Consider the following 97,187-nt stretch of genomic DNA (forward strand, 5'->3'; position numbering starts at 1 on the left):
CCAAAGAAGCGCCAGACAGCAGCCAGCACTCCTGAAACCGGGTGCAGCAACAGATTCTTCCATACCAGCGCACTTACCGTGGGCATGATAAAGAAGGGCGAGATCAGCATCACACGCACGATGCCGCGACCGAAAAACGGTGTATCGACCAGCACCGCGATCAACACACCGGCGACGACACTTATCGCCAATACCGACAGCACCAGCCAGAGGGTATTGAATGCACCGGCGACGAAGCCCTCATCGGTCAGGAAGTAATAAAAGTTCTCCAGGCCGACAAACTCGTTATCTCCCGGGTAGAGCAGGTTGTATCGGATCAGAGAGAAGTAGATGGTCATGGCCAGAGGAACGGCCATCCAAACCAGCAGTGCCAGCACCGAAGGTGACACCATCGCCAGTCCGACACGGCTCCTGCGGCGCTTCTGCAACTTGGGACCAGCGCTCCCGGTCGCCATGTCGCTCGCAGTATTCACCCCTGCCTGCAGACTTGTGATACTCATGGATTTTCTCTTTCTTATGATTATTGGAGAAGCGGCCGGCGCCAAGCGCCGGCCGTTAACGCATTACTTGATATAGTGCGCGCGCTTCATCTCCCGCTCGGACACCGACTGAGCACTCTTCAGCGCTTGCGCCACCGGCATGTTGCCGGACAGCGCACCGGAGATCAGCTTGCCCACCTGGGTTGCAATGGACTGGAACTCCGGAATCGACACCAACTGAATTCCGCTGTAAGGCACGGGCTTCAGGGTCGGGTCGTTCGGATTGGCACGCTTGAGGGACTCCAGTGTGGTCTTGGCGAAAGCCGCTGCATTCATGTACGCATCATTGCGATAGGTAGAGAGACGGGTACCCGGCGGAATCGCCGTAATGCCGAACTTCTGCTCAACCAGTCCCGCGTACTCCTTCGACGTAGCCCAGGTCACGAACTCCCTGGCGGCATCCTTGGAATCGGAGGTTGCCGGGATCGCCAGGGCCCAGGACCAAAGCCAACCCGCCCCTTTCTCGGTCACCTCTTTCGGTGCCAGAGCAAAGCCGACATCATTGGACACCTTGCTCTGACTCTCATCGGTGACGAAGGATCCGGCGACGGTAGCATCTACCCACATGGCGCACTTACCAGAGTTGAACAGTGCCAGGTTTTCATTGAAGCCGTTGGATGAAGCCCCCGGCGGCCCATAATTCCCCAGCAGATCGGTATAAAACTCAACCGCCTTGGTCCACTCGGGACCTGTGAACTCCGGATGCCAGCTCTCATCGAACCAGCGCGCACCGAAAGCGTTGGCCAAGGTCGTAACCAGCGCCATGTTTTCACCCCAGCCGGCCTTGCCGCGCAGGCAAATTCCGTACTGCTCCTGGTCTGGCTTGTGCAGCGTTTTGGCAAACTCACGCATCTGCTCCCAGGTCGGCTGTTCAGGCATGCTCAGGCCCGCCTTTTCGAACAGATCTTTGCGGTAATAGGTCATGGAGCTTTCGCCATAAAACGGCAGCGCATAAAGCTTGCCGTGCACCGAAAGACCGTCACGTACCGACGGAAAGATATCGTCGACATCGTAGCTGGCAGGCAGGTTATCCAGCTCAGTCAGCCAGCCGCGCTCGCCCCAGAGCCCGGTTTCGTACAACCCGATGGTCATCACGTCAAACTGGCCGCCGTTGGTGGCGATATCGGTTGTCAGGCGCTGACGAAGTACGTTCTCCTCCAACACGACCCAATCCAGCTTGATATCCGGATGCGATTGTTCGAACTCATTTGAGAGCTCCTGCATGCGGATCATGTCGCCGTTATTGACTGTGCCGATGGTAACGGTAGTTGCAGCAGTGGCTGCCGTTGAGAGAGCGATGGCGGATGCCATCAGCGCGGGAGTAAAGCAAGTTTTCATTAGAGTACACTCCTTTGCCGAGCGAGTGGCCGGCTTATTGTTATCTTTTTTGTTACCCTTCCGCCGTCCGAAATCGGATCGCGCGGGGAGCGAGGGTGGGTTAATTACACTGCAGGCCCGGCATGCGAACAAATCCATATTCAACAAATTCCCTATACTTTTTTGCACATTAGCTAGCGACAAGCAAACTGCTAAATTTATTTAAGATATATTTAGTCTATTAATTTCATAATGTTATCTATATATGCATGATTTACCGGTGCAAAAAAGTGTACATGCCACGTACGATTTCCTATCATTGAAACAGTCTAGTAAAAATAATAACCGTTCACATTTAGGCCATGACTAACCGCCCTACTCGCCAATCCGATCCCTCCTATGAGCTGATCAACCACCGGACGAACGGCTCGATTCTGTATCGCCAGCACGGGTTCCCCGATGAGCTGGTTCGCTGGCACTATCACAAGGAGTACGAACTCCATCTGATCACCCACAGCACGGGCAAAGTGTTTGTCGGCGACTACATCGGCAACTTCTATCCCGGTAACCTGATCCTGACCGGCCCCAACCTGCCCCATAACTGGATCAGCCACACCGATGAACAGGAGGTCTACCCGGAACGGGACAAGGTGGTGGTCTTTACCGACGAGACGATCCAGCACGCACGCCAGGTTATGCCCGAATTCAGTGAGCTGGATGAGTTGCTGAACCGGTCCCGATTCGGCATCGAGTTTCTGGGCAGTGACACCATCCGCGAAGCCTATCGACTGATGCAGTCGATCTCGACTTCCGAGGGGCTTAAAAGCCTGGCCCACTTCCTTGAGTTCATGGATCTGCTGGCGAAAACTGGCGACTATCGCTTGCTGTCGAGCGAAAACTACTTTTCAGCAGCGGGGGAAAAGAACCAGCATCGTGTCAATCAGGCGGTGAACTACATCTTCGAGCACTTTCAAGAAGAGTTGAGTCTCGAGGAGGTCGCGGAAGAGCTGGGGATGCAACCCACCTATTTCTCACGTTTTTTCCGTCAGGCTACAGGCCGCCGCTTCGTCGAGTTCGTTAACAGCCTGAGAATCAACCGTGCCTGCGATCGACTGGCGCACACCGATATACCGATCACGGATATCTGCTTCGAAGTGGGTTTTACCAATATCTCCAACTTCAATCGACGCTTCATGGCACTGAAGCAGATGACCCCCTCCGAATACCGGAGACTGTCGCCGGTCGCCTGCCAGTTCGAACCGAGCGCTCGATTGGTCTGAATCCGACGCAATAGCAGAGCCAGAGCCCTACCCGCTATCGCCCTTCAACTGGAGATAAGCATGAAAAAGCCGCGCCCGAAGGCACGGCTTTTGTTTCAATGACAGAGCGACGGGCTCTTAACGCAGCACCAGGTAAAACACTCCGTTACCCCGCCTGACCTGGAGCAGAAGTTTATCGTCGACACGTGCCAGCACCTTGTTGAGGTCATCCATACCGTCCACCCTCTGCCGATTGACGCTGAGGATCACGTCATTCGATCTCAGCCCGGCGGCCGCTGCGCTTGACTGCGGATCCAGCTCGGCGATAACGACGCCACGACCATCCGGCGAGTTGGCGAAGGTCACGCCATCCAGCAGCTTGTGCAGCCGGACATCGGAGGTCAGGGTTGCGGACTTGCCGACCTTCACGTCCACGTCCATTTTCTTGCTCTCTCTGATCAGAGTGAGCCTGACGGTCTCACCGACGCCGGTAAACGCAATGCGATGCCGGAGCTGACCGCTGTTGGGCGTCGGCTTACCGTCAACTTCGAGGATCAGGTCGCCCGCTTTAAGACCCGCTTTCTCGGCCTCCGAGTCCTTGATCACATCGGTCACCAGCACGCCCTGTTGACCGTTGGCGATATCGAACGCCTGCTGCAGCTCAGGCGTCAGATCCTGAATCGCGACACCGATCTGCCCGCGGGTCACCTCCCCCACATCCAGAATCTGATCTGCAACATTGCGCATCATATTGACCGGAATCGCAAAACCGATACCGACGTTGCCACCACCCGGGGCGATTATGGCGGTATTGATACCGACCAACTCTCCGTTCAGGTTAACGAGGGCACCGCCCGAGTTGCCCGGGTTGATCGACGCGTCGGTTTGGATGAAGTTTTCAAACCCTTCAATTCCCAACCCGGTACGTCCCAACGCACTGACGACCCCGGTGGTAATGGTCTGGCCGAGCCCGAAGGGGTTACCTATGGCAACCACGAAATCGCCCACTTTCAGGCTATCGGAATCAGCCAGGGGCAGCGCGCTTAATCTATCGGCCTTGATATTGAGCACGGCGATATCGACCTCGGGGTCAGCACCGATCAGCTCTGCCTCAAAGGTACGCCCATCCAGCAGTTGCACCTGAATCTCATCCGCGCCCTTGATAACGTGATAGTTGGTGATGATAGTGCCTTGGTTCTGATCGACGATAACGCCGGACCCCGCACTGGCCTGGCGACGCTGATGCCGGGGCTGTGCCTGCCCCTCAGGAATGTTGAAAAAGCGACGGAAGAAGGGGTCGCTCAACAGGGGGTTATAAACCTGCTGGGTGGAGAAGGTAGCGATATTGACTACCGCTGCATTGACCTTTTCCAACATCGGCGCCAATGAGGGCAACTGCTTGCCCTGAGAGTCGCTGACTGGCAGCGCGGCCGAGGCATTCAGGGCCGCTACAGCCAGCAGCGCGGCCGCACCAAGTTTTAAAGCTCTTTTCATAATAAGCTCCTGAATAATTCAATGTATATCAGTTGTATGGGCATTAAATCGCTATTCAAGTCATTTGCGTCTGCGCAAACGTCGCACCAGTCCGGACCTCAACACTAAATGAAGCCGATCGAACGCATCGTCGATCGCCATCTCGGCCAGCCGTTTATCGGCATAGATATCCAGATCGCGCTTTTCGGTGCCACGGAACGAGATATGGCACTGGTAATTACACGCCGGGGCACCGCCGTGCGATATTCTGTCCAACACCACCTCGACGCGCCGAATACGGTCCGACTTCGACTCAAGTCGCTCGAGGCGCGAGCGGATACGCCGCATCGCTTCCGGGTTTTCGATTCCATGGCGGAACATGACTGCGGTGATCATCTGACCTCCTCAGGCACCGATAACCGGCTCAGGCCGATTATCGGCAAAAGCTGTGGTTTAACTGGAAAAGCTGGATTCAGACGACTGAGAGAGGAGGCGCACGGATCGAATAGTTCGACACCTCCGCCGAAGCGTGCGGATCGGTTTCGAAGGCCCCGGTGAGGGAGGCATGGCGGGGTAATGTAAAAACCTTTTCGGCGGCGACGAGACGGGGATCGGTGTCACTGGGTAAAGGCGGAAAATCGGGCAGCAGACCGAGGTGATCATTCAAGCAACGATCGTCGCCGTGCAGCTGATCCAGTACCTCTTCTGCAAGACGCACTTCGCCGGCCAGCACCTGTGCGGTGCCGCCCAACAAAGAGCCCAGCATCAGAAACAGATATAGCAGCACTCTCACGGCGACAGATCTCCCCTCACGCCGACCACGGTCATCGAAATCGATAATGGCTATAGAGTTACATAACAGCGCCAAGTTCAGTGAACCAGTCGATCCACCCTAGGCCTGGAACAGCGACAGCAGGCCCAATAGTACAAACAGGCCACAGGCGGTACGGCGAATCCAGTCCAGCGGCACCTTGCGCATCAATGCGCCGCCGAAGTAAGCCACCGGCACATTGGCCAACAACATACCCAGGGTAGTGCCGGTAACCACCGCCAACAGCATCTCTTCATAACGAGCTGCCAGGATCACCGTCGCTATCTGAGTCTTATCGCCAATCTCGGCGATGAAGAACAGAACACATGTGGCGGCTAAGGCGCCATATTTCAAGCTCTCACTCTCCTCGTCATCTTCCTTATCGGGAATCAGCACCCAGAGACCTACAGCGATGAAACTGAGACCGACGATCCAGACTATCCAGTTTTCCGGGATCAGATCAGCCAACCAGCCACCGAGCCAGGCTGAAACACCGTGGTTAACCAAGGTTGCCAGCAGAATGCCGAACACGATTGCACCACGCTGTTGCGCAAAGCGTGCGACCAGGAACAGGGTAAGCAGCTGGGTTTTATCGCCGATCTCGGCAATGGCGACGGCAAGCGTCGAGGAGAGGAAAGCATCCATCGAAAACAGAATCCTGGCGGGCATTGACCATAAGACACAACACGCCGGCCCGCCATGAGCAGCATGCAGTGTCTCAGGTCTCGTCAATCCACGATCAGGATCGTGGACGTGGCTGCCATGAGCATTGAGGCTCAATTATGTTGACAGCGACTCCGACTCGACAGGTATCGAGCGCGGAAGACTACTCCCCCAAGAGCGGGGTGGATCTTAACAACCTGCCCGCTGCGACACAAGTCACAACGGACAGATCAGGGGCACTCAGAGCTGTTCCAGTGCCCAGTCGAAAGCGATTTTGTCCTCCGCATCAACCAGCTCGCGCAGGGACTTCAGACTTTCCTTGAGCTGCTCGACAGTGGGACGATTGATATTGACGTGGCCCACCTTGCGCCCCGGACGCAGCGACTTGCCATACCAATGCACATGCACGCCGTCCACTCCTAGCCATTCCGGCTTCCAGCTGCGTCCGAGCAGGTTGTACATTACCGATACGCCCTTAATTTCCGGGGTAATCAGCGGCAACTCGGCCAAGGCACGCAGGTGCAGCTCGAACTGACTGATCGTCGCACCCTCCTGGGTCCAGTGGCCGCTGTTATGGACACGCGGCGCCAGCTCGTTAACCAGCAGATCGCCATCGACGACGAAGCACTCCATCGCCATGACACCGATATACCCCTGGTCGTCCATGATCCGGCTGAGCCACTCTTCCGCGTGCTGCTGCTGAGTCGCCGGCACCGGCAAATTGGCAACGCTGGTACGCAGAATACCGTTCTCGTGCCAGTTCCGGGTCAGCGGGTAGAACACCTTTTCGCCCTTGGCGTTACGCGCACCAACCAGCGACACCTCGTGACTGAACGGGATCATTGCCTCGGCGATGCAGCTGCCGGCCCACTCGGCGTCAACCTCAGCGCCACGCTGCCAGCGCCACTGGCCACGGCCGTCGTAACCACCGCGACGACGCTTGACCACGGCGCGCTCACCCAGGCTTTCCAGCTTTTCAGCCAACTCGGCTTCGTTTTCCAGAACGACCCAGGGTGCGGTCGGCACCTGCAGACGGTCAAGCAGGCTCTTCTGGCGCTGACGGTCGATCACCGCATGCAGCGCCGAAGCGTTGCGGAAATTGGGATGTTTCTTCAACTGCAGACCGGTGACCGTATCGGGCCAGTGCTCGATCTCGACGGTGATGACATCATCATCGTGTAGCGCGATCTCGATATCCTGATTGGGCTCTACCGGCATCACCTGCAACTGCATCGGTGCACCGGCCTGCTGCAACATCTGGCCCAACTGGCCGTTACCGGCCACGACGATTCTTGGCAACATCATTCAACCTGTCTTCTGTTAATCGCGGAGGTGTTAACCACGTGGATCGGGATTATCCAGCACGGACTGGGTCTGCTCGGCACGCCAGTTGGCGATGCGGACCGCCAGCTCCGAGTCCTCGACCGCCAGCATCTGTGCCGCCAGCAGCCCGGCATTGAAGGCACCGGCACCGCCGATTGCCAACGTGCCGACCGGTATACCTCGCGGCATCTGTACGATGGACAGCAAACTGTCCTTACCGCTAAGCGCCTTGCTCTGCACCGGCACGCCCAGTACCGGCACCAGCGTTTTGGCCGCGATCATGCCCGGCAGATGCGCGGCGCCACCGGCGCCGGCGATGATCACCTTGAAGCCGTTCTCAGCGGCCTGCTCGGCAAAGCGGAACATTTTGTCCGGTGTACGGTGAGCCGAGACAACCTCGGTGAAATACTCAACGCCCAGTGTATCCAGGATCCCGGCGGCCTCTTCCATGGTCGGCCAATCGGAGCGCGACCCCATCACGATAGCGACTTTTGCACCCATGTCTGTCTCCTGTTACTCCAGCTTCGGTAGCCCCGGGCAGACACGCGGCACTACGCAATATTCGATAGAGAAGCGATCGTTCGAAATTAGAGGCGGGCGATTATACCAATCTGTGACAGAAAGTGGACCTTACAACGACACTCTCGATCATCAGCAACGGCCATCAATTGCCGCAATACGGCATTTACCGGCCCACCGGCCTGTCGAAGTGACGACAGACTGATCAAAAACGGTAGAATGCAACCCTGGCTCAAGAATAACAGGGATCCTTCTCATATGACTTTCAGGCTCTTCGCCCGCGCCACTAGCCTCGTTCTGGCGACGGCACTGATCAGCGGATGTGACACGCTACCCTCCATCCCCTACATCAACCAAAAACCTGCACAGGAATCGTCGGCACAAACCGCACCGGCTCCAGCCAAAGCCAAGCCACTGAGCCGCAGTGAGAAGATCGCCAAGGGTTTGAGTGAAGAGCTGGACTGGTTTCCGAACCTTGACCAGCCGCTGGAGCAGCTTCGAGAAAGCTATGCAAACGACCCATCCCCCGCCAAGCGAAGCCAGACGCTATCCAGCATAACCTACCTTTACGATGCGCAACTGTTCCTGCTGTTTCAGGATATGCTCGACTTCCTGCCCAAAGACGCAAGGGTTCAGGAGCTGAAGGAGCAAAACGCCTGGTTGGACAAACGCCAGCAGTTGCTCACTCAGGCGTTTCTGCGCGAACAGGACAAGACCGCTGCCCGCGATGCCGCCAGTCAGGCCTTCATCAAAGCGACTCGTGCACGGATCGATGAGATAAAAGCCAAGCGTAAACTGATCGTTCTGCAATAAAGTTGAAACTTTTTGCCGAATGGCGGGACAAATGCGCTCTTAGGGTGTTACCGGCATGTTCGCCTGACCGCCAACGGGTTAGGGCGAATGCCGGTGCAGTAAACAGACTTACAAAATCGTTACCACTTTTAGTGGCGGATATCTATTGCACTGCAGAAATCGGCGTATAATAGGGCTGCCTGTTGGGTCTGCCCCCCAGATCCGCTCCTCCCACGTGTCAAATCACGTCGGGCAGGGACAGGCACAATAATTACTTAGCCTTGGCCTTAAAAACTGTTCGTCGCAAGTATGCATATCCTTGGCGCGCTCCCTGCTGGTGTCTGCACCACCGTCGAGATCGCCAGACAACGAGATTGTGATCCCGAGACGCGAACTACGCATGACTTCCAATTACAGAGCTTTACCGCTTGTTGCGAGCGGTCGCATTAGAATGTACCGAACCCTTCTGGCCAGTTTGCTGATCTTTTCAGTAACACTGTTACAGCAGGCCGCTGCTGCCGTGCAGTTTGCCAAAACCGGCGAGTTTTCCCGTGATACGGTGCAAAATATCGCCCGAGAGCTGGCAAAGCGCCCATTTAAAACCGTACCGACTCCGGTACCGGAATCCATTAAAAATCTGACCTACGACCAATATCGCGCTATCCGATACCGACCGGAAAAAGCGATCTGGGCCGAGGATGCCGTGCCCTATCGGATGCAGATGTTCCATCGAGGCTTCTATTACAGTGAGCCGGTGGAGATCGCATTGGTAGAGGGTGACCAAGCCACCCATCTGGCCTATGACCCGGAGCAGTTCACGCTCGACAACCGCTTCGAGTTTAATCTGCCGCTGGAAGATATCGGCTATGCAGGCCTGCGCCTGCACACGCCGCTGAACAAACCCAGTGTCTGGGACGAACTGGTCGTATTTCAGGGCGCGAGCTACTTCCGCTCATTGGGGCGGGATCAGGTCTATGGACTATCCGCGCGTGGCCTGGCACTTAAAACCGGCGCAGCTGAGGGTGAAGAGTTTCCGGTATTCAAAGCCTTTTGGGTGGAGAAACCGAGCAATCTGGCCAACTCCGTCGTTGTCCACGCCCTGCTCGACAGCAAGAGCGTGACCGGTGCCTACCGCTTTACCATCCGGCCGGGCGTCAACACCGTCATGGATGTGCAGGCTACCCTGTTTCCCCGCGTCAACCTGACCAAAGTGGGCCTGGCACCGGGCACCAGCATGTACTACTTCTCGCTCAATGGTCGCGAACAGATCGACGACTTCCGCCCCGAGGTGCACGATTCCGACGGTCTGCTGATGGTCAATGGCCGTGGTGAACGGCTGTGGCGACCGCTGGCCAATCCGGCCTCACTGCAGATCAGCGCATTTCTCGACACCTCGCCGATCGGCTTCGGTCTGATCCAACGCAACCGCAACTATGCTCAGTATCAGGATCTGGAAGCGCACTACGAGAAGCGCCCCACCCTGTGGGTAGAACCGTTGGGCGATTGGGGCCGCGGCGCCGTGGTACTGACCGAGATCCCGACCAACGCCGAGATCCATGACAATATCGTCGCCTTCTGGCAGCCGGCGGAACCGATTGCTGCTGGCAGCCAGTATAGCTACTCCTATCGCCTGACCTGGGGCGTTGAGCCGCGGCTGCAGCCGGGCGAGGTGCGCGTACAGGCCACTCGTAGCGGCCGCGCCGACGTGGCCAGTGCCACCCCGCGCCGTCTATTCGTGGTCGATTACAACATACCGGTGCCCAGCGACGATAAACCTTCGATGCTGCCAACGGCCCGGCTGTTCAGCTCGGCCGGTACGACGCGCAATCTGGTGGTAAGGGAGAATCCGGTCAACAATGGGTACCGCGTCAGCTTCGAGTTCGATCCACAGGAGGAGACCCTCTCTGAACTGCGGCTGGAGCTGCACTTTGACGATCAGCGCCCAGCGGAGACCTGGCTGTATCGCTGGACCGCGCGATGACCACTAGGCATGAACCGGGCATGCCGATGCTGCGCCCGGCATCGATGCCCGCGCAGAACCTGCGGCAACGTCCGGACGCGCAGGCGATCGTCACGCCACGCACGTCAAAGCAGCATCTGCGGCGCTGGACCCTGCTCGGTGCCGCTGCCGCGCTGCTCGGGCTCGGCAGTTACGAGATGTACTCGGTACTGGCACTCGGCGGCACCACCCCGCTGGAATACGCCATGCTGGGCCTGTTCATCTCCACCTTTGGCTGGATCGCGTTGGCCGCGGTCAGCGCTCTGTTCGGCTTTGTGCGGCAGTGCCGCCAGCTGCGTAATCCGCTACGCCATGAACTGTTCCGCCCCCGTGGCCGCACCGCGGTACTGCTGCCCTGCTATAACGAAGACCCCGCCCATCTGGCTGCGGCTGTCGAAGCGATGGTGCAGGAGCTGGTCAACTGTGGTGCAGCAGACTGGTTTGACTGGGTACTATTGAGTGATACCCGCGATCCTCGACGGGCCCTGGAGGAGGAGCAGGCGGTCACACTGCTGCGCCAGCGCCTGGGTCAGAAAACCCGTATCTACTACCGCAGACGTCGCTACAACATCGACCGCAAGGCGGGCAACGTAGCCGAGTTCTGTCGCCACTGGGGATCGCACTACGACTACCTGGTTGTCCTCGATGCCGATAGCCTGATGTCCGCCTTTACACTGACCGAGCTGGTCTACCGCATGGAACAGGATCCGGGAGCGGGTTTGATCCAGACCATTCCGCGCCTGATCAACGGCACCAGCCTGATCGCCCGACTGCAGCAGTTCGCCAACAGAGTATACGGACCTATCGTCGGCAGCGGCCTCGCCTGCTGGACCAACCCCGAGGGTAACTTCTGGGGCCACAATGCGATAATCCGCCGAGCGGCGTTCATGAACGCCGCCGGACTGCCTCGCCTCAAAGGCAAAGCGCCCTTCGGCGGCACCATCATGAGTCACGACTTCGTCGAAGCCGCGCTGCTGCGCCGGGCCGGCTGGAAGGTGGTGATCGCCGACGACCTGCCCGGGTCCTACGAGGAGTGTCCACCCTCCATTCTCGATCTGGCGATACGCGACCGCCGCTGGTGCCAGGGCAACCTGCAGCACATCAAAGTGATCGGCAGCCGCGGACTGCACTGGATCAGTCGCATGCACCTGCTGACCGGCATCATGTCCTACCTCTCCTCGCCCTTGTGGCTGGCGTTGATCCTGGTCGGTATTACCCTGGCCCTGCAGGCACAGTACATCCGCCCGGAATACTTTGGGGTCGACTTTTCTCTGTTTCCAACCTGGCCGAGACAGGACGCACCCCGAGCCGTGCGCCTGTTCATCCTGACCATGTTGATACTGTTTGTACCGAAGATTTTGGGCAGCCTGTTGTTCCTGTTGTCGAACCGGCTGCGCCGATCCGCCGGCGGACTGTTTCGCTTGAGCGGCAGCATAGTCACCGAAGTACTGGTATCCGCGGCCATTGCGCCAATCATGATGTGTATCCACTGCGGTGCCGTGGCCTCCATCCTGCTCGGTCGTGACAGCGGCTGGAACCCGCAACGGCGCCAGGATGGCAGCCTGCCCTGGCTGCAGCTGATCTACCGCCACCGCTGGCACACCCTGGCCGGCATCCTGCTGGCGCTGATCGCCTGGTCCAACTCCCTGGCATTGTTGGCCTGGCTATCCCCGGCCATATTCGGCCTTGTACTGGCGGTACCGCTCTCGGCGTTGACCGGATCGTTGGGCATTGGGGCCTGGTTCAAGCGCGTGGGGATTCTTCGCACCCCTGAAGAGACCCAGGCGCCCAGCGTCGTTGCGCTCAAGGATGATCTGCTGCCCTGGTACGAAGAACAGATTGCCGTAACACCAACTGTAGAGCAGTTACTCGATTCGCCGGAACTGGTGGCCCGTCACCTGGCGCTGACGCCAGACCCGGCACTGGAGGAGGACAGCGAACGATTCCAGGCCAATGCAGCACTGGCCCGGGTCAAGCTGCTCGATGCCGGGAGCCGCCAGCAGGCACTGGTATGGCTCAGCAGCACCGAGCTATCCCTGGTGCTGGCGACCCCCTTCCTGTTTCAGCAGTTGGTGGCGCTGCCCTGCCGCAAACTAAGCGCTGCCTGAGGTCTATTTCAATCAACTAGCCTAACCGGCCCGTGAGCAGATGCCGGTTAGGTTGGCAATGCAAACGCCGGGTCACAATCACCGGAATCAACAGGCAGAACACCAGCGCCAGAGTGTAAAGGCTAAACCATCCGCCCCCCTGAGCACGCACGGATCCCGTCGTGTATTGCATTGTGTAGAGCAGCACCGCGTGGAAGCTGAACACCTGAATTGAGTACCGGCCCAGCAGTTCAAAGAACGGTAGATACTGGTCAAGCCGGAACCGGTTCATCAGCCGCCAGCCGATCAGCACCAACAGCATGCAGTTGAACAGCCGTAGTGGGCCGAGGTTCGGTTTATCCAACAGCGCCGTGATAAATGGACCCGGCTGAACGTACTCCCGCCGCCATACCCAGAGCACCAAGGCACAGGCCAGGGCAAGCCAGAGCAGGCCGCGCTCGCGCACGAAGCCCGCGCTCACGCCGGTCAGGCGTGCATAGCCCAGCGTCAGCCCCGCCAGCCACAGCACCTGCCAGCTGAACAGGTTGAAATACCCGGGGTGAAGCTGAATCCCACGGGTTTGGTACAGGTCGCGTAGCGGATCGACCCACTGCCCGGCGCACCAGAGCATGACGCTTCCCCCCACCACCAGCAGAGCGCGGCCTTGATGCAGTGCCCGCAGTATGCTGGGAGAGATCATCACGAACAGCACATACATCGGCAGGATATCCAGGTAGCCTGGCTGGTGAACCAGCGCCAGCATCGCCAGCAGGGTGGTCAGCGGCTCCTCCCGGTAGGGCCGCAATGCCCAGTACCAGAGCGAATCGAAGAACGGCAGCAGCGCCAGTGCCGCGAGCAACAGCACCATCGTGGCGTGGTAACGGTAGATCAGCCAGGCGCGGGCCAGACTGCGACGAACCAGCTTCGACGGCTCATCCACATAGCGGGCGTAGATCTGCCCGAACATCAACCCGGACAGAAAGATGAAGCCCTCCGCCGCCGACATGAAGCCAAATGGCTGGTAGGTATAACTGGCGATAATTCCGCCAAGATGATCGATCAGCATAATCACCAGAAACACCCCACGCAGGGTGTCCAGGCGGCGATCACGCACGAGTGCAGGGGCCGACATGTTGGGCGCTTCTAATTAAGGTATCAAACAGGAGAAAACAGGATGTTCAACAGGGCAACCGTGGCTAACGAAAAAGGCAGAGACAGTATGATCAGTGCCGCGATATCGTCGACCGGCCCCTGGTATCGGGTAGCCAGTATATAGCTGATTACCGCCGTTGGCATCGCACATTGAATCATTAGCGTCAAACTTTCCAGCGGCGCCATGCCAAACAGGCGTGTAACCAAAAACGCCACCAACGCCCCGACAACCGGTCGGTACAGCGCCATCGCCAGTAACCGTCCCCAGCGCGTCGAGTGCCCGAGGCGCAGATTGCCGAGCGAGCGCCCCAGCAGTAACAGCATTACCGGCAGGGTAAAGCCCCCGAGCAGGTCAAGCGTGCGCATCGCAAACGCCGGCAGTTCGATCTGAAAGCCGATCAGCAGTGCGCTGACCAGTAACGCGATCGCCGGCATGTTTCTAAGCATTTCTCGCGGCTTGAAGCGACCGGACATCACCGACACCCCGAGGGTGAAGTGACTGACCGTCACCACCGACGAGATCACCACCGCCGGCGCCAGAGCCTGTTCGCCGAGCAGCGCATAAACCACCGGAATTCCCAGGTTGCCGGTATTCGGATTGGTCAGTACCGACAGATAGTCACGCACAGGAAGGTGTGTCAGCCACAACAGCAGCCAGGTTACCAGCGCGATAAGGGTCAGCGCCGACGCCATGGCCGCCAACAACTGCCCCATGCCGCCCAGGTCGATCTGCATCTTCAGCAGCGAATGGATCAACAGCGCCGGCAGGCCGATATTGGTGACCAATGTGCCTAAAGCGGGGTTGTTCAGCCAGTCGGTTTGTCGACTCAGAATCGCCCCCAATGCCGCAATCAGGATGACCGGCAGCATCGGGAGCAGGAAGGCCTGGAGCAAGATCAGTTGGCCTTTTTCAAGTACTGGGTCAACAGCACGATACGGACACCGTTGACTCGACCTTCGATCTGCTCAGGATTATTGGTCAGGGAGATGTTGCGCACAGCCGTACCGCGCTTGGCGGTGAAACCGGCACCCTTGACCGGTAGGTCCTTGATCAGGGTAACCGTGTCACCATTTTCCAGCGGTGTGCCATTGCTATCCAGCGTCGCTGCGCTACTTTCACCATCACTACCCGCTTGCCCCGCTTCCGCCCAGCTTTGCAGCTCAGGGTCCATATAGAGCAGGTCACGCTGATCACTGGCCCAGATTTCGGCCTGGCCGATCAAGCGGGTCAGCAGACGCCAGGCCATCACCTGAACCGCTGGCACCTGACTCCACATACTGTCATTCAGGCAGCGCCAGTGGTTAACATCCAGCGCCTCGCCGGATTCTACCTCACCCAGGCATTTGCCACACAGCAACAGCGCGCGGTCTTCGCTCTCTTCGGTCACCGGCGGTACCTGATACACCGAGAGATTTGCTTCGGAGCTACACAGTTCACAACGGTTGCCGCTACGTTCGATCAACGCCTGTTCAATACTCATATCGATATGCCTTACTGTCGGGAAACCGGGCACGGGAAGCACCCACGGAAAGCGCGCCATTATGCCCTAAATGAGGTTAAGTTTCAGCGGCTAACCGTTGCTCGGGATCTGCAGCAGGCAGGCTACTCGTCCCAGCCCTCACCCTCCATGTCGTCGAAACGGCTCTCTCCACCACTGCGCTTGCGCTTGATGATATTGGCCAACCAGAATTCGGGTTCCTCACTGTTAAGCTGAAGCTGCAGATCCTCAAGCAGCTCCTCCACGTCGGGACCGCCCTTGACCTGGATCGGGTTGATGCCCAAAGTGACTAACTGTCGGGTAGCGGAGCCGCCGATGGAACCGCAATACACTACATCGGCGCCCACCAAAAACCTCATCTTGGGTTTGAGCTTGTCCTCGTTACCATCCTTTTTCTCGTAGCCGAAATCCTGACTGGCAATAAGCTCGGCGCTGTCGGCCGTTACCGCCCAAACATAAAACGCCTGCGCTGATCCAAAGTGCTGGTCGACCATATCCCCCTCCTGGGAGGCAAAGGCGACGATCAGCGCCTGGTCGTTGGTAATGGCATCAGCGACACACTCAAAAGCGACCTCTGCTTTCATACTCTAACTCCTGACGGCGACTCTGGCCGATAACGGCGGGCTTGGGTGTATAGACCAATACTGCAAAGGCTGCACCAGAGAGATGCAAGCGATAGACAGGCAAATAACTATTGAATTTCAGATAGATGGGCTCAGCCAGATAAACGCGTCGAGCCAGGAGGAGGGCCATGGACGGGTAAATTGTCGTAAACCCGACAGCCCCACGGGGTCAGTTCAGGCGCTCGAACAGGGTAGCGACCCCCTGCCCCATTCCGGCACTGACCAGTGCCAGGCCCAGCCCCGCATCCCGCCGCTGCATCTGGTGCAACAGCGTGGTACAGATTCGGGCCCCCGAGCAGCCGGGAGGATCACCCAGCGCGATGGCACCGCCACAAAGGTTGACCCGGTCATCGAGCTTATTCAGCAGCTCCAGCTCCTTGAGCACCGCCAGCACCTGCGCCGCGCTCTCCTCATGCAGCTCAATCAGATCGATATCGGCAAGCGCCAGGCCGCTCTGATCGAGCAGTTTCTCTACCGCCGTGATTACACCCAGTCCGCCCACAGCGGGATCGCAGGCGGTAACCGCCATTGCCAGCACCCGGGCTCTCGGCTTCAACGATAACAGCCGCGCTTTCTCCGCCGACATCAACAGCAATGCAGATGCACCATCGGCCGGCGGGGCCATATTGCCACGCGTTACACTGCCGCCATCCCTGTTGGTCAGCACGGGCTTGCACGCTTCCAGCTGCTCCCGACCTATCCCATGATGCAGCCACTCGTCGTGCCGAATCTGGCGCAGATATCCATGCTCATCGACCCCCTCAACTGAAACCAGCTCCGCTTCCCAGTCGCCATCCCGCTGCATGCGACGAGCGCGCTCGTGGGAGCGTAGCGCATAGCTGTCCTGTAACTGCCTGTCGATGGCATGGGTGTGGGCAAGAAGTTCAGCCACCGCCGCCGGACGAGCTGCTGCCCGCGCCGTTACCCGTCCCAAGATCGGGTCAAGTTCGTGGTTAAGCGTTGCCCCCCCTTTACACTCGACGCCACCAACGATGTAGCAGTCTCCGGCACCGCTACGTATCCCTTGAGTACCGATGTGTAATGCGGTCATAGATGACGCCGCCAGGCGATTCACCGTTTGCGCCGGAACGGTTTGCGGCAACCCGGAGAGCAGCAGGGCAATTCGCGCCAAATTGCCGCCCTGCTCCGCAGCTTGATTGGTACAACCCCAGATCAGATCCTCTACCGCGTCGGGATCCAGCGCTGGATTCCGCAAGAGCAGCGCATCAACCACCGACGCGCTGAGCCGCGCGGCGCTTAACTCGCGGAAACAGCCATCGCCCCGGCGCCCCAAGGGCGAGCGCACCGCATCAATTACCACAACATCGGTCGGTTTAAGCCTCATGGCGCTGCCCCCACTCCCGATAACTGCGGCCACCGCTCGCCATCTCCCTTAGCTGCAGCCCTGGCAGGTAGATAGGCCCCAGGTCCTTGTACTTTTGGCATCTCGCCACAAATCGCCCCAGCCCCTCTCGATCCAGAGCGAAAAAGGCACCTCCGCGAAACGCCGGATACCCTATCCCCAACACCAACGCCACGTCCGCTTCGGCCGGCGAACCTATATTGCCCTCTTCGAGCACCCTGGCCGCTTCAATCTTCAGCGGAATCATCATCCGCTCGATAATCTCCCGATCGCTCACCTCCTGATGTCTCACCACCAGATCTTCGAGCTCTGCTGTAAAATTCAGATCGGGCAGGCCCTTATACTTGGCCCCGTGAACATAGCGATAGAAACCCAATCCACTTTTTCGTCCCAGCCGTCTCAGCACGCGCAGGCGATCAAGCGCGCTCTCTCCCGGAAAAGAGAGGCGCTCGGGATAGGCAGCGGCAAGCATTCGGCTGGCGTTGAGCGACGTATCGATGCCCAGTTTATCCAACGTACGCGCCGGACCAAGGCTCCAGCCATACTCCTCCATCAGCCTATCGACTCGGTAAGGATCCACACCATCGCGAAGCAGAAACAGAAACCCCTGCAGATAGCTGTGCAACACCCGGTTGACGAAAAAACCCGGGCAGTCACGCACAACCACCGGTGTCTTGCCCATCGCTTTGGCGAAGCCGAGTGCTCGCCTGACAGTCTCATCCGAGGTTTTCGCGGCACGGACCACCTCAACCAGAGGCTTGGTGGAGACAGGATTGAAAAAATGGATACCGCAGAACTGCTCAGGTCTTTTTAGCCCCCTTGCCAGCCCACCAACCGGGATTGCCGACGTATTGGTCGCCAGGATCGCATGCTCGGGCAGATACTTTTCGACAGCCAACAGTGCGGCGGACTTAACCCCCGGGTCCTCGATCACTGCCTCTATCGCCAGATCCACATCGACAAACTCCTCTCGACTGAGTGCTGGGCGGATACGGGTCAAGATCCTGACCCGCTCTTCAGCATCGAGCTTTTTCCGTTCGACCAAACGAGACAGCTTGCTGGATATCTCCTCCATGGCATCAACTAACTGCTGATCTTTGGCATCCAACATCACGACACGCATCTGACTCAGAGCGGCTTGCGCCGCGATTGCCCGACCCATAACCCCGGCGCCAAGCACGCCCACCCGTTTGAAATCCGATCGTTTCAGTTCAGCCCGTGCTCGCTGTTTGGTTTGCAACTCACTGCGAAAGAGGCTTGTCAGTGCGGGCGTGATCTCACTCCCCGCCAGCTCGGCATAGTGCTGGGCTTCGACCTCCATCGCCTGTTCCACAGACAATGGCGCCTGCAGCAGCAGGGTATCCAATGCCCTAATTGCCGCCGGATTGTGCTTGCCGGCGATACGGGCAATCCGACCACGTGCCGATTCAACCGCCAGCGTCAGCGCCAGCTTACTCAGAGGCAGCGCCTGCTGCTTGCTCTGGCGCCGGGCCTGAAAATCAAATTCGCCGTCAGCACAACGCCTTAGCAGGTCGAGGGCCGCCTCACGCAAGTGGCTGGGGGATACAACGACGTTCGCCAGCCCCGTTTGCAGCGCCTCCCTGGCATCGACATACCGACCCGTGCAGATCCAGTCGATGGCACTATCCAGACCGACTACACGAGGCAACCGAACCGTACCGCCCCATCCCGGTATCAATCCACGTCGTACGTGGGGCAAGCGCACGCGCGCATCGCTGCTCATGACGCGGTAATCGCAGGCCAGGGTCAATTCGAATCCCCCCCCCGACGCGTCACCACCGCATGCCGCAACGGTGGGGACCGGCAACTGTTCAAGACGTGTCAGCCAGTTTTTCATCTCCTCGAGCAGAGCAATCAACTCGTGATTGGGCATTCGAGCGTGCTGGTCAAACTCACTGGCATCACCGCCTAGAATAAAATCCTCATGATCACTGCTGATCACGACACCGCGCAAACCCTCAGCATCACGCAGCAACATGACGGCGTCGCCGAACTCGTTGATACAGGCCTGACTCAGCGTATTGACGTCATCCAGTCGATTGTCGAACACCAGCTCGTAGAGGCCGTCGCCCACTGACACAACGCGTACGTATTGCCCCTGCATCAACATCTCGGTTACCTCTTTGCAGCTCCCGCCTCGATACTGTCCTCTACCGAATTATCGCTTTCCCGCAAGTGGCGGCGGATCACCTTGCCCACAGGCGACTTGGGCAACTCATCGACGAACTCCACTTCACGTGGCACCTTGTAGGCGGTCAGATGTTCTCGGCACCACTCCCGTACCGCCGCTCGATCCAACGTCGCCGATTTACTGACGATGAACAGTTTTACCCGCTCGCCGCTATCCTCATCTGGTACGCCGATAGCAGCGCACTCCATCACCTCCGGATGGGAGGTCACCACGTCCTCCACCTCATTTGGATAGACGTTGAAGCCGGACACGATGATCACATCCTTGGCACGATCGATGATGCGCAGGTAGCCATCGCTCTGCCGTGTGGCGATATCGCCGGTTTTCAGGAAGCCATCGCTGGTCATCACATGCGCCGTATCCTCTGGGCGCTGCCAGTATCCTGCCATCACCTGCGGGCCACGCACACAGAGCACACCGTTGTCACCGTCGGCCACCTCACGCTCCTGTTCATCGATCACCTTCACCTCGGTAAAGGGCAGGGGAATGCCGATGGTGCCGGACTGAATCGCATTACGCGGATTGATCGAAACGGCCGGTGAGGTCTCGGTCAGGCCGTAAGCTTCGACCACAGGACAGCCGGTTACTTTCTGCCACAGTTCCCCTGCCTCGTGGGTCAGCGCCATGCCTCCGGAAAGGGTCAGTTCCAGCTCCGAAAAATCGAGTTCACGGAAGGATTCACGGTTACACAGAGCATTGAACAGTGTGTTCAGACCGATAAAAGCGCTCATGTTGCAATGCTTGATCTCGCGCACCAAAGCATCGATATCGCGCGGGTTGGCGATCAGCACCACATGCCCGCCCGAGGCCATGACGATCTGAGCCACAGTGAAGGCATAGATGTGATAGAGCGGCAATGGCAACACCACGGTACGGGCCCAGCCTGTTCCCCCGGCGTTGATGAACTCACTGCCCTGCATCAGATTGGCCAGCAGGTTGTTGTGGGTCAGCATCGCCCCCTTGGCAACCCCGGTGGTACCACCGGTGTACTGCAACACCGCAAGGTCGGTACCGCAACTGCCGACCGGGCTGGGCCGTTCTCCGATATGTTTCAACAGCACCTCCCTGAGCCCAAGCGCGCCTGGCAGATAGTAGTCCGGTTCCATGTGGCGGATATATTTGATCGTGGCATTGATCAGCGTGCGCTTGACGAAGCCGTGCAGATCCCCCACCTGGGTCACGAAAACATGCTGGATGCCGGTTTTATCCAGAATCCCCTGCGCCTTGTGCGCCATGCTTTTGTGGATCACAAGAGCCTTGGCGCCCGAATCGATGAACTGGTACTCCATCTCCCGCGAGGTATACAGCGGGTTGGTATTGACCACCACCAAACCGGCCCGCAAGGCACCGAAAAGCACCACCGGATACTGGATCAGGTTGGGCAGCTGTATGGCGATACGGTCGCCGGGCTGCAGATCGGTATGCTGCTGCAGGTATACGGCAAAGGATGCCGACAGCCGATCGAGTTCAGCGAAATCGAGCGTACGGCCAAAACTGGTAAACGCGGGTTGCGCGGCGTACTTGCTGCATACCTCATCGATGAAGTCGAGCAGACTGGAATAATCGGGCCGATTGAGTTCTTTGGGTAGGGCTGATTCGGGTCGATACCTGACGTTCATGGCTGAATCTCTATAGTTGTATTGATTCAGGAGACAGTGGGCATCACGAAAGCCCCTCCCGCCTTAACTACAGCTTAGCCCCATCTACTGCCCTGTCACGCTTTAGTGACACCGATGTTGTGTCCTGCGAATCGGGCAATGGTGGCCCGTAAGGATGGGCATGACGATAGCTGGGAAATCGGGACAAGGGTTAAAACGGATGATTATGAATATCGACAGCAAGGAATGAGAAAGGGCCGCATTCGCGGCCCTTATACTATGTTCAACAGACAGTATCGAGCGATGACGCCGGATTGATCAACGGCACTTGGGTCCGTTACCCTTACAGGTTCCCGTAGAGCCGCCATCGCTGCCGGAGCCGCTGGAAACTTTCACCTCTGCGATATTCGACGCTGCGGAGCTGCCGACATCATTCCACGCTCTCACCTGATACCGATAAGTGCCATCAGCGGGGGCATCGGCAAACCAGGTATCGCTACCGGTTGTCTGTGCAATTACCGTATAGCCGGACCAACTATTGCCCTTGTTTTTCTTGCTGCGCTCGACAATAAAACCGCTCTCGTTCGAGCTCTGATAACTCCAGGACAAACTGACGCTGCCATCCGCCAAAAGCATAGCAGTGAGCAGGTCAGGGGCGGCCGGAAGGATCGGCTCCGGTGTAATCGCACTTCCATCGGCATTGCGCAACGCCTCACCTGCGGTAAGGATTCCACTGCCGCATTGAGCACAGGCCCCCTCGGCGAAATCACGGGCAGTCCCTTTCAGTACCCCTTCCACTTCAGCCGGTGTAATACCCTCATTGGCAATGTAGAGCAGCGCCGATACCGCCGCCGTATGCGGCGTAGCCATACTGGTGCCTTGGTAATATGCGTAGATCGGCTCTCCCGGCACGGTTGTACCATCATTAAGGGTCGAGAGCACACCATCGCTGCCAGCGCTGCTCATATCTCCGCCCGGTGCCGCGAGGTCCACCACGTCGCCGTAGTTCGAGTAGTACGCTCTGGCGCCGGTTCGGCCGGTCGCCGCCACGCTAATCACGTTCGCGCAGCTGGCGGGCGAGTAATTCTTGGCATCCGCATTGGAGTTGCCTGCAGCGACCACCACGGTGGTACCGGCTTCAACTGCATCATTGATGGCAAGCTGGAACTCGGAGTCAGGCGCGCAGGCGCCACTGCCACCCAAGCTCATATTGATAACCTGTGCCGGCGTGCCGATCTCGAGCGTACCGACCGGCAGACCGGCCGCATAGCGGATGCCATCGGCGATATCAGAGGTATAACCACCGCATTTACCCAGTACACGCACGGGTACGACCTTGATCAGGTTGTAACCGATGCCGGCCACGCCGACGCCGTTATCGGTCATAGCGGCGATGGTGCCTGCTACGTGGGTGCCGTGCCAGCTGCTGTATGACGAGTAGGGGCCGCCACATTCACCAACAAATACCCAGTCGCCCGGATCCCGCGCATCGGCATCTCGACCATCGCCATCGTTGCCAACGAAAGCACTGGAGATCATGTCATAGCCGTTGGCCACATCGATATTACCGCCGTTTTGGCCCTCGCCGACCAGATCGGGGTGTTCGGTATACCCTGTATCCAGCACCGCTACGCGAACAGTCGCAGGCGCCGAAATAGCGCCGAGCTCTTGCCAGGCAGCGGGGGCATCCATCCCGCCTGTTGCCTCCTGGTAGTGCCATTGCAGACTGTAGATGTCGGTGCCGCTGCTGGTGACCCCCTCAACAGGATCATCGGGGAGCGCCACGCCAAACATCATCTGATCGGCTTCGGCAAACTTAATCCCCGAGGTCGCCATCAGCGCCTGGGCATAGCCTCTCACCTGCGGCAGGGACTCCTTGCCTGGAAGCCTGTAGACGTATGATCCCGAAGCCGTCTCGCGTACAAACTCCAGATGCTTACCGATCTGTTGGGACAAGCCGTTGGCCTTCAACTCGCCGTCGGTATAGGGATCGGAAAAACGAACAATCACCTGGTCGGTTAGCGTTGGGGGGGTATTGGCGGCCATTGCCATGCTGGAGAACGCAAGAGGTACACAAAGAGCTTGCACCAGCGGGTAACGATACTTCATGGCTTACTTCCCAATTCAGTTATGAGACGGTTCGTGCTTCGGTATTTAGAATTTTAGAGCAAAATCGCAGCACGCCTGTACCGAATATTCGGCCATGTTCCTCATTTATTAACCAACTAGAGACTTTTTCATCTTAAATGCTCTCAAGTTGTAAACCTTATGATACAGACCGTTCAAAACTGCTCTTCACCAATCGCCATTAAAGCTGACGCATTCGTCAAGATTGCATATTTCAGCGATTCACTGCGCGGCAGCAGCAAGTCGGCGTACAGTTCGGCACTGAGCTGCCGAGCCATGAGAAACGGCTCGTCCCCCTCCCCTTGCAGTAAAAGCTCACCGGCACACTGAGAGGCACGTAACTGCATCCAGCCGCCGCACAAGTAGCCGAGCTGCATCATCAGTCCAACGCAGCCGGCCCGAGCGCTCAGAGGATCGTTCTCACCTCCCTCCATGAGCAGCGCAATTGTCTCCCTCACCGTGGATAGCGCCTGAGCCATCCGCTGCTTCACGCGCTCACCTGCCCGGTCAGCTGCGGCCAGGCTGGCATCTATATCTGCAAGCAAAGCCTCCAGTGCCCGCCCCTGGTCGGCCAATATTTTGCGCCCCACCAGGTCCAGCGCCTGGATACCGGTGGTGCCCTCGTAGATCGGTAAGATACGCGCGTCGCGTACGTATTGAGCAACACCGGTTTCCTCGATGTAGCCCATGCCGCCATGAGTCTGCATGGCCAGACTGACCACCTCCTGCGCCAGTTCGGTAAGCCAGCCCTTGACGATGGGTGTATACAGTGCAACACGGGCCTCATGAGCGGCGCGAGATTGTTCATCTCCGGCCAGCCGCGCACGGTCTACCTCGGCGGCCGCTTCATAGGCCAACGCCCGCATCGCTTCGTTTGCCGCTTTCATCTGTGCCAGCATCCGGCGCACATCCGGGTGGTGGATGATGGTGACGCGCTGGCCGTCGATCTCCCCCTGTACCCGCTCGCGGGCGTATTGACGTGCCGCCTGATAGGCACGCTCCGCCACTGCCAGCCCCTGTAACCCAACCGCCTGCCGGGCAGAATTCATCATTGTGAACATACAGGCCAGCCCCTGGTGTTCCTCACCCACCAGGTAACCGATGGCGCCCTGAGTCTCGCCGTAACTCATGACGCAGGTGGGACTGCCATGAATGCCCATCTTATGCTCGAGCGAGACCGCACGCAGATCGTTTTTCTCGCCCGGCTCACCATTCTCATCGAGCAGATACTTGGGCACCAGAAACATGGAGATCCCTTTCACCCCTGGCGGCGCATCCGGGAGCCGGGCCAACACCAGATGCACGATATTGCTTGCCATCTTGTGGTCGCCCCAGGTGATGAAGATTTTCTGCCCCTTGATCCGGTAGTGGTCACCCTCAGGTTCGGCGCGGGTACGCAAGGCTGCCAGGTCGCTGCCCGCATCCGGTTCGGTCAGGTTCATGGTGCCAGTCCACTCCCCGCTGACCAACTTTGCCAGCCAGCGTGATTTCAGCTGGTCACTGCCGTGAGCCACCAGTGCCTCCATCGCGCCCTGGGTCAATAGCGGCGCCAATGCCCAGGACAGATTCGCCGAGTTCCAGATTTCATGTACCGCAACCGACAGGACGTTGGGTAACCCCTGACCACCAAACTCGGTCGGTGCAATCAGCGCGGGCCAGCCCGCGTCACAGAACTCCCGGTAGAGTTCGGCAAAACCCGACGGCTCCTGCACACCATCATCGGTCATGTAAGCCGGGTTAAGATCACCGTCGCGATTGCTCGGGGCCAGGCGTTCGCTGCCAAAGCGCGCGGCTTCACCGAGTACCGCTGAAATCAGCTCGTCGTTGAGCTCATCCAGGCCCGCCTGTTGGCATAGCTCGGGAATCCGCAGTACCCGATTGAACAGAAACAGCGCTTCGTTGTGCGGATAGGTGTACTCGCTCATGGCGATCGCTCCTCGGCAACCCGATTGCCTTTCAGGATAGACCGCTGTCCATACCCCGCAATGGGTAGACGCGTTTATACTTAAACAACTCGCTGCTACACTACAGCCTGTTTTCGACCGGGTTTCGACTGGTAAAACTCAATTCATAATCAAACAGGCAGAGTGGATGAAATTTCGTTTCCCCGTCATCATCATCGATGAAGACTTTCGCTCAGAAAACATCTCTGGCTCCGGCATTCGCGACCTTGCCGAAGCGATCGATAGGGAGGGGATGGAGGTTGTTGGCTTTACCAGTTACGGTGATCTGACCTCCTTTGCTCAGCAGGCCAGCCGCGCGTCATGTTTCATCCTCTCCATAGACGACGAGGAGTTCGGCACCGGAAGCGACGAGGATGTAAACCTGGCGCTGAAGGCGATCCGTGACTTCATCGCCGAAGTGCGCAAACGCAACAACGATATCCCGATCTTCCTCTACGGCGAAACCCGTACCTCGCGCCATATCTCCAACGATATCCTGCGCGAGCTGCACGGTTTCATCCATATGTTCGAGGACACGCCGGAGTTCGTCGCCCGCCATATTATCCGCGAGGCGCGTAAGTATCTGGATTGTCTGGCGCCGCCTTTCTTCCGCGCGCTGATGGATTATGCCAGTGATTCATCCTACTCCTGGCACTGCCCCGGCCATTCCGGCGGCGTCGCATTCCTGAAGAGCCCGGTGGGCCAGATGTTCCACCAGTTCTTCGGCGAGAATATGCTGCGCGCGGACGTCTGTAATGCGGTCGATGAGTTGGGCCAGCTGCTCGATCACACCGGTCCGGTATCGGACAGCGAAGCCAACGCGGCGCGCATCTTCAACGCCGACCACCTGTTCTTCGTCACCAACGGCACCTCCACCTCGAACAAGGTGGTCTGGCACTCCACCGTAGCGCCGGGCGATATCGTCGTCGTCGACCGTAACTGCCACAAGTCGATCCTGCATTCGATCATCATGACCGGTGCGATACCGGTGTTCCTGATGCCGACCCGCAACCACTACGGCATCATCGGTCCGATTCCGAAGAGCGAGTTCGACCCGGAGACGATCCGCAAGAAGATCGAGGCAAACCCGTTCGCACGCAAGGCGAAGAACAAGAAGCCGCGTATCCTGACCATTACGCAGAGCACCTACGACGGTATCCTGTACAACGTGGAAACCATCAAGGGCATGCTCGGCAATACCATCGACACCCTGCACTTCGATGAGGCCTGGCTGCCGCACGCCGCTTTCCACGAGTTCTACCACAATATGCACGCGATCGGCCCAGGCCGTCCGCGGTCGGACGAAACTCTGGTGTTCGCCACCCAGTCCACCCACAAGCTGCTGGCCGGCCTGTCACAGGCGTCGCAGATTCTGGTGCAGGACGGTACCAAGCGTAAGCTGGATACGCACAGATTCAATGAATCCTACCTGATGCACTCCTCGACCAGCCCGCAGTACTCCATCATAGCCTCCTGCGATGTGGCAGCGGCGATGATGGAACCGCCCGGCGGCAAGGCACTGGTCGAAGAGTCGCTGCACGAGGCACTGGACTTCCGTCGCGCCATGCACAAGGCCGATGAGGAGTTCGGTAAGGATGACTGGTGGTTCAAGGTCTGGGGACCGTTGCCGAAGTCCGAAGAGGGCGTCGGCGATCGCGACGACTGGGTAATCCATGAAGATGACACCTGGCACGGCTTCGGTCGCATCGAATCCGGATTCAATATGCTCGACCCGATCAAGTCGACCATCATCACCCCGGGGCTCAACCTGAACGGCGAATTCGACGACGACGGCATCCCCGCCGCCATCGTCAGCAAGTATCTGGCCGAGCATGGCATCATCATCGAGAAGACCGGGCTTTACTCCTTCTTCATCATGTTCACCATCGGCATCACCAAGGGCCGCTGGAACTCGATGGTAACCGAGCTGCAGCAGTTCAAGGACGATTACGACCACAACCTGCCGATGTGGCGCGTGATGCCGGAGTTCGCCTCCAAATACCCGCAGTACGAGCGTATCGGTCTACGCGACCTGTGCAGTGCGATCCACAGCGTGTACAAAGAGTACAACGTCGCCCGCATCACCACCGACATGTACCTATCCAACATTGAGCCGGCCATGACGCCGGCGGATGCCTGGGCCAAGATGGCGCACCGTGACGTGGAGAGGGTATCGATCGATGAACTCGAAGGCCGGGTCACGGCGATGCTGGTCACCCCCTACCCGCCGGGAATCCCGCTGCTGGTGCCGGGCGAGCGCTTCAACTCGACCATCATCAGTTACCTGAAGTTCGCACGCGACTTCAACTCGCGCTTCCCCGGATTCGAAACCGATGTGCACGGTCTGGTGCGTGAAGCCATCGACGGACAGGATCACTATTTCGTCGACGTGGTCAAAGCCTGACCCAGGCTCTTTCCGACTGCCGTAAACCCAGCCAAAGAGCGCCATCCGGCGCTCTTTCTCCATCTGCTATCCCCATTGTCAGATTCCGCACATTTTTTTGCTTGCATCCCTAAAAATTTAACCTACTTTTAATGTGTATTTATTAGCATTCACTTATGGCATTCCCGTATGCAAATCAAACGGGTAAGCGTCATAAGTGGGCTCTACCAGCTCGTAAACAACAAAAAAAAGGGAGCATCATGAAGGTAAACCTACCGGTAACTGACAAGGAGGTCCGGCTTCCGGACAACATCAACATCCTGTCCACCACCGATCTCAAAGGGCAAGTCACATACGTCAACAACGCCTTTATCGATATCAGCGGATTCAACAAAGAGGAACTTATCGGCAGCAGCCATAACATCGTGCGTCATCCCGATATGCCGCCGGCTGCATTCGGCCAGCTATGGGAGCGGATAAAGTCAGGCGGGTCCTGGATGGGCATCGTCAAGAACCGCTGCAAGAACGGCGACTACTACTGGGTCAACGCTTATGTCACTCCGGTGATGGAGGAGGGCCAGATCGTCGAGTATCAATCGGTCAGGACCACGCCCGAACCGGAACAGGTCAAGCGTGCCGAAGAGATCTACCGGCACATCAACGCCAACAAGCCCCTGCGCAGATCACTTCCCGGGTCGATCAGCCTTATCGAGCGCCAGTTGCTCAATGCCGGATTCTGCTCCTTTGCGATCATGTTGTTACTCGGTCTACTGACCGATCTGGCACCGGAAATGATCGCCCTTGTCTGTGCGACGATCGCGCTGTTCAGCGCTGGTGGCGGCGTGTTGAGTGTACGCCGGGTAGCCCGGCTGATCGGCTGGAGCCGCCAGATACTGGAGGACCCTATCGCCACTCGAGTATATACCGGCCGTGATGACGAAGCCGCTCATCTGCAGTTCGTTATCACCAGCCTGCAAACCGAAGCTCGAGCTATCGCAGGTCGACTTTTCGACTCATCGGAGCAGCTTAAAGCCAACGCCGACCGCGTTGCCGAAGCGGTGAAGCGAAGCGCGCTCAGCCTGCAACAGCAGCAAAGTGAAACCGACCAGGTCGCCACCGCCATGACCGAGATGTGCGCCTGCATTCAGGAGGTGGCAGAGCATGCCCAGATGAGCGCGGAAAGCTCGCAGCGCTCGAACCTTCTGGCCCGAAACGGCCATACCCGCGTGCACAAAGCCCAACAGAGCACGGAACGTTTGGCTCAGGAGATATCGACTGCCGCGACCATCCTCAATGAGCTGGAAAGCAGCACCGATAAAATCAACAACGTAATGGATTCGGTGAATACCATCGCCGAGCAGACCAATCTACTGGCGCTGAATGCGGCGATCGAGGCGGCGCGGGCAGGCGACCTGGGACGAGGATTCGCGGTCGTTGCCGATGAGGTTAGAACCCTTGCGATGAAAGCCCAGCACTCAACGGAAGAGGTTCAACACACGCTGACTCAACTGCGAGACCAGTCATTGGCTGCCGTATCGGCGATACGCGAGAGTAAGGAGTTGGCCGACTTGGCGGTAATCGAGGCACAGGAGGCGGCACAAGCACTGCTGGAGATCAGTGGTAGCGTGGACGGCATCAGCGATCGCAACACCCAGATCGCATCTGCGGTAGAACAGCAGAGCGCCGCCAGCGAAGAGATCAGCCGTAACGTGACCGCCATTCGGGACAGCTCAGATCTATTCCAGCAAGAGAGTTTAAGTACCGAATCCTCTGCCCTGGCTCTGGCTCTGCTGTCCACGGAGCTGCGAAAACTATCGGTCAACTTTTGGCAGCGAAAGCTCATTTAGCCCTCCTCTGCAATAGCACATTGACCTGCCGGGGCTGAGTTCGGACGCGTCTCACGCCCTCAGGGGACCGGGGCATTAAATCAGCGGAACAGGTGGGAAGATTGGGGTATGTCGCCTTTGTTGTGATTATTCTGTGCGACCGGACCAGCTGTCTTATTCACCCACAGTGGAGTGGGTGTCGGGCTCTGCCGTAATGTCCACGGACTCGGGTTTCAAACGATAGGCCTCAAGCGCCTCTTTCAGCGCTTTGCGATCCTCTTTATTAAGCCACTCGTCGATCCAATCCTGAATCTGAGAACGCTTGGGTGCGGTTTTACACCAGCCCTTGTATGCCTTCACATGGCCCTTGCTGACGCTCGGCTTACCCTCTTTGTTGTCGACCGCGCATTTCGACGGGAACAGCGGATTGTTCGCAAACTGGCGATCGATCCACCACATGACGAATGCTTTCTCTTCCTTGCTGAACTTCATGGGAAATCCTCAGCTCAATGTGATTTTGCGGAGGCCATTCTACCCTGAGCACCGGCCACCAATATTACATTTTTGTTAAATACGACCAATTAACTGTCTCGCTGTAAAAAGCGTGGTTTCTGGACGAAATGCGACTCAGGTTCATACTCAAACACATATGAACCTAATTATGAGGTGCGTCATGAATGAGGCGGAGGTAACCCGAGCCACCTTCGATCAGGTTATGGTGCCCTGCTACATGCCGCCGGATGTCATACCGGTTCGTGGCGAGGGGTCAAGACTCTGGGATCAGGATGATCGCGAGTATATCGACCTGGCCGGCGGCATCGCCGTCAATGCGTTGGGACACCGCCACCCGGCGCTGATGCAGGCGCTTCAGGAGCAGGCCGATAAACTCTGGCACCTGAGCAACGTGTTCACCAACGAGCCCGCGCTTAAGCTCGCCAAACGCCTGACCGAGTTGACATTCGCAGAGCAGGTTTTCTTCTGTAACTCGGGTGCCGAGGCCAACGAGGCCGCATTCAAGCTGGCCAGAAAATACGCCTGGGACCACCAGGGAGCCAACTCCGACAAGCATGAGATCATCTCGTTCAAGGGCAGTTTTCACGGCCGCACCCTGTTCACCGTCAGTGTCGGCGGACAGATGAAATACCGCGCGGGATTCGAGCCGGTACCGGCCGGTATCACCCACCTGCCCTATAACGATATTGCATCGCTGGAATCGGCCATGTCGGAGCGCACCTGCGCGGTGGTCATGGAACCCATCCTCGGTGAAGGTGGCATCATCCCCGCCGATCCAGCCTTTATGAATGCAGCACGCGCACTTTGCAACCAGCATCAGGCGTTGTTGATATTCGACGAGGTTCAAACCGGCGCCGGGCGCACCGGCGCTCTTTATGCCTATATGGAAACCGGCGTCACACCCGACATCCTGACCTCTGCCAAGGGATTGGGCGGTGGCTTTCCGATCGGTGCGATGCTCACCACCCGCCGCATCGCCTCGAGTTTCGGCTTCGGCAGTCACGGTACCACCTACGGGGGCAACTTGCTTGCCTGCGCTGTAGCCCTTGCCCTGATTGATACGCTGGATAATCCGGAGCTGATGGCGGAGGTGAAACGGAAATCGGACCTTTTCCTGCAGGAGCTCCATGCGCTGAACCAACGTCATGCGCTGTTTAGCGATATCCGCGGCAGAGGCCTGCTGATCGGCGCGCAGTTGGCGCACCATTGGCAAGGCCAGGCTCGGCGACTGCTGGACGCAGCACGCGATCAGGGCCTGATGCTGCTGATGGCAGGCCCCGACGTGATGCGACTTACCCCCTCGCTGATCATCCCCGACGATGACATCCATGAGGCGATGACACGGCTCGATCGCGCCATGAATCAGCTCATCAGCGAAGGTCCTGAGAGCTGACGGAGAAGCCCATGTCCGGACACCTGCTAATCAACAACCACTGGTTGCCAGGCAGAAACGACCCGTTTGAATCCCGGGACCCCGGCCGTGACCGCGTGCTGTGGAGCGGCCGTGCCGCCAGCGCCGACCAGATCGACGACGCCATCGCCAGTGCACGGCATGCCTTCGCGCACTGGACGAGAAGCAGCACGGATGGGCGCATGGCACTGTGCCGGCGCTTCGCCACACTGCTTGAGGAGCAGAAGGAGGATCTGGCTGCGGCATTGGGCGAAGAGACCGGCAAGCCGCTCTGGGAATCGCGTACCGAAATCGCCGCCATGATCGCCAAGGTAGAGATATCGATACGATCGCAGGAGGCGCGCACCGGCGACTCCGAACAGCCCTTGGCCGATGCACGGTCGGTTATTCGCCACCGGGCACATGGCGTCCTGGCCGTGTTCGGTCCATACAATTTTCCCGGACACCTGCCCAACGGCCATATCGTGCCGGCGCTGCTCGCCGGTAATACAGTAGTGTTCAAACCCAGCGAACTCACCCCCAGGTTTGCCGAAAAGACGATCAAGATATGGCTTGCTGCAGGCCTGCCCGCCGGCGTGATCAACCTGCTGCAGGGGGGCGCCGATACCGGACAGGCACTCGCCTCCCACCCGGGTATCGATGGCCTGCTGTTCACCGGTTCCTGTCGAGCGGGCCACCTGCTGCACCAGCAGTTCGCCGGCCAGCCGGAGAAGATCCTGGCCCTGGAGATGGGCGGAAACAATCCGCTGATCCTGGGCAGGATAAGCGACCAACCCGCGGCCCTCTATGAAACCATTCAATCCGCTTACTTAAGCGCGGGTCAGCGCTGCACCTGTGCGCGACGGTTGATTGTTCCCAACACCTCAGACGGCGATAGCTTCATCCACAGGCTGAGCGATGCACTTACCAACATAAGCGTCGGCTTCTACGACGACGACCCTCAACCCTATATGGGCTGTCTGATCTCATCAAACGCCGCGGGTCAAATGCTGGACGCACAACTGGCGCTGGAAACAAAGGGCGGCAAGGTGCTGAACCGGATGGATAGGATCAAGGGCTGCGGTGCAATGCTAAGCCCCGGACTGATCGATGTCTCCAGTATCGACATCCTGCCGGATGACGAGTACTTCGGACCGCTGCTGCAGATCCAGCGCTATGACAGCTTCGATCAGGCACTGACACTGGCTAATGCCACCCGTTTCGGCCTGGCCGCCGGCCTGTTCAGCGACGACCCGGAAGAGTATGACAGCTTCTGGCACGGTATCCGCGCTGGCATCGTCAACTGGAATCGCCAACTGACCGGCGCCAGCAGCAGTGCCCCCTTCGGCGGCGTGAAATCCAGCGGCAACCACCGCCCCAGCGCCTGGTATGCCGCCGATTACTGCGCCTACCCGGTATCCAGTCTTGAGCGCGACAGTCTGAGGCGCCCGGAGACATTAGCACCCGGAATTGATCTGCAGTTTGATTGAAAGCGTGTGGCCAAGCCTCGGCAGGATCACCCCTGAACCGCGCGCCCTCGATAGATACGTGCAGGCTTAACCAATTCGTCACCGGATCTAACCGACTGGTTATCGACTACAGGCTCCTCTATCGCCCGGCCACGGTAGACCCGCACCACCTGCTTCGACACGTCGCCCTCGCGGTGTATCAAACGCCCACTCTCGGCCCCATCCCTTACCAGATAGTCCGCGTATCCCAGGCCACGTAACAGGGCTGCGGCCTGCTCTGGCAGCAGTGTCTCAGCAACAGGAAAGATAAGGTCGGCCGTGAAGGAGAAGCGCAACTGTTGTGTAACGGTCAGGCGATCAATTGCCCGCTCACCATACTCGCCGGCATAACAGATACCGATCAAATGACCATTGTGCAGTACAACCTGGCCCGATTTGTTATCGGCACAGGCGAGGAAGAAGGTTCCGCTGCGCTCCTGGTGGCAGGTTTCAAACAGGGCATTCCATAGCGCCAGAACGTCGGTCGGGGTGCTCATAGGTTCATCCTTTCTGCCAGAACTCCGCCTGGCGCCGCAAACACGGTCCAGGCCATTTAAGCTCCAGCAAAAAGCGCACCAGTCGAAACACTTAGCCAGAATATGACGGAAAAGCGGTAATACCGGCGATTGGGGGGCCGTTTGAGCGATCGGCCTTTTACCAGGCCCTCCCCTCACGCACCATAAACAAACCTGAACGGAGCACGCGAACCAACTTGCAGCACCGGAAAACCCTATAAAAAACCAGTGTTTCCCGGCACTTACGCCTGTACTACGCCCGACTTTTACTCGCTTCCGGCAAGGTGACGTTCAGCTCCAGAATCGAGCAGTTCTCATCCAGATTAACCTGCACGTCATCCACCGACACGTCGACATACTTGGCGATCACCGCCAGGATCTCCTGCTGCATCTGCGGCAGATAGTCCGGCTGGTTGCGCTGATTACGCTCGTAGGCGACTAGCACCTGCAGACGCTCCTTGGCAACGCTGGCCGAGCTCTGCTTCTTGGCGCGGAAATAACTGAGTATACTCATTAGCCCTTCCGTCCGAATACGCGGCTGAGCAGCCCTTTGCGCTGCACTTCAAGAAAACGGTGCTCGCGCTCTTCACCCAGGAAGCGCGCAATTGCATCCAGATAGGCCTGCCCGGCATCGCTCTGCTGATCCAGCACCACCGGTTGCCCCTGGTTGGAGGCTTTGAGTACCGCTTCGGATTCCGGTATCACGCCCAACAGCGGGATGGCCAGAATATCCTGCACATCTTCGACACTGAGCATCTCGCCGGCCTGAACGCGGGCCGGGTTGTAGCGGGTCAGCAGCAGGTGTTCACGGATCGACCCGCCCTGCTCCGCCTTGCGCGACTTGCTCTGCAACACGCCGAGGATTCGGTCGGAATCGCGCACGGAGCTGACTTCAGGGTTAGTCACAACGATCGCCGTATCGGCGAAGTAGAGCGCCAGCTGGGCCCCCTTCTCGATACCGGCCGGAGAATCGCAGACGATGTAATCGAACATCTCGGAGAGTTCGTTCAGTACGCGCTCGACCCCTTCTACGGTCAGCGCATCCTTGTCCCGGGTCTGCGACGCCGGCAGGATGAACAGCCCTTCTGTCCGCTTATCCTTGATCAGTGCCTGATTCAGCGTCGCTTCCTGGTTGATCACATTGACCAGATCAAACACCACGCGACGCTCACAGCCCATGATCAGATCAAGGTTACGCAGGCCCACATCGAAATCGACCAGTACGGTCTTGTGACCGCGCAGTGCAAGACCAGTACCGATTGCCGCGCTGCTGGTCGTCTTGCCGACCCCGCCCTTACCAGACGTAACAACAATAATTTCAGCCATTTACACAGTTTCCATCAGTATGGATTAACAGAATTCTCATTCAGCCCCGACACTACAGCGCAGCCGTATCCAGGCGCGTTCCCGACAGCCAGGCCTGGGCCGGCTTCTGCCAGTGATCGCTGCGCAGATCTTCGCTCGCCTTAAAGTAACCTGCAATGGAGATCAATTCAGCTTCCAGGCTTTGACAAAATATCCGTGCCTCGGTATTACCGTTGACACCCGCCATGGCCCGGCCGCGCAACGGGCCGTAGATATGAATATTGCCATCGGCCATCACCTCTGCGCCGGCTCCCACCGACGAGAGCACGATCAGGTCGCCGCCCTGCACATACACCTGCTGGCCGGACCGCACCGGAGTGGTCAGTATCCGGGTACGACTTTCAGCCTTAAGCGTCGCGTCAGGCGCTTTTTCGGCTACCGCTGCAACCGGTTCAGCGGCCACCACCTCTTCTGACTCAGTCGGCGTTGTGCGTGACGGGTCGCCTCGCCCGCCCTGACCGAAGTCGGCCAGCCCCAGGCTCCTGCACAACTCTGCGTCATACCGGTTACTGCCTCGCAATCCCACCGGGTGCAGCTCACTCTCGCGGCAGATCGCCAACAGATCCTGCAGCGGCGGAAGCGGCCTATCGGCAGGCACCTGTTCCAGATTGAGCAGCACAGGCATCTGCTGAAACAGAGAGGGTAAACGAGCGGCATGTTGTGCCAGCTCCGTACGCAAGCGTTCAGCATCAAAATCGAGCAGTATCAGCTCGTTGAGTGAAACTCGGGAGTTCTTGAATCTGAACTGGGGGGAGTCGGTGAAGCGATTCTCTGAGGTCATACACCTGCTGTCCGGGCAGAGCCAATGCAAAGGTTAAAAGCGCGCTAAGAGTACCACGCGCGCTTGGGTGTCACTACAGCCATGACTCATTGGGACTCGATATAGACCGAAAGGTTCTCTCCTCCGTGCGCCAGGATTTCCGCTGAGCGCTATTGAACAACCAGCCTCCTGCTCCGACGCCACTTCGCACTGTGAACTGTCCGCTGTGGCGGTACGTTATCGGTTGCGCCTGGGCTTTTTCGGCTCTCCTGCAATTTTATTATTCACCAACCATTAAACCAATATGCAGTTATTTTCTCCGCGATCTTATCTATATTCAGAGAAATCCACCACACAAAGGAAACAACACTTGCCGCATAACGTTTTCTTATTGAAATCCTATACTAATAATAATTATCCGGGTATCGGTGTGTGTATTAGGGTTAATGCAAATGACATCGGTTGTCGACCTTTCCGGCGGAGTGAAAGAAGTTGAACTGGATAACGGATTAATACCAAAGACTCAACGGTTTATAGATATTTTGCCTCCCTGTGAGGCTCAGTTTAAATCTGGGTATCTGAATATAGATCCGGGGTTAGACGTCATGAACTTCAAACAGCTCGAAACTTTTGTTTGGGTCGCAACGCTTGGCAGTTTCAGAAAGGCCGCCGAGCGCTTGTTTACCACACAACCCGGAGTGTCGACCCGAATTGCCGGCCTTGAAGATGAACTCGGTGTAAAACTGTTTGAACGCGAGGGCGGACCGGGTCCAATTACCCTGACAGCCAAGGGCAAAGAGCTTCTCCCCTACGCCGAGAAGATCATCTTCATGTCCGAGCAGCTGCGTAAACATGCGGATAAAGGCGCTCTGTTATCCGGCACCCTTAGGCTGGGCGTATCGGAAACCGTGGTACATACCTGGTTGCCCGATTTTCTACGATGCCTGCACAAAGAGATGCCCAATCTCGACGTGGAGATGACGGTCGATGTGACAGGGAATCTACGCAACGGCCTGCTGGATCGTTCGCTCGACCTGGCCTTCCTGATGGGGCCGATTTCCGAGCCGACAATAGCGGACCTGGACCTCTGCAGGTTTCCACTGGTCTGGGTTGCAAGTCCAGAGCTCAAACTACCGGAACGGATGCTGTATCTGGAGGAGATGAGTGAATGGCCGATCATCACCTATGCGCGCAACACCCGCCCATTCGCGGAGATCAGTCAGCGATTTAAAGAGCTGGACAGCCTACCGCCAAGATTTTTTACCTCCAGTTCGTTGGCCGCCTGTCGAAGATTAGCCTTGGACGGCATCGGTATCTCAACCCTGCCCTACGAAATGATCGCACCGGCGTTGGAAGCGGGTGAACTGATAAGAGTTAGAGCCATCTGGACACCGTCGGAGCTGGCTTTTACCGCCTCATATCCGGTGACGCCTTTTAATCCGTTAGCGGAAATAGCGGCAAAACTGGCGGTGAACACCGCCCAAGAACACAAAAACAGATGACATAACTATTTTTTATTTAAATGCTGAACTAACGATAGAAAACCTAACAGATTAAAAATCACTGGTCCGCGTACCCTCAACGTGTTGAGCACCAAAAACCCAAGATGGCTATTCTAAAAATAGCCTTTCAAAACAAAAAGAAAGATGAACACAACACCACACAACAGCGGGAGAACATCATGACTTCGAAAAAGCTGCTCGCAGCCGCACTTCTCATTGGCGGTATAGCTGCCTCAACTGCCCAAGCTGAAAAATGGCACATGCCGACGCCTTACGGTGATGCCAACCTACCGACCCAGATCGCCTATGAATTCGCCGAAGAGGTCAAAGCCAAGACGGACGGAGCTATGGACATAACCGTGCACTCCGGCGCCTCGCTGGTCGAGCACCCGGAGATTCCGCGCGCGGTGAAGACCGGTCAGGTACAGCTCGGGGAGGTGTTCATCGGCATCATGGGCAATACTCACCCGGTGTTTAAACACGACAACATCCCCTTCCTGGCGACCACCTATGAGCAAGCCGAAACGCTGTGGCAGGCCGCCAAGCCCGAGGTCGAAAAGCAGTTGGCCAAAGAGGGTATGATGCTGCTCTACTCAGTTCCCTGGCCCGCCCAGAGCCTCTACACAAAGATTCCGGTAACCAGCCTGGCCGATCTCAAAGGGCTGAAAATGCGCGCCTACAGCCCTTCCACCTCACGTTTGGCAGACCTGATGGGCACCACCCCCACCACTATCCAGGTACCTGAGATTCCGCAGGCATTCAGCACCGGCATTATCGATGCGATGATCACCTCGCCCTCTACCGGCGCCAATGGCCAGGCCTGGGATTATCTGAACCACTACACCTCGATTAACGCCTGGATTCCGAAAAACATGGTGGTCGTCAACACCCGTGCGTTCAAACGCCTGGACAAGGGCATACAGGATGCGCTGCAGGAAGCAGCCGCCAACGCGGAGAGCAAAGGTTGGAATGGCGTCCGTGTGAAAGCGACCGAGGACACCCAGATCCTCGCCGATCACGGTATTAGCGTCTCTGAGCCCTCCGAGCAGCTGGTTAACGAGCTGAAACAGATCGGTGACGTGATGATCGGCGAGTGGAAGGAAGAAGCGCCTGAGGAAGTATCCGCTATATTGAGCAAGTACAACCAGTAATACGTACCATGCAACCCCGGCATTACGCCGGGGTCTCGCGAGCGAGGCTCCCACATGAAGTCGCTTCGAAACAGATTCTACCTCGCATCAGGATATCTGTCCGGATTGTGCATTATCCTGATCATGCTGATTATCCTGGCCCAGATTGTCGGTCGATATTTTGGCTTTATCGTACCGTCGGCCGAAGATTTTTCCGGATATGCATTGGCTGCCGCCACCTTTTTCGGGCTTGCCTATACCTTCCGCGAAGGTGGTCACATCCGTGTCATCCTGGTGATCCAACGTTGGCCCTTACGCCTGCGTTATTACCAGGAGCTGACGGTACTCTGCCTTGCCCTGGGCCTGGTCAGTTTCATGACCTTTTATTGCGGCCATATGGTCTGGGAATCCTACATCTTCGAAGAGGTCTCGTACGGTTACGTGCCTGTCCCGTTGTGGATTCCACAGGTGCCCGTCGCCCTCGGCATGCTCGCACTCAACCTGGCGGTACTCGATGACCTGATCAGCATGTTGCGCGGCCACGCCCCCTCTTACCGTGCTCACGAAGACGAGCTCAATCTGGAGGAGGTGTAATGGATACTTTACTGCTTTCGTTCGTCCTGGCATTCGCGCTGATCCTGATGCTCGCCGCCGGCGTCTGGGTGGCATTGGCACTGGTTGGTGTCGGTGTGCTCGGGCTCTACCTGTCGGGCAACGAACAGATCGGACTCCTGTTCGCCACCTCAAGCTGGGGGGCAAGCACTGGCTGGTCGCTCACCGCGCTACCAATGTTCATCTGGATGGGAGAGGTGCTGTTCCGCACACGCCTGTCGGAAGACCTGTTCAAGGGGCTGGCCCCCTGGCTGGGCGGTCTGCCCGGCAAACTTCTCCACGTCAACGTCTTGAGTTGCGGTATATTCGCCGCAGTCTCCGGCTCATCGGCGGCCACCGCTGCGACCATCGGGCGCATGACCCTGCCTGAACTCAAGGCACAGGGCTACAGCGACCGTATGGCCATCGGTACCCTGGCGGGCTCCGGTACCCTCGGCCTGTTGATTCCGCCATCTATCATTCTGATCGTCTACGGGGTGGCGGCTGAAGTTTCCATCGGGCGCCTGTTTATCGCCGGCGCGCTGCCGGGACTGCTGCTGGTTGTGCTGTTCATGGGCTACACCATGGTCTGGGCACTGTTCAATAGCGATGAGCTGCCGCACCACGACAAGCAACATATCTCCCTGTCCGCCAAGATCGTCGCCCTGCGCAAACTGCTGCCCATCGTCGGACTGATCGTCTTCGTACTCGGGTCCATCTATGGCGGCTTCACCACGCCGACCGAAGCTGCGGCACTGGGCGTGTTTGGCGCCCTGATTCTGGCGAAGGTGACCGGCAGTCTGAACAGACAGAGCTTTACCGAAAGCCTGCTCGGGGCGGTGAAAAGCTCCTGCATGATCGGTCTGATTCTGATCGGCGCCCATTTCCTGACCCTGGCCATGGGGTTTCTGGGCATTCCCAAGGCTCTGGCCAGCTGGATCGGCACCATGAGTCTTTCCCCCTACGAACTGCTGCTGGCGCTGACCGTGCTATTTGTGGCGTTGGGCTGCTTTCTGGATGGTATCTCGGTGGTAGTGTTGACCGTCGCCGTCGTACTGCCCATGGTACAGCAGGCCAATATCGATCTGCTCTGGTTCGGTATCTATATCGTGCTGGTGGTCGAGATGTCGCAGATCACCCCACCCGTCGGGTTCAACCTCTTCGTGATTCAGGCGTTGACCGGTAAGGACATTCTGTACGTGGCGCGCGCGGCACTGCCCTTCTTCCTGATGATCCTGACCGCCATTGTGCTGATCACCTGGTTCCCGGAGATCGCCACCTACTTACCCACTACCATGACCCAAAGGTAACCGGATGATGCATCCGTCATTCTGATCCGGTTTACGTCCTACTAAACGAACCGCCTCCTCAACGCTCGACTTATGCCCCCTAACACGGGGGCCTGGGAGGCTTTTGCCTGACGCAGGCGGCGGTATGGATTTCACATTCTGATCGGGGCCCGGCCCCACTCGAGGTTAGACAGCGGCTATGACTACACAGGTTCGTGCAGACGACGCAATAGCGGGCCATACGCTCATCCATCGCGGACAGTTCAGCGCGCCCGATGCCGATACACATAGAATCGATCTCTGGGTGGAAGGGAGCGGAGAGTTAATAGCGCTCTCATCTCTTTTGCCGATGATCGAAAATCTTGGTGTGGAGGTATTCACCTCCAGCAGCAAAAAGGAGGCTGGCTGGCGTGTCGACCTGCGAGTACGCCCCCTGTCATCCGCGCTACTCATTTCGGAAGAGATGCGTGCACGCTTTATCGACACCCTGTTGGCGGTCAGCCATGGATATGTGGACAACGACGGCTTCAACCGCCTGGTTACTCTGGGTGATTTCGATCTGCGTGGATGTGTGCTGCTGCGCGCCTTGGCACACTATCTAACCCAGATAAACCTGCCGTTCAGCAAGAGTTACATGGAAACGACGCTCTGTCGGCATCCGATGATCGCCCAAGCAATCGTGAATCTGTTCCATGTCAAATTTGACCCTGACCGAGAACGGGATAGTGAGCAGTTAAAGGCGGCCCGTACCGCAGTACTGCTACTGATCGACGATGTCGCCTCGCTGGATGAAGACCGTATCCTGCGCGCCTATATCGAGGTGATCGAGGCCATGGTGCGCACCAACTTTTTCCTCGATCAAATCTGGACCGAAGCCGACCACTGCCTGGCATTCAAACTTCTGCCCGGCCACATCTCCGCCATGCCCAAACCGGTGCCGACGTTTGAGATCTTCGTTTTCAGCACGCTGCTGGAGGGGGTGCACCTGCGTGGCGGCAAGGTTGCCCGCGGCGGTCTACGATGGTCCGAGCGGATGGAGGACTACCGCACCGAGATACTTGGTCTGGTGAAGGCGCAGATGGTCAAGAATGCCGTTATCGTCCCAACCGGCGCCAAGGGCGGCTTCGTGGTCAGGCGGCTGAGTCCCGAGGCCGGGCCGGAGCTGCGCATCGAGCAGGTACGTCGCGCCTACTCCAGCTATATTCGGGCCCTGTTGGACCTGACCGATAACCGCGACGAAACCGGTGTGCTGCCGCCACCGCGCGTGGTACGCCACGACGAAGACGATGCATATCTGGTCGTTGCCGCCGACAAGGGTACCGCGACCTTCTCCGATACCGCCAACGCCATCGCCAGGGAACGCGACTTTTGGCTCGGCGACGCCTTTGCTTCGGGGGGATCCCAGGGCTATGACCACAAGAGGATGGGGATTACTGCCCGCGGTGCATGGGAGTCCACCAAGCGCCTCTTCAAGGAGCTTGGTCAGGATACCCAGTGCACCCCGTTCCGTGTAGTCGGCATCGGCGATATGTCCGGCGACGTATTCGGCAATGGCATGTTGCTGTCCAGGCATATTCGTCTGGTTGCGGCGTTTAACCACCAGCACATATTTCTCGACCCGAACCCGGATCCCGTGGCCTCCTGCCAGGAGCGCCAACGCCTGTTCCGCCTACCCCGCTCCAGCTGGCTGGATTACTGCCCGTCCGCAATCTCCGAAGGCGGCGGCGTATTCTCACGCAACGCCAAACGCATCCCGTTGTCGCCACAGGTACGCCAGGCACTGGGTATTGAAGGTCTGCCCGATAGTCTCGACCCCAACAGCCTGATCCGGGCGATCCTGTGTGCCGAAGTGGATCTGCTCTGGAACGGCGGCATCGGTACCTATGTGCGCGCCAGCCACGAACGCGACAGCGAGGTTGGCGACCGCACCAACGACCCTCTGCGTGTGACCGCAGCAGAGCTGCGCACCAAAGCGGTGGTCGAGGGTGGCAACCTGGGACTGACCCAGGCCGCCCGAGTGGAGTTTGCACGCCGTGGCGGCCTGATCAGCACCGATGCGGTCGATAACTCGGCAGGCGTCGACTGCTCAGACCACGAGGTCAATATCAAGATCCTGCTCGACCAACTGGTACGCGAGGGTCGTATTGACCCCGAGCAGAGAGATCGGCTACTCAATGAGATGACCGACGAGGTTGCCGAGCTGGTTCTGCGCAATAACTACCAGCAGAGCAAAATGTTGAGCCAGTCGAACCGAACCGCACCGGAATTCATCACCCAGCATGCCCAACTGATCCAATTGCTGGAGCGAGAGGGTCGACTGGACCGCCAGTTGGAGCAGCTACCGGATGACGCCGAGATCGAGAGCCGGATCGCCAACCGGCAAGGACTGACTCGACCGGAGATCGCTGTGCTCCTGGCCTATACCAAAAGTCTGGTATTCGAGAAGCTGGTTGAAACCGACATCATTGATGACCCCCATATCGCCAGCGAACTGTACAACTACTTCCCTTCGCGCCTGCGACAGGAGTACGCGGACGCTATCGCCGAGCATCCTTTGCGACGGGAGATTCTCGCTGCCCAGCTCACCAATCAGGTGATGAACCGCATGGGCGCCACCTTCAGTCTCCGTCTGCTGGAGGAGTCAGGCGTCAACTGCGCCCGCTGGATACGATCCTATACGGTTGCCCGTGAAGCACTGGGCATTCCCGCCCTGATCAAGTCCATTGAATCCCTTGGGCTCAGCGTCAGCAACGATGTCCAGATGGATCTTCACCTGCGTATCCACCACCCTCTGCTGCGGGCGACACACTGGGTGCTGGAAAACGCTGATTGGAACCAGAGCACCCAATCGCTGATCGCCCTGTACAGCGACGCCGCGGCCCACACCCGAATAGAGTTGGCCCGGTTTCAGTTGCTGACCAGTCAGGATTCCACTCCTCTCGAAGCCGAGATCGATGCGCTTGAGTACCTTTACTACGCTTTCGATATCGCCGAATTGGCGCAGAAAACCTGGTTAAGCCAGTGTTTCATCGCTGCCGAATACCTCTCGCTCAACCTGCGCCTGGAGCTGTTCTGGCTGAGACGGGAGATTGAACAGCTACCTGCCTACGACCGGTGGCACCGCAAAGCCAAGCAGGCCGTTGTCGATCTGATCGATCGCAGCATCAAGCACCATCTTTATGGCTTGATCTGTTCGGCTCATCCAAACGCCGTGGATGAAAGTGACGGTCCGGTTGCCAGAGCGATCAGCCTGTTCCAGGAACAGATCGCCGATATCCGCTCTCAACCGAGCCGCCATCTGACGATGCTGGTGTATCTGGCCCAGCGCCTGAACACCCTGAGCCTCTCCGACTGTGGTGCCAAAGCCTCATGAAAACCAAATCGCCACCCGGCCACCCTACGCCGACCGCGCCTCACGCATCCACAAGACGAGTGATCGGCAACGCTGAACGCAAACCTCCCTCCCCGAATGGCCGGACCACTCGCAAGTCTCTCTTCCTGGGCGACCAGGAACTCAGGGAAGAGCTCTGTTTTATCCGCTCCTCAAACTGAAGCGGATAGGACCGACTGCACCCCCATGAGTCGCGTCCCTTGGACCGACAGCTTGCACCAGCTGCCGGTCCATTTTTATATTCCCTAAAGGCTCCTCCCTGCGACACTAGGCCGGCCGCTGAAACCCTTTCCGTGCCTGGGCCACCTGTTCACGTGTCACGCAGCCTTCGACATGGTCGTTGACCAATCCCATCGCCTGCATAAAGGCAAACACGGTTGTAGGACCGACGAATTTCCAGCCGCGCTTTTTCAACTCCTTCGACATCGCCACCGACTCGGGTGAGGTGGACACCGACTGCGGTGCACCGAGCTGCGCAGGATCCGGTTCATAACGCCAGACAAAAGCGGCTATCGACCCCTCACGCTCGACCAGTTCGATCGCACGCTTGGCATTGTTGATCACCGCCTCGATCTTGCCGCGATGGCGCACTATCCCCTCATCCTGCAACAGACGCTGCACATCCTGCTCGTCGAAGCATGCAACCTTGTGAAAATCGAATTGGTGGAAGGCGTTGCGGAAATTCTCCCGTTTGGCCAGGATCGTGCGCCAGCTCAGTCCCGACTGGAAACTTTCCAGGCAGAGCTTTTCAAATAGCCGCCGGTCATCGGTCACCGGAAAGCCCCATTCGTTGTCGTGATAGGGGAAAAACTCGTCCACTTCGCCGCACCAGCGGCAACGGGGCGCACCGTCGGGCCCATTCACGGTTCTGCTCATGCGTTGTCTCCCTAACTCGTCGGTTGATGTCAGTCTGAGGTATCGAGAAAGTGCAGGCGCTCGTCGAGTCGGGCCGGCTCGATCTCGATGATTTCGGCACTGACGACATTTTCCGCGACGAAAGGGTCATCGTTCACGCGCTGTGCCAGCTCGGCATGCGAGAGGTTGTGAGCGACAACGGCACCGCCCTGATTGGGTTTCAAGCTGCCGACGAGCAGAAATACACCATCGGCGAAGCCCTGCGCTATCCAAGCCTTGTGCCCCTCCATAAACTCACCCGCTTTCGCCATATGTTCGGTAAATCTGAGCATCACGATAAACATCTATCACCCTCCTCTTTTCGAGTTTCACTCTGCATGGCCAAGCGCTCAGCGTTAGCGTCCAACCAGGCGAACATCTGCCCGACCTCCTGCTCGATAAAACGCGTGTCATTGAACGCGTTGGCCAGCGTCGCCACTCCCTGACTGCGAGCCAGCAGATGCATCGCCAATTCGTCGGCATCCTCGCCACCACCCAACAGCCTGAACTGCTCGACCAACCAGTCTCGGAACAGGGTGAACAAGCCATTGGCATCGCTCTGCGCGACATGACCAAGCTTCGCCAATTCGCTGGTCAGCGTTCCCACGGGACAACCGTATCTGAGAATCTTGCTCTGGTTCATGATCAGGATGCGGATAAAACAGCGGATACGTTCCACCGGGCTCTGCCCTTCTGCCTCCCACTGCGCCAGCATCTGCCGGGTGTTTACCAAGCGCCGCTCGATCACCGCCTGCAGAATCTCATCCTTGGTCTTGAAGTGGTAATAGAAGTTTCCGCGCGATATCTGCACCGCCTCAGCGATGTGCTTAAACGAGGTGTGTTCATACCCATGCTCGTAAAATAGCTGATCAGCTGCGTCGATAATCTGGTCGCGGGTTGAATTGTTACTCATTGCACCTTGCTCACTCCACCTAGGACAGTCGCCCTACAAACGACACTTTAGGACATATGTCCTAAGCTGTCAAAAGCAGCGCCGCGCTCCGGTGGAGTCCGCATGCTTGTATCGGGATCTGTCCTGAAGGAGAACCGGCTGCCAATACCCGGCAACGGCGGTTTTTTGCCGCCGGTTCTATACTTTTTATGTGAGAGATAAGTATTACCACAGTCGGTATGTTTCTTTCGAATTACGGTCCCAATGCACGTTGTCTCCGATCCTGAGACATACCAACTGAAGGGAGCGAGCGATGAAAAAAGTGAGCCGCTACCAAGCCTATCAACCGGATGCTTCAGGCTATATTCCTTACAGCCGCGAGGACGACAGCATCTGGCACGATCTGATCGTACCCCAGAGGAAAAAGGCAGAACGTTACTGCAGCCAGGTTTTCCTCAAGGGGCTGGCGAAACTTGATCTGGACAATGATCGGATACCCCAGTGCCTCGCTTTGTCGGAACAGCTGCAAAAGGTCACCGGATGGAGCGTAACGCCGGTTCCGGCCTTGATCAGCTTTGATCGCTTTTACTCCCTGCTCGCGGAGCGACGTTTCCCGGCGGCGTCCTTTATCCGCTCCCGGGAGGAGATGGAATATCTGCAAGAACCGGATATTTTTCATGAGATCTTTGGCCATACACCGTTACTGGCCACACCCGACCTGGCGGAGTTTTCCCATCGAATTGGCCTGATCGGTTCTCGTGCCCGTTCCGAAGATCATGTCTGGCTGGCCCGACTCTATTGGTTCACCGTCGAATTCGGGTTGATCCGAGAGCACGGACAGATACGCTCCCTGGGTGCAGGGCTGGCCTCGTCCTCCAGCGAGCTGCCCTATGCCGTCGAAAGCGATATCCCGCTGCGCCAACCGTTCGACCTGCTTGAACTGCTGCGTACCCCCTACCGTATCGACATCCATCAGCCGACCTATTTCGTGCTCGACGGTGTTGATCAGTTACTCGGATTGAGCGAAAAAGAGATACTGTCCGCGATCAAGCAGGCACGGGCGAAGGGGCTGCATGCACCGCTCTATGCCCCTAAAGCGAGTTAAAGACGGCGGACCAGTGCGCCCCAACGGCAGTGCCTATCTCGTAACAGGCCGTTACTGGCTTGCCCCTTAAGATCGATACTATTGGTGAGCGAATCGATCTCTCTGCAGCGGCTCTTGTTCGTAACTGAAGATCTCGGCAGAATTAACCATCGGTCTGAATAGCTTGGCGATATACCGCTACAGTCGCACAACAGATCACCAGCCGTCCCGTTAAGACAAGGAGTCCAGATGTCCATCCCCCAAAAGCTCGGAACTGTACTGCTCGCGACGCTCATAGCCAGCCCAACATTTGCAGAGGACAGTTTTAACAGCCATGTCCACGGCAATGCGGCTCTACAATTGGCATTCAGGAACCAGGAGCTGGTTATCTATCTGCGCGGCGCCGCCGTCGATCTGCTGGGCTCCGAGCATCAACCCTTCAGTGCCGAAGCTAGCTCTCGAGACCAGGCACTGGAGCGCGCCATGCGCAGCCCGGCCTACTGGATCGAGCTACCGGCCGCTGCCGACTGCACCCTGAGTCAGGTCCATTTGGGCAAACATCATGTGATATCCGGACGCGGCGTCGCACCGGAGGTGATGGACAGCACTGCTGACTCGGTCGTCGCCGAGCATCTGGACCTCAACTTCACCTACAGCTTCCTTTGCGCGAATCCACAACGCTTCGATAGCGCGAAGATCAAGCTGTTCGAACACTTCCCCACTCTGGAGACGGTTCAGGTAAAGATCGCCGGTGAGAAGCAGACCCGCCAACAATTGACACCTGCCGACACCGTATTGCGGATGCCCTGAAGCATTGATCGAAGTAGCGGCCGGTGGTGAGTCACCGGCCACGAAATCAACGTATCGTTAATCAGGCCCCGTCCTCGCCCCCCTTTATTGGGGTTTGATATTTTGATTCTCACAGAAAAAGTTATCGGGGTCGTACTTAGCCTTCACCTGAGCCAGCCGCTCGAAGTTAGCACCATAAGCCCCCTCGATTCGCTCTTCGCCTTCACTGATGAAGTTAACGTATACCCCGCCGGTCGCCATTGGCCTCGTCGCCTCGTAGAAGTCACGGGCCCAATCGATACAGGTCTGGTCCTGTCTTGGATCGTCCCAACGGGTATGGACGTTCATGATGAACTCGGCATCCCGGTGCGGGTAGGCGGTGGCTGTCGAATCGACCCGGTTGGTTGCGCCCCCCATCTGGGCGACGAAGATCTCCGACTGTGGGCTCGGCAGGCGACCACCGTAGTCGACCAGCTTATCGATCAGCTCGTCGGTCAGAGCGGTAAAGTTGTGCGACTTCCAGTAGTTACGCGATCCCGGTGTCAATAGGGGATCGAACGCCTGCTGAAATCCGACAAAGGGATGCGGGGCAAAGCCATCGGCAATCAGCTCCCCCAAGCCCCTTAACGGCGCCAAGGCCTTCTCGCCCTCGGCGATGTCGCCGTTATAGAGCGCAACAATTATCAGCACACGTGACCCATGCACCTCTGGCGGCAGAAACGGCAAGGGTGGCGCATCACGAATCACTGCCCAAACAGTCAATTCGTCAGCACAAGTGGCGCAGAACTCCCGATACGCCCTAAGTATCTCGCCCGCCTGGGCGAAGGGGAATACCGCTGGCCCGCACATCACCTGGGGACCCACGGGATGCAGGCGGAATTCGAAGGAGGTCACGATGCCGAAGTTACCGCCACCGCCCCGTATCGCCCAGAACAGGTCCGGGTTCAGGTCGCTACTACAGCGCAACCGTTCGCCATCGGCCGTCACAACCTCCGCGGCGATCAGGTTGTCCACCGTCATACCATATTTTCGACTCAGCCAGCCGAAACCACCGCCCAACGTCAGTCCAGCAATTCCCGTCGTCGAATTGATGCCAACTGGGCAAGCCAGACCAAAAGCCTGGGACTCGTGATCGAGATCGCCCAGGGTAGCGCCGGGGCCGGCGATCGCAACCTTCGCCTCCGGATCGACCCGCACCAGCTTCATCGGGCTGAGGTCGATCAGCATGGCCTCGTCGGCAAGAGATTTACCGGCGATGTTGTGGCCGGCACCGCGTACCGACACCAGCAGGTTGTGCTGGCGGGCGAACTTCACCGCCTGTATAACATCTGCCGTCCCGCTGCATCTGACAATCAACCCCGGATTGCGGTCGATCATCGCATTCCAGATCTGGCGCGCGTCGTTGTACTCTGCATCGTTGGGGCTTATCACCTGTCCCCTGACACCGAGCTGAGCCAACTGTTCATCACTGAGACTGATTGAATCGCCGCTTAAAGAGCGGACCTGAAGTTCAGCCATAACACCATCCTCCGCGTTTGTTATTTTTGTTCGAGGATAAACCTCAACCCTACCCGGATAGATCAGTAAGCAGGGACGTGTGGGCTGATTGGTTTGGCAGGCTGAGGTAGCAACTCAGGGCAAGAACCAAACGTCCTGTAAATGCATATCCCGGGACGGGGCAACAGCACAGATGACAGGCGTAAACGACTCACACTTATTTTATTTGCAACAGCATTCGATACTGTTACGAAAAAGTGTAGCTAGCGGTGCCAGTATTGGGTGATGAACACCTTTACAAATATTCATTGCCAACAGTGATTTACAGAAAAATGATCATGCAGTGCCTGCCGAGCTGTGTTCTGCTTCGTTTGGCTTACTCGGCGAATGGTTAGAGAGCAACAGATCTTCGGTGGCCGCAGGGCACTGGGGCTACATCCCATCGCCTGAACGCAAAACGGAGGCCCGAAGCCTCCGTTTTTCTACCCGCCCGGGATCAGGCGTAGACCGGCGCAAAGGCCTCGCCCGGGTTTTCCACCGGACCGTTCTCGCCCCAGTAGGGCGACAGCTTGCGCAACTTGGCGACGATCGATGGCACCTCCTCGATCACCCGTTCCACCTCATCCATGGTGTTGTAGCGGGAGAAGGAGAAACGCACGGTACCGTGAGCGGCGGTGTAGGGGATGCCCATGGCGCGCATCACATGGGAGGGCTCCAGCGAGCCGGAGGTGCAGGCGGAACCGGACGATGCGGCAATACCCGCCTTGTTTAGCAACAGCAGGATCGCTTCACCCTCGATGTACTCGAATGCGATGCTGGCGGTATTCGGCAGACGGTTGTCCGGATCGCCGGTGACGAAACAGTGCGGCACGGCAGCGAGAATCCCCTGCTCCAGGCGATCACGCATCGCCTTGACCTGGGTGTTTTCGAACGCCATGTGCTCGGCCGCCATTTCACAGGCCTTGCCCAGGCCAACAATGGCCGGCGCGTTCTCGGTGCCGGCACGACGCCCGCGCTCCTGATGGCCGCCACGCAGCAGCGGACGGTAGCGAACGCCACGACGCAGGTAGAGCACGCCGATCCCCTTAGGCGCATGCAGTTTGTGCCCGGACAGGGAGAGCATGCTGATCGCGCTCTCTTTCAGATTGATGGGAATCTTGCCCACGGCCTGAACGGCGTCGGTGTGGAACATGATGCCCTTCTCGGCTGCCATCTGCGCCATCTCCTCGATCGGGAAGATGGTGCCGCTTTCGTTGTTGGCCCACATGACACTGACCACGGCGACCTTGTCGCTGAGCAGTGACTTGTACTTGTCCAGGTCCAGGCGTCCCTTGGAATCTACCTCCAGCTTGTGCACGGTGTAGCCTTCGGTTTCCAGATATTCGCACAGGGTCAGCACCGCGGGATGCTCGACCACGGTGGTGATGATCTCCTTGCGATCCGGCTGCGCCTTGAGTGCGGAGAGAATTGCTGTGGAGTCGGACTCGGTACCGCAGGAGGTGAAGATGATCTCGGAATCATGCTCGGCACCGAGCAGATCCTGGATCTGTTTGCGCGCCTTCTTCAATGCAAAACCGACCTTGTTACCAAAGCTGTGCAATGAGGAGGGGTTGCCGAACTGCTCGCAGAAGTACGGCTTCATCTCTTCGAAGACTGCCGGGTCCACCATGGTGGTGGCGTTGTTGTCGAGATAGATATCGCTCATGATCAGCCCTCCATGCTAACGAGTGCTTCTTTGGACGCCGGAATCACTTTGACGAATTCGCCCAGCTCTTCGATCATACGCTGCTGGATACCGCCCAGAGTCATTGCCGCCATCTGGCACCCGGTGCAGGCGCCGGTGAGGTGAACATAGATATTCTTGCCATCCACATCGACCAACTCGACGTCACCGTTATCGGCCTGCAGCGCGGGGCGGATAGAGTCGAGTACCGCCTCGATCTTGCGGATACGGGCCAGGGTGCCCATTTTCGGCGCTTCAGGCGCCTTGGCAGCTGCTGGTTTGGCAACAGCCGCACCACCTGCTACGAAGGTCTCCCCCTTCTCGGCCAGCACGCGGGTCAGGATATTCTCGATCCCTTCATGGCAGGATGAGCAACCGCCACCGGCCTTGGTGTAGTTGGTCACCTCTTCCACCGTGTGCAGGTTGTTGGCACGAATAGTGTCTTCGATCATCACTTCGTCAACCGCGAAGCACTTGCACACCAGCGCACCCTCTTCGTGATCATCTTCCCAGACTTCGCCACGGTAGTTGGCAACCGCCGCCTGCAGCGCTTCGCGCCCCATGACCGAACAGTGCATCTTCTCCGGCGGCAGGCCATCCAGATAGTCGGCGATATCCTGGTTGCTGATCTTCAGCGCCTCGTCCAGGGTCAGCCCCTTGATCATCTCGGTCAGTGCGGAGGAGGACGCGATAGCGGAGCCGCAACCGAAGGTTTGAAAACCGGCGTCCAAAATCACTTCGGTCTCAGGCTCTACCTTCAGTGTCAGCCGCAGCGCATCACCGCAGCTGATTGACCCTACGTCGCCTACCCCGTTGGCCCCTTCGACTGCGCCGGCATTTTTCGGGTTGTAGAAATGCTCTTGTACCTTTTCAGAATAATCCCACATCGCTTGAACTCCTGAGTCGATTTATGCCGGTTAGGCCATTAACACGCGAACGATTTGCCGCAACCGCAGCTCTGGGTGGCGTTCGGGTTTTCAAATTTGAAGCCGCTGCCTTCGAGGCCATCGAGGAAATCGACGGTCACGTTGTCGAGTAACGGCTGGCTGGCGGGATCGACCAGAATCTTGAGACCGCCGATCTCAACGACCTGATCATCTTCGGCGGCGCTCTCCTCCAGCTTCATACCGTACTGGAAGCCGGAACAGCCACCTCCATCTACACGAATCCGCAGCCCGACTACGGGCTTGCTGGCATTCTCAATGAAACGGGCTACTGCACCGATTGCGTTTTCTGTGAGCTGTATCATTGCTTTCTCCTCGCCGGATCGCGTTGCTTGATAAGACCGGTGCAATCGGGATGCCAGTGAAGAATCAACAAAATTAACCTTCTATTTCAGCATGATACAAATTCACATACATAATAAATGGGTATTATTGTCGGCGTTCAGAGAACAACATTGGTGGGTTTTGGCGGGCAGTGTCGGGTTTGCTACATGTCAGCCGAAGGCTCGGTTCAGTCGCCCAATAGCGCTTCGTAGGCATTGCGCAGCAACAGCCGTTCGGTCAGCGGAAGCTGCAACAGCTCCATCAGCGTTATAAAGCGTCCGCCCTCCAGCGAGGGCAACTGATCGCCGTCAATGCGTAACAGCGCCACCGGAGACCATTCCCCCGGCTGTTCGACCCAGCCCAGCATGGCGCTGGCGACACTCAGCTGCTCCGGCTTCAGCCCAATCAGTTCCGCAACCGGCCGGAGCATCTGTGCCGGATGCGGGAACGGGGCGCTGGGCTCGTGGTCGTCATGCAGTGTGGACAGCTTGGCCAGGGGTTTTGGTAGACAAACAGAGTGTCCGCTGTCGTACTCCACCATCCAGAAATGAAGTCGTGCGCTGATGGCGTGCAGATGGGCAACGATTACGCGCATGCAGGTTCACTCCGCCGATGCAGCACCAGCAGGCGATAGCCTACTGCGTCTTCAAAGATGCGTACGCCGCCGCCTTCGGACACCACCCGCCATAACAGCTCGGCATCGAGTACCTCGACACCGGCGAGGTAATCCACACCCCAGTCGCGCCATGTCGATGTCCAGGGCAATGACGGTCCCATCAACACCGTGCGGCTGGCACGTCCCAACTCAAGCAAGCGTGGCAGGGTTTTGTTGGCCAGTGCGCTGGCCGTTATAAAAGACCACTCACTGTCCGGCAGCAGATACTCCGCCGCCTGGTCGGGCAGATCGCCGTTACCGGGCATCCGCTCGATACAGACGAAATCGAACGGGGCAAGCACATCATCCAGCCCGGGATAGCGGCCGATCACGCTGATCCGACCGGAACCGAACTCAGCGGCCATCGCCCTGAACACGGCCAGGTTACCGCCACCAAGAGGCGTGGATTCACCGATCAGATCACGATACTGGGACGCGCCCTGCAGAACCGCATTGAGAGTCGCGATGGCGAGTGAACACTCATGGGGATCCCAACCGTCCATCCAGGCGATCAGGTCGGAGGCCGGACGGCCGGTCAACGTGCCGGACCACTCCAACGTGCGGGTGTAACGTTGCGGCGTCATGCACAGACCGGTATGGCCTGCCACCTGAACCAGCGTCCAGACCTGACCGATACAGACCCGTTCGACGGGCGCACGAACGTTCGCGCAGGTGCGAGCCTGCGCGACAAGAGCGGCATAGATGGGGTGTGGCACGACGACTCTCCCGATGATTAGCCTGCCAGGGTTCTAGCCTTCAAGCTGGGCCAGAAGTGCTATCTCCGACTTGAGACTGTCAATGTCGCGTCCCCAGATGCTGAGCTGTTCCGCCCAGCGCCCCTCGTGACCAGGGTGCGGACAGAGCAGGTCGCACTCCAGCATCAGCGAGCCGTCGGCATTGACCACCAACTGAGCACGTCGCTGGCTGCCATCCAGACTCCAGCGCCCGTTCAGCGTCGGCTCACCGGTGTACGGATCGGTCCGCTGTTCAAAGCGAAACTGATCCGTATCCGGCAACATCGCCATATCGATACCGGTCTTGTGCAGCCGTTCGCGTCCTGCTACGCAGGCGGCATCGAGCAGCGGCCTATAACTTTCAACAAGCGCCTGGGTGGCACTGTCCATCGTTGGTCCCCCTTCAAACGAGTGTGGCTATCACTCACCTACCACTCACTTACCATTCGGCTATTACCATTCCGCTTCGGGCGCAAGCAGCTCGGTCACCGGATTACCGCCGAGCAGATGCTCCTCGATAATGCGGCTCACGTCCGCCGGCTTGACCGCCTTGTAAAGGTGTGAACCCGGATAGATCAGCACATTGGCACCGAGATGGCAGGGGCCGAGGCAACCGGTCGCTGTTACCGCGAACTGTTGGAACAGGTTGCGTTTGGCGATCTCCTCGGAAAAGGTCTGCGCAACAATGGACGCTCCCACCGCGCCGCAGCTGCCACGTGGATGCCCTTCGGGGCGCTGCTGACTGCATACGAATACATGAGCTTGAGGTCTTGGCATGATCCTGTTCCTCTACACTGTTAGCAAATACGATCAGGCCGCAGCCGGTTCGTGGGTATGGCACTGCTTCGGACAGACGCGGAAGCAGGATTGACAGCCGATGCAATCGTCGGAGTTGGCGATCGCCATCACCATCATTTCGTCATCATCATCGAAATCGTCGTCATCATCGGCCAGCGCCTCACCACGCTCGACCAGTTCGAACACATCGCGTGGACATACCTTGTAACAACGACCACAACCGATGCAGGTATGCTGGTTCAGATCGGTGACGAAACTGGGCACCCACTCGGCACCGCCGCGGGTACGCCCTTTTATAAGCTCTGCAGACATTTCACGGACTCCTTGATCGGCCCTTCTAATCAACCTTCGAGGGCATCTAATTTTTCCTGGGCGGTTTTCCAGGCAAGACAGGCATCAACGGTTTTCTGAGCCAGCTCGGGCAGGCTCGAATAATCGGTCCACAGGCTGTCCTCGACCAGGTCATGGACCGCCGAGGCGCACTCGGTGGCGATTCGCTTCGCCTTGCGGGCCTCTTTCTGCAGTTTTTTCAATTCTTCGTCGGTCATAGGTCCCCCCTACTGCAACTTCAAAATCTGGATCAGTCCTCCGCGGCGGCGCGGAACTTTTCGATATTGGTCAGCGCGCGGGCAACCTGTTTTTCAGCCTCCTCGTCCAGCTTCTCGACGGAGTCGAAACCGAAGCGGTGCACATCCCGCAGTGCCTTGTCGATGACGACCAGCTTGCCGACCATGATCAGCGCACGGCCGAAACCTTCGTGACTCAGGTTGATCATCGGCACCGCCATCAGGCCGCACTCCTGCTCTACGCGCACGGCGATGGCGTTGTAGTACGCCTTGATACGGGAGACGACCACCTCATCCGGGTCGCCGACCACCGGGATCTCACGACGGCGCGCCTTGGTCAGGATCATCGGATCCAGCACCTTCTCGTCACTCCAGGTGTCATAGGTGCCGTAGCTGTCCATCGCCCGCAGCTGGACGATCATCTGCTTGATAAACGGCGCGGCCAAAGAGGCAGAGCCAGGCTCAATCGTCATATCGTTCATAGTTGTTCTCCAAAGGTTTGAAACCTGTTATTTGGAACCTGAAACCTGTGTTTCGGGACCGGTTACTCGTCCCAGCCATCGGCTTCCATCGAATCAAAACGTTTCAGCGCGTCCTGCTGCCGACGAATCGCCTTGGCCAACCAACTGGACGGCCCCTCACGCAGCTCATCCTGCAACGCGGACAGCAGGTCGCCGATCAGCGCCTCATCGGTCACCCTGACCGGCTGGATACCGTTCTCCAGCAGCTGGCGTACCGCCGATGCCCCGCAGGCACGGCAATACACAGCGGCACAACCGGACAGCTGTTCGATCTTCGCAGGCAACCGGTCCTCGTTGTCCTCCTCGCTGACGTCGGCAAACTCACACACCGAGATCAGCCAGGAGGTGCGGTCGTTGACGCCGTAGACGGCAAAGGCCAGCGCTGAACCGAAGTGCTGGTTCACCGTTTCCCGATCCGTTGTCGCAAAGGCGACACGCAGGATCTCCAGCTCCTGTGCACTACCGACGACCTCAAGCCGTCGTGTCAGCGGTGTCATATCACGCTCCCGCGGCCATCCTCATGGTTGGCTCGCCATCCTGTTTCTGGGCGTAGATCGAGTGATAGGGCTTGATCTCCTCATGCTGCGACAGCTTGAGGTTGGCGATATCGAACAGGGTTTGCTGGATGCCACGATAGCCACACCAGACACGCTGAAAACCACCGACATAGTCGTACTGCGGGAACCCCGCGCGCAGGTGCGGGGCGTGCAGCCGGTGCGAGGTTTCCGCCAGATGGCTGTTGCCGATCAGCAGTTCCGCACGATATTCGCGGGCGTCCTGCTCCAGGTCCTCCAGGTCGCCGATCTGCACCTGCGGCAGCGCCAGCTCGGTCAGCGCCGGTCCTCTTGCCGATGCAACAGCAGTGACCACCTCGGCGCCCATGCTGACCACCAGATCGTGCATCGCCAGCAACAGGTCGGGATCCGCGGCAATCGCGACACGCAACTGACCGAGCATGAAGTGGGTGTCGAGCATGGCGTCTTGCAGCTGGGCGCGATGCTTGCGCCAGCGGCCTGGCACCTCGCTACCGGAGATCTCAGCCAGCGTCATCAACCAGCGATCCACCATTTGCAGTGTGTGCAGATGGGAGAAGTTGTAGCTTTTCACACCGCTGCGCTGCTCCAGCAACTGGCCGGACTCGACCAGCGATGCACCGATCACCAGCGTGGCCCGGCTTTCGACGCAGGTGGCCAGCTCGTCCAGGGTGAGGCCACCGGTAGTCAGCGGGCTGTACTCCTCACTGGGCAGGTGGCCATCGAGAGAACCGGACAGATCGGGGATCAACAACGGGCGCAGGCCAAAGCTCTCGATCGTGTCGCAGATGTATTCAAGGTCGCCCGGTGTCAGGAAGCTGCCGCAGAGTACATTGACCTGACGCTGACGACGTCCAGCGCGGTCGGATTCAGGCACCAGCGACTCGATGATTCCTTTCAGCGCCAGCGCGTAACCGGTCTCGAAGCAGCCACTGAAATCGGGTGTATTGGCCGAAACCACCGCGACTTTGTCGAATTCCGGATGGCGGCGGCGGAAGGTGCCCACCGCACCGTTCAGATCGCAGCCCTGGGTTTCCGCCAGCCCGGTACTGCACAGGCCGATCAGCGCCGGTTTCTGTTTCTCGCTTATTGTCTTCAGTGCCTCGACGATGTTGTCGTCGGCGCCCATGATCGAGCTGACCTGATCCATCGCCGTGGTTTGCAGCGGGATCGGCTCGCGGAAGTGGCGTACGAAGAACACCTTGGCGAACGCCGTACAGCCCTGACTGCCATGCATCAGCGGCATGCTGCGGTTAAAGCCCAGATAGGCCAGCGCCGCGCCCATGGTCTGGCTCGCTTTCAGCGGGCTGACCGCCAACGCCTTTTTACGCTTGTTGATCTCAGCCATGGCTCACCTCCGGCACCTCGGTCAGTTGCAGCGGCTCGATGCTGTCGCCGTAGTCGCCCCAGGGCGCTGGTTCGCGCACCGAGGACCAGATCGGGCTCTCGATGGTCAGCGCCAGCTGACGGACCAGCTCCAACATCCCTGCGTAACCGGCGTATCCGAACTCGCGCTCCTGGTTGATATCGAGGAAGGGGATGCGCGCCTTCAGTGCGGTATACAGGTTACGGCCGCCAGCGATCAGGATGTCGGCCTTGTACTCATGCACGATGCTGATCAACTCCTTGGCCCCGCCCTCCTCGATCATCTTGGTGTCCTCGCCCATCAACTCGCGGATGCGCGCCTTGTCCTCTTCGGTGGACTTCTTGGTGCCGGTGGCAACCACCTTCATACCCAGATCCTGCAACGCCGAGACCACCGACCAGGATTTCACCCCGCCGGTATAGAGCAGCACGCGCTTGCCTGCGAGACGCTCACGCCAGGGCTCCAGCGCGCTACGGATGCGTTTCTCTTCGCGCTCGATCAGTGCCTCGGTGCGCTGGGTCAGATCGGGGTCATCGATCAGTCGGGCGAAATCGCGCAGCGCCTGGGAGGTATCGGTGATGCCGTAGAAACTGCCCTCGAACCAGGGGATGCCATACTTGTCCTCCATCTTGCGCGCCACATTGAGCATCGCCTTGGAGCAGACCATCATTGTCACCTCCGCCTTGTGCATGGTCTGCACTTCGCGGAAGCGGGCGTCGCCGGACAGGGTGCAGAGCACACGGATGCCCAGCTCGTCGAGCAGCGGCAGCACATGCCAGAACTCACCGGCAATGTTGTACTCGCCGACCAGGTTCACATCGTGCACCTTGATCCCCTCTCGCCTGCCCGCCTCGGGTACAGGGTCGGGATCGCGGGTGCCGATCACATGCTTGAACATCGCCTCGCCGGCGATGCGGTTACCCAGGTTCTTGGTGCCGTAGAAACCGGCACCGTCTACCGGCACCACCGGCACGCCCCAACGCTCGGTGGCCGTCTTGCACACCGCATCCACGTCGTCGCCGATCAGCGCCGGGACGCAGGTGTTATAAACGAAGACCGCCGCCGGACTGTAGTTGTCGATCGCCTGCTTGATGGAGTGGAACAGGCGCTTCTCGCCCCGGCCCATGATCACATCCTGTTCGGTCAGGTCGGTGGTCATGCCGATACGGTACAGGGTCGGGCCGCTGGAGCGGGTGCCACGGTTATCCCAGGAGCTACCGGCGCAGGCGATTGGGCCGTGGACGATATGGGCCACATCGGCGATCGGCAGCAGCGCGATCTGCGCGCCATCAAAGGCACAACCACCGGCAGAGGCGCCAGGCTTGGGCTTGGCACAACCGGATTTCTCCTTCTTGTTGTGCTCACATGCCGGTTCGTCCAGCAGTTCAGCAATATCCTTGGCTTTCATCTGACCCTCCGAGTGCACGGCGTTGATAGCTTTCAGACACAGCAAAAGCATCTGTCCATAACCAACTTGCAACCGATATGCCAGTCATAACCTATTGATTTAACGAGATACCCCAGCGCCAACACATGTTGGAAAGGCAACAAAGTCACATGCAGGACGTGGCATGGTAGGAACACAACAAAACCGACGGCCAACACACCGGCACAGGATCAAATAACCGGACAAGTAGCGATTCAGCGGGGATAGAGATGGACAAGCGAGGGGTATCAGTCCCCAGAACGACGGGATTATCCCGAGAGGTAAAAAGTCCGATAAAATAGCGCAGGAATGCAGGCTAACCCGTTTGGATTAGATCGAAGCCTTCATCACCTTACTGATGTAGATGGCAATCATCGTATCGAGATGGGCGCCGCCACCATTTTTATAAACCGTGATCTCGTCGGCAGATTGCCTGGCAGGCTTACCCTGCACCAGATCATACAGATCCCCTTTCACCGACTCTGCCGAAATGACGCCCGCCTCGATCGGTATCTTCAGTTCACCGATATGGCGGATCGTGGTCTCGCGGGAGTCAACAAATAACGAGCTCGATGCGATCAGCGCGTCATCGGCTTCACGCATGTCCGCTTTGAACGCACCGATCAAATCCACATGCGTACCTGGCGTTACCCACTCCCCTTTCAGGATCGGATCCCTGGCCATCGTGGCGGTGGAGACAATATCCGCCTGAGCTACGGCGTCCGCGAGATCCGGCACGGCAACGATATCGACATCGAGCGGCAGCGCGCGCATCGCCTCAACCAGCGCCTCCGCCTTCTCGTAGCGCCGGGCCCAAACGCTGATCTTCTCAAGCGCTGGAAAACCCTCCACATACGCCTTGATCAGGTTGGCTGCAACCGTGCCCGCGCCAACTATCAGCAGATGTCGGCTGTCAGGCCGGGCCAGCAGTTGCGCCCCCAACACCGAATCGCCGGCCGTTTTAAGCTCCGTGACCAGTCGGCTGTCGATCACGGCGCTCACGCAGCCATGGTCAGGTTCAAACACCAGCATGGCCCCCTGCACGGTTTCCAGTCCTGCTGCTGGATTTTGATCGAAGACAGTAACCGCCTTTACGCCGTAGCCGACCCCCTCGATGTAAGCGGCACGATTTAACAGTGTCGCATCGGACGGGCCGAGAAACAGATCCCCCACCCGGGCTTTAGGCATCCGATGGCCAGCGCGTAGCGCTTCGATCGCACCCGTCCAGGTAACAAGATCAATAGCTGAATCGTAGCTGATGATGCTGGGAATCATAGCGGTCTCTCGGGCAATGCTTGTGTCGAGTTTGATGCGGCCATTATTCGGCGCTTGTCTCCGTATATCCGTGTTTGAAGTAGAACCGCTCCAGTTCGTTCTGCTTCGGATACTTGCCGGTGAAGGTTTTGATGTACTCGGGTATGCGCTTCATTCTGATCTCGAGGGATTCATCCGTTTGCATGGAGATGTAACCGATCTGAACCAGATAAAGCGTCCTCGCATGAACATCGGCGGCGGTTTCCTCAAAGCCGTAGCGGATGAACATGTGGGTGAGCGCCTCCAGACGTTGTGTATCCGCCCGCTGGACCTCATCCAGTATCGCTTTCGACTGCAGCGCCCAGCTGCGCATGGCGAACTCAAACCTGGAATCAAACAGCGTCTTATCCAGCCAGCAATCGAACACATTGAGCGTGGCCTCAGCGAGCGAATCGGCATAGGCCTGCGACTGCCGGATGATGCTGCCGGTGTTCTTGTCTTTCCACTTCTGCACCAGCGCATCCAGCAACTCTTCCCGGTCCTGGAAAAACCAGTAGAAACTGGTCCGCGACAGCTTCAGTTTTTTCGCCAGGGCGGCGATTTTGACGGCCTCGACACCCGACTCGAGCAGGATCTCGCCGGCAGCATCCAGCCAGAGATCCGGCGATCCACGCCAACCACTCTCATTCGACATGTTCTTATTCATAGCCTTATTCATAACCGCCTTTATACCCAATCAACCCACGAAAAGTACACGCAACCGGCAATAATGAACACACCAGTACATATACTTGACAGACCTGTACATTCTACCTAGGATCGATCTCAACACCCCCTGACGACGTCCCGGTAAACGAGACATGGGTCCAACCAACAGACACCGAGCCGGAGCCCGATCATGTCCAATGACCCGCTTTTGCAGCCATATAAAATCAAGAACCTGACCCTGCGCAATCGCATCATCATGACGGCCCACGAGCCCGCCTACCCTGAGGACGGCATGCCCAAGGGGCGCTACCGCGCCTACCATGTGGAACGCGCCAAGGGCGGTGTCGCGATGACGATGACGGCGGGGTCGGCAGCGGTATCGAAGGACAGTCCGCCCGTGTTCAACAACCTGCTCGTCTATAAAGACGAGGTGGTGCCCTGGATGAAAGACCTGACCGATGCCGTCCACGAACAGGGCGCGGCGATCATGATTCAGCTCACCCATCTGGGCCGTCGGACACGCTGGGACAAGGGCAACTGGCTGCCCGTGGTATCGCCGTCCCACCATCGTGAGGCGGCGCACCGCGCCTTCCCGAAGAAGATGGAAGACTGGGATATCGAGCGCATCATTAGGGACTACGCCGATGCCGCCGAGCGCATGAAAGCCAGCGGTATGGATGGCATCGAACTCCAGGCCTATGGTCACCTGATGGACCAGTTCTGGTCACCGCTGACCAACGAACTGGACGGCCCCTACGGCGGTTCACTGGATAACCGCCTGCGCTTCACCTTCGATGTGCTCACCGAGATCCGTAAACGCGTGGGTCCCGACTTCATCGTCGGCATGCGCTACACCGGTGACGAGATGCTGCCCAACGGCCTCAATCGGGAGGATGGCCTGGAGATATCCCGTCGTCTCAGGGATAGCGGCATGGTCGACTTCCTGAATGTGGTGCGCGGCCACATCGACACCGACGCTGGGTTGACCGATACCATCCCGATCCAGGGTATGCAGAACAACCCGCATCTGGATTTCGCCGGTGAGATTCGTGCCGCCACCGACTTTCCGGTGTTCCATGCGGCGAAGATTTCCGATGTGGCCACGGCGCGCCATGCGGTCGCGTCGGGCAAGGTCGATCTGGTCGGCATGACCCGGGCGCATATGACCGACCCCCATATCGTGCGCAAGATCATCGAGAAGCGAGAAGATGAGATCCGCCCCTGTGTCGGCGCCAACTACTGCCTGGACCGCATCTACCAGGGCGGCTCCGCCTACTGTATCCATAACGCGGCGACCGGCCGTGAAGAGACCATGCCACATGAGATCGCCAAGGCCGAGACCCGCAAGAAAGTCGTCATTGTCGGCGCCGGCCCCGGCGGCCTTGAAGCCGCCCGTGTAGCCGGTGAGCGCGGCCATGAGGTGGTGGTGTTTGAAGCAGCGAATCAGCCCGGCGGCCAGATACGCCTGACGTCACAGAGTGAGCGGCGTCGCGAGATGATCTCGATCATCGACTGGCGTATGGCGCAGTGCGAGCGTCTCGGCGTGCGCTTTCAGTTCAACACCTACGCGGAAAGCGAAGAGATCGAAGCGGAAAAACCCGATGTGGTGGTTATCGCCACCGGCGGCCTCCCCCATACCGAGGTGCTTACCCAGGGCAACGAGCATGTGATCTCCGCCTGGGACATCATCTCCGGCGATGTAAAACCCGGCAAGAACGTCCTGGTGTATGACGATGCCGGTGATCATTCGGGACTGCAGGCGGCGGAGGTCATCGCCAAAACCGGCGCCAAGGTCGAGATCATAACGCCCGACCGCGCCTTCGCCCCCGAGGTGATGGCGATGAACCTGGTGCCCTACATGCGCACCCTGCAGAGGCTGGATACCCGCTTTACCGTGACCTATCGCCTGCAGGCGGTCGAGAAAACCGCGACAGGTCTCAAGGCGCTTATCGGCAGCGACTATCTTGGCAGTGGCGGGGGCGGCGTTGCCCAAGAGCGAGAATTTGACCAAGTGGTGGTGAACCACGGCGTGATTCCAATGGATGATCTGTATTTCGATTTGAAGCCGCAGTCATTCAACCTGGGGGAGGTATCCCACGATCAGCTGATCAACGGTACGCCGCAGTCCGTCGAACGTAATCCTGAAGGCAAGTACCAGCTGTTCCGGATCGGTGATGCGGTGTCAGCCCGCAACACCCACGCCGCCATCTATGACGCCCTGCGTCTGATGAAGGATATCTGAATCACCGGCGGGTCTACCGATGGGCAAGATGACTAGCGGTGGACCTAAACGCCCCTGAATACCCCGTTTTAGAAAGAAGGTTAACCGCATGAAAGTCTTAGCCGCCGTCAAACGCGTGGTCGATTACAACGTCAAGGTCCGGGTCAAGAGTGACGGCTCCGGTGTCGAGCTCAACAACGTCAAGATGTCGATCAACCCGTTCGACGAGATCGCCGTGGAGGAAGCCATTCGGCTGAAAGAGGCCGGCAACGCCTCTGAAGTGGTGGTGGTCTCCATCGGCAGCAGCAAGTCGGAAGAGACCCTGCGCAGCGCGCTGGCCATGGGTGCCGATCGTGGTGTGCTGGTGGACACTGGCGATACCAACATCGAGCCGTTAGCAGTAGCCAAACTGCTGAAAAAGGTGGTCGAGCAGGAGGATCCGGGGCTGGTGATTCTGGGCAAACAGGCGATCGACGACGACTGTAACCAGACCGGCCAGATGCTGGCGGCCCTGCTGGGCTGGGCCCAGGGTACCTTCGCCTCCGATGTTGAAGTGGTCAACGCGACCAGTGCCAAGGTGACGCGAGAGGTGGATGGCGGCCTGCAAAAGGTGCTGCTAAAGCTTCCAGCTGTTGTGACGAGCGATCTGCGCCTGAACGAGCCGCGCTACGCCTCGCTTCCCAACATCATGAAGGCAAAGAAGAAGCCGGTCGCCAAGCCAACTCTGGCGGACCTTGGGCTCAGCGAAGCCGATATCGCCCCGCGTCTGGAGGTGATCGAAACCCGTGCGCCGGAAACACGCTCGGCGGGCATAAAAGTCGCCAGCGTCACGGAGCTGGTCGAAAAACTGAAGCACGAAGCCGGCGTGCTTTAAGCGGGAGGACGCATCATGACCACACTGTTAATCGCCGATCACGACAACACCCGCCTCTCCAGCCATACCGCCAAGGCACTCACTGCTTCATCGAAACTGGGTGAGGTACACCTGCTGGTTGCCGGCCACAATATTTCCGCGGTAGCCAATGAAGCCGCACAGTTGACAGGCGTCAGCAAGGTGCTCTTGGTTGACCACCCTGAGCTGAACCACCAACTAGCCGAATCCATGGCCTCCACCATACTGGCCCTGGCAAAGGACTACTCCGCCATCGTCGCTGCCGCGACCACAACCGGCAAGAGCATCCTCCCCCGCGTAGCCGCACAGCTGGATGTGATGCAGCTGTCCGAGATTATCGAGGTGGTGTCCGAAGATACCTTCAAACGTCCAATCTATGCCGGTAACGCCATTCAGACCGTGCGCTCCCGCGACGCTGTCAAGGTGATCACCGTACGCACCGCCAGTTTCGACAGTGCGGCAATGACAGGTTCGGCGCCAATAGAACCGATCGACGCGGTGACCGGCGAGAAGCGATCCGCCCACCTTGCCGACCAGCTATCGACCTCGGACCGTCCGGAGCTGGCATCGGCGAAAATCGTCATCTCCGGCGGCCGCGCGCTAGGCTCCGCGGAAAAATTCAACGAGGTCATCCTGCCGGTGGCGGACAAGCTGGGGGCGGCGGTAGGCGCATCCCGCGCGGCAGTGGATTCTGGCTACGCTCCCAACGACTGGCAGGTGGGTCAAACCGGCAAGGTCGTTTCGCCCGAGCTGTATATCGCCTGCGGCATCTCCGGTGCGATCCAGCATCTGGCGGGGATGAAGGATTCGAAGGTGATCGTGGCGATCAACAGCGATGAGGAAGCACCGATCTTCCAGCTGGCGGATTACCAGTTGGTCGCCGACCTGTTCGAAGCCCTACCGGAGTTGGAAAGAAGTCTGTAAGCGCGACAAGGTTGAGGCTCAACCTGTTGCCAGTTTGAAAGCCAGCGCCTGCAACCATAGAGGTTCAGGCGTCAGGCTGCTGAAGCCGCGACGCCACCAGATCCCGCACCTCCGGGTCCGGGTCGTCGACCAGTGCTTGCAGCGCCTCCAGCGGCGCATCCATGGCGGCGGCCAGGCGTACGGTCCAGTCGTCGTCTTTCAGCATCGGCACCACCGCATCCCCTTCCAGACGGTCGGCGACGATACGGCGTACCTCCGCCTCCGGGTCGTGCATCATCAGGCCCAGGCTGACTTCGGGCAGGCGGCGTGCGACCAGTTTGCGCACCTGGCGGTCCTGGTCGCGAATCATGCGGAACAGGCGTCCTTCCGGTAATCGCTGGCAGACGTAGGCGCGTACCAGGTAGTCGGAATCCTTGGCCAGCTTTTCCAGATGCTCGACCGGAATGCGGTCGGCGACGGTGATCCGTACCTCGCGATCCTCGTCCTCGATCAGCGCCAGCAACTTCTCGCGCGGCAGCCGATAGGCCACGGCACGGCGCACCGCCTCGTCTGGGTCCTTGATCAGTTTGTCCAGCGCGTCCAGCGGTGCATAACGCACGGCGATAGCGCGACGTTCCCAGAACGCATCCTGCAAATAGTAGATCGCCAGATGCGGATTGACCCGCAGAAAGCGGTCGATCTGTCGACCGCTGTGCGCGGCGATGCAGACATCGCCGGGGACACAGCGGCCGGACAGCAGGAGATCCGCCTTGTAGCGGCAGAAGCGACAGTCGGCGACCGGTGTCAGGTCGCCGTCGTCACGTTCAGTCGTCATCCGGGAACACCTCCGCCAGCACGATGCCGGAAGCGCTGTCGGCGTCATTGGACAGTTTCGAGCAGTGATCGCTTGAATTGACCAGGTAGAGGTTGAAGGTTTCGCGCTCGGCCCAGGGTTTGGCGGTGGCGCCGATATCGTCCTCGAAACACCAGGTGAAGTGATAATCGGGGTAGCGGCGGCGCAGCTCGGCGATCAACACCTCGTCCAGTGCCTGGGTTGAGGCGAAATCACAGATCTCATTGAGGGTGGCTTCGGCGATCATGCGTACTCCTCCTCATCCTGGATAAACCTGATACGCTCTTCGGCGCCGACACCCATCACCTTGGCCAGCCAGGGCGGCGGGTTGTTGCCGATAACCCCCTTGAGGTCATCCAGCAACTCGGTCGCTTCACCGCCGTTGGGCAGTTTGATCGGATGCAGGCCAGCCCGGACCACCTTGGCCGCCGCGGGGCCGCCGATGGAGACGGTGTAGAGCAGCTGGCAATCATCGATCAGACCGGCGCGGAAGATGTTCTTGTCCATCTCATCCGGAGCATGGCCTGCCTTGCGGATATCGATCAGCCGCACTTCGCTATCGGATACCTGGTAGATCAGGAAGCGCGCGCAGGAACCGAAATGGCCATCCACGCGGGTCTCGTGATTGGACGCACAGGCCACACGGATGGAACCGGGCATATCACCCTCTGCATAGGCTTGCACCTCGGGCAGGGGTTGCGGCGCCTCGTCGACCGGTACGCCTATCCCTTTCAACAGACTCACCGCCTTTTTCAGGTAGTCGGTGTCGATATCGCCGAGTTCGCCGTCGGCGGCGGCCTTGAGACGGGTCACCTTGAGCCGCCCCAGCTTGGTCGGTGTGATCGGCAATCCGACCGCGTCGACCAGAACCATCATTAACCGTTTGGGATCAGTGTCGGGGAGCGCTCGGGCAGCTAGCCCGATACGCAGAGCAACTTCGGGGGAAAGTGTGTCTGCCATGGCTCTACCCTCTGTTTACCCGCGCTTGGCGCGCAGTGTAATCGGCAGTTTCGGCGGAGCATCCAACGGATCGATATAGTACTTGGTGCCGTCAGTCAGTTCGATGGTGCCGCCCCAGCTATCATCTGTGTTGAACTCGATCGATGCGATCTCGTCCTCCTGGTCTCGCTTGGCGACATAAAGGGTCATTTTGCCTTCGTTGTGACGGATCATTACGTTTGGCATGGAGTACCTCGGCTTACAGCTTGTGGAGAAACAACCGGGGCTGGTGCAAGCCCCGGTTTCGATCAACCTAACCGGATCGATTAACGAACCAGGTCGTAGTTGAAGTCGGTGGTCTGCATGCCGCGGGTATCGTCGTCGAGACGATCCAGGACAGCGTTGACGATGGTGGTCAGCATCTGCATGGCACCTTCGTAACCCAGGGTGGTCTGGCGATGCAGGTGGTGACGGTCGAAGATCGGGAAGCCCAGACGGATAAGCGGTACTTCGTGCTCCTTGCCCTTGTACAGGGTGTCGCGTGAAATATCCTTACCGTAAGAGTTTCCGATCAGGAAGTCCGGCTTGTTGGTGAAGCACAGGGAACGCATGTGCCACAGGTCCTTGCCGATATGGACTTCGCAATCAGCACCGTACGGAGACTCGGCCAGAATCGCTTCCATCGCCTTCTTCCAGCGCTTGTTGGCGTGGTTGCAAAGGATATGGATCGGCTCAGCACCCAGCTCCAGCAGGAACTTGGTCAGACCCATAACGAAGTCAGCATCGCCGTAGAGGGCAAATTTCTTGCCATGCAGCCAGGTGTGAGAGTCGGTCATCATGTCGACCAGGCGACCACGTTCGGTCTCCAGCGCCTTGCTGATCGGCTTACCGGTGATCTCGGATACCTTCATCAGCAGTTCGTCAGTCCACTCCAGACCCATCGGGATGTTCAGCTTCGGCACTTCGTGCTTCCAAGTGTTCTTGGCGTACTTCTCGGTTTTCACGAGCTGCCAGGGCTGAAGCAGGATGGTATTCAGAGCGTTCGGCGCATCCTTGATCTCGTCCATGGTGGTGCCGCCTTCATACATGCGGAACTTGCCATCGGCCGGAGTATCCAGCACTTCAGACGGGTCAGACAGCAGGCAGGCATCCACATCCATATCAGCCATCATGCGCTTGATGACGCGGAAGTTACCCAGGTAGGTTTCAAAGCCCGGAACGAAGTTCAGCTTGCCGTTAGAGCCGACAACCTTGTCTTCCATGTAGTTCAGGGTGAAGTAACGCGCGATACCCTCGAACATGTTGTCCCAGCCAGTGGTGTGGCTGCCGACAAAGCTCGGCGTGTGCGCGAACGGTACCGGGTAATCCTGATCGACGTGACCTTCCTTCTTCGCATTGTTGATGAACGCGTTCAGGTCGTCACCGATAACCTCGGCCATACAAGTGGTCGACACAGCGATCATGTCGGGCTTGTACAGTGCCTTGGCATTTTCCAGACCATCGAACATGTTCTTCTGGCCACCGAAAACGGCCGCATCTTCGGTCATGGAGTCTGAAACGGTTGCGATAGGCTCTTTGAAGTGACGGTTGAAGTAGGTACGGAAGTACGCCACACAACCCTGAGAACCGTGCACGTAAGGCAGGGTCTTCTCGAAGCCCAGTGAGCAGAGGACGGCGCCCAGCGGCTGGCAAGCCTTGGCCGGGTTGACGGTCAGAGCTTCACGAGCGAAGTTCAGCTCCTGATACTCTTTGGTGGTGGTCCACTCAAAGACGTCATCGATCTTGGTCTGCGGATGCTTCTCTTCGAAGTCGTCGCGCTTGCGGGCCAGCATATCCTGGTATTCATCTTCGAGGAACAGCGGATAGCTCGGCTTGATGTTATCAACTGACTGACTCATTTCATTCTCTCCTCCCGCGCCACCAATCTGTGAACAAACGGGTCAAAGTGGGTAGTGGGGTTCACGACCGACGGGCCGTGAACCATCAGCAGCCTGAATTAGGCGCTGGCAGCAACTGCGGCTTCTTCAGCTGCATCTGCTTTCCAAGGTGCCTGAATCTGCTTCCAGCACGGGTTGTTCAGGGTCATGTCCATATCACGGGCAAAGATGGCGAAGCCGTCGTAGCCGTGGTACGGACCTGAGTAATCCCAGCTGTGCATCTGACGGAAGGGGATACCCATCTTCTGGAAGATGTACTTCTCTTTAACACCAGAACCGATCAGGTCCGGCTTGATCTTCTTGACGAACTCTTCGAACTCGTAGCCGGTGACATCGTCGTAGATCAGGGTAGCGTTACCCATCTCCTTGATGGTGCGGTCGTAGTCGTCGTTATGAGCGAACTCGTAACCAGTACCGACAACTTCCATGCCCAGATCTTCGTACGCGCCGATAACGTGACGCGGACGCAGACCGCCGATGTACAGCATGACTTTCTTGCCTTCCAGGCGCGGACGGTACTTGGCGATTACGGAATCGTATTCAGCCTTGTACTTGGCGATCACCTCTTCAGCCTTCTTCTGGATAGACTCATCGAAGAAAGAAGCGATCTTGCGCAGAGACTCGTCAGTCTTGGTCGGGCCGAAGAAGTTGTACTCCATCCAAGGAATGCCGTACTTCTCTTCCATATGACGAGAGATGTAGTTCATCGAACGGTAGCAGTGAACCAGGTTCAGCTTGACCTTCGGCGTCAGCTCCATCTCAGAGATGGTGCCGTCACCAGACCACTGAGCCACGACGCGCAGACCCATCTCTTCCAGCAGGATACGGGAAGACCAGGCGTCACCACCGATGTTGTAGTCACCGATGATCGCAACGTCGTACGGCGTGGTCTGGAAGCTGTTATCGTCGTCACGCTTGTCCAGCGCCCAGTCACGGATCGCGTCGTTAGCGATGTGGTGACCCAGTGACTGAGATACACCGCGGAAACCTTCACAGCGAACCGGAACAACAGTCTTGCCGGTCGCAGCAGTAGATTTCTTGGCAACGGCTTCGATGTCATCACCGATCAGACCGATCGGGCACTCGGACTGGATAGAGATACCCTTGTTCAGCGGGAACAGCTGCTCGATCTCTTCGATCAGCTTGGCCAGCTTCTTGTCGCCGCCGAATACGATGTCCTTCTCCTGGAAATCGGAGGTGAAGTTCATGGTAACGAAGGCGTTCACACCGGTGGTACCGATGTAGTAGTTACGACGGCCAGAGCGAGAGTACTGACCGCAGCCGACCGGACCGTGAGAGATGTGGATCATGTCCTTGATCGGACCCCAGACCACACCACGGGAACCCGCGTATGCACAACCGCGAATGGTCATCACACCCGGCAGGGATTTTTTGTTGGACGTGATGCACTTCTTGGACTGCTCGATCTCGTGATCGTTAGCGGTCAGGTGCTTGGCACGATCTTTCTTAGCTTTAGCAGGATAGACTTCAAGCACTTCGTTAATGAGCGCTTCGGTCTCTTCGCGTGACATGACAGACATAACCTGTCTCCTTTACATGTTGGGTTGCGAACAGAGGCTAATCTGCCCCATGTCCGTCCTCGGAGCGGACGGTCAAGCGACCGCCCGTCCTGCCGACAACGTGCAGTACTTAGGCTTCGTCAGCCGCAGTCTTACCGATGATGGACGTGTCTTCTTCGTCCATGATGCCGAACTCCATCAGCAGAGCTTCGAGCTCGTCCATGGTGATCGGAGTCGGGATGACGAACTTGGTGTTGGCAACGATCTTGTTCGCCAGAGCGCGGTACTCATCAGCCTGCTTGGCAGACGGATCGTATTCGATAACAGTCATACGACGGATCTCGGCGCGCTGTACCACGTTGTCACGCGGAACGAAGTGGATCATCTGGGTGCCCAGCTTCTCAGCCAGTGCCATGATCAGCTCGTCTTCACGGTCAGTGTTACGAGAGTTGCAGATCAGGCCAGCCAGACGCACGCCACCGGAGTTGGCGTACTTCACGATACCCTTGGAGATGTTGTTGGCAGCGTACATAGCCATCATCTCGCCGGAGCATACGATGTAGATCTCCTGAGCCTTGTTTTCGCGGATCGGCATAGCGAAGCCACCGCACACAACGTCACCCAGTACGTCGTAGAAAACGAAGTCCAGATCGTCTTCGTAAGCACCTTCCTCTTCGAGGAAGTTGATAGCGGTGATAACACCGCGGCCGGCACAGCCAACACCCGGCTCCGGACCACCGGACTCGACGCACTTAACATCGCCGTAACCGGTTTTCAGAACATCTTCCAGTTCCAGATCTTCAACGGTGCCCGCTTCGGCAGCCATTTCCATGATGGTGTTCTGGGCTTTGGAGTGCAGGATCAGACGAGTAGAGTCAGCCTTAGGGTCGCAGCCGACGATCATTACTTTCTTACCGGCTTCGGCCAGAGCGGCTACCAGGTTCTGAGTAGTGGTAGACTTACCGATACCGCCTTTACCGTAGATTGCACATTGACGCATTGCCATGGTGTTGCTCCTCGTTTCGGACTTAGCTTCCGAGCCCAGACCCCTCAGCTTGCACTGTGAGCGCCTCGGCCTTCGTAACTTCGCCAAGAACGTTGCGAAAGCTGTACCAATTTTGGCATCAGATCATAACTACTTGTTTTAATTAGAATTTAATCGATGAAACGATGAAAGCGAGCTGTATTCGACCCGACAAACCCACCTCTTGCTGTCGCAACACCAACAAAAAGCCCTGAGCTTTGTCGGGCCTTATTGGCCTGTCGAAAATACGACAAAGCACCACATCCCGGCCCTCCTTTCCCTCAACCGACATACATTTGAACTCAATATCAATAACTTACGCATGGCTTAACTATTGCACTGGCTTGAGAAGTGCCCGTTGCTACTAGCAAGTTGCTGGATCGGTGGAGCGGCGCAGAAAGTCACACACTCTCGGGAAGGTACCGGTATGTATAAAGAGCTTATAGAAGGTATTCAGAGCGGTAAGATCGTCCCTTACCTGGGCGCAGGCGCGCTGAAGGATGTCACCAACACACTGGATGGCAGCCCCATCCCCGCAGACAGCGACAGTCTGATCCTGGCGATGAACAATGGACAGCCGATGGCGCCGCGCCTGATGTACGAATTCCCTCGTGCTGCCATGAGCATGGAGAACAAGAAAGGCCGTAACTTCGTCACCCGTTTCCTTAACGAAACCTACGGTGAACAGCAGTGGAGCCGTGGCCAGCTGCATGACTGGCTGGCCGAGATCAAGCCCCAGTACGTTATCGACATCAACCGCGACACCCAGCTGATGGACAGCTACGCCGATACCGAGCACACCCTGGTCATGGGCGTCGCCCGCATCATGGCCAGCGAATACCGCTTCAAACTGTTCCACTACGACGGCTCGGCATACAAGGAGATCGAGCTGGACGCGGTAAACCCCGCCCTGCCGATCCTGTTCAAGCCGCATGGCGCCCCCCGGCCAGAGGCCAACTACATCGCCGCCGACGCCGACTTTGTCGACTACATCACAGAGTTGATGGGCGGCTTTGCGATTCCGGCCTTCCTCAAGGAGTACCGCAAGCAGAAGCAGTACCTGTTCCTCGGTATGCGCTTCACCCGCGACACCCAGCGCATGGTGATGAGCGACATCATCTACGCCGCCGATGAACCCGCCGGCTGGGCCTTTATTCCCGAGCCCACCGACAAGGAGCGCCGCTTCTGCAAACTGAAGAAGATCGAGATCATCGAAGAGGACTGGGAAGCACTACTGAGCGCTGAAACCGAGCTGGCGACGGCCTAAGGCATAGCCCGCTCCGGTTTCCAGCCGGAGCGGGCACCAAAGGTTGTGCCTTGGCATACTTAACTGCGGATAAACCACATCATCCTCTGACATACAGAGGTGTCAGCAGATTAGAAACACCTCGATTTACTGCCCCTATCGAAAAGTAAATAACGCCATAACAAAGCGTTTTTTCACATGCTCGAATTCAGACAGCCAAATAAAAACTCGTCGGATAATCGATGCTGGTATTAGCAAGACAGTTTCGGTTTCACTCAAGATCACTCCTACGCTGAGCCAAACACAAGCGGTCCATGCTCGTTAGACTGCGGGCGAGAATTGAATTTACGATTATAATTGAATCACTTAGGCGACTACGTTGTTGAGGTAGAGGGATGGATAGCATAATGCCGGCATTGCCCGACGGGCATGGAATAGCGATCCTGTTGTTGATTGTAGTCGCACTGTTCATGTTCACCCGAGAAGAGATCCCGCTCGAAACCTCAAGCCTGTTGGTGCTCGTAGTACTGGCTGTTGGGTTCGCGCTCTTCCCCTACCGATACAATGGCGAACTTGTCGACCCCATAGACCTGTTCCACGGATTTGGACATGAAGCACTGATCGCGGTTTGCGCCCTGATGATTGCCGGGCAGGGTCTGGTACGCACCGGCGCGCTGGAGCCGATCGGTCGATTGTTGGCGCGTTTCTGGGCAGTCAGCCCGATGTTTTCCCTGTTACTGACCCTGCTGATCGGGGCTTTTTTGAGTGCGTTTGTCAACAATGTTCCGATCGTTGTGCTGCTGCTTCCCATTCTGGTCAGTGTCGCACTACGCACCGGCAAGCCCGCTTCAGGGATGCTGATGCCCATGGGCTTTGCCACCCTGGTTGGCGGTATGGGCACCACAATCGGCACCTCCACCAACCTGCTGGTCATTGCGGTGGCCGCTGATCTTGGCATGCGCCATTTTCAGATGTTCGATTTCTTTCTCCCTGCTGCGATAGCCGCCAGTGTGGCAATCCTTTACCTATGGCTGGTGGCTCCACGCATTTTGCCTGTGCGTGTTGCGTCACTGGACGACAGTTCACCTCGCCTGTTCACTGCCCAACTGCATATCGAGGAGGATGGTTTTAGCGATGGCCGCACGTTGTCCGAGCTGCAAGACAAGGTCGGCAGCAACATGAATATCAGCGCTATCCGCCGCGGTGAAACGCTGATCGTGCCGCTTCCCGATGCAATGCTCAGGGCCGGCGACAGGCTGAGAATCTGCGATACCCCGGAAAACCTGACCGAGTTTTCCAGCACACTGGATGCAGCCCTGTTTGCCGGGGAGGTTCGAGTGGATGATGAGAACCCGCTGCGAGCCGACGATCAGCAGATCGCCGAGATAGTCGTAACGCAAGGCTCATTGCTGGAGGGCTCCACCCTGGCCCATGCCAGATTGGCAGAACGTTACCATATGCTGATCCTGGCACTGCATCGTCCCGGGACCACGCTGCAGACCCTGAGTGCAGACTTAGGCGATTTGCGCCTGAGAATAGGTGATGTACTGCTGGTGCAAGGCAGTCAGGAGCAGATCGCATCACTTAAACAGAGTGTTGAACTACTGGTACTGGATGCGACCAGTGACTTGCCGCATACCCAGCTCGCTCCCCTGGCATTAACGATTATGGCGTCCATTGTCGTGGTCGCAGCGCTTGGCCTGATGCCGATCGCTATCAGCGCCGTGGCCGGTGTACTGCTGATGATCCTCACCCGCTGCCTGCGGTGGCAGGACGTGGTGCAGGCGCTGAGTACTCCCGTCATCATGATCGTGGTGGCCAGTTTAGCCTTGGGGATGGCGTTGCTGAAAACCGGCGGGGCTAACTATTTGGCAGAACTGTATGTTGCGTTATCCGCAGGAGCATCGCCGTCAACCATGCTGTCGGGGTTGATGCTGATTATGGCGATATTGACCAATATCGTGTCCAACAATGCCGCCGCGGTGATCGGCACTCCGATCGCTTTCAGCATCTCCCAGCAGTTGGGCTTGCCGCCTGAACCCTACGTGCTGGCTGTACTGTTTGGCGCCAATATGAGTTACGCCACCCCCATGGCTTACAAGACCAACCTCTTGGTCATGAGTGCCGGAGGTTACCGCTTTTCAGACTTTATGAGGGTGGGGATACCGCTCACGATTATCGTTTGGCTGGTACTTTCCTGGATACTGCCAAAACTCTATGGGCTTGGTTAAAGGTAGAAGCGGACGCTGGGCGTTATTCGACCTGCGACTACATATCCGGCCGGAACACTTTGACAAGGTTTCGCCCCTCGGCCTTGGCTTGGTACATGGCGATATCAGCCCTTTTCAGCAGCTGTTTGACCTCCTCTGCATGGTCGGGATAAAGCACCACACCAATACTTGATGAGATCTTCAGGCTCAGGCCTTCAACCTCAACCGGCTCGATTAAAGCGTGACGTATTTTCTCGGCCACTTCGACGGCGCTGTTTTCATCCTTCACCGATGGCAGGACAACAACAAATTCATCGCCGCCGAAGCGTGACGCAGAATCTGATTTACGTAGACAACCCGAGATCCGCTTCGCAATCGCTTTAAGCAGTACATCACCGACATTGTGACCGTAAGTATCGTTAACCGGCTTGAACTCGTCCAAGTCGACGAACAAAACCGCCACCCTCTCCTGCTCGCGTTCCGCATTGCTGATTGCCTGATGCAACCGGTCGATAATCAAGAGTCGGTTCGGCAACCCGGTCAGGGTATCGTGATAAGCCAGATGTTCAACCTGCTCCTCCATGATTTTGCGATCGGTAATCTCGTAGAACCAGCCGAGAATCGCTGTTCGCCCTTCATACTCGACAGGTGAGAACGATGCCAATACCCACTTGACCGGTGCTCGCTCGTCGAAGGTGCAGAGCTCGATCAACTTATCGCTAATACACTCCCCGTACCCCAACGTTTCAAGTATTTCATTATGTGTTTCCGGATTGATGTAGTAACCGGGAGACACATAACCAAACACCTCTTCAGCGGTTGATTCCACCAGGGAAACATAGCGGCTATTGGCGAACAGGACCCGCTTGCTGGAACTATCCTCTATACGTGTCGCTATCGGACTGGCTTCCAGCATCTGCCGTAACTGTGAAGCACTCTCGACCGCCCCCAGCCGCAGATCGAAGTTCTCCTCGAGCTGCTGGTGCAAGCTGTGCGTCGTCCCCAACAGGAAAAACATGAACAGCAGCAGCATGGTGCCCATACCCTGAGGGACCGTGTCGTCCTGACTGATGAGAAAGAGAGAATGTGGCGCCAAAGCCAACAACAGGAAAGCGAAACTTGAGACCCGATCGATCGCCAGGGTGGTAGCGGCACCTGAGCACAATCCGGCTAAAACGAAAGAGGTATAAACCATATGACTGGGATTCCAGGTCGGCACCAGGAAAACACCGGCAACTCCCCAGGTCGCCGCACCGGAAAACACACCTATGCGGAACAGCAGTAATCTTCGTCTCGCCTCCGTCGCGGGCAGTACGCCCACATCCTCGCGCCAGAGCAGCATCAGACCCGCTCGATAAATCAGGGTTGCACCGAGTAGCAGCGACCATAGCAGTAGCTTGTCAGGTTCCAATACAGCCCACTGCACACCGACAAAAATAACCGCGAGCGCGATGCTGATAAGAATGGCGGAACGCAGGTTGGAACAGAGGAGACGGACCTGTTCTGAGGTAAACGGGTCGGCTTCCGCTCTGGAGAGCGTGTGCTGTCGATAGGTTAGTCTATTGTCCTCGTCGACCGGCCCGACCGAAGCAGCTTGATCGGTACTATCCCGTCTCTTCAACATATGGCTTTTTGTATGAAACCCCATACATTTTTTGAGTATCGCCTTCCACTATAGTCGCAAACACAAAAGGCGTTCAATCGAAGCCCCGGACTGAAGCTGCCTTGTTGTCAGTATGAACCCTTTGGCCGTTGCTAGCGCTTAAAAAAGAAAAGGCGGCGCCCTTTCGGACACCGCCTTTTCTTACGCTACACAACTCAAGTCATCACTCTTCCGGAATCAGCAGCTGTACGCCAACGCCGGTGTTGGAGATTGGCGATACATAGTTGCGCAGACGCTCTTCCGGAATACCCTCGCCCAGCGCACCACGCATGGCCAGCCACATGGCCAGCTCCACCATCTGTGCGCCGCCTTTTTCGATCAGATCCACGTTACTGAATTTGCACAGTTCCTGAGGATCGGAAACCAGCTTGTCCATACAGTAGTTGTCGAAGTCACCGTTGAGGATACCGGCACGTGGGCCATCCAACTGATGAGACAGACCACCGGTACCGAGTAGCACGACCTTGGCATCCCGTTCCCAGCAACGGATCGCATCGCCAATGGCTTTACCGAAGGCGTAGCTGCGGCTTGGCTTGGGCATTGGGTGACGTTCACAGTTGATCGCAACCGGAATCACCTTGATGCCCTGGTAGCTGTGGTTTGGCCACAACAGGGTCATGGGCACGGTGGCGCCGTGATCCACCTTGATGTCCTGACACACGGTCGGATCAAAGTCGTTCTCGATCAGGTGGTTGACGATGTGCCAGCTCAGTTCGGTTTCACCGGTCACCGGTGGAATTGGCTTGATGCCCCAGCCTTCATCGGCGTTTTCGTACTTTGGCGCACAACCAATCGCAAAGGTCGGCTTCTTATCCAGCCACATTTCCAGACCGTGGTCGTTGTAGAACAACACGGCGATATCCGGTTTCTCTTCATTCAGCCACTGGCGAATTGGCGGGTAAATAGCGAACAGATCACGGTAGTACGGGGTGTCCTCCAGCCCCTTGTCGATGGCAACACCGATGGCTGGAATGTGAGATGTGGTAATACCACCGATTATTTTAGCCATTGGTTGTTTTCCCCCTGCCCTGACTGTCGAGATATGCCTGGAACTCTTCAGTGGTGCGACCGGACTGCATGCCACCGATCACCTGCATGTTCCAACCAAAGATTCCGGCCAGCTTCGCCATGTAGTAGATGCTGCCGCCCAGCTCGAGCAGCTTGTTCAGATCCTTGTCACGGAGGGCCTGCTTGAACTCTTCAGATAGCTCGAACTTCTCCATGTAGGCTTCCGGATCTGCCAGAAACGCCTGACGTGCGTCTTCGTTGTTGAACGAGAAACACATCTTGTTGAAGTTGAAACCCTTGGTCGCCTGAGCACCATCAAAATGAATGGTGCCTTCAACCGGCTTCATTTTGTAATCTGTCATTGTTGTACCCTCCTGTTGGGGGACGCGCCTGCCCGATTATCGTTATCTGTCACCGCGGTTACATCAGTTGTCACGGATAAGACGGGAATGGCGCTTATTTTGTGCAGACGCCCGGAATGATCCGGGCGATAGTTCCTCGCCGGCTCAGCGGTCGGCGAAGAACGATGGATAAACCTCAACGATCCCAGTACAGACGCATCGGATTATCGACCAGCAATTTCTGCTGCAGCTCTTCAGTCGGCGCGATCAGCGGGATCACGTCGACCAGCTTGCCATCATCCGGCACATGCGACTTCATGTTCGGGTGCGGCCAGTCGGTGCCCCACAGGCAACGATCCGGGAACAGCTCGACCAGCTTTTTCATGAACGGCACCACGTCGCTGTAATCCGGCGGCGTCAAGGTCAGTCGCTCGGGACAGGTGGTCTTGACCCAAACCTTTTCGTTGCTCTTCATCAGCTCGATGAAACGCTGAAATTCCGGATGATCGACGCCCTTCGCCACATCGGGACGGCCCATATGGTCGACAACGATCGTGGTGTCCAGCTCGTTCAGGAACGGGATCAGATCCTCCAGGTCCGGCGCCTCGAAGTAGACAACGATGTGCCAGCCCAGCGGTTTGATCTTCTCGGCAATCGACAGGAACACCTCTTTCGGCGTGGTGTCGACCAGGCGCTTGACGAAGTTGAAACGCACGGCGCGCACGCCGGCCTTGTCCATCGCTTCCAGCTCTTCGACAGTGATCGCCGGATCGACCACGGCGACGCCACGAGCCAGCTCACCTGCGCTTTCCAGCGCATCGACCAGCGCCGCGTTGTCAGTACCGTGGCAGGACGCCTGCACGATCACGTTGCGTTCGAAGCCGAGGTAGTCGCGCAGTTCGAACAGTTTCGCCTTCGGCGCATCGCAGGGCGTGTACTTGCGTTTCGGGTGGTACGGAAACTGGTCCGCAGGACCGAACACGTGGCAGTGCGCATCGACGGCACCGGCAGGAGCCTTGAACTCAGGCTTGCTTGGGTTCGGGTGGAACGGGAGGTAATCGGGATCCATCATCTTGCAGCACCTGCTTAATTATTTATCGTGAGCAATTGCTCTTAATTCTCATGCGCGAATACCTGGCCGTCGAACAGCTTGCGCGCGGTGCGCAACAAGGCCGCCGGGCCCAGTTTTCCGGCCTCATCTACTTCAAGTATTACCGTCATCTCGCCGATTGGGTGCTCCACCGCCAGCGTCTTGCGCGCACCCTCCGGTATGGTCGCCACTGCCGCTGCCGGCGAGCCGGTCAGCACGGCCGCGGTGGCCACGCTGACCGCGCCGAGCACCCCGATGGAGGCATGGCAACGGTGCGGTATGAAGGTGCGTGTGGAGAGCGCTCCGCCATTTGTGGCGGCGCTGACCATGGTCATCTTCGGTACCGACTTATCCTTCACATCGCCCAGATTCATCAGCGGACCGGCTTGAAGGCGGATCGACTCCAGCCTGGCGCGCAGGCCGTCGTTGGCTTCCAGCTCCTCGCGGGACTCAGTACCGCTGATCCCCATGTCGCTGGCACGCATGATCACCACCGGCATGCCGTTGTCGATCAGCGTGACCTCAACACCATCGATCAGGTCGACGGTGTTGCCGGTGGGCAGCAGCGCGCCACAGCTGGAGCCGGCGGTGTCGGCGAAGGTGATCGGTACCGGCGCGCAGTGCCCCGGTACACCGTCGATGCGGGCATCGCCGACATAACTGACCTTGCCGTTGGGCGTGCAAACTCGTGCGGTGGCGATCTGCCCGGTGTTCTCCATAAAGATACGTACGTCGGTTTCACCGTCGTTGGCATCGACCAGGCCGCGCTCGATGGCGAAGGGCCCGACACCGGCGAGGATGTTGCCGCAGTTCTGCGCGTCGGTGACGATCGGCTGGTCGACAAATACCTGCAGAAACAGATAGTCCACATCGGCATCGTCGCGCTCGGAACGCTTCACTACCGCCACCTTGGCGGTCAGCGGATCGGCACCGCCCAGGCCATCGATCTGGCGCGGGTCGGGCGAGCCCATTACCCGCAGCAGGAAGGCATCGCGCGCCGCGTTGTCGGCGGGCAGATCCTCAGCCAGGAAGTACCCTCCTTTAGAGGTACCGCCGCGCATCCACATGCAGCGGATCCCTTCAGCGAAGGAGTCAGACATACTTCAGGCCCTTCTCTTTCAGGCGCGGGCGCATGTCATAGATATCCAGACCCAGCTCGCCGTTTGCCATACGCACGCGCTTGGCCTCTTCCAGCTCCATACGCTTACGTGCTTTCTCCAGCACCTCGGCCGCGTGCTCACGGCGCACAACAACAACGCCGTCGTCGTCGGCGACAATCACATCACCCGGATTGACCAGCTCGTCGGCACATACCAGCGGTACGTTGACGGAGCCTACGGTCTCCTTGATGGTGCCTTCGGCAAATACTGCCTTGGCCCATACCGGGAACTTCATCTGACGCAGGTCGCGGGTATCACGTACGCCGCCGTCGATCACCAGACCGACCACGCCGCGAGCCTGGGCGGAGGTAGCCAGCAGGTCGCCGAAGAAGCCGTGTACGGACGGCGAGGTCGGTGCGAACACCATCATATCGCCCGGTTTACACTGCTCGATCGCTACGTGCATCATCCAGTTATCGCCGGCGGCGCCGGAGATAGTGACAGCAGAACCGGCTACCGCCACGTCCTGCTGAATCGGGCGCATGTAGTGGGCCAGCAGACCGACGCGGCCCTGCGCTTCGTGAATGGTGGCAACACCGCACTTGGCCAGGCCGTCGATCACCGCTTGGTCGGCGCGTTCGATATTCTGTACGACTACTGTCTCTTTCATCTTCTTACCCCTGAATTCCTGTCTCTGGCCTCAGACCTTCATACGGCTGAACACGCGGCGCGCGTTGCCTTCGAAGATCTGCTGCTTCTGCTCTGCGGAAAGTACGGTGTTGCCGTCGATATAACGCTTGGTGTCATCGAAGTAGTGGCCGGTTTCCGGGTCGATACCGCGCACGGCACCGATCATCTCGGACGCAAACAGGATATTCTTGGTCGGGATGATATCGAGCAGCAGATCGATACCGCGCTGATGGTAAACGCAGGTGTCGAAGTAGATGTTGTTCAGTACGCGCTCCTCGAGATCGAAGCCCTGATCCAGGGCCAGACCGCGGAAGCGACCCCAGTGGTAGGGAACGGCACCGCCGCCATGCGGGATGATGACCTTCAGGGTCGGGAAGTCCTTGAACACGTCGGACATCATCAGCTGCTGGAAGCCGGTAGTGTCTGCACCCAGATAGTGTGAGCCCGTGGTGTGGAAGCAGTCGTTGCAGGCCGCGCTGACATGCACCATCGCTGGGATATCGTACTCGACCATCTTTTCGTAGATCGGATAGAAAGAGCGGTCAGCGAGGGAGGAACCATTCCAGTGACCACCGCTCGGGTCCGGGTTCAGGTTGATACCAATAAAGCCCATCTCCTCGACGGTACGCACGATCTCCGGCACCGACTTGGCCGGATCGACACCCGGCGACTGCGGCAGCTGGGCAACTGGCACGAAGTTCTGCGGAAACAGATCGCAGACACGGCGGATCAGATCGTTCTGGTGCTCGGTCCAGAACTGGCTGGTGTGCTCGTTGCCAATATGGTGACCCATCCAGCTGGCACGGGGCGAGAAGATGGTCAGGTCGGTGCCACGCTCCTGCTGCAGGCGCAGTTGGTTCTTCTCGATCGACTCGCGAATCTCGTCATCGCTAATGACAATGCTGCCCTTTTCGCCAACGAAGTTCGGGTCTTTGGCGACCGCTGCTTTCTGCTTATCACGGTATTCACCTACCTGAGGCGGTGTAGTGGTGTAGTGGCCATGGCAGTCGATTATCATTGCTGGAACCTTCTTATTTACACTTGTTAGAGGTTATAGCGGCCCGGCGAACGCCTACCGCGCTGCACCGGCATCACCCGTAATCCAGGCACTATTCCGCTATTGACATGGCTACAGTATTGTCCTGCCCCTGTAAGTTGGCTATTTCAATTTCGCCGAAACCCTATTAGATTTTGATATAGCACTTAACAAGCACCGATACAGGAGGCGATCTCTGATGCAGCTTGTCATTCCAAACCTGAGACATCTGCGCGTATTTCTGGAGGTCGCCGACTGCAGAAGCATCAGCCAGGCTGCGCCGAGGGTTTTTCTCTCGCAACCCGCCATTACCCAGGCGATCGCCAAGGTGGAAAAAATGCTTGGCACGGAACTGTTTGAGCGACACACAGACGGCATGTATCCAACGGCCGCGGGCAAGGTCTGGTATAACCGCATCCAGCGCTGCATCGACTACATTGAGCAGGGTGCCCGCGACGCCCTGCGCAACAGCCCTGCACGCACGCAAAGCGCACAGACCAACATTCTGCCGATGCTGACCACCACTCAGTTACGCGCACTGATCGCGGTAACGGAGGCGGAAAACTTCAGCATTGCCAGCCGTAACCTGGGCATATCCCAATCGTCGCTACACCGCGCTGCACGTGAGCTGGAGCAGCTGCTGGAGGTACGTCTGTTCGAAAAGACCAGCACCGGAATCAGCACCACCAAGGCAGCAAAAGCGCTGGCCCGGGCGGCCAAACTCGGCTTTTCGGAGATCCATCAGGGGTATTTCGAGATCAGCGCGCTGCAGTTTCGCGAGGTGGGAAAAATCGTCGTCGGCAGCATGCCGCTGGCGCGCACCTCGATCCTGCCCAATGTCATCAACCGCTTTGCCAAGGAGCATCCGGATGTTGGCATCAACATCGTCGATGCCCCCTACAACGACCTGCTCCACCATCTGCGTCACGGCGATATCGACTTCCTGATTGGGGCTCTGCGTTTCCCGACACCGGTCGACGATATCGTTCAGGAGCAGCTGTTGGCACCACCGCTGGCGATCGTCGCCCGTCGCGGTCATCCACTCGAGTACGAGCAGAACCTCGATCTGAAGACGCTCGCACAATATCCCTGGGTCGTACCCCGGAGCGGAGCCCCCACTCGCACATATTTCGATACCCTCTTCAGCGAGAACGGCATTCCGATTCCTACCGGACTGGTGGAAACCAGTTCGCAAATACTTATTCGCGAACTGCTGCTCGGCAGCGACCGCCTGACACTCATATCCAGCCATCAGATAGAGCATGAACGCGCCCTTGGTCTACTTCGAGTGATCCCCTTCGCTCTGAGCCACACAAGACGGCCCATCGGCATTACCATGCGCCGAAACTGGCAAGCCACGCCAACGCAAAAAGCCTTCCTCGACATGCTGCGTGAGGCTGCGCAGAACTATGCCGACCTCTGACATCTTGAAAACGGATTTCAAAAATTGAATACCCCAAATGGTTATTCAATTATCCAACCCGGGTAGCCGGTGCTAAATTGAATACACTGAAAACGAATAGCACTGGCCTTTTTTCTATCCGTTGACCGGCTCCAGCAGCCTCTCAGCCCAGGAATAGAAGGGCCACGCCCCCTTTTCCCGCTGCGCCGGGTATAAGGTTTAGCGAATCTACATGAATGGAGAGAGGATAATGAGACTTTGTGTGGCAGGCGCGTCAGGCGCATTCGGCATGAAACATATGGATGCCATCAGCGCAATCGACGGCGCTGAAGTGACCTCTGTTGTCGGCACCAAAGAGGATGTGATCCGCGAGTTCGCCAAGGAGCGGGGTGTCGGTCACTACACCACCGATCTGGCCGAAGCCCTGGCTCGCGATGATGTTGACGCGGTGATCCTGGCGACTCCGACCCAGCTGCACGCCTCTCAAGCAATCCAGTGTCTGGAAGCCGGCAAGCACGTCATGGTCGAGATCCCGATGGCGGACAATATTGAGGATGCCCGCAAGCTGGTGGAAACCCAGCAGCGTACCGGCCTGGTCGCCATGGCTGGCCACACCCGTCGCTTCAATCCGAGCCATCAGTGGATCCACAACAAGATCATGGCCGGCGAGCTGAAGGTTCAGCAGATGGACGTTCAGACCTACTTCTTCCGCCGCACCAACAAGAATGCCCTGGGTCAGGCGCGCTCTTGGACCGATCATCTGCTGTGGCACCATGCCTGCCACACTGTCGACCTGTTCCAGTATCAGACCGGCGAAACCGCCAGCCGGGTTCAGGCACTGGAGGGGCCGATCCATCCTGAGCTGGGCATCGCCATGGATATGAGCATCGGCATGAAAGTGCCGGGTGGCGCGATCTGCACCCTGTCGCTGTCCTTTAATAACGACGGTCCACTAGGCACCTTCTTCCGCTATATCTGCGATAACGGCACTTACATTGCCCGTTACGACGATCTGTTTGACGGCCACGACAACAAGATCGATCTGAGCGGAGTGGCGGTATCGAACAATGGCATCGAGCTTCAGGATCGCGAATTTATTGCGGCGATTCGCGAAGGTCGAGAGCCCAATTCCAGCGTTGCGCAGTGTCTACCGGCAATGGAGACCCTGAACAAACTGGAGCAGTGCCTGCAGGCCAACGCCTGATTCAGCACTGCACCCTTGGGAGCCTCGGCTTCCGGAGCCAGCCTTCCCCCGGGCTGGCTCAACTACCACCAACAGGGTGACTCGAGCACGCGATACGAGGTCAGAACTGATGGCAACCGCTCTGAACAACTACTTTAACAGCCCCGGTATCGGGCTTGGCTGCATGAATCTCTCCCACGCATACGGCTTGCCGCTGGCGGAACCGGAAGCGATCAATGCCCTGCACGCCGCTTTCGATATGGGCTATCGCCACTTCGACACGGCTACCCTGTATGGCGGTGGCAAAAACGAGACACTGCTCGGTAAAGCGCTGAAAGAGAAGCGCAACTCGCTGTTCCTGGCCAGCAAGTGCGGCATGGCGATCAGTCAGGAGAGCGGCAAGAAGGAGATCGATGGGCGTCCCGACACGCTTAAGGCCCAGTGCGAAGCCAGCCTGCGCCGCCTGCAAACCGATCATATCGATCTTTACTACCTGCACCGCCTGGATCCGAATGTCGCCATTGAAGAGAGCGTGGGCGCTCTGGCCGACCTTGTAGGCGAGGGCAAGATCGGTGCTATCGGTCTGTCGGAGGTATCAGCGACTACGCTAGCCCGAGCCCAGACGGAACACCCGATTGCCGCACTGCAGACCGAATATTCGCTCTGGTCGCGCAATGCCGAGATCGCTGTGCTGGAGGCGTGCAAGAACAGCGGTACCGCATTCGTGGCATTTAGCCCATTGGCACGCGGCTTCCTGGCCAACGGCCTGCGCGATATCTCGGCACTGGAGCCCAAGGATATCCGCAACAACATGCCCAGGTTCGATGCGGACAACTATCCGCAAAACCTGCAGCTGCTGGATGAGTACCTGACACTCGCAGAATCCGCTGGCTGTACTCCGGCCCAGATTGCGCTTGCCTGGCTGCAATCACGTGGTGATCACGTCCTACCGATTCCCGGCACCCGTTATGTGGAGCATATGGAGGAGAACCTGTCGGCGGATACCGTCCGGCTGGACAGCGACACCTTGGCCAAGCTCGATAACCTGATCAACCAGAACACCGTTCACGGTCCGCGCTACAGCAGTGCCCAGCAGGCCGAGATCGACACCGAGGAGTTCGCCTGAACCGACGGCGGCTCTCAAGATAATCGCTAAACATCTAATAACGCTAACTAATACAAAAGCAATAACGATAACGACACGAGGCGAACACAAATGAAAAAAGCGCTCAAGGCGGCAGCACTTGGCACCCTGATTTCAGCAGCGATCAGCGCCCCGGCTCAAGCGGCCGACTACACCCTCCGATTCGCTCACTTCTGGCCGGCGGTATCGTCCGTGCACAAGGATGTATTCGAAGCCTGGGCGGAGTCGGTCAGCAAAGCGTCTGACGGCCGTATCGAGGTGCAGATCTATCCCGGTGCCACTCTGGCCAAGCCTCCGGCTCAGTATGACGCTGTGGTCAACGGCATCGCCGACATGACCACCACCGTGCTGGGCTATACCGCCAACCGCTTCCCGCTGACGCAGATCGTCGAACTGCCGGGCGTGGTAAAGGATGCTCAGCAGGGTTCCTGCGTAGTCCAGAAACTGTATGAAGAGGGGCTGGTTGCCGATGAGTTCAAGGAAACCCATCCTCTGTTCCTGTTTACCCATGGCCAGGGCCACCTGAACCTGACCGAGAAAGTGGTCAAGGAGCCGTCCGATCTGGCTGGTCTGCGTATTCGTCGCCCTACCGCTGTGGTCGGCAAACTGCTTGAGGGGTTGGGTGCTCAGCCTGTCGGCATGCCGGCACCGGAGTCCTATCAGGCGATGCAGCGCGGCGTTATCGATGGTGTCGCACTGCCCTGGGAAGGGGTTAAATCCTTCCGTCTGAACGAGCTGGCCAACACCCATACCGAGGTCGGCGGTCTCTACAGCCTCACCTTCATCGTGACCATGAACAAGCGTGCCTACGACAGTATGCCGGATGACCTGAAGAAGGTGATCGACGATAACGCCGGCATGGTCTGGGCCAACAAAACCGGTCAGGTATTCGACCGCATCGACGTCGAAGGCCGCAAGGATGCCGTTGCTGCAGGCCATACCATCGTGAGCATTGAAGGTGGCGCCGAGAACCCGAAATGGAAGCCTGTACTGGATGCAGCGACCGACAGCTACCTGCAGGAGCTCGAGGACAAGGGGCTGCCGGCACGCGATGTTTATAAGCGTACGCTTGAACTGTCCGCACTGTGTCAGTAAAGCCTCGTTCTAAGCGGAGTTTGTGATGAAACCGATTACACGCCTGGTGGACGCGGTCAGCTCCTATATGCAGCTGGTCAGTGGCCTGCTGCTCGTGTCGATGATGGTGACGGTCCTCGCGGACGTCACCTCTCGCGCCCTATTCAGGATGACCGATGGTAGTCTCGATATAACCTTCATTGGAGGCATCGAGCTGGTCAAGTTCGGCCTGCTGTTCACCGTACTGTTCGCTCTACCCTACTGCGTCGACAAATCCCAGGTCGTGGTCGATCTGTTTACTGAGAAGCTGACAGATCGGAAGAAGGCCTGTTTGGAAAGCATCTATTTTGTCGGCTATGCGGTACTGGGAACCGGCATGACGCTGCGCTTTTACCATGCGATCGGTAACGCGGTAATGAGCGGCGAAACCACGCAGGATCTATTGATCCCGATGAACTATATCTACGCGCTGACAACCTTCGCTACCGCGGTGCTCGCCATCCGTTCAATACTGGTTGCCAAGCAGCGTCTGTGCACAGCTATGGGGTTTAACGCATGAGCTCATCAATGATAGGACTGGTCTGCATCGGACTGATGCTGGTCATGATGGCCCTGCGCGCACCTATCGCGCTGTCGATGGCAGCCATCGGATTTTTCGGCTTCGCCTGGATCATCGCCTTTGATCCGGCCATGGCGATACTGGAGAGCGGTCCGTTCGAGACCCTCTCCAACTACAGTTTCAGCCCGATCCCGATGTTTATCATGATGGGTGTATTCGCCTCTCGTGCAAAAATGTCAGATCAGCTGTTCTCCGGTGCTCGAACGTTGTTCGGCGCCTGGCGCGGCGGTATCGCCCTGTCGGCGATCCTCTCCTGCGGTATCTTCTCCGCCATCTCCGGCTCATCCGTTGCGACGGCGGCCAGCATGTCGCGAGTTGCCCTGCCGGAGATGAAAAAGCACGGCTATGCCGACTCTCTGGCCACCGGTACGCTGGCTGCCGGCGGCACCCTGGGCATCATGATTCCGCCTTCGATTGCATTGCTGCTCTACGCACTGATCACCGAACAGTCGGTGGGCGACATGTTCATCGCCGGCCTCATTCCGGGATTGCTGGGCCTGGTGCTCTACTGCGTCACAATCAGCATTATGGTGAAGTGGAAGCCGGAGTTGGCCACCCCCGGCGAGGCCACCAACTTCAAGGAGAAGCTGGTCGGCCTCAAGGGGCTGATACCGTTCACCGGTGTCTTCGTGATCATCATCGGCGGCATCTATACCGGCCTGTTCACACCGACCGAAGCTGCGGCCATCGGCGCCTTTGCAACGCTGGTGATCGCCATCGTGCGCGGCATGAACCTGGAACAGTTCCGTGAGTCATTGCAGGAGACCCTGGTTACCTCAACCATGATCTTCTTCATGATTATCGGCGCAGAGATATTTGGCTACTTCCTTAGCGTATCGCGGATCTCGTTCGAGCTGGTGAGCTTTGTCGACAGCCTGCACATGACCCCCTTTGCGATACTGATCAGTGTACTGATCCTGTTCATGCTGCTGGGATGCGTCATGGACAGTATCGCCATGCTGCTGCTGACGGTCCCGGTTGTCTATCCGCTGATCGAAGCGGCGGGCTTTGACCCTGTGTGGTTCGGTATAATTGCCGTTATCACCGTGGAACTGGGGTTGATCACACCGCCGGTAGGGATGAACGTCTTCGTTATCAAGGCGTTTGCGCCCGATATCTCGATCGGCTCGATCTACAAAGGGGTAATGCCCTTCGTCGTCTCCGATATCGTGCGCCTGGCACTGATCATCGCCTTCCCGATTCTGGCGCTGGGGCTGGTCTAAGCCCAGCTTGAGAGCCGGCCGGGCGTCCACCGACGCCCGGCCCATCGACAGGTTGAAGCGGATGAAAGCAACGGCGATAGGTAAACGCTCCTCCCGAGGAATCTCCAACTACGCGTTGTACAGCGAAGCGCAGTCGGCGGACGACCCGGAATTCATCCATATCGAGGATATCCGCAGTCGCGCACGCCTGTTCGACTGGACCATCAACATCCATGTTCATCCGCGCATGTACCAGCTGATCTACGTGCGTAGCGGCCATGTCCGTATCCATATAGACGGCGAAGAGCGGACCGAACAAGCCCCCTGCATCATCACCATCCCGCCATCGGTGGTGCACGGCTTCGAGTTCGGCCAGGAGAACACCAACGGCTCGGTAATCACCGTCTCCCAGCTCGTCCTGCTGGATGAGCAGTTCCAACGGGATTTTCCCTTCGGCGACGAAATTCTGCGCACTGCCCAGGTGTTGTCACTCAAGCGCCATCCCGAAGATACCCGGGTCATCGAACAGATCATAGCCCAGCTGGAAGAGGAGTACCGGGACAGCCGTACCGGCAAGAAGCAGATGTTCGAGTGGCTGCTCTACGCGCTGCTGTTAAAGGTGGGGCGCCGGCTCCATGCCAGCCATCGAACCCGGGAAGAGGATCATTACGAGCAGCTTTACCGTCGTTTGAGTCAGCTGGTCGAGCAGCACTACCGGGAGCACAAACCGGCAACCTTCTATGCGGAACAACTGCATACCACGACCACCTCTTTAAACCGCGCCTGTTCGGCAGTCGCCGGTAAAAATGTCAGCGAGCTGCTGCACGACCGCCTGACGCTCGAAGCGCAGCGGATGCTGATCTACTCCTCTGTCCCCGTGTCACTGATCGCCTATGACCTGGGCTTCGGCGACCCGGCTTATTTTTCGCGCTTTTTCAAACGGCGAACCGGCGTGGCGCCCAGCAGCTTTCGCGAGATGCGCGACCGAGGCTGAATCAAACCTTGCATTATCGGGATGCTTAAGGCCAAATACTGAACATCGTTCAATTTTGCACGGATAATTCGTTCATGGCTACCAGCCTACTGCAAAGGGCCCTCAACGCGCTCGAACTGCTCTCCACCGCACCCGGTGGCCTGACGCTCGGCGAACTGTCACAACAACTCCCAATGCCCAAGGCAGGTGCCAAACGTCTGCTGAATGAGCTGGAGCAGCTGGGATATGTTGTCTATGACAACCGCTATGACCGCTACCTGCTGACCACTCGATTATCCGCCTTGGCGATGCGTTATTTGGCTGACCGAGGCGCCAATGATGTGGCTCAGCCCCATCTGGATAAACTCGCTGCCGAGTGCGGAGAACTGGTACGCCTGGCGGTGGCCGAGGGCCCGGGCCTGAGCTTCGTGGCCAAGGCCCAGGGGATGCGAGCCGGACTTCGTTACGACCCGGAACCCTACGAGAGGGTGCCGCTCTACTGCACCGCCACCGCCTTCGCCTGGTTGTCCGCTTTCGACGATGACGAGGCACTGGCAAAAATTGCAGCAGACGGCCCAATGGATAGCACCCTGCGAGGCCCCAACCTGCCGGCCAGCCCCGCTGAGATCCTGCCCTACCTGCATAAAACACGCGAACAGGGCTACTGCTACGTCTGCGATATGTCGGCTCCGGGAATGGCTGCGCTTGCAGTGCCGCTGTTCGATCGCGCCGGATCGCATTGCATAGGCTCGCTGGTGATCGGTGCGCCTACGGCCCGACTGGCTGAAGATCAGGTCCACCTGCATCTGCATGCACTTAAAGAGAGCGCGTATAACCTGAGTCAGCTCAGCCATCTGTCGGAGTATTTGCGCCATGCGCCGCTATAGTCACCGCTGAGTTCTCACCGATACGATAAAAAAAGCGCGCCAAAAGGGCGCGCCAAAGGTGATACCCGACACAGCATGTAAGGCCGGGCATAACGGAGGGCCTCCCCTCCTGTGCCAAGCGATCAAGCCATGGCTGACTTCTCCGACGCATCGAACTTCAGCCGGCTGCGGGCGACCGCGTGCCTGGCAGCCAGGTAACCGAACACGATACCCGGCCCAATGGTGATACCGGGACCAGGATAGGTGCCGCCCATAATCGAATTCAGATCGTTTCCCGCAGCGTAGATACCTGCGATTTGAGTACCATCTGTCGTAACCAGCTGCGCATTCTCGTCGGCCATGAACCCCTTGGCGGTACCGATATCGGCGGGATAGAGCTCAATTGCATAGAACGGTGCGGTCGCGATCGGCCCCAGTGTCGGATTGGGACCATGCTCCGGATCACCATTAGCCCGCTGGTAGATGGTTTCGCCACGGTGGAACTGGCTATCCACCCCGCTCTTCGCAGCCGCATTAATATGCGCAATGCTGGCCTGAAGGTTTTCCGGCTGCATGCCCAGCTTCTGTGCCAGGGCGTCGATAGAGTTCGCTTCGATCAGGTAGCCATCCCGAATGTACGGCTCAAGCTTGTCGCCACCGAGTCGCACCAGGCCGAGCCCAAACTTCTGAATCGCCGCTGCATCAGTAATGATGTAGGCGGGGTTTGCCGCTCCGCCGCTGTTCAGCATCGCCTTGCCGAATTCGTGGTATGAGAGACTCTCGTTGACGAAGCGTTTTCCCTGCTGGTCGACACAGACCGTACCCGGCTTGCTGCGGTCAAACACGAAATGGGGGAACACCGCCAGACTCTCATCCTTGCGCCGCCGGATTGAACAGGGTGCCCAGAACGCGGGTTGATCCTCAGCGTCACCATAGAAGGCCCCGAGGGTTTCCACCAGCCGATGTGCTGCACCGGTGTGGCCCGGTGCCGTCGGGCTATAAGGCGGCATACCCTCCGGGTAGAGCGCATCCCGCTTCAACGGATCCCGGCCAAAGCCGCCACTGGCCAGCACGACGCCGCCATTGACGATTACCTCCCGTGAGATCGCGCCCTGCTTAAGACGCAACCGATGACGCCCCTGCCCCATCGGGGTGATCTCGGTCAGTTCGGTTTCGACACTGATATCGACACCCAGCTTCAGCGCCGAGGAGAGCATACGCGCGATCAGTGCGTGCCCCATGACACTGCGTGCCGGCGCACCGTGAACAAGCCTGTCGTAGGCATAGCGCAACACCAGCTTGACCGTGTACAGGAAGGATTTCGGTGACTTGAAGCGGTTGAGCAGATGACCGATATCCTCACGATTGATCATCATCCCGCCGAGCACCGTAAACTCCGGAATCGGTGGTCGCATCAACTTCAACTGAAGGCCCAGATGACGAGTCACAAAAGGCAGCGGCTCCAGTGCGCGTCCACAGCGTGTCGCGCCCTCCAGGTCCGCCATATAGTCGGGATGAAAGGTACACTTGCGGAACGCCACATCGGTGTTCGCGGTCAGGATACGGATCGCCTCCGGCCCGGCCTTTAGAAACGCCTCTCGCATCGCCTTTGGCGCATGCTCGCCGACCGCGCGGTCGAGAAAAGCACTGACATTCTCATAACTGTCTTCGCCCTGCTCGGCATACTGACTGAGGGGTACCCAGGTGGTACCGCCGGACAGTGCCGAGGTACCGCCCAGATAGGGGGTACGTTCGACCAACAGCACTCGCGCGCCGTCCAACGCTGCGTACAGCGCCGCCGCCATTCCGGCGGCGCCCGCACCGACCACCAGCACATCGTACTGGGTATCGTTCTCCAGCCCATGAATGAATTTTTTGGCATCAGCTGCCATCGCCCAACCTCCTGCAGACGCACTCCGACGTCGCCTGCTCGATCAAATAATTACCTCGGAAATAGAGGCCCGTTTGTACTCAAGCAACGACGTTCAGTCGATCGCCTCCCCCAACAGAAAGCGCGTCATCAGTGTCTGTACGCCACGATACATATCGGCACCGGTCTGGGTACCGCAGCCCAGCGCCTGAGCGGCCTGCAATAACCGTGTGACCGGTGGTTTGGTGATCACATCGCCGACGAACATGCTGGAGCTGAGGTTTTCCGCGACCACCGGAATGGGATCGGACTCGCGCATCCCACAGGGCGTCGCGTTGATCACCACATCCATACCGGCGGGATCCGCCACCGGTACCGCGCGCAGCCGGTCAGCCCAGGGCGACAATCGCGCCAACAACGATTCCAGTCTCTGCCTATCAAGTTCGAACAGATGCAACTCGCTGACACCGGCCAACAGCAGCGCATGTGCGATGGCGATACCCGCACCACCGGCACCGACCAATAGCGCCCGCCTGCGCTCAAGCACGCAACCGTTCTCATGCAATCCGGCTACGTAACCGGCGCCATCGAACATATCGCCGTACCAACCACCCGTATCGGTGCGGCGGATGATGTTCACCGCGCCGAGCAGGCGGGCACGCTCGGAAACCTCATCGCAAGCCTCGAAGGCCGGAATCTTGTGCGGCACAGTCACGATAATCCCGCTGACGTTGGGCATGCGCCGCATCAGGCTGAAAAACTCGGCACAGTCTTCAGGCAATACATGGCACGGGACGATGATGGCGTTGCGCCCATTAGCCTGCATCGCCTCCGTCATGCCTGCCGGAGAGCGTACCTGAGCAATTGGGGAGCCCACGATCGGAATCAACTCAGTGGCTCCATCCAACTGAATGCTCAGTTTCTGCACGCCTGCATCAATAGATGTCATCTCAACTCTCCGCAAAACTACTTATTTTTCAGAATCTTATGCCTTTAAAAAGCCACCAGATCCCGGGATCTGCACCGAGGCCCGGCAACCGCGAACGATTTGAATAATGATATATTATAGAACCTTGTTCAAGTTTTTAGTTTTATTCCATTTTGAAGCATGTTATCTTTTTTTCATAAATCGCAGCCACGTAGCACCTCCGCGCCAATGACGACCAATTGGGCGATGGCGAAGGAGGCATCGGTAAATTCAAGAAGTAGAGAAAAAGATGAGCATTGAACGGACAGAGTGTGATCTGCTGGTGGTGGGTTCCGGCGCCTCCGGGCTTGCCACTGCCGTACGCGCAGCCTGGCTGGGACTCAAGGTGATCGTGGTCGAGAAGGAAGCCGTATTCGGCGGCAGTTCGGCCTGGTCCGGCGGTTGGCTCTGGATACCGCGCAACCACCTGGCCCAGGCTGCAGGTATCGTCGAAGACAAGGCGCTACCCAAGGGATACCTGGAAGCCGAGCTGGGTGAACAGTTCGATGAGGCCCGAGTCGATGCCTTTCTCGATGCAGCCCCGGAGATGGTTCGGTTCTTCCACGACAGTACCTCCCTGCAGTTTCTGCCCGGCAACGCAATTCCCGACTTTCACGGTGACCAAGTCAATGCTGGCACAGGTGGTCGTAGTGTGACCGCCGAACCCTTCGATGCCCGCGCACTGGGCAAGACGGTCAAAAGCTTGCGTAAGCCTCTGCGCGAGATCTCGTTCTGGGGAATGGGGATAGCATCCGGCCAGGATCTGGCGCACTTCCTTAAGTTCCTGCGCGCGCCGAGCTCCACCTGGTATGTCTGCAAGCGTGTCACCCGTCATCTGTTCGATCTGCTGTTCCATCGTCGAGGCATGACGCTGGTCAACGGTAACGCACTGGTTGCGCGACTGGCCAAATCCGCATTGGATCTGGGGGTCGACCTGCGTCTCTCTACCTCGGTTCTCGAGTTGAACCGTAATGCCGAGGGGCGTATCGGCTCGGTAAGCCTGCGGCAGAAAGATGGCACACCGCTAACGATCGATATCAAGGGGGGCGTGGTGCTGGCCTGCGGCGGATTCCCCCACGACAAAAAGCGTATTAAGGCGCTGCTACCACATTGCCCGACCGGTACAGAACACTATTCGGCGGCACCGAAAACCAATACCGGCGATGGTCTGCGTTTAGGCGAAGCGGTCGGTGCCTGGATCAATACCGGCCTGAAAGCCGGGGCTGCCTACGCGCCGGTATCTCTGGTCCGTCGTCCGAATGGCGAGATCGCACACTTCCCTCACCTGCTGGAGCGCGCGAAACCCGGCGTCATTGCGGTACTGGCCGACGGCCGACGTTTCGTCAACGAGGCGGGGTCGTACCACGACTATACCAGCGCACAGCTGGACGGCACCGAGCCGGGCAAGCCCTGCCTGTCGTGGCTGATCTGTGATCACCAGTTCCTGCGCCGCTTTGGCCTTGGCAACGTCAAGCCCTTCCCCTTGCCCTATTCCAGCCACCTTCGTAGCGGCTACCTAAAACGCGGCAACACACTTCGCGAACTGGCCGAGCTGTGCGGTATCGATGCCTTTGGGCTGGAACAGACCCTGGCCGAGTACAACCGCCATGCACGACAGGGAGAGGATCCCCGGTTCGGACGTGGCGGCACCCTCTACAACCGCATCCAGGGTGATGCGGAAAACCAACCCAACCCCTGCGTCCGTCCGATCGAGAAGGGACCTTTTTATGCCGTACGTATCGAGCAGGGCAGCCTGGGTACCTTCATGGGGATGCAGACCAACCAGCATGCCCAGGTGCTGGATACCGAGAAACAACCGATCGAAGGTCTCTATGCCGTCGGCACCGACATGGCCAGCATCATGGGCGGCACCTATCCGGCCGGAGGTATCAACCTCGGCCCCGGTATGACCTTTGGCTATATCGCGGCGAACCACGTCGCATTACAACTGCAATCGAAGAACAGGATCTGAGGAGTCATCACGATGCTACGTTATGAAATCGCGACGCTGACCATCTATATGGGCACTACCGCCAAAGCCGCCGAGGCGGTCAAAGCTTACACCGACTCGGGCGAGAGCAAGGGCACCCTGCTCGGCTGCTGGTTCGCCGATATAGGCCAGTTGAACCAGCTGATCATCTTCCGCGGCTTCGACAGCGTCGATGAGCTGGAAGCCGAGCGCGAAGCCGTTCGCCGCAGCAGCAATCCGTTCGGCTGCGCGGAGTTCATGACCGATATGTCGCTGGAAAGCTATGCACCCTTCCCCTTCCTGCCACCGGTATCCCCGGCCGAAGATGGTCCGATCTATGAGATCCGCACTTATCAGCTCAAGCAGGGCGGCCTGGAACCGACTATCGCGGCCTGGGAGAAGGCAGTACCCAAGCGCAGCGAGTTCTCACCGCTGACGATCAGCATGTTTGCAGTCGATGGCAGCCAACGTATCACCCATATCTGGCCCTACAAATCGCTGGAGGAGCGCACCAAGGCGCGTACCGAATCGGTCAAGGCCGGTGCCTGGCCCCCGGTGGGCGGACCTGACTGGCTGGAGCTGGATATGAAATCCACCGTAGCGGTGCCGACTGCGGTATCCCCGCTGAAGTAGGTTCGCCACTTGGCAGCTCGGCGGAGCGACCTCCGCCGTCGCTGCTCTTTTACGGAGACTGCGATGTCAAATTCACGCTCTTATGCCCTCGGCCCACTCACCGTACTGGAACTCAGCGCACCGGAGGTTATCTCTGTTGCCGCACGCGCCGGGTACGATGCCGTCGGGCTGCGCCTGCTACCCTCCACACCTGGCGGTATCTACCATCCGTTGATCGAGGATAAGCATCTGCTGGAGCACACCCTCCAGTGCATGAACGAGACTGGAGTCCGGGTGTTCGATCTGGAGATAGTGCGGATCAACGAGCAGTTCGACCCCAATGGCTATCAGGCCTTTCTCGATACCGGTGCCGCACTGGGCGCGCAGTGCATTCTGGTGGCCGGTGACGATCCGGACCTATCTCGGTTCAGCGACAACTTTGCCGCATTCTGCGATGTCTGCCTGCCCTACGGCATGAAGCCCAATCTGGAGTTCATGCCTTGGACCGAGGTGAAGGATCTGCGACAGGCGATTAATATTGTGGCGTCACTCGAGCGTTCCAACGCCGGTGTATTGATCGATGCGATCCACTTCGACCGCTCCAACAGTCTGGCAAGCGATATCGAACAGATACCGATCGAACAGCTGCACTACGCCCAGATCTGCGATGCGCCGGCGGAGAAACCAACTAGTGAGGCGGAAGTGATTCGTGCAGCGCGAGAGGAACGGCTAATACCGGGAGAGGGTGGCATAGCGCTCGAAGCGATTTTCCGTCGCCTGCCGAAAGCGCTGCCGATCTGCGTCGAGATTCCATCGCCGCACCTTGGTGACGCCGAAAACCGAGCCCGCGTAGCGCTGGAGGCGACCAAAGCCTGGTTTGCCCGTCATATAGACCATCTATAGCGACAAACACCAGCTGAAAACCTGGCGATCTGGAATCAAGCAGTGACTACCTCAAAAACTTATATCGGAGAGGAAAAACCAACTACCAATACAACTACCAAAAACCTATAAATAGGATTATCCAGTTTAGATATTACTTATTAAATATTAATAGATCCCCCGCTATCTTGTTGAAATCGATCTACGATATCGATTGAGAAAGCGGAATCTGCACCTAAACTGAAACAGGAGCGACGCCCGGTGCGCGCGCCGCCCCCTTGAGGGGTTTCAAAAAACGGAGTGACTAGAGATGAAGAAAACAATAATAACCGCCCTTGCCGCCCTTACCCTCTCGGCCACAGCAGCTGCCGAGTTCCCCGAAAAGGATCTGCAGGGCATCATCCAATGGGGCGCTGGCGGATCAACCGATACCGTTATGCGCTCGGTAACCCCTCATGCCGAGGACATTCTGGGTCGCGATATCATCATGACCAACAAGACCGGCGGCGTCGGCGCCATCGCCACCAAATACGTCAATGCCATGAAAGCCGACGGCTATACCCTGCTGATGGGTGCCGAGAACCCGCAGATGTACAAGGTGCTGGGGCTGGCCGACATCGATTACGGCGACATGATTCCGATCAACGTGCTGGCCCGCGGCATTCCGATCTTCGTTGCGCGCAACGATGCACCGTACAACAACATGAAAGAGCTGGTGGAGTATGCCAAGGCGCATCCCGGCGAAGTCAAAACCGGCTCCACCGGCCCCGGCGGTCTGACCTCTATTGTCCTTGCAATGCTCAAGGCTCAGACAGAGGTCGACTTTACCGGAGTGCCCTATGATGGCGACGGCCCTGCGCTGACCGCGCTTCAGGGTGGTGCTATCGACGTCATGCCTGCCGTACTTGGTGCCGCTATCGAGCACGTCAAAGCCGGCCGCATGAAGGTGATCGGTCTGGTCGACACCCAAGCCAACCCGCTGCTGCCGGATACCGCACCGATTACTGACACCTTCCCCGGCTTCAACAGCTACCTGCCCTGGGGACCGTTCTTCGGCGTCTTCGTCAAACAGGGCACACCTGACGAAGCGGTCGAGAAGCTTGTTGCCGCTTATGCGAAAGCTGCCGAGCACCCTGACTTCAAGGATCTGATGGATAAGCGTGGCTTTACCATCATGAGTCTGTCCGGTGACAGTGCGAAGCAGTTCCTCGATAACTACCGTTCCGTTTCTTCCTGGATCGTGTATGACGGCGGCTTTGCCAAACACTCTCCGGAGGAGTTCGGCATCAAGCGCCCCGAGTAATCCAAACCGGGAGCCGGGCAGCCCGCCCGGCTCCACCGGTTGACCACCGGCCAACCGACTATAACTAGAGTGAATTCATCACCATGCCTCATTCCCAGCATAGCTATACCAAACCCGGTGAAACCCTGTTCGGGTTCCTGATGGTGATTCTCAGCGTGTTTCTGTTCTGGCAGGCCTACAGCATCGCCGGCTTCGAATCCCTGAGCTCGCCCGGCGCCTTTCCGCTGGCCGCCACGGCACTGATGGTGATCACGGCCTGTATCGCCTGCGTGCAGAAC

Annotated in this window: 89 protein-coding genes, 1 pseudogene and 1 riboswitch (1 of these 91 cut by a window edge); of the genes and pseudogenes, 33 read left to right on the forward strand and 57 right to left on the reverse strand. The window is 58.1% G+C overall.

Annotation, left to right across the window (positions count from 1 at the left end; all coding sequences use genetic code 11):
- Nucleotides 1-392 carry the 5' portion of a carbohydrate ABC transporter permease gene (locus IEX40_RS10270; RefSeq protein WP_373286483.1) on the reverse strand. 451 nt of this gene lie to the left of the window's left edge, so 392 of the gene's 843 nt are visible here — the first part of the coding sequence; the start codon lies at nt 390-392; the stop codon falls past the left edge of the window.
- Nucleotides 393-563: 171 nt separating this feature from the next.
- Complete coding sequence (locus IEX40_RS10275; protein WP_188747922.1) at nt 564-1,877, reverse strand: ABC transporter substrate-binding protein; 1,314 nt, start codon at nt 1,875-1,877, stop codon at nt 564-566.
- Nucleotides 1,878-2,218: 341 nt separating this feature from the next.
- Between IEX40_RS10275 and IEX40_RS10280 the strand changes: the two genes are divergently transcribed.
- The gene (locus tag IEX40_RS10280; protein ID WP_188747924.1) at nt 2,219-3,136 is read left to right on the forward strand and encodes a helix-turn-helix domain-containing protein; all 918 of its coding nucleotides are present in this window, start codon (nt 2,219-2,221) and stop codon (nt 3,134-3,136) included.
- Between the two features lie 117 nt (nt 3,137-3,253).
- On the opposite strand, the gene IEX40_RS10285 is transcribed toward IEX40_RS10280, so the two are convergent.
- The 6 genes from IEX40_RS10285 to purE form a co-directional block, all read right to left on the reverse strand.
- Nucleotides 3,254-4,609 carry a DegQ family serine endoprotease gene (locus IEX40_RS10285; protein ID WP_188747926.1) on the reverse strand — a complete coding sequence of 452 codons (1,356 nt, stop codon included), beginning with the start codon at nt 4,607-4,609 and terminating at the stop codon, nt 3,254-3,256.
- 60 nt (nt 4,610-4,669) lie between these two features.
- A complete protein-coding gene (locus IEX40_RS10290) occupies nt 4,670-4,984 on the reverse strand; it encodes an HPF/RaiA family ribosome-associated protein (RefSeq protein ID WP_188747929.1) in 315 nt (104 codons plus the stop codon).
- A gap of 76 nt (nt 4,985-5,060) precedes the next feature.
- Nucleotides 5,061-5,381: a hypothetical protein gene (locus IEX40_RS10295; RefSeq protein ID WP_188747931.1), complete on the reverse strand. Its 321-nt coding sequence runs from the start codon at nt 5,379-5,381 to the stop codon at nt 5,061-5,063.
- Nucleotides 5,382-5,480: 99 nt separating this feature from the next.
- The gene (locus tag IEX40_RS10300) at nt 5,481-6,044 is read right to left on the reverse strand and encodes a TMEM165/GDT1 family protein (RefSeq protein WP_188747933.1); all 564 of its coding nucleotides are present in this window, start codon (nt 6,042-6,044) and stop codon (nt 5,481-5,483) included.
- An 85-nt stretch (nt 6,045-6,129) separates the two neighbouring features.
- Nucleotides 6,130-6,246, reverse strand: a riboswitch (yybP-ykoY riboswitch).
- A gap of 56 nt (nt 6,247-6,302) precedes the next feature.
- Nucleotides 6,303-7,367, reverse strand: coding sequence for a 5-(carboxyamino)imidazole ribonucleotide synthase (gene purK, locus IEX40_RS10305; protein ID WP_229680700.1), 1,065 nt, complete (start codon nt 7,365-7,367; stop codon nt 6,303-6,305).
- A gap of 30 nt (nt 7,368-7,397) precedes the next feature.
- The gene (gene purE, locus IEX40_RS10310) at nt 7,398-7,886 is read right to left on the reverse strand and encodes a 5-(carboxyamino)imidazole ribonucleotide mutase (protein WP_188747934.1); all 489 of its coding nucleotides are present in this window, start codon (nt 7,884-7,886) and stop codon (nt 7,398-7,400) included.
- 276 nt (nt 7,887-8,162) lie between these two features.
- Here purE and IEX40_RS10315 point away from each other — a divergent pair, with 276 nt between their 5' ends.
- The 3 genes from IEX40_RS10315 to mdoH all read left to right on the forward strand — a co-directional run bounded on the left by IEX40_RS10315 (nt 8,163) and on the right by mdoH (nt 12,803).
- Nucleotides 8,163-8,717 (forward strand): hypothetical protein, encoded by a 555-nt coding sequence (locus IEX40_RS10315; protein ID WP_188747936.1) that lies wholly within the window; start codon nt 8,163-8,165, stop codon nt 8,715-8,717.
- Between the two features lie 430 nt (nt 8,718-9,147).
- Nucleotides 9,148-10,677 carry an OpgD/OpgG family glucan biosynthesis protein gene (locus IEX40_RS10320; protein WP_229680701.1) on the forward strand — a complete coding sequence of 510 codons (1,530 nt, stop codon included), beginning with the start codon at nt 9,148-9,150 and terminating at the stop codon, nt 10,675-10,677.
- Complete coding sequence (gene mdoH, locus IEX40_RS10325; RefSeq protein ID WP_188747939.1) at nt 10,674-12,803, forward strand: glucans biosynthesis glucosyltransferase MdoH; 2,130 nt, start codon at nt 10,674-10,676, stop codon at nt 12,801-12,803. Before IEX40_RS10320 ends, mdoH begins: the two co-directional genes overlap by 4 nt.
- A 16-nt stretch (nt 12,804-12,819) precedes the next feature.
- On the opposite strand, the gene opgC is transcribed toward mdoH, so the two are convergent.
- From opgC to IEX40_RS10370, 9 genes are all read right to left on the reverse strand, one after another.
- Nucleotides 12,820-13,914, reverse strand: coding sequence for an OpgC domain-containing protein (gene opgC / locus IEX40_RS10330; protein ID WP_188747941.1), 1,095 nt, complete (start codon nt 13,912-13,914; stop codon nt 12,820-12,822).
- Nucleotides 13,915-13,937: 23 nt separating this feature from the next.
- Entirely contained in the window at nt 13,938-14,828 is an 891-nt protein-coding gene (locus IEX40_RS10335; protein ID WP_229680702.1) for an AEC family transporter, read from the reverse strand.
- A 2-nt stretch (nt 14,829-14,830) separates the two neighbouring features.
- Nucleotides 14,831-15,415, reverse strand: a complete 585-nt coding sequence (locus tag IEX40_RS10340; RefSeq protein WP_188747942.1) for a PhnA domain-containing protein — start codon at nt 15,413-15,415, stop codon at nt 14,831-14,833.
- A gap of 122 nt (nt 15,416-15,537) precedes the next feature.
- On the reverse strand, nt 15,538-16,017 hold the full coding sequence (locus tag IEX40_RS10345; protein WP_188747944.1) for a NifB/NifX family molybdenum-iron cluster-binding protein: 480 nt from the start codon (nt 16,015-16,017) through the stop codon (nt 15,538-15,540).
- 208 nt (nt 16,018-16,225) lie between these two features.
- Nucleotides 16,226-17,401, reverse strand: a complete 1,176-nt coding sequence (locus IEX40_RS10350; protein ID WP_188747946.1) for an acetyl-CoA C-acyltransferase — start codon at nt 17,399-17,401, stop codon at nt 16,226-16,228.
- Nucleotides 17,391-19,544 carry a 3-hydroxyacyl-CoA dehydrogenase NAD-binding domain-containing protein gene (locus tag IEX40_RS10355; protein ID WP_229680703.1) on the reverse strand — a complete coding sequence of 718 codons (2,154 nt, stop codon included), beginning with the start codon at nt 19,542-19,544 and terminating at the stop codon, nt 17,391-17,393. Before IEX40_RS10355 ends, IEX40_RS10350 begins: the two co-directional genes overlap by 11 nt.
- 11 nt (nt 19,545-19,555) lie before the next feature.
- Nucleotides 19,556-21,250 (reverse strand): AMP-binding protein, encoded by a 1,695-nt coding sequence (locus tag IEX40_RS10360; RefSeq protein ID WP_188747950.1) that lies wholly within the window; start codon nt 21,248-21,250, stop codon nt 19,556-19,558.
- 297 nt (nt 21,251-21,547) lie between these two features.
- The gene (locus IEX40_RS10365) at nt 21,548-23,338 is read right to left on the reverse strand and encodes a S8 family peptidase (protein WP_188747952.1); all 1,791 of its coding nucleotides are present in this window, start codon (nt 23,336-23,338) and stop codon (nt 21,548-21,550) included.
- A gap of 173 nt (nt 23,339-23,511) precedes the next feature.
- Nucleotides 23,512-25,281, reverse strand: coding sequence for an acyl-CoA dehydrogenase family protein (locus tag IEX40_RS10370; RefSeq protein ID WP_188747954.1), 1,770 nt, complete (start codon nt 25,279-25,281; stop codon nt 23,512-23,514).
- A 166-nt stretch (nt 25,282-25,447) separates the two neighbouring features.
- On the opposite strand from IEX40_RS10370, the gene IEX40_RS10375 reads away from it, so the two are divergent.
- Together IEX40_RS10375 and IEX40_RS10380 are read left to right on the forward strand one after the other, a co-directional pair.
- A complete protein-coding gene (locus tag IEX40_RS10375; RefSeq protein WP_188747955.1) occupies nt 25,448-27,703 on the forward strand; it encodes an arginine/lysine/ornithine decarboxylase in 2,256 nt (751 codons plus the stop codon).
- Between the two features lie 239 nt (nt 27,704-27,942).
- A complete protein-coding gene (locus IEX40_RS10380; protein WP_188747957.1) occupies nt 27,943-29,529 on the forward strand; it encodes a methyl-accepting chemotaxis protein in 1,587 nt (528 codons plus the stop codon).
- A 153-nt stretch (nt 29,530-29,682) separates the two neighbouring features.
- Here the strand turns inward: IEX40_RS10380 and IEX40_RS10385 are convergent, their stop codons facing one another.
- Entirely contained in the window at nt 29,683-30,000 is a 318-nt protein-coding gene (locus tag IEX40_RS10385) for a hypothetical protein (protein ID WP_188747959.1), read from the reverse strand.
- A gap of 181 nt (nt 30,001-30,181) precedes the next feature.
- Between IEX40_RS10385 and IEX40_RS10390 the strand changes: the two genes are divergently transcribed.
- Both IEX40_RS10390 and astD read left to right on the forward strand, forming a co-directional pair.
- On the forward strand, nt 30,182-31,414 hold the full coding sequence (locus IEX40_RS10390; protein ID WP_188747961.1) for an acetylornithine/succinyldiaminopimelate transaminase: 1,233 nt from the start codon (nt 30,182-30,184) through the stop codon (nt 31,412-31,414).
- Between the two features lie 11 nt (nt 31,415-31,425).
- The gene (gene astD / locus IEX40_RS10395; protein WP_188747963.1) at nt 31,426-32,901 is read left to right on the forward strand and encodes a succinylglutamate-semialdehyde dehydrogenase; all 1,476 of its coding nucleotides are present in this window, start codon (nt 31,426-31,428) and stop codon (nt 32,899-32,901) included.
- 26 nt (nt 32,902-32,927) lie between these two features.
- On the opposite strand, the gene IEX40_RS10400 is transcribed toward astD, so the two are convergent.
- The 4 genes from IEX40_RS10400 to minC form a co-directional block, all read right to left on the reverse strand.
- Nucleotides 32,928-33,416 (reverse strand): hypothetical protein, encoded by a 489-nt coding sequence (locus IEX40_RS10400; protein ID WP_188747964.1) that lies wholly within the window; start codon nt 33,414-33,416, stop codon nt 32,928-32,930.
- 271 nt (nt 33,417-33,687) lie between these two features.
- On the reverse strand, nt 33,688-33,948 hold the full coding sequence (minE, locus tag IEX40_RS10405) for a cell division topological specificity factor MinE (RefSeq protein WP_188747967.1): 261 nt from the start codon (nt 33,946-33,948) through the stop codon (nt 33,688-33,690).
- The gene (gene minD, locus IEX40_RS10410; RefSeq protein WP_188747969.1) at nt 33,948-34,760 is read right to left on the reverse strand and encodes a septum site-determining protein MinD; all 813 of its coding nucleotides are present in this window, start codon (nt 34,758-34,760) and stop codon (nt 33,948-33,950) included. Before minD ends, minE begins: the two co-directional genes overlap by 1 nt.
- 52 nt (nt 34,761-34,812) lie before the next feature.
- The gene (gene minC, locus IEX40_RS10415) at nt 34,813-35,580 is read right to left on the reverse strand and encodes a septum site-determining protein MinC (RefSeq protein ID WP_188747971.1); all 768 of its coding nucleotides are present in this window, start codon (nt 35,578-35,580) and stop codon (nt 34,813-34,815) included.
- A gap of 431 nt (nt 35,581-36,011) precedes the next feature.
- Here minC and IEX40_RS10420 point away from each other — a divergent pair, with 431 nt between their 5' ends.
- The 5 genes from IEX40_RS10420 to IEX40_RS10440 all read left to right on the forward strand — a co-directional run bounded on the left by IEX40_RS10420 (nt 36,012) and on the right by IEX40_RS10440 (nt 43,444).
- Entirely contained in the window at nt 36,012-37,061 is a 1,050-nt protein-coding gene (locus IEX40_RS10420) for a LysR family transcriptional regulator (protein WP_229680704.1), read from the forward strand.
- Between the two features lie 179 nt (nt 37,062-37,240).
- On the forward strand, nt 37,241-38,212 hold the full coding sequence (locus IEX40_RS10425; RefSeq protein ID WP_188747973.1) for a TRAP transporter substrate-binding protein: 972 nt from the start codon (nt 37,241-37,243) through the stop codon (nt 38,210-38,212).
- A gap of 54 nt (nt 38,213-38,266) precedes the next feature.
- Nucleotides 38,267-38,785 (forward strand): TRAP transporter small permease, encoded by a 519-nt coding sequence (locus IEX40_RS10430; protein ID WP_188747974.1) that lies wholly within the window; start codon nt 38,267-38,269, stop codon nt 38,783-38,785.
- Complete coding sequence (locus tag IEX40_RS10435) at nt 38,785-40,092, forward strand: TRAP transporter large permease (RefSeq protein WP_188747975.1); 1,308 nt, start codon at nt 38,785-38,787, stop codon at nt 40,090-40,092. Before IEX40_RS10430 ends, IEX40_RS10435 begins: the two co-directional genes overlap by 1 nt.
- Before the next feature lie 178 nt (nt 40,093-40,270).
- Entirely contained in the window at nt 40,271-43,444 is a 3,174-nt protein-coding gene (locus IEX40_RS10440) for an NAD-glutamate dehydrogenase domain-containing protein (RefSeq protein ID WP_188747977.1), read from the forward strand.
- Between the two features lie 285 nt (nt 43,445-43,729).
- On the opposite strand, the gene IEX40_RS10445 is transcribed toward IEX40_RS10440, so the two are convergent.
- The 3 genes from IEX40_RS10445 to IEX40_RS10455 are packed head-to-tail and all read right to left on the reverse strand — an operon-like array spanning nt 43,730 to nt 45,269.
- Nucleotides 43,730-44,338 carry a DNA-3-methyladenine glycosylase I gene (locus IEX40_RS10445; protein WP_188747979.1) on the reverse strand — a complete coding sequence of 203 codons (609 nt, stop codon included), beginning with the start codon at nt 44,336-44,338 and terminating at the stop codon, nt 43,730-43,732.
- Nucleotides 44,339-44,367: 29 nt separating this feature from the next.
- Nucleotides 44,368-44,661: a YciI family protein gene (locus tag IEX40_RS10450; protein WP_188747982.1), complete on the reverse strand. Its 294-nt coding sequence runs from the start codon at nt 44,659-44,661 to the stop codon at nt 44,368-44,370.
- Nucleotides 44,649-45,269 carry a TetR/AcrR family transcriptional regulator gene (locus IEX40_RS10455; RefSeq protein WP_188747984.1) on the reverse strand — a complete coding sequence of 207 codons (621 nt, stop codon included), beginning with the start codon at nt 45,267-45,269 and terminating at the stop codon, nt 44,649-44,651. The genes IEX40_RS10450 and IEX40_RS10455 overlap by 13 nt, the downstream gene beginning before the upstream one ends.
- A 292-nt stretch (nt 45,270-45,561) precedes the next feature.
- Between IEX40_RS10455 and phhA the strand changes: the two genes are divergently transcribed.
- Entirely contained in the window at nt 45,562-46,353 is a 792-nt protein-coding gene (gene phhA, locus IEX40_RS10460; RefSeq protein WP_188747986.1) for a phenylalanine 4-monooxygenase, read from the forward strand.
- Nucleotides 46,354-46,581: 228 nt separating this feature from the next.
- A complete protein-coding gene (locus tag IEX40_RS10465; RefSeq protein ID WP_188747988.1) occupies nt 46,582-47,142 on the forward strand; it encodes a ZrgA family zinc uptake protein in 561 nt (186 codons plus the stop codon).
- Between the two features lie 84 nt (nt 47,143-47,226).
- Here the strand turns inward: IEX40_RS10465 and IEX40_RS10470 are convergent, their stop codons facing one another.
- The 16 genes from IEX40_RS10470 to IEX40_RS10545 form a co-directional block, all read right to left on the reverse strand.
- Nucleotides 47,227-48,639, reverse strand: coding sequence for an FAD-binding oxidoreductase (locus IEX40_RS10470; RefSeq protein WP_188747990.1), 1,413 nt, complete (start codon nt 48,637-48,639; stop codon nt 47,227-47,229).
- Between the two features lie 475 nt (nt 48,640-49,114).
- Nucleotides 49,115-50,323 (reverse strand): cysteine desulfurase NifS, encoded by a 1,209-nt coding sequence (nifS, locus tag IEX40_RS10475; RefSeq protein ID WP_188747992.1) that lies wholly within the window; start codon nt 50,321-50,323, stop codon nt 49,115-49,117.
- A 2-nt stretch (nt 50,324-50,325) separates the two neighbouring features.
- Nucleotides 50,326-51,228, reverse strand: a complete 903-nt coding sequence (gene nifU / locus IEX40_RS10480; RefSeq protein WP_188747993.1) for a Fe-S cluster assembly protein NifU — start codon at nt 51,226-51,228, stop codon at nt 50,326-50,328.
- Between the two features lie 38 nt (nt 51,229-51,266).
- On the reverse strand, nt 51,267-51,590 hold the full coding sequence (locus IEX40_RS10485) for a HesB/IscA family protein (RefSeq protein ID WP_188747995.1): 324 nt from the start codon (nt 51,588-51,590) through the stop codon (nt 51,267-51,269).
- 206 nt (nt 51,591-51,796) lie between these two features.
- Nucleotides 51,797-52,204 carry a hypothetical protein gene (locus tag IEX40_RS10490; protein WP_188747997.1) on the reverse strand — a complete coding sequence of 136 codons (408 nt, stop codon included), beginning with the start codon at nt 52,202-52,204 and terminating at the stop codon, nt 51,797-51,799.
- Entirely contained in the window at nt 52,195-52,980 is a 786-nt protein-coding gene (locus tag IEX40_RS10495; protein ID WP_188748000.1) for a DUF364 domain-containing protein, read from the reverse strand. Before IEX40_RS10495 ends, IEX40_RS10490 begins: the two co-directional genes overlap by 10 nt.
- 33 nt (nt 52,981-53,013) lie before the next feature.
- Nucleotides 53,014-53,388, reverse strand: a complete 375-nt coding sequence (locus IEX40_RS10500) for a hypothetical protein (protein ID WP_188748001.1) — start codon at nt 53,386-53,388, stop codon at nt 53,014-53,016.
- Nucleotides 53,389-53,451: 63 nt separating this feature from the next.
- Nucleotides 53,452-53,775 carry a (2Fe-2S) ferredoxin domain-containing protein gene (locus tag IEX40_RS10505; protein ID WP_188748004.1) on the reverse strand — a complete coding sequence of 108 codons (324 nt, stop codon included), beginning with the start codon at nt 53,773-53,775 and terminating at the stop codon, nt 53,452-53,454.
- Between the two features lie 33 nt (nt 53,776-53,808).
- Entirely contained in the window at nt 53,809-54,108 is a 300-nt protein-coding gene (fdxB, locus tag IEX40_RS10510) for a ferredoxin III, nif-specific (RefSeq protein WP_188748005.1), read from the reverse strand.
- Nucleotides 54,109-54,137: 29 nt separating this feature from the next.
- The gene (locus IEX40_RS10515; RefSeq protein ID WP_188748007.1) at nt 54,138-54,344 is read right to left on the reverse strand and encodes a CCE_0567 family metalloprotein; all 207 of its coding nucleotides are present in this window, start codon (nt 54,342-54,344) and stop codon (nt 54,138-54,140) included.
- Between the two features lie 32 nt (nt 54,345-54,376).
- Nucleotides 54,377-54,844, reverse strand: a complete 468-nt coding sequence (locus tag IEX40_RS10520; protein WP_188748009.1) for a NifX-associated nitrogen fixation protein — start codon at nt 54,842-54,844, stop codon at nt 54,377-54,379.
- Between the two features lie 62 nt (nt 54,845-54,906).
- Complete coding sequence (locus tag IEX40_RS10525; RefSeq protein ID WP_188748010.1) at nt 54,907-55,380, reverse strand: NifB/NifX family molybdenum-iron cluster-binding protein; 474 nt, start codon at nt 55,378-55,380, stop codon at nt 54,907-54,909.
- Nucleotide 55,381: 1 nt separating this feature from the next.
- On the reverse strand, nt 55,382-56,764 hold the full coding sequence (gene nifN / locus IEX40_RS10530) for a nitrogenase iron-molybdenum cofactor biosynthesis protein NifN (protein ID WP_188748012.1): 1,383 nt from the start codon (nt 56,762-56,764) through the stop codon (nt 55,382-55,384).
- Nucleotides 56,757-58,190, reverse strand: a complete 1,434-nt coding sequence (gene nifE / locus IEX40_RS10535) for a nitrogenase iron-molybdenum cofactor biosynthesis protein NifE (RefSeq protein ID WP_188748014.1) — start codon at nt 58,188-58,190, stop codon at nt 56,757-56,759. The genes nifN and nifE overlap by 8 nt, the downstream gene beginning before the upstream one ends.
- A 348-nt stretch (nt 58,191-58,538) precedes the next feature.
- Nucleotides 58,539-59,483, reverse strand: coding sequence for an ornithine cyclodeaminase family protein (locus IEX40_RS10540; protein ID WP_188748016.1), 945 nt, complete (start codon nt 59,481-59,483; stop codon nt 58,539-58,541).
- A 43-nt stretch (nt 59,484-59,526) separates the two neighbouring features.
- The gene (locus IEX40_RS10545) at nt 59,527-60,168 is read right to left on the reverse strand and encodes a TetR/AcrR family transcriptional regulator (protein WP_188748018.1); all 642 of its coding nucleotides are present in this window, start codon (nt 60,166-60,168) and stop codon (nt 59,527-59,529) included.
- Between the two features lie 192 nt (nt 60,169-60,360).
- Here IEX40_RS10545 and IEX40_RS10550 point away from each other — a divergent pair, with 192 nt between their 5' ends.
- The 3 genes from IEX40_RS10550 to IEX40_RS10560 all read left to right on the forward strand — a co-directional run bounded on the left by IEX40_RS10550 (nt 60,361) and on the right by IEX40_RS10560 (nt 64,207).
- Nucleotides 60,361-62,412 (forward strand): NADH:flavin oxidoreductase, encoded by a 2,052-nt coding sequence (locus IEX40_RS10550; RefSeq protein ID WP_188748020.1) that lies wholly within the window; start codon nt 60,361-60,363, stop codon nt 62,410-62,412.
- A gap of 88 nt (nt 62,413-62,500) precedes the next feature.
- Complete coding sequence (locus IEX40_RS10555) at nt 62,501-63,265, forward strand: electron transfer flavoprotein subunit beta/FixA family protein (protein WP_188748022.1); 765 nt, start codon at nt 62,501-62,503, stop codon at nt 63,263-63,265.
- Nucleotides 63,266-63,280: 15 nt separating this feature from the next.
- Nucleotides 63,281-64,207: an electron transfer flavoprotein subunit alpha/FixB family protein gene (locus IEX40_RS10560; RefSeq protein WP_188748024.1), complete on the forward strand. Its 927-nt coding sequence runs from the start codon at nt 63,281-63,283 to the stop codon at nt 64,205-64,207.
- A 64-nt stretch (nt 64,208-64,271) separates the two neighbouring features.
- On the opposite strand, the gene IEX40_RS10565 is transcribed toward IEX40_RS10560, so the two are convergent.
- The 7 genes from IEX40_RS10565 to nifH form a co-directional block, all read right to left on the reverse strand.
- On the reverse strand, nt 64,272-65,021 hold the full coding sequence (locus tag IEX40_RS10565) for a 4Fe4S-binding leucine-rich repeat protein (protein ID WP_188748025.1): 750 nt from the start codon (nt 65,019-65,021) through the stop codon (nt 64,272-64,274).
- Complete coding sequence (locus IEX40_RS10570) at nt 65,011-65,286, reverse strand: DUF6129 family protein (protein ID WP_188748027.1); 276 nt, start codon at nt 65,284-65,286, stop codon at nt 65,011-65,013. Before IEX40_RS10570 ends, IEX40_RS10565 begins: the two co-directional genes overlap by 11 nt.
- The gene (locus IEX40_RS10575; protein WP_188748029.1) at nt 65,283-65,999 is read right to left on the reverse strand and encodes a dinitrogenase iron-molybdenum cofactor biosynthesis protein; all 717 of its coding nucleotides are present in this window, start codon (nt 65,997-65,999) and stop codon (nt 65,283-65,285) included. The genes IEX40_RS10570 and IEX40_RS10575 overlap by 4 nt, the downstream gene beginning before the upstream one ends.
- A 15-nt stretch (nt 66,000-66,014) precedes the next feature.
- Nucleotides 66,015-66,224 carry a putative nitrogen fixation protein NifT gene (nifT, locus tag IEX40_RS10580; protein WP_188748031.1) on the reverse strand — a complete coding sequence of 70 codons (210 nt, stop codon included), beginning with the start codon at nt 66,222-66,224 and terminating at the stop codon, nt 66,015-66,017.
- Nucleotides 66,225-66,304: 80 nt separating this feature from the next.
- Entirely contained in the window at nt 66,305-67,876 is a 1,572-nt protein-coding gene (gene nifK, locus IEX40_RS10585) for a nitrogenase molybdenum-iron protein subunit beta (RefSeq protein WP_188748033.1), read from the reverse strand.
- Between the two features lie 98 nt (nt 67,877-67,974).
- The gene (gene nifD / locus IEX40_RS10590) at nt 67,975-69,456 is read right to left on the reverse strand and encodes a nitrogenase molybdenum-iron protein alpha chain (protein ID WP_188748035.1); all 1,482 of its coding nucleotides are present in this window, start codon (nt 69,454-69,456) and stop codon (nt 67,975-67,977) included.
- Nucleotides 69,457-69,565: 109 nt separating this feature from the next.
- Nucleotides 69,566-70,441 carry a nitrogenase iron protein gene (nifH, locus tag IEX40_RS10595; protein WP_188748037.1) on the reverse strand — a complete coding sequence of 292 codons (876 nt, stop codon included), beginning with the start codon at nt 70,439-70,441 and terminating at the stop codon, nt 69,566-69,568.
- Between the two features lie 445 nt (nt 70,442-70,886).
- On the opposite strand from nifH, the gene IEX40_RS10600 reads away from it, so the two are divergent.
- Both IEX40_RS10600 and IEX40_RS10605 read left to right on the forward strand, forming a co-directional pair.
- The gene (locus tag IEX40_RS10600; protein WP_188748038.1) at nt 70,887-71,726 is read left to right on the forward strand and encodes an SIR2 family protein; all 840 of its coding nucleotides are present in this window, start codon (nt 70,887-70,889) and stop codon (nt 71,724-71,726) included.
- Between the two features lie 374 nt (nt 71,727-72,100).
- Entirely contained in the window at nt 72,101-73,936 is a 1,836-nt protein-coding gene (locus IEX40_RS10605) for an SLC13 family permease (protein ID WP_188748040.1), read from the forward strand.
- 37 nt (nt 73,937-73,973) lie between these two features.
- Here IEX40_RS10605 and IEX40_RS10610 read toward each other — a convergent pair whose 3' ends face one another.
- From IEX40_RS10610 to IEX40_RS10640, 7 genes are all read right to left on the reverse strand, one after another.
- Entirely contained in the window at nt 73,974-75,539 is a 1,566-nt protein-coding gene (locus tag IEX40_RS10610) for a sensor domain-containing diguanylate cyclase (protein ID WP_188748041.1), read from the reverse strand.
- Nucleotides 75,540-75,741: 202 nt separating this feature from the next.
- Nucleotides 75,742-76,587 (reverse strand): class III extradiol dioxygenase family protein, encoded by an 846-nt coding sequence (locus tag IEX40_RS10615; protein WP_188748043.1) that lies wholly within the window; start codon nt 76,585-76,587, stop codon nt 75,742-75,744.
- Nucleotides 76,580-76,948 (reverse strand): protocatechuate 3,4-dioxygenase, encoded by a 369-nt coding sequence (locus IEX40_RS10620; protein WP_188748046.1) that lies wholly within the window; start codon nt 76,946-76,948, stop codon nt 76,580-76,582. Before IEX40_RS10620 ends, IEX40_RS10615 begins: the two co-directional genes overlap by 8 nt.
- A 175-nt stretch (nt 76,949-77,123) precedes the next feature.
- Entirely contained in the window at nt 77,124-77,999 is an 876-nt protein-coding gene (locus IEX40_RS10625; RefSeq protein WP_229680705.1) for an amidohydrolase family protein, read from the reverse strand.
- Nucleotides 78,000-78,040: 41 nt separating this feature from the next.
- Nucleotides 78,041-79,117: a 4-oxalomesaconate tautomerase gene (locus IEX40_RS10630; RefSeq protein WP_188748048.1), complete on the reverse strand. Its 1,077-nt coding sequence runs from the start codon at nt 79,115-79,117 to the stop codon at nt 78,041-78,043.
- The gene (locus IEX40_RS10635) at nt 79,110-79,787 is read right to left on the reverse strand and encodes a 4-carboxy-4-hydroxy-2-oxoadipate aldolase/oxaloacetate decarboxylase (RefSeq protein ID WP_188748050.1); all 678 of its coding nucleotides are present in this window, start codon (nt 79,785-79,787) and stop codon (nt 79,110-79,112) included. The genes IEX40_RS10630 and IEX40_RS10635 overlap by 8 nt, the downstream gene beginning before the upstream one ends.
- A gap of 30 nt (nt 79,788-79,817) precedes the next feature.
- Nucleotides 79,818-80,825 (reverse strand): amidohydrolase family protein, encoded by a 1,008-nt coding sequence (locus IEX40_RS10640; RefSeq protein WP_188748052.1) that lies wholly within the window; start codon nt 80,823-80,825, stop codon nt 79,818-79,820.
- 217 nt (nt 80,826-81,042) lie between these two features.
- Between IEX40_RS10640 and IEX40_RS10645 the strand changes: the two genes are divergently transcribed.
- The 8 genes from IEX40_RS10645 (at nt 81,043) to IEX40_RS10680 (ending at nt 89,327) form a co-directional block, all read left to right on the forward strand.
- Complete coding sequence (locus tag IEX40_RS10645; protein ID WP_188748054.1) at nt 81,043-82,266, forward strand: LysR family transcriptional regulator; 1,224 nt, start codon at nt 81,043-81,045, stop codon at nt 82,264-82,266.
- Nucleotides 82,267-82,495: 229 nt separating this feature from the next.
- Nucleotides 82,496-83,449 carry a Gfo/Idh/MocA family oxidoreductase gene (locus IEX40_RS10650; protein WP_188748055.1) on the forward strand — a complete coding sequence of 318 codons (954 nt, stop codon included), beginning with the start codon at nt 82,496-82,498 and terminating at the stop codon, nt 83,447-83,449.
- Between the two features lie 109 nt (nt 83,450-83,558).
- Entirely contained in the window at nt 83,559-84,554 is a 996-nt protein-coding gene (locus IEX40_RS10655; protein WP_229680706.1) for an aldo/keto reductase, read from the forward strand.
- Nucleotides 84,555-84,644: 90 nt separating this feature from the next.
- Complete coding sequence (locus tag IEX40_RS10660; RefSeq protein WP_188748057.1) at nt 84,645-85,667, forward strand: TRAP transporter substrate-binding protein; 1,023 nt, start codon at nt 84,645-84,647, stop codon at nt 85,665-85,667.
- 25 nt (nt 85,668-85,692) lie between these two features.
- A complete protein-coding gene (locus IEX40_RS10665) occupies nt 85,693-86,205 on the forward strand; it encodes a TRAP transporter small permease (protein WP_188748059.1) in 513 nt (170 codons plus the stop codon).
- Nucleotides 86,202-87,488 carry a TRAP transporter large permease gene (locus IEX40_RS10670; RefSeq protein WP_188748060.1) on the forward strand — a complete coding sequence of 429 codons (1,287 nt, stop codon included), beginning with the start codon at nt 86,202-86,204 and terminating at the stop codon, nt 87,486-87,488. Before IEX40_RS10665 ends, IEX40_RS10670 begins: the two co-directional genes overlap by 4 nt.
- 61 nt (nt 87,489-87,549) lie before the next feature.
- Entirely contained in the window at nt 87,550-88,461 is a 912-nt protein-coding gene (locus IEX40_RS10675) for a helix-turn-helix domain-containing protein (RefSeq protein ID WP_188748062.1), read from the forward strand.
- A gap of 74 nt (nt 88,462-88,535) precedes the next feature.
- Nucleotides 88,536-89,327, forward strand: coding sequence for an IclR family transcriptional regulator (locus IEX40_RS10680; RefSeq protein WP_188748064.1), 792 nt, complete (start codon nt 88,536-88,538; stop codon nt 89,325-89,327).
- Nucleotides 89,328-89,449: 122 nt separating this feature from the next.
- Here IEX40_RS10680 and IEX40_RS10685 read toward each other — a convergent pair whose 3' ends face one another.
- Both IEX40_RS10685 and IEX40_RS10690 read right to left on the reverse strand, forming a co-directional pair.
- Nucleotides 89,450-91,198 (reverse strand): FAD-dependent oxidoreductase, encoded by a 1,749-nt coding sequence (locus IEX40_RS10685; protein WP_188748065.1) that lies wholly within the window; start codon nt 91,196-91,198, stop codon nt 89,450-89,452.
- Between the two features lie 93 nt (nt 91,199-91,291).
- On the reverse strand, nt 91,292-92,125 hold the full coding sequence (locus IEX40_RS10690) for a shikimate dehydrogenase family protein (protein ID WP_188748067.1): 834 nt from the start codon (nt 92,123-92,125) through the stop codon (nt 91,292-91,294).
- A 268-nt stretch (nt 92,126-92,393) separates the two neighbouring features.
- On the opposite strand from IEX40_RS10690, the gene IEX40_RS10695 reads away from it, so the two are divergent.
- The 5 genes and pseudogenes from IEX40_RS10695 to IEX40_RS10715 all read left to right on the forward strand — a co-directional run.
- The gene (locus IEX40_RS10695; protein ID WP_188748069.1) at nt 92,394-94,115 is read left to right on the forward strand and encodes an FAD-dependent oxidoreductase; all 1,722 of its coding nucleotides are present in this window, start codon (nt 92,394-92,396) and stop codon (nt 94,113-94,115) included.
- A 12-nt stretch (nt 94,116-94,127) separates the two neighbouring features.
- Complete coding sequence (locus IEX40_RS10700; RefSeq protein WP_188748071.1) at nt 94,128-94,745, forward strand: NIPSNAP family protein; 618 nt, start codon at nt 94,128-94,130, stop codon at nt 94,743-94,745.
- Nucleotides 94,746-94,808: 63 nt separating this feature from the next.
- Entirely contained in the window at nt 94,809-95,627 is an 819-nt protein-coding gene (locus IEX40_RS10705) for a sugar phosphate isomerase/epimerase family protein (RefSeq protein ID WP_188748073.1), read from the forward strand.
- Nucleotides 95,628-95,916: 289 nt separating this feature from the next.
- Nucleotides 95,917-96,909 carry a tripartite tricarboxylate transporter substrate binding protein gene (locus IEX40_RS10710; protein WP_188748074.1) on the forward strand — a complete coding sequence of 331 codons (993 nt, stop codon included), beginning with the start codon at nt 95,917-95,919 and terminating at the stop codon, nt 96,907-96,909.
- Between the two features lie 83 nt (nt 96,910-96,992).
- Nucleotides 96,993-97,187: pseudogene (locus tag IEX40_RS10715) on the forward strand (hypothetical protein); the annotation flags it as partial.

It is taken from the genome of Marinobacterium zhoushanense (assembly GCF_014641945.1).
Taxonomy (GTDB): domain Bacteria; phylum Pseudomonadota; class Gammaproteobacteria; order Pseudomonadales; family Balneatricaceae; genus Marinobacterium_D; species Marinobacterium_D zhoushanense.

Bases quoted from the DNA above. Each gene is read 5' to 3' on its own strand.
- IEX40_RS10490 (WP_188747997.1), bottom strand. From the start codon at position 52,204: ATGCGCGTAATCGTTGCCCATCTGCACGCCATCAGCGCACGACTTCAT.
- IEX40_RS10625 (WP_229680705.1), bottom strand. From the start codon at position 77,999: ATGATGGATCCCGATTACCTCCCGTTCCACCCGAACCCAAGCAAGCCT.
- mdoH (WP_188747939.1), top strand. From the start codon at position 10,674: ATGACCACTAGGCATGAACCGGGCATGCCGATGCTGCGCCCGGCATCG.
- minE (WP_188747967.1), bottom strand. From the start codon at position 33,948: ATGAGTATACTCAGTTATTTCCGCGCCAAGAAGCAGAGCTCGGCCAGC.
- IEX40_RS10645 (WP_188748054.1), top strand. From the start codon at position 81,043: ATGCAGCTTGTCATTCCAAACCTGAGACATCTGCGCGTATTTCTGGAG.
- IEX40_RS10380 (WP_188747957.1), top strand. From the start codon at position 27,943: ATGAAGGTAAACCTACCGGTAACTGACAAGGAGGTCCGGCTTCCGGAC.
- IEX40_RS10655 (WP_229680706.1), top strand. From the start codon at position 83,559: ATGGCAACCGCTCTGAACAACTACTTTAACAGCCCCGGTATCGGGCTT.
- IEX40_RS10500 (WP_188748001.1), bottom strand. From the start codon at position 53,388: ATGGACAGTGCCACCCAGGCGCTTGTTGAAAGTTATAGGCCGCTGCTC.
- IEX40_RS10485 (WP_188747995.1), bottom strand. From the start codon at position 51,590: ATGATACAGCTCACAGAAAACGCAATCGGTGCAGTAGCCCGTTTCATT.
- IEX40_RS10280 (WP_188747924.1), top strand. From the start codon at position 2,219: ATGACTAACCGCCCTACTCGCCAATCCGATCCCTCCTATGAGCTGATC.
- IEX40_RS10365 (WP_188747952.1), bottom strand. From the start codon at position 23,338: ATGAAGTATCGTTACCCGCTGGTGCAAGCTCTTTGTGTACCTCTTGCG.
- IEX40_RS10660 (WP_188748057.1), top strand. From the start codon at position 84,645: ATGAAAAAAGCGCTCAAGGCGGCAGCACTTGGCACCCTGATTTCAGCA.
- IEX40_RS10420 (WP_229680704.1), top strand. From the start codon at position 36,012: ATGACATCGGTTGTCGACCTTTCCGGCGGAGTGAAAGAAGTTGAACTG.
- nifN (WP_188748012.1), bottom strand. From the start codon at position 56,764: ATGGCTGAGATCAACAAGCGTAAAAAGGCGTTGGCGGTCAGCCCGCTG.
- nifH (WP_188748037.1), bottom strand. From the start codon at position 70,441: ATGGCAATGCGTCAATGTGCAATCTACGGTAAAGGCGGTATCGGTAAG.
- fdxB (WP_188748005.1), bottom strand. From the start codon at position 54,108: ATGTCTGCAGAGCTTATAAAAGGGCGTACCCGCGGCGGTGCCGAGTGG.
- IEX40_RS10600 (WP_188748038.1), top strand. From the start codon at position 70,887: ATGTATAAAGAGCTTATAGAAGGTATTCAGAGCGGTAAGATCGTCCCT.
- IEX40_RS10650 (WP_188748055.1), top strand. From the start codon at position 82,496: ATGAGACTTTGTGTGGCAGGCGCGTCAGGCGCATTCGGCATGAAACAT.
- IEX40_RS10575 (WP_188748029.1), bottom strand. From the start codon at position 65,999: ATGGCAGACACACTTTCCCCCGAAGTTGCTCTGCGTATCGGGCTAGCT.
- astD (WP_188747963.1), top strand. From the start codon at position 31,426: ATGTCCGGACACCTGCTAATCAACAACCACTGGTTGCCAGGCAGAAAC.
- IEX40_RS10315 (WP_188747936.1), top strand. From the start codon at position 8,163: ATGACTTTCAGGCTCTTCGCCCGCGCCACTAGCCTCGTTCTGGCGACG.
- IEX40_RS10345 (WP_188747944.1), bottom strand. From the start codon at position 16,017: ATGAAAGCAGAGGTCGCTTTTGAGTGTGTCGCTGATGCCATTACCAAC.
- minD (WP_188747969.1), bottom strand. From the start codon at position 34,760: ATGGCTGAAATTATTGTTGTTACGTCTGGTAAGGGCGGGGTCGGCAAG.
- nifE (WP_188748014.1), bottom strand. From the start codon at position 58,190: ATGAAAGCCAAGGATATTGCTGAACTGCTGGACGAACCGGCATGTGAG.
- IEX40_RS10450 (WP_188747982.1), bottom strand. From the start codon at position 44,661: ATGTTTATCGTGATGCTCAGATTTACCGAACATATGGCGAAAGCGGGT.
- IEX40_RS10400 (WP_188747964.1), bottom strand. From the start codon at position 33,416: ATGAGCACCCCGACCGACGTTCTGGCGCTATGGAATGCCCTGTTTGAA.
- IEX40_RS10710 (WP_188748074.1), top strand. From the start codon at position 95,917: ATGAAGAAAACAATAATAACCGCCCTTGCCGCCCTTACCCTCTCGGCC.
- IEX40_RS10455 (WP_188747984.1), bottom strand. From the start codon at position 45,269: ATGAGTAACAATTCAACCCGCGACCAGATTATCGACGCAGCTGATCAG.
- IEX40_RS10695 (WP_188748069.1), top strand. From the start codon at position 92,394: ATGAGCATTGAACGGACAGAGTGTGATCTGCTGGTGGTGGGTTCCGGC.
- purE (WP_188747934.1), bottom strand. From the start codon at position 7,886: ATGGGTGCAAAAGTCGCTATCGTGATGGGGTCGCGCTCCGATTGGCCG.
- nifK (WP_188748033.1), bottom strand. From the start codon at position 67,876: ATGAGTCAGTCAGTTGATAACATCAAGCCGAGCTATCCGCTGTTCCTC.
- opgC (WP_188747941.1), bottom strand. From the start codon at position 13,914: ATGTCGGCCCCTGCACTCGTGCGTGATCGCCGCCTGGACACCCTGCGT.
- IEX40_RS10670 (WP_188748060.1), top strand. From the start codon at position 86,202: ATGAGCTCATCAATGATAGGACTGGTCTGCATCGGACTGATGCTGGTC.
- IEX40_RS10430 (WP_188747974.1), top strand. From the start codon at position 38,267: ATGAAGTCGCTTCGAAACAGATTCTACCTCGCATCAGGATATCTGTCC.
- IEX40_RS10640 (WP_188748052.1), bottom strand. From the start codon at position 80,825: ATGATAATCGACTGCCATGGCCACTACACCACTACACCGCCTCAGGTA.
- IEX40_RS10570 (WP_188748027.1), bottom strand. From the start codon at position 65,286: ATGATCGCCGAAGCCACCCTCAATGAGATCTGTGATTTCGCCTCAACC.
- IEX40_RS10435 (WP_188747975.1), top strand. From the start codon at position 38,785: ATGGATACTTTACTGCTTTCGTTCGTCCTGGCATTCGCGCTGATCCTG.
- IEX40_RS10615 (WP_188748043.1), bottom strand. From the start codon at position 76,587: ATGGCTAAAATAATCGGTGGTATTACCACATCTCACATTCCAGCCATC.
- IEX40_RS10605 (WP_188748040.1), top strand. From the start codon at position 72,101: ATGGATAGCATAATGCCGGCATTGCCCGACGGGCATGGAATAGCGATC.
- IEX40_RS10545 (WP_188748018.1), bottom strand. From the start codon at position 60,168: ATGAATAAGAACATGTCGAATGAGAGTGGTTGGCGTGGATCGCCGGAT.
- nifD (WP_188748035.1), bottom strand. From the start codon at position 69,456: ATGTCTGTCATGTCACGCGAAGAGACCGAAGCGCTCATTAACGAAGTG.
- nifU (WP_188747993.1), bottom strand. From the start codon at position 51,228: ATGTGGGATTATTCTGAAAAGGTACAAGAGCATTTCTACAACCCGAAA.
- IEX40_RS10275 (WP_188747922.1), bottom strand. From the start codon at position 1,877: ATGAAAACTTGCTTTACTCCCGCGCTGATGGCATCCGCCATCGCTCTC.
- IEX40_RS10355 (WP_229680703.1), bottom strand. From the start codon at position 19,544: ATGCAGGGGCAATACGTACGCGTTGTGTCAGTGGGCGACGGCCTCTAC.
- IEX40_RS10425 (WP_188747973.1), top strand. From the start codon at position 37,241: ATGACTTCGAAAAAGCTGCTCGCAGCCGCACTTCTCATTGGCGGTATA.
- nifS (WP_188747992.1), bottom strand. From the start codon at position 50,323: ATGAGCGATATCTATCTCGACAACAACGCCACCACCATGGTGGACCCG.
- IEX40_RS10555 (WP_188748022.1), top strand. From the start codon at position 62,501: ATGAAAGTCTTAGCCGCCGTCAAACGCGTGGTCGATTACAACGTCAAG.
- IEX40_RS10550 (WP_188748020.1), top strand. From the start codon at position 60,361: ATGTCCAATGACCCGCTTTTGCAGCCATATAAAATCAAGAACCTGACC.
- IEX40_RS10470 (WP_188747990.1), bottom strand. From the start codon at position 48,639: ATGGCTGAACTTCAGGTCCGCTCTTTAAGCGGCGATTCAATCAGTCTC.
- IEX40_RS10610 (WP_188748041.1), bottom strand. From the start codon at position 75,539: ATGTTGAAGAGACGGGATAGTACCGATCAAGCTGCTTCGGTCGGGCCG.
- nifT (WP_188748031.1), bottom strand. From the start codon at position 66,224: ATGCCAAACGTAATGATCCGTCACAACGAAGGCAAAATGACCCTTTAT.
- IEX40_RS10340 (WP_188747942.1), bottom strand. From the start codon at position 15,415: ATGAGTATTGAACAGGCGTTGATCGAACGTAGCGGCAACCGTTGTGAA.
- IEX40_RS10565 (WP_188748025.1), bottom strand. From the start codon at position 65,021: ATGACGACTGAACGTGACGACGGCGACCTGACACCGGTCGCCGACTGT.
- IEX40_RS10285 (WP_188747926.1), bottom strand. From the start codon at position 4,609: ATGAAAAGAGCTTTAAAACTTGGTGCGGCCGCGCTGCTGGCTGTAGCG.
- IEX40_RS10505 (WP_188748004.1), bottom strand. From the start codon at position 53,775: ATGCCAAGACCTCAAGCTCATGTATTCGTATGCAGTCAGCAGCGCCCC.
- phhA (WP_188747986.1), top strand. From the start codon at position 45,562: ATGAAAAAAGTGAGCCGCTACCAAGCCTATCAACCGGATGCTTCAGGC.
- IEX40_RS10515 (WP_188748007.1), bottom strand. From the start codon at position 54,344: ATGACCGACGAAGAATTGAAAAAACTGCAGAAAGAGGCCCGCAAGGCG.
- IEX40_RS10525 (WP_188748010.1), bottom strand. From the start codon at position 55,380: ATGACACCGCTGACACGACGGCTTGAGGTCGTCGGTAGTGCACAGGAG.
- IEX40_RS10540 (WP_188748016.1), bottom strand. From the start codon at position 59,483: ATGATTCCCAGCATCATCAGCTACGATTCAGCTATTGATCTTGTTACC.
- IEX40_RS10685 (WP_188748065.1), bottom strand. From the start codon at position 91,198: ATGGCAGCTGATGCCAAAAAATTCATTCATGGGCTGGAGAACGATACC.
- IEX40_RS10320 (WP_229680701.1), top strand. From the start codon at position 9,148: ATGTACCGAACCCTTCTGGCCAGTTTGCTGATCTTTTCAGTAACACTG.
- IEX40_RS10375 (WP_188747955.1), top strand. From the start codon at position 25,448: ATGAAATTTCGTTTCCCCGTCATCATCATCGATGAAGACTTTCGCTCA.
- IEX40_RS10440 (WP_188747977.1), top strand. From the start codon at position 40,271: ATGACTACACAGGTTCGTGCAGACGACGCAATAGCGGGCCATACGCTC.
- IEX40_RS10465 (WP_188747988.1), top strand. From the start codon at position 46,582: ATGTCCATCCCCCAAAAGCTCGGAACTGTACTGCTCGCGACGCTCATA.
- purK (WP_229680700.1), bottom strand. From the start codon at position 7,367: ATGATGTTGCCAAGAATCGTCGTGGCCGGTAACGGCCAGTTGGGCCAG.
- IEX40_RS10675 (WP_188748062.1), top strand. From the start codon at position 87,550: ATGAAAGCAACGGCGATAGGTAAACGCTCCTCCCGAGGAATCTCCAAC.
- IEX40_RS10370 (WP_188747954.1), bottom strand. From the start codon at position 25,281: ATGAGCGAGTACACCTATCCGCACAACGAAGCGCTGTTTCTGTTCAAT.
- IEX40_RS10520 (WP_188748009.1), bottom strand. From the start codon at position 54,844: ATGAACGATATGACGATTGAGCCTGGCTCTGCCTCTTTGGCCGCGCCG.
- IEX40_RS10390 (WP_188747961.1), top strand. From the start codon at position 30,182: ATGAATGAGGCGGAGGTAACCCGAGCCACCTTCGATCAGGTTATGGTG.
- IEX40_RS10360 (WP_188747950.1), bottom strand. From the start codon at position 21,250: ATGAACGTCAGGTATCGACCCGAATCAGCCCTACCCAAAGAACTCAAT.
- IEX40_RS10665 (WP_188748059.1), top strand. From the start codon at position 85,693: ATGAAACCGATTACACGCCTGGTGGACGCGGTCAGCTCCTATATGCAG.
- IEX40_RS10700 (WP_188748071.1), top strand. From the start codon at position 94,128: ATGCTACGTTATGAAATCGCGACGCTGACCATCTATATGGGCACTACC.
- minC (WP_188747971.1), bottom strand. From the start codon at position 35,580: ATGACCTCAGAGAATCGCTTCACCGACTCCCCCCAGTTCAGATTCAAG.
- IEX40_RS10705 (WP_188748073.1), top strand. From the start codon at position 94,809: ATGTCAAATTCACGCTCTTATGCCCTCGGCCCACTCACCGTACTGGAA.
- IEX40_RS10680 (WP_188748064.1), top strand. From the start codon at position 88,536: ATGGCTACCAGCCTACTGCAAAGGGCCCTCAACGCGCTCGAACTGCTC.
- IEX40_RS10635 (WP_188748050.1), bottom strand. From the start codon at position 79,787: ATGAAAGAGACAGTAGTCGTACAGAATATCGAACGCGCCGACCAAGCG.
- IEX40_RS10350 (WP_188747946.1), bottom strand. From the start codon at position 17,401: ATGAGGCTTAAACCGACCGATGTTGTGGTAATTGATGCGGTGCGCTCG.
- IEX40_RS10560 (WP_188748024.1), top strand. From the start codon at position 63,281: ATGACCACACTGTTAATCGCCGATCACGACAACACCCGCCTCTCCAGC.
- IEX40_RS10385 (WP_188747959.1), bottom strand. From the start codon at position 30,000: ATGAAGTTCAGCAAGGAAGAGAAAGCATTCGTCATGTGGTGGATCGAT.
- IEX40_RS10445 (WP_188747979.1), bottom strand. From the start codon at position 44,338: ATGAGCAGAACCGTGAATGGGCCCGACGGTGCGCCCCGTTGCCGCTGG.
- IEX40_RS10300 (WP_188747933.1), bottom strand. From the start codon at position 6,044: ATGGATGCTTTCCTCTCCTCGACGCTTGCCGTCGCCATTGCCGAGATC.
- IEX40_RS10690 (WP_188748067.1), bottom strand. From the start codon at position 92,125: ATGACATCTATTGATGCAGGCGTGCAGAAACTGAGCATTCAGTTGGAT.
- IEX40_RS10290 (WP_188747929.1), bottom strand. From the start codon at position 4,984: ATGATCACCGCAGTCATGTTCCGCCATGGAATCGAAAACCCGGAAGCG.
- IEX40_RS10630 (WP_188748048.1), bottom strand. From the start codon at position 79,117: ATGTCTGACTCCTTCGCTGAAGGGATCCGCTGCATGTGGATGCGCGGC.
- IEX40_RS10620 (WP_188748046.1), bottom strand. From the start codon at position 76,948: ATGACAGATTACAAAATGAAGCCGGTTGAAGGCACCATTCATTTTGAT.